Source organism: Microbacterium ureisolvens, from assembly GCF_019511645.1.
GTDB lineage: Bacteria > Actinomycetota > Actinomycetes > Actinomycetales > Microbacteriaceae > Microbacterium > Microbacterium ureisolvens_A.
This window is the reverse complement of sequence record NZ_JAEUAX010000003.1, coordinates 1-113,614: the sequence shown is the minus strand read 5'-3', so window position 1 is coordinate 113,614 and position 113,614 is coordinate 1. Positions and strand designations below refer to the sequence as shown.

Annotated in this window: 101 protein-coding genes and 1 tRNA gene (1 of these 102 cut by a window edge); 54 read left to right on the top strand and 48 right to left on the bottom strand. The window is 70.7% G+C overall.

Annotated features, from left to right (window positions below; translation table 11 throughout):
• A protein-coding gene (locus tag JNB61_RS07090) for a hypothetical protein (RefSeq protein WP_308291217.1) crosses the window boundary here: on the bottom strand, positions 1–74 show its 5' end (the start). 910 nt of this gene lie to the left of the window's left edge; 74 of the gene's 984 nt are visible here — the first part of the coding sequence; the start codon lies at positions 72–74; its stop codon lies beyond the left edge, outside the window.
• Positions 75–682: 608 nt separating this feature from the next.
• Between JNB61_RS07090 and dnaB the strand changes: the two genes are divergently transcribed.
• Positions 683–2,056 carry a replicative DNA helicase gene (dnaB, locus tag JNB61_RS07085; protein WP_159840782.1) on the top strand — a complete coding sequence of 458 codons (1,374 nt, stop codon included), beginning with the start codon at positions 683–685 and terminating at the stop codon, positions 2,054–2,056.
• 200 nt (positions 2,057–2,256) lie between these two features.
• Here the strand turns inward: dnaB and JNB61_RS07080 are convergent, their stop codons facing one another.
• From JNB61_RS07080 to JNB61_RS07070, 3 genes are all read right to left on the bottom strand, one after another.
• The gene (locus JNB61_RS07080) at positions 2,257–5,331 is read right to left on the bottom strand and encodes a hypothetical protein (RefSeq protein ID WP_220339184.1); all 3,075 of its coding nucleotides are present in this window, start codon (positions 5,329–5,331) and stop codon (positions 2,257–2,259) included.
• Between the two features lie 155 nt (positions 5,332–5,486).
• Positions 5,487–7,997: a transglycosylase domain-containing protein gene (locus tag JNB61_RS07075; protein WP_222855223.1), complete on the bottom strand. Its 2,511-nt coding sequence runs from the start codon at positions 7,995–7,997 to the stop codon at positions 5,487–5,489.
• 111 nt (positions 7,998–8,108) lie between these two features.
• Positions 8,109–9,020, bottom strand: coding sequence for a LysR family transcriptional regulator (locus JNB61_RS07070; protein WP_220339183.1), 912 nt, complete (start codon positions 9,018–9,020; stop codon positions 8,109–8,111).
• A 73-nt stretch (positions 9,021–9,093) separates the two neighbouring features.
• Here JNB61_RS07070 and JNB61_RS07065 point away from each other — a divergent pair, with 73 nt between their 5' ends.
• The 4 genes from JNB61_RS07065 (at position 9,094) to JNB61_RS07050 (ending at position 13,609) form a co-directional block, all read left to right on the top strand.
• On the top strand, positions 9,094–10,011 hold the full coding sequence (locus JNB61_RS07065) for an EamA family transporter (RefSeq protein WP_220339182.1): 918 nt from the start codon (positions 9,094–9,096) through the stop codon (positions 10,009–10,011).
• Between the two features lie 231 nt (positions 10,012–10,242).
• A complete protein-coding gene (locus JNB61_RS07060; RefSeq protein WP_220339181.1) occupies positions 10,243–11,760 on the top strand; it encodes an MATE family efflux transporter in 1,518 nt (505 codons plus the stop codon).
• A 24-nt stretch (positions 11,761–11,784) separates the two neighbouring features.
• Entirely contained in the window at positions 11,785–12,345 is a 561-nt protein-coding gene (locus JNB61_RS07055; RefSeq protein WP_220339180.1) for a hypothetical protein, read from the top strand.
• 10 nt (positions 12,346–12,355) lie between these two features.
• On the top strand, positions 12,356–13,609 hold the full coding sequence (locus JNB61_RS07050; RefSeq protein WP_159840796.1) for an alpha/beta fold hydrolase: 1,254 nt from the start codon (positions 12,356–12,358) through the stop codon (positions 13,607–13,609).
• Between the two features lie 64 nt (positions 13,610–13,673).
• On the opposite strand, the gene JNB61_RS07045 is transcribed toward JNB61_RS07050, so the two are convergent.
• The 4 genes from JNB61_RS07045 to JNB61_RS07030 form a co-directional block, all read right to left on the bottom strand.
• On the bottom strand, positions 13,674–15,116 hold the full coding sequence (locus JNB61_RS07045) for a DUF1254 domain-containing protein (RefSeq protein WP_220339179.1): 1,443 nt from the start codon (positions 15,114–15,116) through the stop codon (positions 13,674–13,676).
• Positions 15,117–15,285: 169 nt separating this feature from the next.
• The gene (locus tag JNB61_RS07040; protein ID WP_220339178.1) at positions 15,286–17,568 is read right to left on the bottom strand and encodes an esterase-like activity of phytase family protein; all 2,283 of its coding nucleotides are present in this window, start codon (positions 17,566–17,568) and stop codon (positions 15,286–15,288) included.
• A 166-nt stretch (positions 17,569–17,734) separates the two neighbouring features.
• Positions 17,735–18,211, bottom strand: coding sequence for an ATP-dependent endonuclease (locus JNB61_RS07035; protein ID WP_220291114.1), 477 nt, complete (start codon positions 18,209–18,211; stop codon positions 17,735–17,737).
• Entirely contained in the window at positions 18,208–19,095 is an 888-nt protein-coding gene (locus JNB61_RS07030) for a LysR family transcriptional regulator (protein WP_220339177.1), read from the bottom strand. The genes JNB61_RS07035 and JNB61_RS07030 overlap by 4 nt, the downstream gene beginning before the upstream one ends.
• A 112-nt stretch (positions 19,096–19,207) precedes the next feature.
• Here JNB61_RS07030 and JNB61_RS07025 point away from each other — a divergent pair, with 112 nt between their 5' ends.
• Together JNB61_RS07025 and JNB61_RS07020 are read left to right on the top strand one after the other, a co-directional pair.
• The gene (locus tag JNB61_RS07025; protein WP_220291118.1) at positions 19,208–20,143 is read left to right on the top strand and encodes an aldo/keto reductase; all 936 of its coding nucleotides are present in this window, start codon (positions 19,208–19,210) and stop codon (positions 20,141–20,143) included.
• Between the two features lie 198 nt (positions 20,144–20,341).
• A complete protein-coding gene (locus JNB61_RS07020; protein WP_223214689.1) occupies positions 20,342–20,797 on the top strand; it encodes a GyrI-like domain-containing protein in 456 nt (151 codons plus the stop codon).
• A 57-nt stretch (positions 20,798–20,854) separates the two neighbouring features.
• Here the strand turns inward: JNB61_RS07020 and JNB61_RS07015 are convergent, their stop codons facing one another.
• Positions 20,855–21,541: a type 1 glutamine amidotransferase domain-containing protein gene (locus tag JNB61_RS07015; RefSeq protein WP_220339175.1), complete on the bottom strand. Its 687-nt coding sequence runs from the start codon at positions 21,539–21,541 to the stop codon at positions 20,855–20,857.
• 118 nt (positions 21,542–21,659) lie between these two features.
• Here JNB61_RS07015 and JNB61_RS07010 point away from each other — a divergent pair, with 118 nt between their 5' ends.
• Positions 21,660–22,559, top strand: coding sequence for a LysR family transcriptional regulator (locus tag JNB61_RS07010; RefSeq protein ID WP_220339174.1), 900 nt, complete (start codon positions 21,660–21,662; stop codon positions 22,557–22,559).
• Between the two features lie 63 nt (positions 22,560–22,622).
• Here the strand turns inward: JNB61_RS07010 and JNB61_RS07005 are convergent, their stop codons facing one another.
• The gene (locus tag JNB61_RS07005; protein WP_159840812.1) at positions 22,623–22,802 is read right to left on the bottom strand and encodes a CsbD family protein; all 180 of its coding nucleotides are present in this window, start codon (positions 22,800–22,802) and stop codon (positions 22,623–22,625) included.
• A 42-nt stretch (positions 22,803–22,844) separates the two neighbouring features.
• Positions 22,845–23,636 carry a YrzE family protein gene (locus tag JNB61_RS07000; RefSeq protein ID WP_220291133.1) on the bottom strand — a complete coding sequence of 264 codons (792 nt, stop codon included), beginning with the start codon at positions 23,634–23,636 and terminating at the stop codon, positions 22,845–22,847.
• Between the two features lie 160 nt (positions 23,637–23,796).
• Here JNB61_RS07000 and JNB61_RS06995 point away from each other — a divergent pair, with 160 nt between their 5' ends.
• Together JNB61_RS06995 and JNB61_RS06990 are read left to right on the top strand one after the other, a co-directional pair.
• Positions 23,797–24,609: an alpha/beta fold hydrolase gene (locus tag JNB61_RS06995; protein WP_220339173.1), complete on the top strand. Its 813-nt coding sequence runs from the start codon at positions 23,797–23,799 to the stop codon at positions 24,607–24,609.
• The gene (locus JNB61_RS06990) at positions 24,606–24,914 is read left to right on the top strand and encodes a SelT/SelW/SelH family protein (protein WP_220291138.1); all 309 of its coding nucleotides are present in this window, start codon (positions 24,606–24,608) and stop codon (positions 24,912–24,914) included. The genes JNB61_RS06995 and JNB61_RS06990 overlap by 4 nt, the downstream gene beginning before the upstream one ends.
• Before the next feature lie 81 nt (positions 24,915–24,995).
• On the opposite strand, the gene JNB61_RS06985 is transcribed toward JNB61_RS06990, so the two are convergent.
• Together JNB61_RS06985 and adhP are read right to left on the bottom strand one after the other, a co-directional pair.
• Positions 24,996–25,433 (bottom strand): hypothetical protein, encoded by a 438-nt coding sequence (locus tag JNB61_RS06985; protein ID WP_220291139.1) that lies wholly within the window; start codon positions 25,431–25,433, stop codon positions 24,996–24,998.
• Between the two features lie 163 nt (positions 25,434–25,596).
• Positions 25,597–26,667, bottom strand: a complete 1,071-nt coding sequence (adhP, locus tag JNB61_RS06980) for an alcohol dehydrogenase AdhP (RefSeq protein ID WP_223214688.1) — start codon at positions 26,665–26,667, stop codon at positions 25,597–25,599.
• Between the two features lie 163 nt (positions 26,668–26,830).
• Here adhP and JNB61_RS06975 point away from each other — a divergent pair, with 163 nt between their 5' ends.
• The 3 genes from JNB61_RS06975 to JNB61_RS06965 all read left to right on the top strand — a co-directional run bounded on the left by JNB61_RS06975 (position 26,831) and on the right by JNB61_RS06965 (position 29,382).
• Positions 26,831–28,216, top strand: a complete 1,386-nt coding sequence (locus JNB61_RS06975) for a pyridoxal phosphate-dependent decarboxylase family protein (RefSeq protein WP_220339172.1) — start codon at positions 26,831–26,833, stop codon at positions 28,214–28,216.
• A 96-nt stretch (positions 28,217–28,312) separates the two neighbouring features.
• Complete coding sequence (locus tag JNB61_RS06970) at positions 28,313–29,041, top strand: acyl-CoA synthetase (RefSeq protein WP_159840824.1); 729 nt, start codon at positions 28,313–28,315, stop codon at positions 29,039–29,041.
• On the top strand, positions 29,038–29,382 hold the full coding sequence (locus tag JNB61_RS06965) for an amino acid transporter (protein ID WP_220339171.1): 345 nt from the start codon (positions 29,038–29,040) through the stop codon (positions 29,380–29,382). The genes JNB61_RS06970 and JNB61_RS06965 overlap by 4 nt, the downstream gene beginning before the upstream one ends.
• A gap of 121 nt (positions 29,383–29,503) precedes the next feature.
• On the opposite strand, the gene purB is transcribed toward JNB61_RS06965, so the two are convergent.
• Both purB and JNB61_RS06955 read right to left on the bottom strand, forming a co-directional pair.
• Complete coding sequence (gene purB, locus JNB61_RS06960; protein ID WP_220291148.1) at positions 29,504–30,886, bottom strand: adenylosuccinate lyase; 1,383 nt, start codon at positions 30,884–30,886, stop codon at positions 29,504–29,506.
• A 47-nt stretch (positions 30,887–30,933) separates the two neighbouring features.
• Positions 30,934–31,437 carry a low molecular weight protein-tyrosine-phosphatase gene (locus JNB61_RS06955; RefSeq protein WP_159840830.1) on the bottom strand — a complete coding sequence of 168 codons (504 nt, stop codon included), beginning with the start codon at positions 31,435–31,437 and terminating at the stop codon, positions 30,934–30,936.
• A gap of 164 nt (positions 31,438–31,601) precedes the next feature.
• Here JNB61_RS06955 and JNB61_RS06950 point away from each other — a divergent pair, with 164 nt between their 5' ends.
• The 3 genes from JNB61_RS06950 (at position 31,602) to JNB61_RS06940 (ending at position 36,163) form a co-directional block, all read left to right on the top strand.
• Positions 31,602–34,217 (top strand): ExeM/NucH family extracellular endonuclease, encoded by a 2,616-nt coding sequence (locus JNB61_RS06950; protein WP_220339170.1) that lies wholly within the window; start codon positions 31,602–31,604, stop codon positions 34,215–34,217.
• A 138-nt stretch (positions 34,218–34,355) separates the two neighbouring features.
• Entirely contained in the window at positions 34,356–34,658 is a 303-nt protein-coding gene (locus tag JNB61_RS06945) for a hypothetical protein (RefSeq protein ID WP_220339169.1), read from the top strand.
• Positions 34,655–36,163 (top strand): hypothetical protein, encoded by a 1,509-nt coding sequence (locus JNB61_RS06940; RefSeq protein WP_220339168.1) that lies wholly within the window; start codon positions 34,655–34,657, stop codon positions 36,161–36,163. The genes JNB61_RS06945 and JNB61_RS06940 overlap by 4 nt, the downstream gene beginning before the upstream one ends.
• A 1-nt stretch (position 36,164) precedes the next feature.
• Here JNB61_RS06940 and JNB61_RS06935 read toward each other — a convergent pair whose 3' ends face one another.
• Positions 36,165–36,554, bottom strand: coding sequence for a phage holin family protein (locus JNB61_RS06935; protein WP_159840838.1), 390 nt, complete (start codon positions 36,552–36,554; stop codon positions 36,165–36,167).
• Between the two features lie 155 nt (positions 36,555–36,709).
• Between JNB61_RS06935 and JNB61_RS06930 the strand changes: the two genes are divergently transcribed.
• The 4 genes from JNB61_RS06930 to JNB61_RS06915 all read left to right on the top strand — a co-directional run bounded on the left by JNB61_RS06930 (position 36,710) and on the right by JNB61_RS06915 (position 41,523).
• The gene (locus JNB61_RS06930; protein WP_220339167.1) at positions 36,710–37,798 is read left to right on the top strand and encodes a histidinol-phosphate transaminase; all 1,089 of its coding nucleotides are present in this window, start codon (positions 36,710–36,712) and stop codon (positions 37,796–37,798) included.
• Positions 37,799–37,893: 95 nt separating this feature from the next.
• On the top strand, positions 37,894–39,024 hold the full coding sequence (locus tag JNB61_RS06925) for a thiamine pyrophosphate-dependent dehydrogenase E1 component subunit alpha (protein ID WP_220339166.1): 1,131 nt from the start codon (positions 37,894–37,896) through the stop codon (positions 39,022–39,024).
• Positions 39,025–39,083: 59 nt separating this feature from the next.
• Positions 39,084–40,049 (top strand): alpha-ketoacid dehydrogenase subunit beta, encoded by a 966-nt coding sequence (locus tag JNB61_RS06920; RefSeq protein ID WP_159848058.1) that lies wholly within the window; start codon positions 39,084–39,086, stop codon positions 40,047–40,049.
• A 109-nt stretch (positions 40,050–40,158) separates the two neighbouring features.
• Complete coding sequence (locus tag JNB61_RS06915) at positions 40,159–41,523, top strand: dihydrolipoamide acetyltransferase family protein (protein ID WP_159840844.1); 1,365 nt, start codon at positions 40,159–40,161, stop codon at positions 41,521–41,523.
• A 26-nt stretch (positions 41,524–41,549) separates the two neighbouring features.
• On the opposite strand, the gene JNB61_RS06910 is transcribed toward JNB61_RS06915, so the two are convergent.
• Positions 41,550–41,741, bottom strand: coding sequence for a hypothetical protein (locus tag JNB61_RS06910; RefSeq protein ID WP_220339165.1), 192 nt, complete (start codon positions 41,739–41,741; stop codon positions 41,550–41,552).
• A gap of 207 nt (positions 41,742–41,948) precedes the next feature.
• Between JNB61_RS06910 and JNB61_RS06905 the strand changes: the two genes are divergently transcribed.
• The 9 genes from JNB61_RS06905 to JNB61_RS06865 all read left to right on the top strand — a co-directional run bounded on the left by JNB61_RS06905 (position 41,949) and on the right by JNB61_RS06865 (position 54,075).
• The gene (locus JNB61_RS06905; protein WP_220291160.1) at positions 41,949–42,974 is read left to right on the top strand and encodes a helix-turn-helix domain-containing protein; all 1,026 of its coding nucleotides are present in this window, start codon (positions 41,949–41,951) and stop codon (positions 42,972–42,974) included.
• A 145-nt stretch (positions 42,975–43,119) separates the two neighbouring features.
• Entirely contained in the window at positions 43,120–47,481 is a 4,362-nt protein-coding gene (locus JNB61_RS06900) for a S8 family peptidase (RefSeq protein WP_220339164.1), read from the top strand.
• A gap of 105 nt (positions 47,482–47,586) precedes the next feature.
• A complete protein-coding gene (locus tag JNB61_RS06895) occupies positions 47,587–48,570 on the top strand; it encodes a metal ABC transporter solute-binding protein, Zn/Mn family (RefSeq protein ID WP_220291172.1) in 984 nt (327 codons plus the stop codon).
• Positions 48,571–48,602: 32 nt separating this feature from the next.
• Entirely contained in the window at positions 48,603–49,403 is an 801-nt protein-coding gene (locus JNB61_RS06890) for a metal ABC transporter ATP-binding protein (RefSeq protein WP_374226630.1), read from the top strand.
• 13 nt (positions 49,404–49,416) lie between these two features.
• Positions 49,417–50,295 (top strand): metal ABC transporter permease, encoded by an 879-nt coding sequence (locus JNB61_RS06885; RefSeq protein WP_220339163.1) that lies wholly within the window; start codon positions 49,417–49,419, stop codon positions 50,293–50,295.
• A 45-nt stretch (positions 50,296–50,340) separates the two neighbouring features.
• The gene (locus JNB61_RS06880) at positions 50,341–50,754 is read left to right on the top strand and encodes a Fur family transcriptional regulator (protein WP_159840872.1); all 414 of its coding nucleotides are present in this window, start codon (positions 50,341–50,343) and stop codon (positions 50,752–50,754) included.
• Entirely contained in the window at positions 50,741–51,808 is a 1,068-nt protein-coding gene (locus JNB61_RS06875; RefSeq protein WP_374226629.1) for a permease, read from the top strand. Before JNB61_RS06880 ends, JNB61_RS06875 begins: the two co-directional genes overlap by 14 nt.
• Positions 51,801–52,664: a TIGR03943 family putative permease subunit gene (locus JNB61_RS06870; protein ID WP_220339162.1), complete on the top strand. Its 864-nt coding sequence runs from the start codon at positions 51,801–51,803 to the stop codon at positions 52,662–52,664. The genes JNB61_RS06875 and JNB61_RS06870 overlap by 8 nt, the downstream gene beginning before the upstream one ends.
• Positions 52,654–54,075, top strand: coding sequence for a hypothetical protein (locus JNB61_RS06865; protein ID WP_220339161.1), 1,422 nt, complete (start codon positions 52,654–52,656; stop codon positions 54,073–54,075). The genes JNB61_RS06870 and JNB61_RS06865 overlap by 11 nt, the downstream gene beginning before the upstream one ends.
• A 118-nt stretch (positions 54,076–54,193) precedes the next feature.
• On the opposite strand, the gene JNB61_RS06860 is transcribed toward JNB61_RS06865, so the two are convergent.
• Positions 54,194–55,834, bottom strand: coding sequence for an MFS transporter (locus JNB61_RS06860; RefSeq protein ID WP_220339160.1), 1,641 nt, complete (start codon positions 55,832–55,834; stop codon positions 54,194–54,196).
• A 72-nt stretch (positions 55,835–55,906) separates the two neighbouring features.
• Between JNB61_RS06860 and JNB61_RS06855 the strand changes: the two genes are divergently transcribed.
• Complete coding sequence (locus tag JNB61_RS06855; protein ID WP_220339159.1) at positions 55,907–56,584, top strand: DNA-3-methyladenine glycosylase; 678 nt, start codon at positions 55,907–55,909, stop codon at positions 56,582–56,584.
• Here JNB61_RS06855 and JNB61_RS06850 read toward each other — a convergent pair.
• Positions 56,568–61,889, bottom strand: coding sequence for an SCO7613 C-terminal domain-containing membrane protein (locus tag JNB61_RS06850; RefSeq protein ID WP_220339158.1), 5,322 nt, complete (start codon positions 61,887–61,889; stop codon positions 56,568–56,570). The genes JNB61_RS06855 and JNB61_RS06850 overlap by 17 nt on opposite strands.
• 389 nt (positions 61,890–62,278) lie before the next feature.
• Between JNB61_RS06850 and rpmB the strand changes: the two genes are divergently transcribed.
• From rpmB to JNB61_RS06825, 5 genes are all read left to right on the top strand, one after another.
• Positions 62,279–62,515 (top strand): 50S ribosomal protein L28, encoded by a 237-nt coding sequence (gene rpmB / locus JNB61_RS06845; protein ID WP_116195225.1) that lies wholly within the window; start codon positions 62,279–62,281, stop codon positions 62,513–62,515.
• Positions 62,515–62,685, top strand: coding sequence for a 50S ribosomal protein L33 (rpmG, locus tag JNB61_RS06840; RefSeq protein WP_018173550.1), 171 nt, complete (start codon positions 62,515–62,517; stop codon positions 62,683–62,685). The genes rpmB and rpmG overlap by 1 nt, the downstream gene beginning before the upstream one ends.
• Before the next feature lie 3 nt (positions 62,686–62,688).
• Positions 62,689–62,994 carry a 30S ribosomal protein S14 gene (rpsN, locus tag JNB61_RS06835; protein ID WP_018173549.1) on the top strand — a complete coding sequence of 102 codons (306 nt, stop codon included), beginning with the start codon at positions 62,689–62,691 and terminating at the stop codon, positions 62,992–62,994.
• 143 nt (positions 62,995–63,137) lie between these two features.
• Complete coding sequence (locus JNB61_RS06830) at positions 63,138–64,664, top strand: alpha-N-arabinofuranosidase (protein WP_308291216.1); 1,527 nt, start codon at positions 63,138–63,140, stop codon at positions 64,662–64,664.
• Between the two features lie 35 nt (positions 64,665–64,699).
• Positions 64,700–65,701: a LacI family DNA-binding transcriptional regulator gene (locus JNB61_RS06825; RefSeq protein WP_220339156.1), complete on the top strand. Its 1,002-nt coding sequence runs from the start codon at positions 64,700–64,702 to the stop codon at positions 65,699–65,701.
• Between the two features lie 14 nt (positions 65,702–65,715).
• Here JNB61_RS06825 and JNB61_RS06820 read toward each other — a convergent pair whose 3' ends face one another.
• Positions 65,716–66,582, bottom strand: a complete 867-nt coding sequence (locus tag JNB61_RS06820; RefSeq protein WP_220339155.1) for a potassium channel family protein — start codon at positions 66,580–66,582, stop codon at positions 65,716–65,718.
• A 113-nt stretch (positions 66,583–66,695) separates the two neighbouring features.
• On the opposite strand from JNB61_RS06820, the gene JNB61_RS06815 reads away from it, so the two are divergent.
• Positions 66,696–67,793: an alpha/beta hydrolase gene (locus JNB61_RS06815; protein WP_220339154.1), complete on the top strand. Its 1,098-nt coding sequence runs from the start codon at positions 66,696–66,698 to the stop codon at positions 67,791–67,793.
• 154 nt (positions 67,794–67,947) lie between these two features.
• On the opposite strand, the gene JNB61_RS06810 is transcribed toward JNB61_RS06815, so the two are convergent.
• On the bottom strand, positions 67,948–68,802 hold the full coding sequence (locus JNB61_RS06810) for an alpha/beta hydrolase (protein ID WP_220291196.1): 855 nt from the start codon (positions 68,800–68,802) through the stop codon (positions 67,948–67,950).
• Between the two features lie 166 nt (positions 68,803–68,968).
• Between JNB61_RS06810 and JNB61_RS06805 the strand changes: the two genes are divergently transcribed.
• The 3 genes from JNB61_RS06805 to JNB61_RS06795 all read left to right on the top strand — a co-directional run bounded on the left by JNB61_RS06805 (position 68,969) and on the right by JNB61_RS06795 (position 72,138).
• Positions 68,969–69,562 carry a TetR/AcrR family transcriptional regulator gene (locus JNB61_RS06805; protein WP_220291197.1) on the top strand — a complete coding sequence of 198 codons (594 nt, stop codon included), beginning with the start codon at positions 68,969–68,971 and terminating at the stop codon, positions 69,560–69,562.
• Between the two features lie 211 nt (positions 69,563–69,773).
• Positions 69,774–70,061 carry an HU family DNA-binding protein gene (locus tag JNB61_RS06800; RefSeq protein WP_109208648.1) on the top strand — a complete coding sequence of 96 codons (288 nt, stop codon included), beginning with the start codon at positions 69,774–69,776 and terminating at the stop codon, positions 70,059–70,061.
• Positions 70,062–70,158: 97 nt separating this feature from the next.
• Positions 70,159–72,138: a cytochrome c oxidase assembly protein gene (locus JNB61_RS06795; protein WP_220291198.1), complete on the top strand. Its 1,980-nt coding sequence runs from the start codon at positions 70,159–70,161 to the stop codon at positions 72,136–72,138.
• Positions 72,139–72,141: 3 nt separating this feature from the next.
• Here the strand turns inward: JNB61_RS06795 and JNB61_RS06790 are convergent, their stop codons facing one another.
• The 3 genes from JNB61_RS06790 to JNB61_RS06780 all read right to left on the bottom strand — a co-directional run bounded on the left by JNB61_RS06790 (position 72,142) and on the right by JNB61_RS06780 (position 76,037).
• Positions 72,142–73,917 (bottom strand): SulP family inorganic anion transporter, encoded by a 1,776-nt coding sequence (locus JNB61_RS06790; RefSeq protein WP_223214686.1) that lies wholly within the window; start codon positions 73,915–73,917, stop codon positions 72,142–72,144.
• A 61-nt stretch (positions 73,918–73,978) separates the two neighbouring features.
• Complete coding sequence (locus tag JNB61_RS06785) at positions 73,979–75,124, bottom strand: hypothetical protein (RefSeq protein WP_222855240.1); 1,146 nt, start codon at positions 75,122–75,124, stop codon at positions 73,979–73,981.
• Between the two features lie 79 nt (positions 75,125–75,203).
• The gene (locus JNB61_RS06780) at positions 75,204–76,037 is read right to left on the bottom strand and encodes an NAD(P)/FAD-dependent oxidoreductase (protein ID WP_220339152.1); all 834 of its coding nucleotides are present in this window, start codon (positions 76,035–76,037) and stop codon (positions 75,204–75,206) included.
• Positions 76,038–76,090: 53 nt separating this feature from the next.
• Between JNB61_RS06780 and JNB61_RS06775 the strand changes: the two genes are divergently transcribed.
• On the top strand, positions 76,091–76,576 hold the full coding sequence (locus JNB61_RS06775) for a MerR family transcriptional regulator (protein WP_220339151.1): 486 nt from the start codon (positions 76,091–76,093) through the stop codon (positions 76,574–76,576).
• Between the two features lie 9 nt (positions 76,577–76,585).
• Entirely contained in the window at positions 76,586–77,950 is a 1,365-nt protein-coding gene (locus tag JNB61_RS06770; protein WP_159840904.1) for an ATP-dependent DNA helicase, read from the top strand.
• 14 nt (positions 77,951–77,964) lie between these two features.
• On the opposite strand, the gene JNB61_RS06765 is transcribed toward JNB61_RS06770, so the two are convergent.
• Positions 77,965–78,633 (bottom strand): biliverdin-producing heme oxygenase, encoded by a 669-nt coding sequence (locus JNB61_RS06765; RefSeq protein WP_159840906.1) that lies wholly within the window; start codon positions 78,631–78,633, stop codon positions 77,965–77,967.
• A gap of 30 nt (positions 78,634–78,663) precedes the next feature.
• Positions 78,664–79,029, bottom strand: coding sequence for a DUF2470 domain-containing protein (locus JNB61_RS06760; RefSeq protein WP_220339150.1), 366 nt, complete (start codon positions 79,027–79,029; stop codon positions 78,664–78,666).
• Between the two features lie 80 nt (positions 79,030–79,109).
• Here JNB61_RS06760 and JNB61_RS06755 point away from each other — a divergent pair, with 80 nt between their 5' ends.
• The 3 genes from JNB61_RS06755 to JNB61_RS06745 are packed head-to-tail and all read left to right on the top strand — an operon-like array spanning position 79,110 to position 82,324.
• A complete protein-coding gene (locus JNB61_RS06755) occupies positions 79,110–80,378 on the top strand; it encodes a serine hydrolase domain-containing protein (protein ID WP_220291260.1) in 1,269 nt (422 codons plus the stop codon).
• A gap of 29 nt (positions 80,379–80,407) precedes the next feature.
• Entirely contained in the window at positions 80,408–81,289 is an 882-nt protein-coding gene (locus tag JNB61_RS06750) for an EamA family transporter (protein WP_220339149.1), read from the top strand.
• Positions 81,290–81,328: 39 nt separating this feature from the next.
• On the top strand, positions 81,329–82,324 hold the full coding sequence (locus tag JNB61_RS06745) for a Gfo/Idh/MocA family protein (RefSeq protein ID WP_220339148.1): 996 nt from the start codon (positions 81,329–81,331) through the stop codon (positions 82,322–82,324).
• Between the two features lie 18 nt (positions 82,325–82,342).
• Here JNB61_RS06745 and JNB61_RS06740 read toward each other — a convergent pair whose 3' ends face one another.
• Positions 82,343–83,806, bottom strand: coding sequence for a glutamate-cysteine ligase family protein (locus tag JNB61_RS06740; RefSeq protein WP_220339147.1), 1,464 nt, complete (start codon positions 83,804–83,806; stop codon positions 82,343–82,345).
• Positions 83,807–83,993: 187 nt separating this feature from the next.
• Here JNB61_RS06740 and JNB61_RS06735 point away from each other — a divergent pair, with 187 nt between their 5' ends.
• Positions 83,994–85,736, top strand: a complete 1,743-nt coding sequence (locus tag JNB61_RS06735; RefSeq protein ID WP_220339324.1) for a glycoside hydrolase family 35 protein — start codon at positions 83,994–83,996, stop codon at positions 85,734–85,736.
• 22 nt (positions 85,737–85,758) lie between these two features.
• Positions 85,759–86,646, top strand: coding sequence for a carbohydrate kinase family protein (locus tag JNB61_RS06730; protein ID WP_220339146.1), 888 nt, complete (start codon positions 85,759–85,761; stop codon positions 86,644–86,646).
• Here JNB61_RS06730 and JNB61_RS06725 read toward each other — a convergent pair.
• From JNB61_RS06725 to JNB61_RS06715, 3 genes are all read right to left on the bottom strand, one after another.
• Positions 86,627–87,052: a pyridoxamine 5'-phosphate oxidase family protein gene (locus JNB61_RS06725; RefSeq protein ID WP_159840919.1), complete on the bottom strand. Its 426-nt coding sequence runs from the start codon at positions 87,050–87,052 to the stop codon at positions 86,627–86,629. The genes JNB61_RS06730 and JNB61_RS06725 overlap by 20 nt on opposite strands.
• A gap of 75 nt (positions 87,053–87,127) precedes the next feature.
• Positions 87,128–87,670 (bottom strand): GrpB family protein, encoded by a 543-nt coding sequence (locus JNB61_RS06720; RefSeq protein ID WP_220339145.1) that lies wholly within the window; start codon positions 87,668–87,670, stop codon positions 87,128–87,130.
• Between the two features lie 125 nt (positions 87,671–87,795).
• The gene (locus JNB61_RS06715; protein ID WP_220339144.1) at positions 87,796–89,283 is read right to left on the bottom strand and encodes an HNH endonuclease signature motif containing protein; all 1,488 of its coding nucleotides are present in this window, start codon (positions 89,281–89,283) and stop codon (positions 87,796–87,798) included.
• Between the two features lie 170 nt (positions 89,284–89,453).
• On the opposite strand from JNB61_RS06715, the gene JNB61_RS06710 reads away from it, so the two are divergent.
• Positions 89,454–90,653, top strand: coding sequence for an NAD(P)/FAD-dependent oxidoreductase (locus JNB61_RS06710; RefSeq protein ID WP_220339143.1), 1,200 nt, complete (start codon positions 89,454–89,456; stop codon positions 90,651–90,653).
• A 21-nt stretch (positions 90,654–90,674) separates the two neighbouring features.
• Here JNB61_RS06710 and JNB61_RS06705 read toward each other — a convergent pair.
• Positions 90,675–90,748 (bottom strand) — tRNA-Gly (locus tag JNB61_RS06705).
• Between the two features lie 77 nt (positions 90,749–90,825).
• On the opposite strand from JNB61_RS06705, the gene dcd reads away from it, so the two are divergent.
• Positions 90,826–91,431, top strand: a complete 606-nt coding sequence (gene dcd / locus JNB61_RS06700) for a dCTP deaminase (protein ID WP_159840951.1) — start codon at positions 90,826–90,828, stop codon at positions 91,429–91,431.
• Positions 91,432–91,436: 5 nt separating this feature from the next.
• On the opposite strand, the gene JNB61_RS06695 is transcribed toward dcd, so the two are convergent.
• The 3 genes from JNB61_RS06695 to JNB61_RS06685 are packed head-to-tail and all read right to left on the bottom strand — an operon-like array spanning position 91,437 to position 93,939.
• The gene (locus JNB61_RS06695; RefSeq protein WP_220339142.1) at positions 91,437–92,372 is read right to left on the bottom strand and encodes a hypothetical protein; all 936 of its coding nucleotides are present in this window, start codon (positions 92,370–92,372) and stop codon (positions 91,437–91,439) included.
• A 32-nt stretch (positions 92,373–92,404) separates the two neighbouring features.
• Complete coding sequence (locus JNB61_RS06690) at positions 92,405–93,157, bottom strand: PDC sensor domain-containing protein (protein WP_220291231.1); 753 nt, start codon at positions 93,155–93,157, stop codon at positions 92,405–92,407.
• Positions 93,154–93,939: a FadR/GntR family transcriptional regulator gene (locus tag JNB61_RS06685; protein WP_159840957.1), complete on the bottom strand. Its 786-nt coding sequence runs from the start codon at positions 93,937–93,939 to the stop codon at positions 93,154–93,156. The genes JNB61_RS06690 and JNB61_RS06685 overlap by 4 nt, the downstream gene beginning before the upstream one ends.
• 126 nt (positions 93,940–94,065) lie before the next feature.
• Between JNB61_RS06685 and JNB61_RS06680 the strand changes: the two genes are divergently transcribed.
• The 5 genes from JNB61_RS06680 to JNB61_RS06660 all read left to right on the top strand — a co-directional run bounded on the left by JNB61_RS06680 (position 94,066) and on the right by JNB61_RS06660 (position 99,050).
• The gene (locus JNB61_RS06680) at positions 94,066–95,100 is read left to right on the top strand and encodes an ABC transporter ATP-binding protein (RefSeq protein WP_220291233.1); all 1,035 of its coding nucleotides are present in this window, start codon (positions 94,066–94,068) and stop codon (positions 95,098–95,100) included.
• Positions 95,101–95,173: 73 nt separating this feature from the next.
• Positions 95,174–96,349: an ABC transporter substrate-binding protein gene (locus tag JNB61_RS06675; RefSeq protein ID WP_201448701.1), complete on the top strand. Its 1,176-nt coding sequence runs from the start codon at positions 95,174–95,176 to the stop codon at positions 96,347–96,349.
• A gap of 76 nt (positions 96,350–96,425) precedes the next feature.
• A complete protein-coding gene (locus JNB61_RS06670) occupies positions 96,426–97,376 on the top strand; it encodes an ABC transporter permease (RefSeq protein WP_223214685.1) in 951 nt (316 codons plus the stop codon).
• A gap of 9 nt (positions 97,377–97,385) precedes the next feature.
• On the top strand, positions 97,386–98,186 hold the full coding sequence (locus tag JNB61_RS06665; RefSeq protein WP_159840961.1) for an ABC transporter permease: 801 nt from the start codon (positions 97,386–97,388) through the stop codon (positions 98,184–98,186).
• A 213-nt stretch (positions 98,187–98,399) separates the two neighbouring features.
• Positions 98,400–99,050: a PadR family transcriptional regulator gene (locus JNB61_RS06660; protein WP_220339141.1), complete on the top strand. Its 651-nt coding sequence runs from the start codon at positions 98,400–98,402 to the stop codon at positions 99,048–99,050.
• 72 nt (positions 99,051–99,122) lie between these two features.
• Here the strand turns inward: JNB61_RS06660 and JNB61_RS06655 are convergent, their stop codons facing one another.
• Both JNB61_RS06655 and JNB61_RS06650 read right to left on the bottom strand, forming a co-directional pair.
• Positions 99,123–100,157, bottom strand: coding sequence for a sensor histidine kinase (locus JNB61_RS06655; protein ID WP_220339140.1), 1,035 nt, complete (start codon positions 100,155–100,157; stop codon positions 99,123–99,125).
• Positions 100,154–100,855: a response regulator transcription factor gene (locus tag JNB61_RS06650; RefSeq protein ID WP_220339139.1), complete on the bottom strand. Its 702-nt coding sequence runs from the start codon at positions 100,853–100,855 to the stop codon at positions 100,154–100,156. The genes JNB61_RS06655 and JNB61_RS06650 overlap by 4 nt, the downstream gene beginning before the upstream one ends.
• A gap of 179 nt (positions 100,856–101,034) precedes the next feature.
• Here JNB61_RS06650 and JNB61_RS06645 point away from each other — a divergent pair, with 179 nt between their 5' ends.
• Positions 101,035–101,499 (top strand): hypothetical protein, encoded by a 465-nt coding sequence (locus JNB61_RS06645; RefSeq protein WP_220291241.1) that lies wholly within the window; start codon positions 101,035–101,037, stop codon positions 101,497–101,499.
• Positions 101,500–101,534: 35 nt separating this feature from the next.
• Here JNB61_RS06645 and JNB61_RS06640 read toward each other — a convergent pair whose 3' ends face one another.
• The 12 genes from JNB61_RS06640 to JNB61_RS06585 all read right to left on the bottom strand — a co-directional run bounded on the left by JNB61_RS06640 (position 101,535) and on the right by JNB61_RS06585 (position 113,537).
• Entirely contained in the window at positions 101,535–102,500 is a 966-nt protein-coding gene (locus JNB61_RS06640) for an NAD(P)/FAD-dependent oxidoreductase (protein ID WP_220339138.1), read from the bottom strand.
• The gene (gene fdxA / locus JNB61_RS06635) at positions 102,493–102,822 is read right to left on the bottom strand and encodes a ferredoxin (RefSeq protein ID WP_045299416.1); all 330 of its coding nucleotides are present in this window, start codon (positions 102,820–102,822) and stop codon (positions 102,493–102,495) included. Before fdxA ends, JNB61_RS06640 begins: the two co-directional genes overlap by 8 nt.
• The gene (locus JNB61_RS06630; protein ID WP_220339137.1) at positions 102,819–104,213 is read right to left on the bottom strand and encodes an FAD-dependent oxidoreductase; all 1,395 of its coding nucleotides are present in this window, start codon (positions 104,211–104,213) and stop codon (positions 102,819–102,821) included. Before JNB61_RS06630 ends, fdxA begins: the two co-directional genes overlap by 4 nt.
• 45 nt (positions 104,214–104,258) lie before the next feature.
• Positions 104,259–105,095, bottom strand: coding sequence for a uroporphyrinogen-III C-methyltransferase (gene cobA, locus JNB61_RS06625; RefSeq protein ID WP_220339136.1), 837 nt, complete (start codon positions 105,093–105,095; stop codon positions 104,259–104,261).
• The gene (locus JNB61_RS06620) at positions 105,092–106,012 is read right to left on the bottom strand and encodes an ABC transporter permease (RefSeq protein WP_159840973.1); all 921 of its coding nucleotides are present in this window, start codon (positions 106,010–106,012) and stop codon (positions 105,092–105,094) included. The genes cobA and JNB61_RS06620 overlap by 4 nt, the downstream gene beginning before the upstream one ends.
• Positions 106,002–106,847, bottom strand: coding sequence for an ABC transporter ATP-binding protein (locus JNB61_RS06615; RefSeq protein ID WP_222855220.1), 846 nt, complete (start codon positions 106,845–106,847; stop codon positions 106,002–106,004). The genes JNB61_RS06620 and JNB61_RS06615 overlap by 11 nt, the downstream gene beginning before the upstream one ends.
• A 2-nt stretch (positions 106,848–106,849) precedes the next feature.
• Positions 106,850–107,926 carry an ABC transporter substrate-binding protein gene (locus tag JNB61_RS06610; RefSeq protein WP_220339135.1) on the bottom strand — a complete coding sequence of 359 codons (1,077 nt, stop codon included), beginning with the start codon at positions 107,924–107,926 and terminating at the stop codon, positions 106,850–106,852.
• Between the two features lie 55 nt (positions 107,927–107,981).
• Positions 107,982–109,292: a sulfate adenylyltransferase subunit 1 gene (locus JNB61_RS06605; protein WP_220339134.1), complete on the bottom strand. Its 1,311-nt coding sequence runs from the start codon at positions 109,290–109,292 to the stop codon at positions 107,982–107,984.
• Positions 109,292–110,206 carry a sulfate adenylyltransferase subunit CysD gene (gene cysD, locus JNB61_RS06600; RefSeq protein WP_201448702.1) on the bottom strand — a complete coding sequence of 305 codons (915 nt, stop codon included), beginning with the start codon at positions 110,204–110,206 and terminating at the stop codon, positions 109,292–109,294. The genes JNB61_RS06605 and cysD overlap by 1 nt, the downstream gene beginning before the upstream one ends.
• Positions 110,203–110,946 carry a phosphoadenylyl-sulfate reductase gene (locus JNB61_RS06595; RefSeq protein ID WP_220292965.1) on the bottom strand — a complete coding sequence of 248 codons (744 nt, stop codon included), beginning with the start codon at positions 110,944–110,946 and terminating at the stop codon, positions 110,203–110,205. The genes cysD and JNB61_RS06595 overlap by 4 nt, the downstream gene beginning before the upstream one ends.
• Positions 110,943–112,730 carry a nitrite/sulfite reductase gene (locus JNB61_RS06590; protein ID WP_222855219.1) on the bottom strand — a complete coding sequence of 596 codons (1,788 nt, stop codon included), beginning with the start codon at positions 112,728–112,730 and terminating at the stop codon, positions 110,943–110,945. Before JNB61_RS06590 ends, JNB61_RS06595 begins: the two co-directional genes overlap by 4 nt.
• A gap of 114 nt (positions 112,731–112,844) precedes the next feature.
• Positions 112,845–113,537, bottom strand: a complete 693-nt coding sequence (locus JNB61_RS06585) for a sirohydrochlorin chelatase (RefSeq protein WP_220339133.1) — start codon at positions 113,535–113,537, stop codon at positions 112,845–112,847.
• Positions 113,538–113,614 lie beyond the last annotated feature (77 nt).

The window sequence follows — 113,614 nt, the reverse complement described above, 5'->3', positions numbered from 1 at the left end:
CAGGCGAACGCGGCCCCGGCCCCGATGAGGGCCAGCCGCACGATCCTCGGCAGCTGCGAGGTTGCGATCTCCACGTTCACCTCCCACGACGAAAGAGCCGCACGTTCCGGACGGATCGTGCGTGAGGGTGCCTGGAGTTGAGAGGCTACTCCCTCGTGATTCGCTCTGTCCAGACCTGTGTGGACGGAGAGTCCCTTCGTCTCGCCCGGTGGACGGCCGACGCGGCGGCCGGTGCGCAATTGTGCACAGGACAGCCTTCGGATCCAAACCTTCAACCCCGACTTCAATCGCATATCTCTCCACAGGTTGTGAAATACGCAGCCCCTGGTCAGGTGCGGTTTCGGACACATAACCCCCAGAAAGGCCCTGAGTTCTCCACAGGGGTTGTTCACAGCTGTGACGGCGTTTCTCCCCCACTCTCCACACAGTTATCCACAGGGTGTGTTGCGACTGTCGGAGGCCATCCTTAGCGTGGGGTGCGGCCCATTCGGGCGTCGCGCCTCCGTGCTGGGTTCGGTGGAGCGACGGCGGCCGGAATCGAACGACGCGAAGCGAGCGGGGGGCGGGAAGCTGCCGCATCCCGCTATTCGCACGTGTCCCGGCGCGCCGACTCGGCGAGCCGTCCCGATGCCGCCGGCAGAGCTCGGATGATGTGAACAACGGTAGGGAGGACGCGCAGCCTATGTCGATCGCCGACATCTCCGAAGAGCGCATGGGGGGCCCTCGCGACTTCGAACGCACTCCCCCGCACGACCTGCTCGCCGAGCAGAGCGCCCTCGGCGGGATGCTGCTGTCGAAGGATGCCGTCGCCGACGTGATCGAGACGCTGCGCGGCAGCGACTTCTACGTGCCCAAGCACGAGCTGATCTTCGAGGCGATCCTCACCCTCTACTCGCACGGCGAGCCGACGGACGTCGTCGCCGTCACCGACGAGCTGATCAAGACGGGTGAGCTGCAGCGCGCCGGCGGCGCCGACTACCTGCACACGCTCACCTCGATCGTGCCGACCGCCGCGAACGCCGGCTACTACGCATCGATCGTGTCGGAGCGTGCGCTGCTGCGCCGCCTCGTCGACGCCGGCACCCGCATCGTGCAGATGGGGTACTCGGGCCAGGGCGAGGCGCTGGATCTCGTCAACAACGCTCAGGCCGAGATCTACTCGGTGACCGGGGCAGAGCAGGCCGAGGACTACGTGCCGCTCACGATCGCCGTCGATGCCGCGGTGGAAGAGATCGAGGCCGCCCGCGGCCGCGACGGCCAGATGACCGGCATCCCGACCGGCTTCTCGGGGCTCGACTCGCTGACCAACGGTCTGCACCCCGGCCAGATGATCATCATCGCCGCGCGACCCGCGATGGGTAAGTCGACGCTCGCCCTGGACTTCGCCCGGGCGGCGGCGATCAAGTCCAACATGCCGACGATCTTCTTCTCGCTCGAGATGGGGCGCAGCGAGATCGCGATGCGCCTCATGAGCGCCGAGGGCGCGATCCCCCTGCAGTCGATGCGCAAGGGAACGCTCGACTCACGGGACTGGACCACGATCGCCGCCACGCGCGGCCGCATCAACGACGCACCTCTGTACATCGACGACAGCCCGAACATGACGCTCGTCGAGATCCGCGCGAAGTGCCGCCGACTCAAGCAGCGTGCCGGCCTCAAGCTCGTGGTCATCGACTACCTGCAGCTGATGACCTCGGGCAAGCGCGTCGAGTCGCGCCAGCAGGAGGTCTCGGAGTTCTCGCGCGCGCTCAAGCTCCTCGCGAAGGAGCTCGGCGTGCCCGTCATCGCGCTTTCGCAGCTGAACCGTGGCGCCGAGCAGCGCGCCGACAAGAAGCCGGCGATGTCAGACCTGCGTGAGTCGGGCTCGATCGAGCAGGACGCCGACATGGTCATCCTGCTGCACCGGGAAGCCGCGTATGAGAAGGACTCACCGCGCGCCGGCGAGGCCGACCTCATCGTCGCCAAGCACCGCAACGGTCCCACCGACACGATCACGGTGGCGTTCCAGGGCCACTTCTCGCGCTTCACGGACATGGCCCCGGGCGACTTCGGGTGACAGTCGGACCCCGACGGATTGGATCGGCCTGCCCGCAGGCGAGCCCGAGCACTTCGTGGCGGAGTATGGGGCGGAGCAGGTGCCCGCAGCGATGAAGAGCGACCGCGATCCGCGCTGAATGCCGCTGAGGCAACGGGGAGTACCCCGACAGCGGCGGCCGGCCGGGAGAACCCGACCGGCCGCCTCGGCGTCGCACCGGATCAGTGGACGGCGATCAGATCGTTGGCCCAGCCGATCATCCGGGTGCCGAACACCGCGTCCACACCCTTGCCGAGCTGCGCCTCCAGCTGCTCGACCACCGCGGCGAGCTGGTTCACCTCGGTCGCATGCCTGGCGGACACGTGGCTCTTCAGCGCCGCGTCCAGCTTGTCGCGCAGCCCCTTCTCGACCTTCGGGTCGGTCACGAGCTTCTCGGCGACAGCCCGCGTGAGGTTGTTGCCGAGGGACTCGGTCGTGGCCAGGAGCGTGAACGCCCGGGTGGCCGTCGCGGTGTTGCCGACGAAGTCCGTCGCCGTCGCCACCGCGGCGTGCGCACCGGTGTCGAGCGTGAACATGTCGAGCACGTAGCCCGTCGGCACCTCGGCACCGTCGAACTGCACGGACTGCGTCTCGACGCCGCTCAGTGAATCCGTGATCGTGTACTGCACGCTCGCGAAGTCGTCGGTGTCGTAGCCGGTGGCTGCGGGCTCGGTGAGGTCGATGACCGGAGCCGTGCGGTCGACGCGGACCGTCTGAGTGCCGCTGACCGCCTCGCACTCGCTCGACGTCTTCCACTCGATGACCCACTCGAGGGTCTCGTCGGCGTCCGCGGGGAGGGCGAACTCGACGACAGCGCCGTTCACCGTCGTCCAGGCCGGCGCAGCGCCGACCGGGTGTACCGCGTACGTGGTCGTCAGCGACTCCGGCGTGAAGGATTCGTCGGCGGCGGTCACGGTGAACGTGTGGTCGACGCCCACCCACTGCACGCCCGACACGACGGCTTCGTCACCGGTGATCTGGAAGTCCGCGCTGAGCGAACCGGTGATCCATGCCGGCACGCTCGGCGCGTCGCCGTGGTCGGGGAAGTTCTTCCCCGGCTGGTCCCAGGCGCCGTTCTCCCAGTCGCGGAAGACGTCGCGGAAGGTCGAGCGCGCGATGCACGACTCCCACAGCGGCATCTGGCCGGTGCCCGCGTAGTGCGGCTCCTCATCCGAACTGTGGCCGGGGTCGGGCGAGTCGAAGATCGGCAGACGATCGGCGCGCCACGAGTGGTCGGAGTCGATGCTGCGCAGCCAGGGCTGACCGTCGAGGCCGTCGATCATGACGTTGGCGGGGCGACCTGCGGGATCGGCGTAGATCGCCGTCGACACGCTCGGCAGCAGGCCGGGGCTGCGGTGATCCGAGATGACCTGGTTGAGGCCGTTCGCGTCGAGCAGCAGCAGCTTCGCCATCTGCACGGCGTCGTAGGCGGGCTCGAAGTCCTCGAGCGTCCACTCGGCGCTGTCCTTGAGGCGCGACGAGGGCACGATCGTGCCGTCGGGCAGCTCCACCTGGTCGCCGACGAGCGGGTCGACCAGACCCATCACGGCGTCGAGATACTCGCGGTCGCCATCGTCGAACAGGTCCACATGCACGTCGTCGTCGGAGAACGGCACGTCGATATCGGCCGAGCCGACCTCCATCCAGTGCGTCGGGTGCTTGAGGAAGTCCGACAGCAGCTCGACGTCGAAGCCCAGCGCCTCCGAGGCGAGCTCGAGCACCAGCTCTTTGGCGTCGGCCATCACCGGGTCGAGGAAGTCGATGTCGGGCATGATGGTCGCCATCAGGTCCTCCAGCCACAGGAAGACGTCGCCCCCCTCCTCGACCACCTCGCCGACGAAGTCGGGAGCACCGAGCATCGACAGCAGGTACTCGTTGATGAAGCCCGGCCGATCGGTGTCGTCCAGTCCGCCCAGCGTGTAGCCCGCGACCTGGAAGATGCCGACGCCGTCCTCGCACGTCGCCCGGTCGGTATCGAGCACCTCGTCGGTCTCGCCCTCCTCATCGTCGTTGCGGCAGATGAAGTTCTGCGCGTCGCGGAATGTGCCGGCGTCGAACAGCGTCTTCGACAGCGCCTCGCCGAGCTCCGGCCAGTGGCGCAGGCCGCGGTCGATGTCGGCGATCCACGCGTCGAGGTATGAGACGATCGCCGGGTTGACGAGAGCGTCGTCGGCCTCGTCGATCGGGCTCGTGACGCAGAAGACGTCCGCGCGGCACTCCTGCACGGTGACCGCCTTGACCGTCACGCCGCGCACGGTGTCGACCGTGACGTTCTCGACCACCTCGTAGCAGTCCCAGTCGACGATGTTGCAGTCCTCGTAGTCGAGGTCCTTCTGGATCGCCGCACGCTCGACCTGCAGCTCGGCCTTCAGGTCGATGAAGTAGTCGATGAGCGGCCCGCGGTTCGGCTCGGGGTCTTCGCCGACGGTGTACGCGAGGCCGGGGCATCCGTCATCCGCGGTTCCGTCGCCGTCGTCGTCGATGCCGTCGCCACACGTGCCGACCGGCAGCGGACTGTTCGGATCGACCAGGGTGTCGTAGATCCACTCGTTCGGCGCAGCGTACTCGAACGCCGGCGTGGCGTCGTTCGAGTACTCGGGTCCCGTCTGGTCGGTCTCGCCCGCGACCTGGGAGCGCCGCGAGTTGCCGTCGAAGCCCGCCGTCGCGTCACCCACGTAGCCCTCGGCGATGACATGGCGCAGGGCGATCTCGAGCGCGGTCGGGTCCTCGATGTCGAGGATTTCGCCGACACCGGGGAAGACCCCCTCCGCGACCTGGTTGATCAGCGTGTGCGCCCACATGTCGCCGGCGGCATGCGTCATGAAGCCGTACGCGAAGGCGAGGATCTGCTCCTTCTCGGCGGCACTGCGGCCTGCGTCATCCTGCGCATCCCAGGCCTCGGTCATGACGTGCTGCAGCCACTTCCCGGTCTCGTCGGGGTGGATCGCCGACTGGCCGTAAGCCAGGTCGGGGAACCCGTCCGGTCCGATCACCCCTGCGTTGTACGCGGCCGGCTGGTTGCGCAGAGCCGTGACGATGTCGCCCCGCACGGTGTACTCGGTGCCCTCGATGGTCACCTTCCCGTCATCGGTGACGTCGTCGTAGGCGTTCTCGGCGGTGGCGTTGTGGGTGTACGGCTTGAAGGCGGCGGCGGGCAGCGCGGTGACGACGAGTGTCGTCACCGTGAGCGCCGCGGTCGCGGTCAGGCCGGCCGCGAGCTTCGTGAAGCTGCGGCGTCGGCCGGTGGGTCGAGACATGGGCATTCCTCCCAAAGAGCGGACGTGCGGAACTGAGGCACCACGAGACTGGTTGTCCCGATGCACCGAGAGTCACCTCGGCGTTCGCCAGATACACGATTCGGGGACGGATGCTGCGCCCCGACGCCCGCTACCCCGAGCGGCGGGGAGGGGAGTCAATCGTTCCCGTTGCCGTTCCCGTTCCCGTTGCCGTTGCCGTTGCTGTCCTCGTTCCCATTCCCGGTGTCGTCCGGGGGCTGAGCGGGGGCGGGTCCGACGCGCGGCGGCGGCGCCGACCGGCGCACCAGCTCGGCGGGCGGCGCGGGGAAGCTGCCGCCCGGGTACAGCTGATTGGCGGCGGCCTGGATGTCGCGGGTCATCGGCAGGCGGATCGTCGACAGGGCGCGGCCGTTGTAGAACGAGCGGAACACGTCGCCGTATCCTGTCGTGTTTCCCACCCAGACGGCGGTCGTCACCCGAGTGCTCGACTCGACGAGCCACGTCTGGATGTTCTCGTGCGTCCCGGTCTTTCCGAGCAGGGGCGTCCCGTCGTTGGGGTTGCCGCCCGACCCGGTGCCACCGGGGCGCATGACGCCCTGCAGTGCGAACGCCGTCGCCGCCGCCACCTCGGGGCTGATCACCTGGGAGCACCGGTTGCCGGGTACCGGGAGCTCTGTGCCGTCGGCGTTGACCACGCGTTCGATCACGCGAGGCACGCAGTAGACGCCGCCGTTCGCGACGGTCGCGAAGGCGCCCGCCATGGCGACGGGCGCGATGTTGTTCGTTCCGATGATCGCCGCCGCGCCGTCGATGTCGACGGGGTCGCCGTCGCCGCGCGTCACGCCCATGCGGGCCGTGACGTTCTCGATGTCGCAGAGGTCGAGCTGCTCCGCCATGCCGAGGAAGCCGCTGTTGAGCGACTGCGCCGTGAACTGCATCGGCGTTCCCACATAGCCGGCCGCGCCGCCGAAGTTGCGCACGACGTGCTTCTCACGGTTGATCCACGTGCCCTCGCAGCGGTCCCGGAGGCGCGGGATGACCCGCAGCGTGCCGTTGACCGAGTCGGACAGGGTGTGCCCCGTCTCGAGCCAGTCGACGAGGGTGAACAGCTTGAAGGTCGATCCGGTCGGGAATCCCGTCGAGACGCCGTGCGTCATGTCGCCCGCGTAGACCAGCGAACTGTACGCCGGGTCGCTGAGGGAGAGGTCGCGGTCCTCCGTGAAGCGGTTGTTCTGGCTGATCGCGAGGATGCGCCCGGTGGTGGCCTCGACGCTGACCGACGCCGAACCGAACGACATGCCCGCGACGGTCTCCGGCGCGTAGCGGTGCATGGCGTCCTGCGAGGCGTTCTGCAGGTTCCAGTCCAGCGTGGTGTAGATGCTCAGGCCCTCGCGCGTCAGCGATTTCTGGCGGTCCTCCGGGGTCGCGCCGAACGCGGTCGCATAGTCCGGGTCCAGGCGCACGGTGTTCACCACGTACTGGCAGAAGAACGGCGCTGCGCTGGAGCCGCACCTCGTGGGCGGCGGCTGCAGCACCGGTGCGATCGGCTCGACCGCTGCGGCGACGTACTGCTCGGCAGTGATGCGGCCGTCTTCGCGCATGCGGTCGAGCACGTAGAGCTGCCGCCCCTTGGTGGCGCTGTAGGCGTCTCCCGCGGCAAGGTACTGCTCCTCGGTGATGGTCCCGTCGGCGAGGAGGGTGTCAAGTCCCGCGAGGGTGCCGGGCGTGACGTCGTCGTCCGAGCCGTCAGCGGCCTTGTTGTACCTCGTCCCGTCGCTCCCGAAGATCGAGCCCGCGGGGCGATCGATGCGGAAGGTGTTGGGGTTCTGCACGATCCCCGCGAGTGTGGCCGCTTGCGTCAGTGTGAGGTTCGCCGCGGTGGTGCTGAAGTAGTAGCGTGCTGCGGCCTCGATGCCGTAGGTCGTTCCGCCGAAGTTCGCGATGTTGAGGTAGCCGAGGAGGATGTCGTTCTTCGAGTACTTCTGCTCGAGCTGGACGGCATAGCGGATCTCCTGAAGCTTGCGTTCATAGCCCTCGATGCCGTCCGCCTGGGTCGCGTCCTTCCAGCACTCCTGCAGCGCCTGGTCGCGAGTCATCTTCACCACGGGGTCGCCGTTCCCGTCGACGACCGTCTCGCCCGCCTCGTTCGTCTCGTACACCGTGTCGGCATCGCGTTCGCAGCGCTGGACGAGCACGTTCTTCACGTACTGCTGGCTGATCGAGGAGCCGCCCTGGGTCTGACCGCCCTGGGCGTTCTTGATGAGAGCGCGGGTCGTGCCGAGGATGTCGATGCCGCCGTGCTGGTAGTACCGGGGGTCTTCGGAGGCCAGGATCGCGTCGTACATGACGAGCGAGACCTGGTCGAACTCGACGGGCTCGCGGTTCTGGTCGTAGAACGATGTCAGCTCGACGTCCTGCCCGCTGGAGGGGTCGCGGGCGTAGATCGTGGTCGGCAGCATCAGCCGGTCGATCTCGAGGTAGCTGGGCATGCTCTCGAAGAGAGACACGGCGGAGCTCGCCGCGTGTCCTGAGATGGCGATGGCCGGGGCGAGAGGGGCGACGACCAGCACGCCGGCGATGACGCTGAGCGCCAGCAGTCCGACGAGACCGCCGAGCACCCCGGCCACCGTGCGCCGGTAAGGCGGCAGGGACGAGTCCTCTGCCGAGACCTCTCGTGACCGCCTCATGACTGCTTCCCATCTGCGGTGGGAGAAATCATGTCAGACCGCTCGCGATTGCGCGACGGGTTCCGCCATCGCTGACCGGCGCCTAGGGTCGGGGACGCAGCATCCGTCCAGTCACATCGTGCGCGCGTGCTCCACGAACGCATCCAGCGCGGTGCGAAGCGCGGGGGAATCCTCCTGCGAACGCCGGTGGACCGCGAGCACGTCGCGGGTCGACGCGGGCGCCACGGTCGGGATGGCGACGAGGTCCGGTCCGAGGTCGCCACGGCCCAGGCGCGGCACGAGCGCGACCGCGCGGCCGGCGCGGGCGAACTCGAGGTGATTCTGGAACTCCATCGACTCGTGCACGATGCGCGGTGCGTTGGGGACGCCGTCGAACAGACGCCGGAGCCACTGGCGGCAGATCGTCGCCTCGAAGGTCGCGACCCAGGCCTCGCCCGCGAGATCCTCGGGGCGCAGCTCGCTGCGGCCGGCGAGCGGGTGGTCGCGGTGCAGGATGACGTCGGCCACGTCGGTGAACAGCGGGGTCGAGACGAGGTGATCGGGCATCGCCAAGGCGACGCCGCCCCACCGGTGGACGATGCCGAGGTCGCGCTGGCCGGACGCGACGAGCGCGATCGTCTCCCATGGCTCGCTCTCCCGAAGCGGCAGGGAGAGATCGGGGTGCCGCTCGGCCAGCTCGCTCAGCACGGGGATGACCAGCCCGCGCACGACCGTCGAGAACGCGGCGATCCTGATCTCGCCGACGACACGGTCATCGGCCCCGGCAGTGAGCTGGAGATCCGCGCGGAGGCGCTCGAGGTCGGCGAGGATCGGCGTGGATGCGACCACGAGACGCGTGCCCGCTTCGGTGAGGATCACTCCGCGCCCGGCGCGCTCGAGGAGGGCGATGCCGGTCTCACGTTCGAGCCTCTTGACCTGCTGCGACACGGCGGACGGTGTGTACCCGAGGCTCGTGGCCGCGGCGACGACGCTCCCCTGTGTGGCGATCGCGCGGAGCGACAGCACCGCCTCGAGATCGATCATGAAGCAACGCTACATCGTTTCATGGCAAAAGCATCGCTGGTGCTTCATCCAACGTTCAGCTGAAGTGGAACCTGTGAACAGACGCGACATGGTGCTGGCGGCGGCGGTGGCATCGTTCTGGGGGTTCAACTTCGTCGTGATCGACTGGGGGATGACGGGCGTCCCACCCCTGCTGTTCGTCGCGATCCGCTTCCTGGTGGTTGCGCTCGCCGTCTTCGTCGTGCCTCGGCCCCGCACATCGTGGCGCACGGTCCTGGGCGTCGGCCTCTTCATGAGCCTCGGGCAGTTCGGTCTGCTGTACACCTCGATGGCCCTCGGGCTGCAGCCGGGCCTCGCCGCCCTCGTCCTGCAGGCGCAAGCCGTGTTCACGATCCTCATCGCCGCCGCAGCTCTGCGGGAGCGCCCGACCGCGCCGCAGATCGCCGGTGTCGCCATCGGCGTGGTCGGCCTCGCCATCGTCGCCGCCGGACGAGGTGGCGACGCTCCCGCCCTCGCCGTGGCGCTGGCGCTCGCCGCGGCGTTCTCGTGGGGCATCGGCAACGTGATCTCGCGTCGCGCCGGGTCCGTCAGCGGACCGGGAAGGCTCGGCTCGCTGTCGCTCACGGTGTGGTCGGCGCTGGTGGTGCCGATCCCCGCGCTGATGCTGTCCTTCGTCGTCGAGGGTCCGACGGCGATCGCCGCCGGGATCGCCGCGTTCGGCTGGCAGTCCGCGCTCTCGACGCTGTACACGTCGGTGCTCTGCACGATCATCGGCTACTCGATCTGGAACGGCCTCCTCGCCCGCAACCCGTCCGCGGCGGTGGTTCCGTGGGTGCTGCTCGCGCCGGTCGTGGCGATGACGTCGGCCGCGCTGCTGCTCGGCCAGGTCCCCACGCCCGCAGAGCTCATCGGGGGAATCCTGCTCGTCGGAGGCGTGCTCGTCACGGGACTGCGCCGGCTGTCGGTACGCGGGCGTGCGATGACGGATGCGGCCACCCGGCGATCCGGCTAGAAGGGCGGTGCGCCCGGGAACCCGGGTGGATCGTCGGCACGTGTCTCGGAGTGGACCGTGAACCGGCACGCAGCTCCGCACCTCGCCGAGGGGTTTTGCGCAAGAACGCGACCTGAGGATGGTGCGTCCGAATCGATTCGATACACTGGCGTCTGCCACTCGCCAAACCCTCCGTCGCCTGCGGGCGCGGCATCCGTCCCCTTCTCGTCTTCTCGTTCGAGAGCCGCCCTCATGACCACCGCCCTGACGACGGGCCGCCCGTGGCGCGTCATCGTCCTGTTCTCTGTTCCGCTGCTCATCGGCAACGTGGTGCAGCAGCTGTACCACTTCGTCGACGCCGTCGTCGTCGGGCGCCACCTCGGCGTCGATGCACTGGCGGCAGTCGGTGCGACGGGCAGCATGCTGTTCCTCCTGCTGGGCTTCGCGTGGGGCCTCACGTCGGGCTTCGCGATCCCGACGGCGCAGGCGTTCGGCGCGCGCGACCACGAGGCGGTGCGACGATCGGTCGCCGCGGGAACCATCCTGACCGGCGCGTGCACGCTGCTTCTGACCGTGGGCGCGCCGCTTGTCACCGCACCCCTGCTCGAGCTGCTGCAGACACCTGCGGAGCTCATGGACGACGCCATCGTGTTCGCCCAGATCAGCTTCCTCGGCGCGGGCGCGATGATGTTCTTCAACTACCTGTCGGCGATCATCCGCGCCATCGGCGACTCGCGCACGCCGCTCATCTTCCTGACGCTCGCGTGTGCACTCAACGTCGTGCTCGTGATCGTCATGGTCGGCACACTCGGCTGGGGCGTGGGCGGCGCGGCGCTGGCGACGGTGGTGTCTCAGGCCATCTCCGTACTGCTCTGCCTGGAGTTCGTACGGCGACGGATACCGGTGCTCCATGTCCGTCGGCGCGATTGGCGTGTGAGCCGCGCCGAGCTCGCGGAGCACCTCCGCCTGGGCCTGCCGATGGGTTTCCAGGCCTCGATCATCGCCATCGGAACACTCTCGGTGCAGGTCGCTCTCAACGAGCTCGGCGCCAACGCCGTCGCGGCGTACACCGCCGCGGCCCGGGTCGACGGTCTCGCGCTCGCACTGCTGCAGTCGCTCGGCCTCGCCGTGTCGATGTTCGTCGCCCAGAACCACGGTGGCGGCCGGCCCGACCGCATCCGCGGCGGTGTGGTGCAGGCGACGTGGATGTCGGTGGGCGCCGCCCTCGTGCTCGGAGCGCTGCTCATCGCGTTCGGCGCGATGACGGTCTCGCTGTTCATCGACGAAGGCTCGGCCGAGGTCGTCGACCTCGCGGCGCAGATGCTCGCCATCAACGGGGCGACCTACTGGATCCTCGGCATCCTGTTCGTCCTGCGCGGAGCGCTGCAGGGACTCGGCCACACCCTCATCCCGACGGTGACCGGCGTGATCGAGCTCGTCATGCGCGTCGGCGCGGCGGTCGTGCTGGGGAGCATCTTCGGCTTCATCGGCGTCGCGGCGAGCAACCCGCTGGCGTGGCTGGGCGCCGTGGTCGTGCTCGCGCCCGCGTACATCCACGCCCACCGCCGGCTGGGCAGGGTCCCGGTCGCGCCGACGGTCGCGACCGCGACGACGCCCATCGCCGTCATCGGCCCGACCGACGGCTCGATGGTCGTCGACGCGATCGTCACGCAGCCCATCGTGCTGCCCACCGTCGCGCAGGCGCCGTCGCGCCACCCGCGCCGGTTCCGGTTCGTGCCGTCGCGCGACAAGCGCCGCGCGCGGGGCTGAGGCGGCGCTCGGTAGAGTGCGGCCATGACCGGCGAATACCCGCGGGACCTCGCCGTCATCGCGGCCGCCTTCGGGGTCGCGGCACTGGTGTGGGCGACGTGGGCGCAAGGGCGTCCGCCGCATGGCTGGTGGTGGCGCGCGGTGCTCGGCCTCGAGAGCGTCGCCGGGCTGGCACTGGCAATGGGCGGTGTCGTGCTCCTCGCCCGTCTGTGGTCCACGCCCAGCGCGATCGAACCCGGAACGACGGCGTTCGTCGTCTACATCGTCGTCTTCTGGGTCGAGCTCGCGTTCGCCGTCGTGCTGGCGATTCTCGCGATCGGGGCGGGATGGTCGGACTACATCTCGCCCGCCCTGCTCGTGCTCATCGGTCTCGACCTCGCCGTGCTCGCGCCGGCGCTCCAGCAGCCGTTCCTCTTCATCCCGGCGGCGCTCCTGATCGGTGTCGCCGCCGCCTCGCTGGTCGCTGCGTCGGACGACGTCGCGCGCGGCTTCTGGTGCGGCCTCTTCGGGGCGCCGGTGTTCGTGACGACCGGGACGTGGGCCGCTCTCGCTGTCGTCCCCGCCGCCGTCGGAGGTGCGACATAGGCTCGTCTGCATGTCCGTGACGACGCGCCGCATGCAGGACCTGACCATCGACGACCACTTCCTCACGGTCCCTCTGGTGTGGGGCGATCCGGCCGATGGGCGCACGATCGACATCCACGCGGCCGTGGTCGCACGTGACGGCGGTGAGAGTCTGCCGTACCTCGTCTTCCTGCAGGGCGGGCCGGGCCATGAGGCGCCGCGCGCGTTCCACTCCCCGTCGGGGCCGTCGTGGCTCGACACCGCGCTCGAGCACTACCGCGTGGTCATGCTCGACCAGCGCGGCACGGGCCTGTCCTCACCCGTCGGCGACGACGACCTTGCGCGCGATGCGGCCGAGCTCGCCGAGTACATCACCCATCTGCGCGCCGACGCGATCGTGCGCGACTGCGAGGCCGTGCGCCAGCATCTCGGCGCCGAGCGGTGGAGCGTCCTGGGGCAGTCCTTCGGCGGTTTCACCACCCTGGCGTATCTCTCGACGGATGCCGCGTCCCTCGAGCACGTCTTCATCACCGGCGGCCTGAGCGCCGTGGGTCGCCACCCCGACGACGTCTATGCCCTCACGTACGACAAGATGCGCGAGGAGTCGGAGAAGTACTACCGCCGGTTCCCCGCCCATCGCGACGCCATGCGGCGCGTGATCGATCTCGCCCTCGACGGCGAGCTGGTGCTCCCCGGTGGCGAGGTCGCGTCGGTCTCGCGCGTGCGCTCGGTGGGTTCGGCGCTGGGCACCGACGACGGCTGGCAGACCCTGTGGGGCCTGCTCGAACGCGACCCGCGCTCCAACGCCTTCCGTCACGACCTCGCCGCGGCGATGCCGTTCGGCGCGCGCAACCCGCTGTACTTCGTGTTCCACGAGTCGAGCTATGCCGACGGCTACGCCACCCGCTGGTCGGCCGAGCGTACCGAGCCCGACGACTTCCGCGAGGACCCGACGCTCTTCACGGGCGAGCACGTGCGCCGCGAGTGGCTCGACACCGTCCCCGGTTTCCAGCCCTGGCGCGACGTGACCCTCGCGCTCGCCGAGTTCGAATGGCCGTCGCTCTACGACGCCGACGCGATCGCGGCATCCCACGCCCGTGGCGCCGCCGCGGTGTACGTCAACGACGTCTACGTGCCGCTCGAGTTCTCGATGGAGACCGCGCGACTCCTGCCCGGGGTGACGCCGTGGGTCACGAGCGAGCACGAGCACAACGGCCTCCGCGCCGCCGGGGGCGATGTGCTCTCGCGTCTCATCGAGCTGGCGCACGGTCGCCGGGTGCGCTGACCCGCGACATAGACCCCGACGGACGCTGGGCACACGCACGTGCCGCAGCCCCGTGTCACGGCGTTCAGGCCTCCTTCACGAGCTCCGGGAGCCGCCACGTCTTGTCGAACCAGGGCTCGAGCGGGCCGTAGAGCCGGAGCATCGGGAACCACGACTTGCCGGGGATGGTCGGGATCCAGTTGGACTCCCTGCCCTCGGGCGGCGTCGGCGAGAACCACAGCACGTACGAACCGTCGTCCTCCGCCTGCACCGTGCCCGTGAGACTGGTGAGCGCGGGGTATGCCGTGGACTGAAGGAGCGACCGGGTCTGCGTGTCGTACAGGTCGATCGACCAGAAGTTTCTCGCAGGCGGATCGGCGGGAACCCTCAGCGAGTACGTGGCGGCACCGTCGAGGACATGGCCGTCGGCATCCTCGGCCGTGTAGGCGTACGCGGATCCCGCGCCCACCTGCGCGTGCGCCATCGCGGGCGTGATCACCGTGGCGAAGTAGTGGAACTGCGTGCGCGCGTCGAGGTTGCGCGCGCCGCCGCGGAGGAACTCGTGGCTGCCGCCGGTGAACGCGTTCTTCCACGACGAGCCCTCCCAGAAGTAGGCGTCGGGGTCGCGCGGCTTGTACACCAACGCGCGCGAGATCGCGGCGCCGATGCGGGCGGCGCCGTCAAGAATGGCGCGCCGGTGGTCGTCCGGCTCGAACGGCGTTCCGTGCTCCAGGCCGATCGTCGCGAGCGTTCCGGCCCGCTCGGGGTCGAGCGCCATGGCGGGCTCCTCAGACACGAGCTGCGCGATCTCCTCGAAGAACGTGAAGTCGTTGGCGTGCACCGTGTTCTGCAGCACCGCGGCGATGTTGAGGAAGGTGTTCTCGCGCGGCGCGCCCGCCTCGCTCAGCGGGTAGATGCGCGTCTGCTTCATCGCCGGCACGCCGCCCAGTGCACGGAGCACCACCCAGTTGGTGAAGGTGGGCGATTCGTAGGTGAAGTAGCCGTCCGGTCGCTCGCCGTCGTAGCCGGGTGGCAGGAAGAGGTACTTGCCGCCGGCGCCCTTGTCGGGGCCGGCGATACCCATGTCGGCGACGTACCGGAACCAGAAATCGTCGACGACGCACAGCGACTGCGGCGGCGCCTCGATGACCGTCGGGCCCCACGCCTTGAGGTCTAGGAACGTCGTGCCGTACGTCGTCTCGGTGTTCGGGGTGAGAAACAGGCTGCCCGAATTGGCGCGCGGATCGGTGAAGCCGATCTTGTCGGGTGCATCGACGCCGGCGCTGCGCAGCCCCCGCCGCATCGCGACGAGCGAGGCGCCCGGAACCGCGGTGAGGAACGCGTCGATGCCGCGCAGCAGGTCCAGGGCATCGAAGATCGACTGCACGGAGTCCGTCTTCGGCACGCCGTCGAAGAACTCGAGATCGCCGAACGGCGTCGAAAGAACGTCGGGCGTGGCGAGGTGGGTCACCTCCTCCGCAAGCTGCTCCTTCGTCAGTCCCGCTCCGGGGGTGCCGTCGATGGCCATACTCGTCCCTTCGTTGCAAGCGCCGCCCCCCGGCGGCGCCCAATCCCGCATTGTGTCAGGTGGCCGTGTCGCGCAGTAACGCACGAAGTGGGTGATCCTCCGCACGTTTGATCCACAAAGGGGGGATGCCGCAGCATCCCCCCTTCGGATCGACGGGTGTCGTACCGGCTCAGCCCGTGAGCGTCACCGTGTCGATGGTCACTGCGGCGATGCCCGGGTGATCGCTGAAGACGCCGTCCATGCCGGCGTCGATGAACGCCTGCAGCTCACCGGCCAGGTCGCCGTACGCGGCAGGGTCTGCGCTCGAGCGGAACTCCGCCGGCAGGAACTGGTTCTCGGCACGGAACGTCCAGCCGTGCACCGTCAGCCCGGCAGCGTGCGCGTCGGGGATGACCGCGGTCGGCGTGCCCAGGCGGCCGTCGGCCGTGCGCGGGATCATGACGGACTTCTCGAGGCCCACGCCGTCGGCGTAGGTCGCGATCTCGGCCAGGCCCGCGGGCGTCACGATGTCCTTGTACGTGCGGGGGTCGCCGGCGAGCGTGAAGTCGTACGGCCGGCCCGAATTGCTCACCAGCTGGGCGAGCGTGACGTCGGTGAGCGCATCGAGCTCGCGGAGGTTCGCGGTTTCGAAGCTCTGCACGATCACCGGTGCGTCGGCGCGGTCGAGCCCGTTCGCCTGCAGGGCCGCCACGAGCGGCTCCTCGAGCGACAGACCGATCGAGTCGAAGTACGACGGATGCTTCGTCTCCGGGTACACGCCGACGGGCCGGCCGTCGCAGCTCACCGAGTGGCGGGCGAGGTCCATGACCTCGTCGAGCGTCGGGATCACGTAGAGCCCGTCGAACGCGGTGTTGGCCGGACGCGTCTGCGGCAGGCGCTCCTTCGCGCGGAGGGTGCGCAGCTCGGCGAACGTGAAGTCCTCCGTGAACCAGCCGCTGATCGAGGTGCCATCGATGATCTTCGTGGTCTTGCGCGCGGCGAACTCCGGCCGCGTCGCGACATCCGTCGTCCCGCCGATCTCGTTCTCGTGTCGCGCGACCAGAACGCCGTCCTTGGTCGAGACGACGTCCGGCTCGATGTAGTCCGCGCACTGCACGATCGCCGTCTCGTATGCCGCGAGCGTGTGCTCGGGGCGGGAGCCGCTCGCGCCGCGGTGCCCGATGAGGCTCACCGTCGACGGCTCGATCTTCGTCTTGTCGAGGTCGATGATCGCGAACTCGGTGTCGTCGGGCGTGCCCGGGATGCGCGCGTCGTTGCCCGGGTAGTTGTTGTCATTGCCGATCAGCAGGCTGCCGTCCTTCAGCTGCACGACGGTCTCGAACGACTGCACGGGCAGCGAGTAGATCTCGCCGGTGCCGTAGCCGTCGCCCGCACCGATGCCGCTCGGGTTGGCGATGCGCAGCGCGTCGAGCACGAGGCTCTTCTCGAGGTCGCCCTCCGCGTCCGTCCGGCGGAGGTCCACCTCGTAGACGCGCTTGGTGACCGACTGCGCACCCTCGAAGTCGTCGCGCTCGATGAGGATCAGCACGTCGCTTCGGACGGTGAACGCGTCGCCGATGACGTTCGGCTCCTGATCGGTCTGATAGCTCCACGTGCGACCGGTGTAGGCGCCGGCACGCGTGTCGAACTCGAGGATCTCACGGCGACGCAGGTCGGAGTCGTCGGCGTACGAGCCTTCGACGACCGGGTACAGGTAGCGCCCGTTCACCGAGGCGGCGAGGGCCTCGAAGCCGCGGCTCGCGCGCACGCGCGGGGTCTCGCCGGCCTGGAGGTACGGGTTCTGCGGCGACTTGGCGCCGTCGAGCGCGAACGGCTTCTCGAGCAGCGTGCCGTCGGCGTCGAAGTGCAGCAGGAACGGCCCGAACTCCTCGCCGACCCAGAAGGTGCCGTCCGTGGCCTTGACGACCGACTCGATGTCGAAGTCCGCGCCCGTGAGGAGCCGCTCGGCGGTGTCGTCGTTCACGATGGGGAAGTCGAGCACGCGGTTGCGGTCGTTGTACGAGATGAACCGCTCGATCTGGATCTCGCCGGAGCCGCCGTCAGCGGTCTGCCAGGCGGGGCGCACGAGGTAGTTGCGCAGCAGGAAGTCGGCGGAGTTGCCCTTGGCGCCGAACCCGTTGTCGGGCTGCGCCCAGAAGGTGCCGTCGCCGTTGTCGATCGCGGCCGAGAAGCCGGGGATGACCTGGCCGTCCCAGGGGCCGGTGCGGCCGTTGGCCGAGCTGGCCAGGGCTCCCGATGCCGGACCGGGCTCGAGGTGGTCGGCCGACAGCGTGGCGCGCGCGACGAGGGTCGGCACGTGCGTCTGCACGTACGGCGACTGCGAGTTCGCGGGCGCCGTGGCGACCGGCTGGGCGGAGGCGGCCGTGGCGGGAAGAAGGGCGACCGCGGTGGCCGCCGCTGCTGCCACGGCCAGAAGGCGCGGCAGGACGCGTCGTGTGGGGATTCGACTCATGCCCTCGAGGCAACCGGTGCCGATCAGCCGCCGTCTGACGGGCCGGCGACCGACACGCGACCGCCCGGTGAACGGGCGGCGAGCGGGCGGTGAGAAGGGTCTCACGACCGCCAGGAACACGGATGCTGCGGCACGACCCCCCGGATCACCGCCGGGGTGGTGTCGGTCAGAGCGACGCGAGCAGCGCGGCGAGGGGCGGCGGCACCCGATCAAGCGGCACCGCCGCCGCGAGCAGCCGGGCGTAGCGCGCCTTGTTGCCGCTGCGCCCCCCGAAGAAGCGCGCCAGCTGCGCCTCGACGGGGCGGTCGCGCTGGAACGGCTGGCGCTGAAGGCTCCGGAACGAGTCGAGCTCGCCCTGCTCGGCGATCACCGCCTCGACCCCCTCGACGCCGAGTGCGCGCACGAACTCGGCCTCGAGGTCGGGGTCGCATACGAACACCGTGTCGAGCACCCGCTCGAAGTCGCGGCGCTCCCCCACGTCCACGAGTCCGATGAGGTGTTCCCCCGCGAGCTCTGCGGCAACGCGGCGGGCACCCTTGGAGCCGCCGACGACGCGGATGCGCGGCATCCGTGTCCCCATCCGGGCAGCGAGCGTCTCGAGAGCGATCCGGTCGCTCTCGCCCTCCACCAGCACGACGCTCATGCGGCTTCGGCTTCGGCTCGCTCCTCGTCGAGGATCTCGAGAAGCCGCGGCGCGAGCGACGCGCTGCCGGCGACGAGGGTCGACACGACCCATTCCGGTGCGCCAGGCGGGACCGGGAGCGCGACCAGGCCCCTCGCCTGGGGCTTGTTCGCGACGTGCTGCGGAACGATCGCGACGCCGAGGCCGCGCACGACCAGGTCGAGGAGAGTGTGCACGTCGTCGACGCTGCAGCGCACCCGCCGCTCGACGCCGTGTCGCTGGAACGCGTCGTCGGTGATGGTGCGCAGCGCCCACGCCGGGCGGAAGTCCACGAAGTCGGCGTCACGGAGGTCCCGCCAGCGCGCCGGCGGGCGCTCCGCCAGGGCATGACCGGGGGGAACGAGGAGCACGAGCGGAATGCGCGCCAGCTCCTCGACCGCGAGGGCCGGCGGGGGGTCGGCGCTCGCGACGAAGGCGACGTCGAGCTCGCCATCGGCGACATGGTCGACCAGCTGGTGCGAGCCCGCCTGCACGAACTGGATGTCGACGGCGGGGTGGCGGCGATGGAAGCGCTCGAGGAGCAGGTTCACGTCGACCGCGCCCAGGCACTGCTCGGCGCCGACGCGCAGCGAGCCGGCGAGCTGGTGCGAGGCGCGGATGACGGCGTCTCGCCCCGCGGCCGCCTGGGCGAGGATCTCGCGGGCGTGCGGAAGCAGGGCGAGGGCGGCGGGTGTCGGCTCGACCGAGCGCGTGGTCCGCTCGAACAGCTTCGCCTCGAGCTCCTGCTCGAGCCGGCGGATCGCGGCCGACAGACCGGATTGCGAGACGCGGCACCGCTCTGCGGCGCGGGTGAAGTGCCGCTCCTCGGCGAGCGTGACCAGGTACTCGAGCTGGCGGTGCTCCATGGCGGATCCATTCGTTCGGGTTCTCAATCGCAGAATATACAGTTGTTGGACTTCTTTGTGAGCGATGCCTAACGTGGACCGGGCAGTACTGCCCCGACCCGAGAGCGAACCCATGAAGACCATCGAAATCAGCGGCATCGAGCATCCGGCACCCAACGTGGTGCTCGGGCTCATGCGCATCCAGGACCTCGACGACGACGCCGTGCGCACCCTCGTGCGCACCGCGCGCGACGCCGGCATCGACTTCTTCGACCACGCCGACATCTACGGCCGCGACCTCCACGGCTGCGAGGCGCGCTTCGCCGAGGCGATGCGCCTGTCGCCCTCCGAGCGCGGGCAGATCACCATCCAGACCAAGGCGGGCATCGTGCGCGAGGGTCCGTACTTCGACTTCTCGTACGAGCACATCGTCGAGTCGGTCGAGGGGTCGCTGCGTGCGCTCGACACCGACTACATCGACATCCTGCTGCTGCACCGGCCGGATGCGCTCGTCGAGCCCGACGAGGTCGCGCGCGCATTCGACGAGCTCGAGGCCGCGGGCAAGGTGCGGGCGTTCGGCGTCTCGAACCACACTCCCCGTCAGATCGATCTGCTCAAGAGATCGGTGCGCCAGCCGATCGTCGCGAACCAGATCCAGCTGTCGATCACCCACTCCCCGACCATCGCGCAGGGCGTCGCCGCGAACATGCAGGGCGAGGAGCAGTCCCTGACGCTCGACGGCGGGGGGATCATCGACTACTGCCGCCTGCACGACATCGCGGTACAGGCGTGGTCGCCGTTCCAGGCGGGCTTCTTCACCGGTGTGTTCCTCGACTCGCCCGACCATCCCGAGCTCAACGCCGTGATCGACCGCCTCGCGCGGAAATACGATGTGCCGCCGATCGCCATCGCGGTGGCGTGGATCACCCGCCACCCCGCGCGCATGCAGGTGGTTCTGGGCACGACGAACCCCGAGCGGGTGAGCGGCGCCGCGGAGGGTTCCGGCATCCCCCTCACCCGCGCCGAGTGGTACGAGCTGTTCCGTGCCGCGGGCTACCGCGTGCCCTGACACGCCCTCGGTCTCGGCTCGCGATCGAGTGCGCGCCCTGCCGTCCGTCTGCGCCGCGTCGACGGGAGATGCGCAGGACCATCTCCTTGCCGAGAATGGGCACGGTGCCATGCGCCGCGGGCGATGTCGTCCGAACCCAGGACGACGATCCGGGAGGCGATGCGCACGTGGCGCCCGACCCTCGAAGGAGAGCACAGGATGACCGACATCGAATACCGCCGGCTCGAACCCGTCACCGTCTATGCCGCATCGGGGGTCGCGCCCGGTGCCGAGGGCGTGCCCGCCGTGATCGACCGCATCTCGCCGCCGCTGCGCGCCGCCCTCGAGGCCGCAGGTGTCGAATACCACGAGCCCGGCACGTTCTGGTACGAGCCGCTCGACGGCGGCGCCCTGCGCGTGTGGGTCTCGTGGATCGCCGGCGACGAGCCGCTCGAGGGCGACGGGTGGCAGGTCGTGGAGCTGCCCGCCTGCGAGCGGGCCGCCGTCACCACCTACCGCGGCGAGATGAGCGGCATCGGCGAGGCCTGGGGCGCGTTCATGCAGGCGGTCGCGGCCGACGGCGGCGAGTTCGACGGCCCGAGCCGTGAGGTGTACCTCCAGGCCGACGGCCCCCAGTCGACGTGGGTGACCGAGCTGCAGCAGCCGGTCGCCTGACCCGTCGCGCCGACAGGAGACGGATGCCGCGGGGCGCGGCATCCGTCCGGGTCGGCGTCAGCGCGCCGCGAGCAGCTCGACGAGGCGCTCAGCCGTCGCGACGCTCGACTGCGGGTTCTGCCCGCTCACGAGCGTCCCGTCGGCAACGACGGTGACCGACCACGGCTCGCCCGACTCGACGATCGCGCCGAGATCCCGCAGCCGGGACTCGACGAAGTACGGTGAGCCGTCCTTGAGACCGCCCTGGTGCTCCTCCTGGTCGGTGAAGACCGCGAGCCGGCGCCCCGCGAACGCGAACGAGCCGTCCTCCCGCACCGCGCTCAAGAGTCCCGCCGGACCATGGCACAGCACGCCGACCACCGCGTCTCGGTCGACCGCGTCGACGAGCAGGCGTCCGAGATCGGCATCGGTCGCGAGGTCCACCATCGGGCCGTGCCCGCCGGGCAGCGCGATCGCGTCGTACTCGCCGGCCTTCACGTCGGCGAGGGCGCGCGGGTGCGCGAGCACGGCCTCGATCGACGCGAGATACGCGCGCAGCTCGTCTGCGTCGTCCCCGCCGAGGCTGCCGGGGTCGACCGTCGGGCGCACGCCGCCCGGCGTCGCGATGTCGACTGTGTGACCGGCGTCGATGAGCCCGCGGTGCAGCTCGACGAGCTCCTCCGCCCAGAATCCGGTCGGGTGCGCCGTGCCGTCGGTCAGCGCGATGGCGTCCGCGCCGGTGACCGCCATGAGTACGTGTGCCATGTGTTCTCCCGTTCAGGTCGCGACTCGTGCGAGCCGCCGACCGAAGGAACGAGGCATCCATCGACATCATTTCCTATGCTGGTTATCGGCCATAGATTTCTTGATGGATAGATGCCGCATGCGAGAACTCGACCTGCTGTACACGTTCCTGGAGGTGCACCGAGCGGGATCGATCACGGCGGCTGCAGCGCGGCTCGGGGTGAGTCAGCCGTCGGTGAGCGAGCGCATCGCCCGGCTCGAGGCCGAGCTCGGCACTGCACTGTTCACCCGCTCGGCGCGCGGCGCCGTCCCGACGCCCGCCGGCGAGGCCCTGGCTGCCCGTGTGTCAGGGCCGGTGGACCGGCTGCGCGAGGTCTGGGCGGCACCTGTGACCGAGCCCGTCGAGACGGTGCGCGTGGGCGGCGCGAGTGACGTCGTGGCGTCACGGGTCATTCCCGCCCTGGCGCCGCTCACGAATCAGGGCGTGAGCCTCGCGTTCACCCTCGGCCTCGCCCACGAGCTGCTCCAGCGACTGGCCGACGGCGGGCTCGACGTCGTGGTGTCGTCGGTGCGGACGCCGATGCGCGGCATCCGCTATCGCGGTCTCGTGGACGAGGAGTTCGTGCTGGTCGGGGCGTCGGCGCTCGCCCGCACGATCGACCGGAAGCGCCTCGCGGCCGATCCAGCCGCCGCGCTGCAGCACCTGCCGCTCGTGGCGTACGACGCCGACCTGTCCATCGTGCGGCGGTACTGGCGCAGCCAGTTCGGGAATCGGCCCGCCAACCCGGTGGCGGTGACGGTGCCCGACCTGCGCGGGGTGCTCGCCGCGGTGGTGGCGGGGTCGGGTGTCTCCGCGCTGCCGCGGTATCTGGCCGAGCCCGCCATCGGCGCCGGCACCGTCGAGGTGCTGCACCGGCCGGAGGAGGCGCCGATCAACACGCTGCACCTGGCGATCCCGGCGGCCGAGCCGCCGACGCCGGCGACGACCCGCGTCATCGACGCCCTCGCCGAGCGCGCACGCGACTGGGACGTGTTCTGAGCCGGGCGCCCGCGCGACGATGCCCCGGGTCCGCCGGGATCCCGAGGCATCGTCGTCAGCAGATCATCGATCGTCGGTGAACGCGTCCTTGATGTCGTCGCCGGCCTTCTTGATCTTGGCGCTGGCTTGATCGGCCACGCCCTCGGCCTGCAGGCGCTCGTTGTCGGTCGCGTCGCCGACGGTCTCCTTCACCTTGCCTTTCACGTCTTCGGCATTGTGCTTGATGTCGTCATCCAGACCCATGGGCGGATCCCTTCTCTTCGTGTTCGTTTCAGGGGGCGAGGTTCAGTAACGGTCGCGATCGGCGCGCGCCACACCGTCGAGGCCGACGCGGTCGACGCGGCGGTGATAGCTCATGCCGGCCATGCCGCCCAGGACCGCGGCGACGAGCGTGATCACCGCGGCGCCGATGGCGGTGAGGATGCCGGTCAGCGTCGCCGTGTCGGCGGTGACCGGGATGCGCGGGAAGATGTCGACGTTCGCGAGGATGTCCCACTGGCTGCCGGCGATCAGCGTGATCACGGCGACGACGATCGCGATGAGGATCGCCCACAGCCACACGGCGAAGCCCTGCTTCGCACCGCTGAACCGCGCCATACGGCCGGCGACGTAACCGCCGGCGAAATACGCGACGAACAGCACGAGGGCGATGGCGATCGCTCCGATGACGGTCGCGGCGCCCATGTTGTCGGTCGCGGCCTCGGCGGCGTCGTCCACCGCCTGAGGCGAGGTGAGGCCTGTGGCAGCGCCGATCGCGGCGACCACGGCGGTCAGCGCGACGAGCGCGCCCAGCGCCGTGAGCCAGCCGAAGAAGGCACTGCCGAACTTGATGCCGCCGAAGCGCTCCCGCTCGCGCGCGGCCACGACGTCGCGCAGCGACGCCTCACGGTTCTCGGCGGCGACGTCGATGTCGCGGGCACGGCGTGTCTCCTGCACGTCCGGCACGCCGTCGCGGTCGGTGTCGACCCGGGGGTCCTGGGCCAGTGGACGGGTGCGGTCGACATCGGGGTCGCGGGCGAGGTCCCCGTCGGTCCGCCGCGGATCCGTCGTGCGGTGATCGCGGTTGTCGGTGCTCATGCCCCGAAGGTAGGCGGCGGGGTGCAGGTTGCTCAGCCCGTTGCGATTCGTCGCGCGGCGGCGTAATCTGTACCGCTTTCCGCCCGGGCGGAAAGGACTGGGGAACGCCTTCCAGGCTCGTGTGCGGGTCGACGTGCGGGTGCGGGAGCAGAATGGCGATATGGATGCCGTCGCCCCGCTCGTGCGCACCGAGATGCCGCCCCCGAGCTACATCATGTCGGCCGAGGGTCATCAGCTCGCGACGTACTCCTGGGGCGAGCCCGACGGCGACACAGTCTTATGCGTTCACGGCTTCGCATCGAGCTGCCGCGACAACTGGGTCGCGACAGGATGGGTGCGCATGCTCACCGACGCCGGGTACCGCGTGATCGGCGTCGATCAGCGCGGCCATGGTGCCAGCGACAAGCCCCATGACCCGTCGGCGTACTCGATGGGCGCCTTCGTCGCCGACCTCATCGCGGTGCTCGACACGTATCTCGTAGACGATGTCCGGTACGTCGGGTACTCCCTCGGGGCTCGTGTGGGCTGGCAGCTCGCCGTCGACGCCCCGGAGCACGTCAGCCGGGCGGTGCTGGGCGGAATCCCCGACGGACGCCCGCTCGGGCGGCTGCGGATCGAGCAGGCCCGCGCGTATGCCGAGAAGGGCATACCCGTCGAGGACGCGGTGACGCAGAACTACGTGAAGCTCGCCGAGCGTGTACCGGACAACGACCTGGGCGCTCTCATCGCGCTCGCCGAGGGCATGCGCTTCGGCGATGCCGATCCCGATCCCGAGCGGCCGCCGCGGCAGCCGGTGCTCTTCGCGACGGGATCGGAGGATGCGATCCTGGAGCGCTCACGCACCCTCGCCGCGACGGCGCCCCACGGCACGTTCCTCGAGATCCCGGGGCGGCACCACTTCAACGCGCCCGGCTCGCGGGCCTTCCGGGACGCGGCGGCGGAGTTCCTCGCGGCTGAGGGGAGCGCCGCATGACGCACATCATCCGCGTCGTCTACTGCACGCAGTGCGCATGGATGCTCCGTGCGGCATGGGTCGCGCAGGAGCTCCTGACGACCTTCCAGGACGAGCTCATGGGCGGCGGAGCGACACTGCAGCCCGGCACCGGCGGGATCTTCGAGGTCTACGCCGACGACGAGCTCGTGTGGTCGCGCGCGACCGACGGCGGCTTCCCCGACATCGTCGCGCTCAAGCGCCGCGTGCGCGACCGCATCGCCCCGGGCCGAGCCCTGGGTCACGCCGACCGCGCGGCGGCGAGGCCGGCCGCCCCCGACCGCTGACCGCGATCCACGACAGCGGCGGGGCGCGGCATCCGTTCCGATCACGGATGCTGCGCCCCGCTGTGCGCCGGCCGTACCGACTTAGGCCACCGCCGTGGCGACGAGCTCGCTGATCTTCTTCTCGACGGCGGGCGTCCAGGCGAGCACGGCGAAGCCGGTCGACCAGATGTCGCCGTCGTCGAGGTGGGCGGGCTCGTCGAAGTTGATGGTCGCGTAGCGTGTCTTGAACTTCGAGGCCGGCTGGGTGAAGACCACGACCTTGCCGTTCGCGTTCGCGTAGGCGGGGAAGCCGTAGAACGTCTTGGGCACGAGGTCGGGGGCGACCTCGCCGACCACCTTGTGCAGGCCTTCGGCGATCTCCTTGTCGGTGCCGTCGAGCTTCGCGATCGCCTCGAGCACCTGCTTCGTGCCCGCCTCGCGGCTCTTGCCCGCCTTGGCCTGGTCGCGCAGCTCCTTCGCGCGCTGCTTGACCGCCTCGCGCTCCTCCTGCGACAGGCCGTCCGATGTCGTCTTCGCCATGATGCTCTCCTCACGCTCGTGGGCGCCGTCGCGTCCCGTGAGCCTCACGCTACCGACGCGGTCTCGGCGCCGCTTCTCCATTCGTGCTCGATCGTCGCGAACGGCAAGACACAGGGGCGAGGCATCCGCCCCGCCCCTGTTCTCCCGCGTCACCCCGTCGGTGTCACTCGAACCGCATCACGATGCGGCCGTCGATCTTGCCGTGCTCCATGCGCTCGAAGATGTCGTTGATGTCGTCGATCGACTCCACCGCGACGGTCGGGTGGATCTGACCGCGCGCGTAGAAATCCAGGGCCTCGATCATGTCCTGGCGCGTGCCGACGATCGATCCCCGGATCGTGATCGCGCGGAGCACGATGTCGAAGATGTCCGCGGGGAAATCCCCGGGCGGGAGACCGTTGAAGACGATGGTCGCGCCGCGGCGGGCGACACCCAGCGCCTGGCCGAAGGCCTGCGGGTGCACCGCGGTGACGAGCACGCCGTGCGCGCCGCCGGTGCGCTCCTGGACGACGGCGGCAGGGTCCTGGGTGAGCGCGTTGACCGTAAGCTCGGCGCCGTGCCGGCGGGCGAGCTCCAGCTTGGCGTCATCGATGTCGACGGCGGCGACGCGCAGGCCCATCGCGCGGGCGTACTGCACCGCGATGTGGCCCAGGCCGCCGATCCCCGAGATCACGATCCACTGGCCGGGCCGGGCCTCGGTCATCTTGAGTCCCTTGTAGACGGTGACGCCCGCGCAGAGGATCGGGGCGACCTCGACGGGGTCGGCACCCTCGGGGATGCGGGCGGCGAAGCGCTCGTCGACGAGCATGTACTCGCCGAAGCTGCCGTCGACCGAGTAGCCGCCGTTCTGCTGGTCGGGGCACAGGGTCTCCCATCCGGTGCGGCAGAACTCGCAGACGCCGCAGGCGCTCCACAGCCACGCGTTGCCGACGAGGTCGCCGATCGCGAGCGAGGTCACGCCGTCGCCGAGGGCGACGACACGGCCGTACCCCTCATGCCCCGGGATGAGGTCGGCCTTCGGCGCGACGGGCCAGTCGCCGCGGGCCGCATGGAGGTCGGTGTGGCACACGCCGGTGGTCAGCACCTTCACCAGCGCCTGGCCGGGTCCGGGTGTGGGCACGGGCACGTCGCGCACTTCGAGGGCCCGGTCGGGCGCGGTCACGACGGCGGCGCGCATCGTTCCCGTGGGGGCCGCGGCGGCGTGGGCAGCGTGCGAGTCGGTCAGGATCGTCATCGATATCACTTCCCTGGGGCGGGCGTTCGCCGCCCTCTGATCCGAGGCTAGGCGCGCGCACGTTGCACCATGTTGCGATGCCCCGGCCGCGGCGTGCGCGCCCTTGAACGGCGGCCCTCCACCCCTCTAGCGTGAGGTGTCACCCGATCGGCAGGAGCACCCCATGACCTCGCCCAGCGCCCCCGAGCAGATGCACGCCATCTCGGCCGACACCCGTCACACCGTCGAGGACGTGCTGGAGTACGCGCGGCGCCGCGCGCTGTACGAGGATGTGCCGCTCGACAAGCCGAAGACCCCCCGCGACCTGGAGCGGCTGGCGTCCGGTTCGATCACGCCCGAGGGCATCGGCTCGCGGCGGGCGATCGCTCTGTTCGAGAACGTCCTCGCCCCCGCGTGCGTGTCGACCGACCACCCCGGGTACCTGTCGTTCATCCCCTCGGCCCCGAGCAAGGCCTCGCTCGCGTTCGACGTGGTGGTCTCCGCATCCGCCATCTACGGAGGCTCGTGGGTGGAGGGGGCCGGCGCCGTGTACGCCGAGAACGAGGTGCTGCACTGGCTCGCGAAGGAGTTCGACCTGCCTGCCGGGGCTGGGGGCGTCTTCGTACAGGGCGGCACGATCGGCAACCTCTCGGCGTTGGTGACGGCTCGGGATGCTGCGCGCCGGCGCGCCGCCGACGAGGGGCGCGCGACTCCGCCGCGGTGGGTCGTGGTGTGCAGCGCCGAAGCGCACTCGTCGATCGCCTCGGCCGCGGCGGTCATGGACGTCGACGTCGCCACGGCCGAGGTCGACGCGAACGGGCGCCTGCACGGCGACGCCGTCGAGCGCGTGCTCGACGAGTACGGTGACGCGGTGTTCGCGGTGGTCGCCACCGGGGGCACGACCAACTTCGGCATCGTCGACGACATCGCGAGCGTCGGGGCCGTCGCGCGCGAACGCGGCATCTGGTTCCATGTCGACGGCGCGTACGGCCTCGCGGCGATGCTCGTCGAGAGGATGCGACCCGTGTTCGCGGGCGTCGAGCTCGCGGACTCGGTCATCGTCGATCCGCACAAGTGGCTGTTCGCCCCCTTCGACGCGTGTGCGCTCATCTACCGGGAGCCCGCCCTGGCGCTGGCGGCCCACACGCAGAAGGCCGAGTACCTCGACACGCTCACCGGCAAGCCCGACTGGAACCCGTCGGACCTCGCCATCCAGCTCACCCGCCGCGCGCGGGGCCTGCCGATGTGGTTCTCGCTCGCCACCCACGGCACCGACCAGTACCGCGCCACCATCGAGTACGGCATCGACCTCGCCCGGCGCATCGCCGACGAGATCGAGTCGCGCGGCGCACTGTCGCTCGTGCGCGACCCGCAGCTGTCGGTCGTGGTGTTCCGTCGTGAGGGATGGACCCTCGCCGACTACGAGGCGTGGTCGGATCGCCTGCTCGAGGAGCAGCACGCATTCGTGGTGCCCAGCTCCCACGCCGGCGAGCCCGTGCTGCGGTTCGCGATCATCTCGCCGCTGACCACCTTCGAGCTGCTCACCGCGATCCTCGACACCCTGGAGTGACAGGGCGGATCGTGCCCGGAAGCTCTCAGCCGCGACGGACGTAGACTGGGGGCATCCGTTCTCACTTCTGAGAACCCGCCGCTCCGCAGGATCACCGTGACCTCAGCCGATTCCCGCACGTTCGCCGTGCGCCACGTGCAGCTCGCGCGCGCCGCCTTCGCTGCGCTCGCTGCGCTCATGATCACGTTCTCGCCCGACCACTCCGCCATGGTCGGCAGCTCGGTGTTCAGCGGCTTCACCATCGCGACGGGGCTCGTGCTGCTGCTCGCGGTATGGCTCGTCTACCCGAAGGGTCTGCGCTGGCCCTCGGCCGCGCTCGGCGGCGTCGCCATCGTGGCGGGCATGGCGAGCGGCCTCTACCCGCTGCGCACCGTCACCGGGTACTTCGTCATCGTGATCGCGTGGGCCCTCATCAGCGGCGTCATCGAGCTCATCGCGGGCTGGCGCGGCCTCCTCGGCCGTCGCGAGCGTCGCGAGATCGTGCCCGGCGTCGCCGATGCGCGTCCCGCCGCGGTCGTCGGCCCCCGCTCCGAGAGCCGCGATGCGGCCGTCGTCGGCGCCCTGACGATCCTCCTCGGCATCGCGCTGCTGTTCGTGCAGCCCGCGTACGCGCTGGATTACACGATCGACGAGGCGCACGCCACGTTCACCCTCACCGGCATCACGATCGGCGTCGGCCTGTTCGGCGGGTACGCCGCCATCGTCGCGGTGTACCTCGGCATCGCCGGCTTCTCGCCGCGCCCCGCGGATGCCGAAGACACCCCCGACATCACGGCGGAGGCGTCCGCGTCCGCCGATCCCACCCCGCAGAAGGACTCCGCGTGAGCCACGAAAGCCCCACCCGCCGCGACCTCATGAAGCCCCTGCAGCTGCTCGGGCTCGCCTTCGCGGCAGCCCTGTTCGCGGGCATCGTGACCCTCGTGTCGATGGGCTTCTTCCAGCAGCGCGCACCCGGCGAGGCCGAGCGCGCGGTCGTCACGGCCCTCGTGATCGCCGGCATCAGCTTCATCGCCGTGCTGCTCGTCGTGTCGCTGCTGCTGCTCGCGGTCGACCCCGCGCAGGTGACGAAGCAGATCGACAAGCCGGTGCTCTTCGACGACGACTCCGACGGCCCCGAGCACGGCGACAAGCCGGATGCCGCGGCATCCGGTGATCCGAAGGCCTGACCCCTACGCCCCGAAGGCACACAGACTTCGCAGAATCGCACGGATCTCGCAGGTCTTGGCTCGATCCCTGCGAGTTCGGTGATGGTCTGCGAAGTCTGTGAGGGCTTCCGGCCCCGACGGGTCAGCCGAGCTCGTCGACCAGCTTCGAGGCGAGGCCGTCGTACGTCGCAGGCGTCAAGGCGAGCAGGCGCTCCTTCGCCTCGTCGCCGATGTCGAGGCCCCGCACGAACTCGGCGAGTTCGGGAGCGCCGACACGGCGGCCGCGGGTGAGGTCCTTGAGCAGCGCGTACGGGTCGCTGATCTGCGAGCGGCCGGCAGCGATCTCGGCCCGCACGACGGTCTGGATCGCCTCGGCGAGCACCTCCCAGTTCGCGTCGAGGTCGGCCAGCAGCGCGTCCTCGGCGAGGGAGATCTCCTTGAGCCCCCGCTGCAGGTTGTCGAGGGCGAGGAGCGAATGCCCGAAGGCCACGCCGATGTTGCGCTGCGTCGTCGAGTCGGTGAGGTCGCGCTGCAGGCGGCTCGTGACGAGCGTCTGCGACAGCGTCGCGAGCAGGCCGCCCGAGATCTCGAGGTTCGCCTCGGCGTTCTCGAAGCGGATCGGGTTGATCTTGTGCGGCATCGTCGAAGAGCCGGTCGCGCCGGCCACCGGGATCTGCGTGAAGTAGCCGATCGAGATGTACGTCCAGATGTCGGTGGCGAGGTTGTGCAGGATTCCACCGGCGTGACGGACGCGGTCGTACAGCTCGACCTGCCAGTCGTGCGACTCGATCTGGGTGGTCAGGATGTTGAAGTCGAGACCGAGGCCCTCGATGAAGGCACGCGAGACCTCGGGCCAGTCCACGTCCGGAGCGGCCGAGAGATGGGCGGACCACGTGCCGGTGGCGCCCGAGAACTTCGCGAGGTACTCGCCGCCCTCGATCTGGTCGGCGACGCGGGCCAGGCGCCACGCGAACACGCCGAGCTCCTTGCCCATGGTCGACGGCGTCGCCGGCTGGCCGTGCGTGCGCGAGAGCATCGCGGCGTCGCGGTGGTTCACCGCGAGCTCGGTGAGCGCTGCGATGACGGCCCGCAGCTTCGGCAGCCACACGCGCTGCACGGCGCGCTGCACCGTGAGCGCGTAGGACGTGGAGTTGATGTCCTCGCTGGTGCATGCGAAGTGGGTCAGCTCGGCGATCGCGTCGAGGTCGAGAGCCGTGAGGCGATCGCGCACCAGGTACTCGACGGCCTTGACGTCGTGGCGGGTGACCGACTCCTTCTCGGCGAGCCAGTCGATCTCGGACTGCCCGAACTCGAGGTACAGCGCGCGCAGGCGCTCCTTGTCGGCCTCGGCGAGGGGCGACGTGCCGAACAGCGAGCGGTCGGTGAGGGCGATGAGCCACTCCACCTCGACCTCGACGCGGGCGCGGTTCAGGCCGGCTTCCGAAAGGTATTCGCCGAGCTCGCCGACGGCGGGACGGTAGCGCCCGTCGAGGGGGCTGAGGGGCTGAGGAGGCAGAGAGGTCATGGGGGCTCCCGTCGGTCTCGGAGAAGACGACCGTCGATCCGGCGTGTTCACACCGGGCGGATGGCGGGTTCGAGTTGCCGGAAGAGCGCCCGGCTCGCGCTCTCGATCATACCGAGCACCTCGTCGAACATTCCGGGCCCGGCATAGTACGGGTCCGGCACGTCCATCGTGCGGGCCGCCGGATCGAACGACAGCAGTAACGCGATCTTGTCGGCGTCGCCCTCGGTGCGGGCCCATCCGCGCAGGATCCTCTCGTGGCTCCGGTCGAGCGCGACGACCAGATCGCTGCGCGCGAAGTCCGCGTGCGTGAACTGCCGCGCGCGGTGGTGCCTGCCGTCGTAGCCTGCGCGCTCGAGCGCCTCGATGGTCCGCAGATCCGCCTGCTCGCCGACGTGCCAGTCGCCGGTGCCGGCGCTCGTCGAGGCGACGCGAGCGCCCAGCCCCGAGGCATCCGCGAAGTCCCGGAACACCACCTCCGCCATCGGCGACCGGCAGATGTTGCCGGTGCACACGAACACGACGCGGAAGGGCGTCGCGTCGGTCGCGGTCATGGGTCCCATTCTGGACCGCGGCGATACCGAACGTTAAGGAGTTCTCCGCCCGGGGGTCTTCCGATGACGGATGCTGCTCCCCTAGCTTGTGACGAATGGGCGGCGACCACGCCGCCCCTTTTCCATGCGCGGTCCACAGACCGCCGTCATCCTGTGGAGGTTTCGTGTCCCCAGCACACCGTCCCATCGCCGCCGCGATAGCGGCGGCGGCGCTCGCCGCCGGAGGAGTCGTCGCATCCGCGGCGCCCGCGGCCGCAGCATCCGGCGATCTGCTCATCAGCGAGTACGTCGAGGGCCTGTCGAACAACAAGGCGATCGAGATCTACAACCCGTCGACCCAGGCGGTCGACCTCGCGGCCGCCGGCTACAAGTTGCAGGTGTTCTTCAACGGCGGTGCGACTGCCGGCTTCACGGCCGACCTCACCGGCACGGTCGCCCCGGGCGACGTCTTCGTGTTCGCTCACGCGTCCGCGGCGCCCGCGATCCTCGCGCAGGCCGACCAGACCACCGCCTCAGGGCTCTTCAACGGCGACGACGCCGTCGCGCTGGTCAAGGGAACCGCTGCCGTCGATGTCATCGGCCAGGTCGGCGCCGACCCCGGCACCGAGTGGGGCACCGGACTCACCTCCACCGCCGACAACAGCCTGCGCCGCAACGCCGGGGTCGGGGTCGGCGACGCCGACGGCACGAACCCGTTCGACCCTGCTGTCGAGTGGAGCGGCTACGCAACCGACACCTTCGACGGCCTCGGCTGGCACCTGACGCCTTCTGACCCGGATCCGGAGCCGGTGGCGGACTGCGCGGCCACGCCGGTCACGATCGGGTCGGTGCAGGGTTCTGGCGCCGCGTCGCCGATCCAGGGACAGGACGTGCTGATCGAAGGCGTCGTCGTGGGCGACTTCCAGACCGGCGGGTACGACGGCTACTACGTGCAGGACGCCGGTGACGGCGACCCGGCGACGTCGGACGGCATCTTCGTCTATGCGCCCGGCGGCGCGGCGGTGAACCCCGGCGACAGCGTCAGCGTCGCGGGCGAGGTCGCGGAGTACTACGGCCTCACCCAGGTCGTAGCGGGCGACGTCGAGGTGTGTGCGACCGGCCAGGCGCTTCCGACGGCGGCGGAGCTCACCCTCCCGGCGACGACCGCGCAGCGCGAGGCGCTCGAGGGCACGTACGTGACGCTCCCGCAGAACCTCGCGATCGGCGAGACGTTCGAGTACGGCCGCTTCGGCACGATCACGCTCACGAACGGGCGCCTCGACCAGCCGACGGCGGTCGTCGAGCCCGGGGCGGCGGCCAACGCCCTCGCCGCGGCGAACCTCGAGAACAGCATCACGCTGGACGACGGTCGCGGCAGTCAGAACCCCGATCCGGCCCTCCACCCGGACGGCGCGGTGTTCACGCTCGAGCACTCGTTCCGCAGCGGCGACCTGGTTCAGAACGCCAACGGCGTGCTCGACTACCGCTTCGACACGTGGGGGGTGCAACCGACCGAGGGGGCCGACTTCACGCTCGCCAACGCGCGGACCGGCGTGCCCGACGTGGGCGGCGACCTGAAGATCTCGAGCTTCAACGTGCTGAACTACTTCACCACCATCGACCCCACCCCGACCAACGACCGCGACGACGACCGCACTCGGGGCGCCGACTCGGAGGAGGAGTTCCAGCGCCAGCAGGACAAGATCGTGGCGGCGCTCGCCGACATCGACGCCGACGTGTTCGGGCTCCTCGAGATCGAGAACAACGGCACAGCGGTGAAGGCGCTCGCCGACGCGCTCAACGCGAAGGTCGGCGCAGGCACCTACGTTCCGGTGACCACCGGTGTCATCGGCACGGACGCCATCGCCACGGCGCTCATCTACAAGCCGTCGACGGTGACACCGGTGGGCGGGTACCAGTTGATGACGAGCGCGGTCGACCCGACCTGGTCGGACGATCGCCATCGTCCGGGGCTCACGCAGCGGTTCGCGGCGAGCGCGTCGGGCGACGAGTTCGTCGTGTCGGTCAACCACCTGAAGTCGAAGGGCTCGGCGTGCGCCGAGAGCCCCGACCTCAAGGATGGCCAGGGCAACTGCAGCGCGTCCCGCACGGCAGCGGCCAAGGCGCTCACGAACTGGCTGAACACGACCGTGGCGCCCGACGGCCGCGCGATCGTGATCGGCGACCTCAACTCGTACGACCACGAGGACTCGATCGACGCGTTCGTCGCGGGTGGCTTCACCGACCTGGAGAAGCAGTTCAACGGCGAGCACGCGTACTCGTACGTGTTCGACGGCCAGTTGGGCTATCTCGACTACGCGCTCGCGCAGCCCGCACTCACCGCGGACGTGTCGGGTGTCGAGGCGTGGCACATCAACTCCGACGAGCCGAGTCTGATCGACTACGACATGTCGTTCAAGCAGCCGGCACAGGACGCGCTGTACGCGCCCGACCCGTACCGCTCGAGCGACCACGACCCGGTGATCGTCGGGCTGAACCTGACGCCCGACACGACGGCCCCGACCATCGAGGTGACCGCCGATCCGGAGCTGGTGTGGCCGCCGAACAACGGGATGCGCACGATCGAGTTCACGATCGACGCGGCCGATGACCGCGGCGAGGTGAGTGTCGAACTCACCGAGGTGAGCGACACCGGAGCGCGGGCATCGTGGACCCAGGTCGATGACGACACCTTCGAGGTGAAGGCCGTGTTCGGCGCCGTCTACCGCTTCACCTGGACGGCGACGGATGCTGCGGGCAACACCGCGACCGACACGGCCGAGGTGGTCGTGGGCCGGTAATCCCCGGCGGTGCGCCCGGAGGGGCGCCGTTCCGCGTCGGAACGGCGCCCCTCCTCCACATGCGGGGCGGGGCGTTCGCTGTGAACAGATCGCGGCCGGCGCAGCCGACGGCAGCGCCCGCCCCGCGACGATCGACGGGTGACACTCGTTGACCCGACCGCCGCAGCGGCATCCCTCCAGCTGGCCCAGGCGGCCCGCGAGCTCGCGCGACTCATCGACCGGATCATGGATGCCGCGGTCGTCGCCCGCGGTCTCGCCGATGCCGTCCACTGGCAGGCCAAGGCCGCGACCGCGTACCACGATCGGGCGACCCTGTGGGCCGGCGACGTCTCGGGGCTCGCGTGCCTGGCCGAGACGGCCCGGTACGACGTGGCGCAGGCGCAGGACCGTGCCGCCTTCGCGGAGTCCTTCCCCGGCCTGTTCCCCGGGGCCCGGCGATGAGCGACACGACGCCCGGCCCCGACCTTCACCACCCCGACCTGGCGCCGGAAGTGGGACGCCTCGGACCGAACGAAGGCGTCATCGGTCTGCTCGCCGAGCACTGGCCGCGGGTCGACGACGGACTGCAGATCCGCGGTGGGGGCGCGGTCGCCGTCGACACCGCGACGCTCTGCGCGGCGGCGGTCCGCTTCGACGCCGCCCGCGAGGAGCTCGGGGCGATCGCTGCGCGACTCGGCTCGCTTCGCGCCGACCTGGCGACGCTCCCCGAGCACACCGCCGACGCCCGGGCCGCGGCATCCGTCCTCGCCACGAAGCTCGATGCGGTGCAGTCCGAAGCCGACGAGATCGCCGCGGCTCTGCGGGAAGCCGCCTACGCGTACGAGATGGTGGAGATCGAGGCCGAACATCGGCTCGCCGTGCTCGCCGGCGACACCGCCCGGGCGCAGCGCCTCGACGCCCGCATGACCGCGCTGGTCGACGCGCACCCGGACGCCTGGCGGATGGCGCTCGGGGCGCAGTTCGAACGCGCCGTGATGTGGCCGTCCGAGCTTGTACGGCAGGCGACCGAGTGGGGCGTGGCGGCAGGCGGCGAGGTCAGCGATCCCGGTTCGATCGTGGTCGGCGGCGCCGCGGGGCTCCTCACGCTGGGCGGCGCGGCCGTCGTCGGGGCCGCGGGCGCGGGGCGGCTGGCGAGGGATGCTCGGCTTTCGGGCACGGCCGGCCCGATCGCAGTGACGCCCGTCACACCCGCGCCGACGGTCGTCGGCGCGGCCGGTGCCGCGGTCGGGGCCGGAACCCCGCCATCCCGCTCGCCGGCGGCCGTGGCGCCACGGAGCCTGGCCGCCGTGACCGAGCGGATGCCGGGTGCCGGCGATGCGCGGGTGCGTGTCGAGCGGTACACGATGCCCGACGGGTCGCGGCAGTACGCGGTGTACCTCGCCGGCATGCAGTCGTTCGACGTCGGAGGCGACGACCCGTGGGACAACGCGTCCAACCTCGAGCTGTACGCGGGCGAGGCGTCGGACTCGTACGCGGCCACCGAGCTCGCCCTCGAGCAGGCGGGCGTGCGGCCGGGCGACGCGGTGCACGTGTTCGGGTTCTCGCAGGGAGCGATGATCGGCGCGCACCTCGCGCTGGAGGGCGGCTACGACACGCGGACGCTGGTCTCGATCGGGTCGCCCGTCGACGCCGACGTCGGCGGCGCAACGCTCAGCGTGACGCTGCGGCACACCGACGATCCGGTGGCCGGACTGGCCGGGGGCGGCCACGCCGCCGCGGTCGGCGCGCCGGGGAGCTTCGTCGCCGAGCGGGTCTTCGACCCCGATGTCGGCGCGGATGAGCCCCGGCTGCCGGCGCACCGGCTCACGGCCTACGCCGAGACGGCCGCGCTCGTCGACGCCTCGGCCGATCCGCGGGTCGGGGCGCTGCGTGACGTGTTCGCCGATCTCGCGGGCGCCGAATCCGTCTGGGTGACCGAGTATGCGGCGACGCGCCGTGCGGGCTGAGTCAGTCCTTGCGCGGGCGGATGAAGATGCCGACCACCCAGTTGATGAGGGTGATGATGACGGCCGCGACGACGCCCCACCAGAAGTCCTCGACCCGCAGGCCCCAGTTCCAGAAGCTCGTGAACCATGCGGTGAGCCACAGCAGGAACGCGTTGATGAGGAGGCCGATGAGACCCAGGGTCAGGATGTAGAGCGGGAACGCCAGCACCTTGATGACCGTGCCGATGATCGTGTTCACGAGCGCGAAGATCGCGGCGACGATCAGCAGCGTCAGGATCAGCTGGAGGGTCTCGCCTGGCGGGAACGGGATGACCGAGACCTGGAGCGCCGGGATCAGGGTGACGACCCAGATCGCGAAGGCGTTGATGACCACGCGGATGAGGAAGCCCATAGTCCGCCCAGTCTTCCACGGCGCTGCGGCGCCGCCAATGCCCGGTCCGGGCCGTCGACCGCCCGGTGCCCGGCCGTCGACGTCCCCGGCCGGACATCGCGCTGGCGGGCAGGACGCTCGAGACACCTGTCGCGTCTCGCTCGTAGACTCGGGGCGTGACCGACCCTCCCCAGATCCCCGTTCGCGTGCGCCCGGAAGTCGCTGCTCTGCCTCCGTACAAGCAGGGCAGGCAGGCCGGCGCAGACGCGTTCAAGCTGTCGAGCAACGAGAACCCGTTCGACCCGCTGCCGGGCGTGCTCGAGCGGGTGCGCAACGCCTCGGCGCTGAACCGGTATCCGGATGCCACGGCCGCACGTCTGCGGGAGCGGCTGGCCGAACGGTTCGGGGTCGGCGCCGACTCCGTCCACATCGGCGCGGGCAGCGTCTCGATCCTCGCGCAGCTCGTGCTCGCGACATCCGGTCCCGGGGACGAGGTCATCTACGCGTGGCGCTCGTTCGAGGCCTACCCCTGGCTCGCCGTCGTCGCGGGCGCCAGGGCCGTGCAGGTGCCGCTCGCCGAGGGCGCCCGTCACGATCTCGACGCGATGGCCGCCGCGATCACCGACCGCACCCGCGCGATCATCGTGTGCAGCCCCAACAACCCGACCGGCCCGATCGTCACGCAGGCCGAGTTCGACGCCTTCGTCGAGAAGGTGCCGTCCGACGTGCTCGTCATCCTCGACGAGGCGTACGCCGAGTTCGTCACCGACCCCGAGTCCGTCGACGGGCTGCGGGTGCTCGGCGGGTCGGATCGCCCGAACGTCGTCGTGCTGCGCACCTTCTCGAAGGCCTACGGTCTCGCCGCGCTGCGCGTCGGCTACGCGATCGGGCACCCGCGCGTGCTCGACGCCGCCCGCAGCACCGCGATCCCGCTGTCGGTCACCGCCCACGGCGAGGAGGCCGCGCTCGCGAGCCTCGACGCCGAGGAGGAGCTGCTCGCGCGGGTACGGGTCATCGCCGACCGCCGTGATCGCCTCGCCGAGGGTCTCCGCGAGGCCGGCTGGAACGTCCCCGCGGCGCAGGGCAACTTCGTGTGGCTGCCTGCCGGGGAGCAGACGACGGCGTTCGCGGCCACGTTCGAGGAGGCGGGCCTGATCGTGCGCCCGTTCGCCGGTGACGGCATCCGCATCTCGGTCGGCGAGGAGGAATCCGTCGAGAAGGTGCTGCGGATCGCAGCGACGGTCGCTGCTCAGCGTGAAGGATGAGCGTCGATGCGATTGTCGATCGCGTGCGGAGGATTGCGGCATCCGTTGTCGAACGCATGCAGAATCGCGCATGCACGGAGAGATAGCGTGAGTTCATGATCCCGGTCGACGACGCCGCCCTGGTGCGGTTTCTGGAAGCGGACGGAACGTTCGCGCCGAGCCCTGCCGCGGAACCCTATCGGGCGGCCGTCGAGAGTCTCAGCGACGCCGATCTCGAGACCTTCTACCGCGACATGGCCGTCATCCGCGCCTTCGACGTGCAGGCGACCAACCTGCAGCGCCAGGGCCAGCTCGCCCTCTGGCCGCCCAGCCACGGCCAGGAGGCCGCGCAGGTCGGCTCGGCCCGCGCCGCACGTGCGCAGGACCACCTCTTCCCGTCGTATCGCGAGCACGTCGTCACGAAGATCCGCGGCGTCGATCCGATAGACATCATCCGCGTGATGCGCGGACTGACGCACGGCGGGTGGGACCCGACCGACCCGAAGAACGGCAACACGCACATCTACACGCTCGTCCTCGGCTCGCAGACGCTGCACGCCACGGGCTTCGGGATGGGGCTCGTCTTCGACGGGCGCTGCGGCACCGGCGATCCCGACCGCGACGAGGCCGTCATCGTCTACTACGGCGACGGCGCGTCCAGCCAGGGCGACGTGCACGAGGCGATGGTGTTCGCGAACAGCTATCGCACACCCGAGGTGTTCTTCCTGCAGAACAACCAGTGGGCGATCTCGGTGCCCGTCGCCACGCAGTCGCGTTCGCCGCTGTACAAGCGCGGCGAGGGGTACGGCATGCCGAGCACCCTGATCGACGGCAACGACGTGCTCGCGAGCTGGGCCGTGACCCGCACCGCACTCGACCAGGCGCGTGCCGGCGGCGGACCGCAGGCGATCGAGGCGATGACGTACCGCCTGGGCGCCCACACCACGAGCGACGATCCCACCAAGTACCGCACCTCGGACGAGGAGGAATGGTGGCGTCGCCGCGATCCGATCGCGCGGATGAAGGCGTTCCTGGTCGGGAAGGGGGCATCCGACGCGTTCTTCGCGGATGTGGATGCCGAGTCGCAGGCGCTCGCCGACGACGTCCGCACCCGCACGAACGCACTGGGCGGCCTCGACCGCGACGACATGTTCGCGCATGTGTACTCCGAGCAGCACCCGCTCATCGACGAGCAGCGGCAGTGGCTCGCCGACTACGAGGCATCCTTCGAAGGAGGCGCATCGTGACCACGTCGACGACCACCGCCGCGGCGGCCACCGACAGCGCCGCCCCCGCTGTCCAGACCATGCCCTTCAGCCGTGCGATCAACGCCGGCCTGCGTGCGGCGCTCGCCGGCAGCGACCGCGTCCTCCTCATGGGCGAGGACATCGGAAAGCTCGGCGGCGTGTTCCGTGTGACCGAGGGGCTGCAGGCCGAGTTCGGCGAGCAGCGCGTGCTCGACACACCCCTCGCGGAGTCGGGGCTCGTCGGCACCGCGATCGGACTGGCGATGGCGGGCTTCCGGCCGGTCGTCGAGATCCAGTTCGACGGGTTCGTGTTCCCTGCCTTCGACCAGATCACGACGCAGCTCGCGAAGCTCACCAACCGGCACGAGGGCGCGCTGCAGATGCCCGTCGTCATCCGCATCCCGTACGGCGGGCACATCGGCGCCGTCGAGCATCACCAGGAGAGCCCCGAGGCGTACTTCACGCACACGGCCGGCCTGCGGGTCGTGAGCCCGTCGACGCCGAACGACGGCTACTGGATGATCCAGGACGCCATCGCCTCGCCCGACCCGGTGATCTTCCTCGAGCCGAAGAGCAAGTACTGGCAGAAGGGCGAGGTCGACACGTCGGCGCGCGCGCTGCCCCTGCACGCGTCGCGGGTCGTGCGCCGAGGCACCGACGTCACCCTCGTCGGCCACGGCGCGATGGTGACCACGATGCTCCAAGCCGCCGCGCTCGCCGAGTCCGAGGGCACGAGCGTCGAGGTGGTCGACCTGCGCTCGCTGTCGCCGGTGGACTACGGCCCGATCCTCGACTCCGTCCGCCGCACCGGCCGGATGGTCTACGCGCAGGAGGCACCCGGGTTCACCTCGCTCGGCTCCGAGGTCGCAGCGACCGTCATGGAGCGCGCCTTCTACGCGCTCGAGGCCCCCGTCCTGCGCGTGTCGGGCTTCGACGTGCCCTTCCCGCCCGCCAAGCTCGAGGGCGCCTATCTCCCCGACGCCGACCGCATCCTCGAGGCCGTGGACCGGTCCCTCGCCTACTGACCCTTGGTTTCCGTGAGACTGCAGTGGACCGCCGAGACTGCGGGTGAAATCCGCAGTCTCGGCCGCCCGACCCAGTCTCGCGGTCAGCCGAAGGCCGAAAGGACATGACATGAGCACCCAGACGTTCGTCCTCCCCGATGTCGGCGAAGGCCTCACCGAGGCCGAGATCGTGCAGTGGCGCGTCGGCCCCGGCGACAGCGTCGCCGTCAACGACGTGCTCGTCGAGATCGAGACCGCCAAGTCCCTCGTCGAGCTGCCGTCGCCGTTCGCCGGCACCGTGGGCGACCTGCTCGCCGCCGAAGGCGAGACGGTGAACGTCGGTGCGGCGATCATCACGATCGCATCGGAGACGGATGCTGCGCCCCCGGCGACCGTCGGACAGTCGGAGCACGGCGAGCCCGCCGAGGCGGCGGGCGACGGCGCGGTGCTCGTCGGCTACGGCACGGGCGGGCACGTCCAGTCGCGGCGGCGCAAGCCGGCGGTCCCGGCCGAGCAGCGGGTCGCGGCATCTGTCGGGGTCATCGCGAAGCCGCCGATCCGCAAGCTCGCGCGCGATCTCGGCGTGGATCTGTCAGCGGTCGCTCCCAGCGGCCCCGCCGGCGAGGTGACCCGCGAGGACGTCGTGCGGCACGCGTCGCAGGCGAGCGTCTTCCGAAACATCGAGACCCCGGAGTGGGGCCGCGTGCGCGAGGAGACGATCCCCGTTTCCGCGCCCGCCCCCGCGACCGGGCCGGCCACGGTCGCTCCGTCGACGCCCGCGCCCGACGCCGCCGGCCGCGAGGAGACCATCGCCGTGCGGGGCGTGCGCAAGGCCACGTCGTCGGCAATGGTGCAGTCGGCCTACTCCGCGCCGCACGTGTCGGTGTGGACCGACGTCGATGCCAGCCGCACCATGGAGCTCGTCAAGCGGCTCAAGACGTCGCCGGACTTCGCCGACATCAAGGTGTCACCGCTGCTCATCATGGCGCGCGCCGTGATCTGGGCCGCCCGCCGCACCCCGATGGTGAACGCCGCGTGGGTCGATGTCGAGGGCGGCGCCGAGATCCGCGTGCGCAACTACGTGAACCTCGGCATCGCCGCGGCCACGCCGCGCGGCCTGCTGGTTCCCAACATCAAGGACGCACAGGACCTGTCGATGCGGGAGCTCGCCCGTGCGCTCGAGAAGCTCACGCTCACCGCGCGCGAGGGCAAGACGACGCCCGCCGACCAGCACGGCGGCACCATCACGATCACCAACATCGGCGTGTTCGGCATGGACGCGGGCACCCCGATCATCAACCCCGGCGAGGCCGGCATCGTGGCGCTCGGCACCATCCGCCAGAAGCCGTGGGTCGTCGACGGCGAGGTGCGCCCCCGCTGGGTCACGACCGTCGCGGGCTCGTTCGACCACCGCGTGGTCGACGGCGACGGCATGTCGCGCTTCATCGCGGACGTGGCATCGATCCTCGAGGAGCCCGCGCTGCTGCTGGACTGACGCCGGCCCTCTCGGATCGGATCCCGTCAGTAGTCCACGCGCGATTCGATCACGATGTCGAGCTGGGTCTCATCTGCCGCCCAGTCCGCGAGTGCCGAGGCGAGCTGTCGACGGAGCCACTCTGCGGTCAGCGTCCGGCCCGCGGTCTCCAGCTGGACCAATCTGGCGGCACGCTCGTCAGCGGTCCCCGTCAGATCCGCCGGTTCGTCCTGTGTCATCGTTCCCACCTCTCGCGATTCGCGGTCCGCGCGCAAGGCGGGCCGCTTCCGAAGCTAGACCCTCGCGCGCCGAGGCCGTACGACGGATGTCGAGAACTCGTCAGCGGTCGCTCGGACGATGCGTCGCACGGTCATGCCTTTCGCTCCGCCAGCAGAGCCCTCGGAGCGCGGCGCGATGCCAGACGCCGGCCGGGTTAGGCTCGGGCAATGAGCGACGGGTGGGCGGCATCGAACGCAAGCCCGCTCGACCTGCCCGGTGTGGACGCCCTCGGCGAAGGCGTCTATCTCGCGGTGCTGATGGAAGGTCGCGTGCGGGTCGCAGACATCGCGACCCGGGTCCAGACGGACGAGGCGACTGCCCTCACGTGTCTCGAACGGCTGCGGTCGGCGGGCCTCGTCACCCGCTTGGAGTCGGAGGATCCCGAGTATTCCGCCGTGGACCCCCGCTTCGCGGTCCGCTCTCTCGCCCAGCAGCTCACCGAACGAGGACAACGGCTGCGCGACAGCATCCCGGTGCTCGCTGAGCACTTCGACGCGGCCACCGCGTCGTCCGCGGATGAGCCGCAGAGCCTGTTCGTGACGGACCCGGACGCGGTGGCGGGCTGGTACGCGCGCCTGCAGCACCAGGCGAAGGCGGAGTTTCTCGCATTCGACCGGCCGCCGTACGTGGCGGCGTCGTTCGATCCGTTCGAATCCGCGGTCCTCGCGCGGGGCGTTCTGTGGCGCGCCATCTACACCGTGTCGAGCTTCGATGAGGGAGCCACCTGGGAAGAGGTCTCCGCCCTCGCAGACCAAGGCGAGCAGTCCCGGATCACCGACGATCTGCCTCTCAAGCTCGTGGTCGTGGACAGCAGCGTCGCGCTGGTGTCGCTCAGCCTGTCGCCCGGACAGGTGACGGCTCTCGTCACCTCGGCGCCTCCTCTGGTCGCGGCGCTGCGGAGCCTGTTCGAATACGAGTGGGAGCGCGCCGTGCCCCTCGCAGTCGCTGCCCCGCTCCGAGGCCTGCCCGAGAGGACACGCCGCTATCCGCCTTCACTTGCGGGCCAGCCGTCGGCCGAGGACCTCTCCATCCTGACGTTCATGGCAGTCGGGATGAAGGATGACGCGATCGCGCGCCAGCTGGGTATCTCCTCGCGCACACTTCGGCGTCGCAGCCAGGAGCTGATGGCAGTGCTCGGTGCGGGGAACCGTTTCCAAGCCGGCGTCGAAGCATCTCGCCGCGGCTGGATCTGAACGCCGGTGTAACACCGGTGTTTCGCCACGTGGCCGTTGGCGGCCATTGACCGAACTCGGCCAGCCCCGCGAGCACGGGGCCTCTGAGAATGAGGTCCAAGCCCGGCCCACACGGGGGCCGGCCTCGCGATCCCGAGGACGATCTGTGACCTTCTCCCCCCGTCGCGCCGCCGCTGTCACCGCGGTCGTCGCGCTTGCTTCCTGCCTCGCTCTCGCTACGGCGCCGGCGTTCGCCGCACCCGCGGACGAGTTCGAGAGCGGCCGCTACATCGTCACCCTCAAGGGCGCGCCCGTCGCCACGTACAGCGGGTCGCTGCCGTCGTACCGGGCCACGCAGCCGGAGGACGGCAACAGCCTGAACCCACGTGCCAAGGCGGCCGCCGCGTACGCCGACCATCTCAGCGCAGAACAGGAAGCCGTCGCGGCGGACGCCGACGCCGAGATCGTGACGTCGTACACGCTGGCGACGAACGGCTTCGCGAGCGCGCTCAGCGCCGAGCAGGCAGCCGATCTCGCCGCGGATCCGCGCGTGGCATCGATCGTGAAGGACGAGCTGCTGCACCTGCAGACCGCGACGCCCTCCACTGACTACATCGGGCTCAGCGGAGACGACGGCGTGTGGGCATCGCTCGGCGGCATCGAGGACGCGGGCGAGGGCGTGGTGGTCGGGGTGATCGACTCCGGCATCGCCCCCGAGAACCCCTCATTCGCCGGCGAACCGCTCACTTCCACACCCGGCGACGCGCCTTATCGCGATGGCGACACGATCGTGTTCGACAAGGCGGACGGCACGCAGTTCCGCGGCATCTGCCAGGCCGGCGAGACGTTCGACGCGGACGACTGCTCGACCAAGCTCATCGGCGCGCGCTACTTCGCGGACAGCTACGGAGCGGACTACATCGGCGGGGACCGGGGTGAGGTGGTCTCGCCCCGCGACGGCAACGGACACGGCTCGCACACCGCGAGCACCGCCGCCGGCAATCATGGCGTGCCTGCCTCGGTCGCGGGACGAGACCTCGGCGAGATCTCCGGCGTTGCTCCCGCCGCCAAGGTCGTCATGTACAAGGCCTGCTGGACCGGGCCGACGCCTTCGGACGACGGCTGCATGACCGGCGATCTGCTCGCTGCGATCGACGCGGCCGTGGCCGACGGCGTGGATGTCATCAACTACTCCATCGGCGGTGGTGGGGCGCTCAGCACGGTCGCCTTGACCGACCAGGCGTTCCTGGGCGCTGCTGCCGCCGGCATCTTCGTCGCGGCGTCGGCCGGCAACGACGGCCCGAGCGGATCCACCGTCGACAACGCGGCGCCGTGGATCACGACGGTCGCCGCCAGTACCATCCCGAGCTACGAGGCGACCGTGCGCACGGGCGACGGGCAGGCGTTCACGGGTGGCAGCATCGGCGAGCTGGAAGGGGTGACCGGCCGCCTGGTGGCTGCAGCGGCCGTCGCGGCGGAAGGCGCCACCGACCCTCGACTGTGCGGCCCGAACTCCCTCGACCCCGGCAAGACGGCCGGCACCATCGTCCTGTGCGAGCGAGGGATCGTCGACCGCGTCGCGAAGTCCGCGGAAGTCGCACGAGCCGGGGGCATCGCCATGGTGCTCGCCAACCCGACGGCGAACTCCGTCGATCTCGACGTCCATGCGGTGCCCACGATCCATGTGGACGCCGATGCGTACACGGCGCTGTCCACATACGCGAACACGGAGGCCGCAACCGCGGAATTCGAGGACGGGAACACCACGGGGCGGCCGTCACCGGTCACCCCGCAGCTGGCCGGGTTCTCCTCACGAGGACCTGTGCTGGCGGATGGCGGAGACATCCTGAAGCCGGACATCACCGCGCCCGGAGTCGCGATCCTCGCCGACGGACGAAACGGGCTCGGCGAGGACCCCTCGTTCGAACTGCTGTCAGGAACATCGATGGCCTCGCCGCACATCGCCGGACTTGCCGCGCTGTATCTCGGGGCACACCCGCATGCGGCACCCGCCGAGATCAAGTCGGCCCTCATGACGACCGCCTCCGACACGCTCAACGCCGACGGCTCGGCGTACACGGACCCGTTCGGACAGGGCGCTGGTGTGGTCGAGCCCGCGCGCTTCCTTGATCCCGGACTGCTGTTCCTCAACGACGTGAACGACTGGAACGCCTATGTGCAGGCCATCGGCGCGGCCGACCTCGGCATCGATCCCGTCGACCCTTCCGACGTGAACCTTCCGTCCGTGGCGGTGGGAAGCCTGGCAGGGGTGCAGACGGTCACCCGCACCGTGACCGCCACCCGTCCGGGCTCGTACAGTGTGCAAGCGGCATCCATCCCGGGCGTCGAAGTGGCGGTCAGCCCCACCCGCATCGATTTCGCCGTCGCCGGTGAAGAGAAGTCGTTCACCATCACGTTCCGCCGCACCAGCGCCCCCCTCGACACGTTCGCGACCGGTACCCTGCGCTGGTCGGGTCGGGACGGTGACGCCGTGGTGATGCCGCTGGCTGTGCGCCCGAGCGTCATCGCGGTGCCGACCGCGGCACACGGCGACGGCGAATCCGGCTCCGTGGAGATCCCCGTGGCCGCGGGCGAGACGATGGACGTCGACGTCACCGTCGCGGGGCTCGTCGCCGGACGCGTGATCCGGGGCGCCGGCATGGCGGGCTCCGCACCCGACCGTCATGTCATCGACGTCCCGGAGGGCACCACTACTGCGCGCTTCGAACTGGTCGGAATGACGCCTTCCAGCGACCTCGACCTCGCCCTGTACAAGGTGGACGAGTTCGGGGGCCTGCTCTATCTTCAGGAGGCGACATCCCCCAGCTCGCGGGAGACCATCACCCGCGCGGACCTCGAGCCCGGTCAGTACGTCCTCGACGTCTCCTTCTTCAGCGGTGAGGGCGACCTCGATTACGACCTCACGAGCTACCTCCTGGGTGGCGACCCGGATCTCGGCGAACCGCGGGTGGATCCCGCTTCGCTCGCCCTCACGATGGGTGAGACCTCGCCGGCGAAGGTCACCTGGAGCGAGCTGCCCACTGGCACCCGCCTCTACGGTCGAGTGATCTTCGGGGCGACCGGGGCGGCCACCGACCTGTATGTGCGGACGTCCGGCGATGTGGAAGCAGACCCGGTGGAACCGGCGGTGAGCATCGCGCCCGGGTACGTCCGCCCCGGCCGCACATTCACGGTCTCGGCCGTCGGCATGCCCGCCGACGCCCCCTACGAGGTGGCGCTCGACGGCTCCGTCGTCGCTCGCGGCACCAGTTCGGCCGTCGGGTCGGCGGCGCGACGACTCTCGCTGCCCGAGGATGCGGCAGACGGCGTCCACAACGTGACGGTGTCGGCGGGCCCGGTCACTCTCACGGGGTCCCTCGTCGCGAGCCGCGTGCTGCTGCACGATGTGTTCGAGAACATCGAGTACCTGCAGGACGGCGGGGCGTCGGTGTCCGCCGAGGTCATGTTCGGTGGCGCGGGCACCGTGCATGCGACGATCACGGGTGCCGGTGGGACGGAGGTCCTGCGCGAAGACCTCGAGGTCTACAGCGACCCGATGTTCGACGCCGACTCCGCACGCACCTCCGCGGTCGCGCTCACGCCGGGCGAGTACACGGTTCGCGCGTGGATAGACGGGATCGATGGGCCGGCGCTGCTCCGGGAGCGCACGTTCACTGTCGAGGAGACCGCACCCAGCGTGCTCACCTTGACGCAGAATGCGAGCGACGAGAACTCCGTCGATCTCGTCTACAACAACTCCGTCGGCGCGGTCACGCAAGCGACCATACGCTCGAAGACGTGCGCCGGGCCGGTGATCTTCGGCTCCGTGTGGATTGACAAGCCGGTCGTGACGGCGACGTTCGACCTGACAGGCATCACGGGGATCGACGTCCTCGTGGATGGGAAGTTCGCGGGCTCGTACGCCAACAGCGGTTCGGCGAGGTGCGCAGCGGAGACCCACGTGTCCCATGACTTCTGGGTCGTCGCCGCCGACCCCTCCGCGGACGATGCCGAGCGAGCGAGCGAAGTCCTCGAACTCACCGTGAGCAACCGATACCCGGCGTACAGCAGCGGGTTCGACCTCTCTGCCGGGTACGGCTCCGACATCTACGGTGATCGCATCCACGACGAACAGGTCGCCCATGACAGGGTGACCGAGCCAGGACCTGTCGTCAGCCGCAGCTTCGCCGCGGACGAGGGCTCACCGTTCTGGGTGCGCGCGAAGTACGAGGTGCTCACCCCTGACATCCACATCTCCGCGCACCGAGTGGTCTACGCTCCGGCCGTCACCACGGCAGAACTGCAGCCCGTGGTGGACCCCGCGCCACCGGGGTCGGGCGAGCCGGCTCCCGGCACGGGGCAGCCGAACCCCACCACGCCCCACGACGGCGCACCGGCAGAGGGGCCGTGGCCGGGGAACCTCGCGGTGACCGGTGGAACGGTGGCCACAACCGCGATCATCGCCGCGGCGGCCGCGCTGACCGTCGGCACTGCGCTGGTGATGTGGCGTCGCCGGCGTCGAACCTGACCGCCACGGGGGAGGGTGGTGCACCGCACGGTGCATCACCCTCCCCTCGCAGATCCCCAGACCGCCGATTTGAGAACGATTCTCATTAGTCTTAGGCTCGAGGGTATGACCTCCCTGCGACGTTCCCTGCCCGTGCTCGGCCTGGCGGCAGCATCCGCCCTCGTCCTCGCCGGATGCGCGGGAACGGCGGCCGGCGACGACGCGACCGACGGGAAGATCGCGGTCGTCGCGTCGACGAACGTGTACGGGCAGATCGCGGAGGAGATCGGCGGCGACCTCGTCGACGTCACGTCGATCGTGGCGAACGAGTCGCAGGACCCGCACTCGTTCGAGCCGAGTGCCCGCGACCAGCTCGCGGTGTCGAAGGCCGACCTCGTCATCGAGAACGGCGGAGGCTACGACGCGTTCATCGACGCGCTCATCGAGTCCAGCGCCACCGAGGCGCCGGTCGTCACCGCGGTGGAGTACTCGCACGACTGGCCCGAGAACGCCGGGCACGACGAGGAGAGCGCCGGCGACGCCGAGGATCACGCCCACGACCACGGCGACCACGAGCACGTGGAGGGCTTCAACGAGCACGTCTGGTACGACCCGCACACGATCGCGCATGTGGCCGAGGCGATCGCCCACGAACTGGGCGAGCTGAGCCCTGACGACGCCGAGACCTTCACCGCCAACGCCGAGGCGTTCGCCGGTGGGATCGAGGGCCTCGAGGCGTCGCTCGACGAGATCGGCGCGGCCCACGGCGGCGAGAAGGTCTTCGTGACCGAGCCGGTGCCTGTCTACCTGGTCCAGGCGGCGGGCCTCGAGAACGCGACGCCCGAGAAGTTCAGCGAGGCGGTGGAGGAAGGACAGGATGTCGCGCCCGCGACGCTGCTCGAATCCCTGGCGCTCGTGCAGGGCGGCGAAGTCGGCGTGGTCATCACGAACACCCAGACCGGCGGCGCCGAGACGCAGCAGATCGTGGACGAGGCCGACGGGCTCGGCATCCCGGTGATCGCGTTCTCCGAAACGCTGCCGGAGGGGCAGACTTACATCTCGTGGATGCAGGCGAACATCGAGGCGCTGAACGGGGCGCTCCAGGCGTGACACCGGCATCCCGCGGTCCGTCGCGTCCGGTGGTGCTCAGCATCCGCGACGCGGCGCTGCGGCGCGGCGACCGGGAGCTGTGGGCGGGACTCGACCTCGACGTCCACGCGGGCGAGCTGGTCGCGGTGCTGGGCCCGAGCGGGTCGGGCAAGACGACCCTGCTGCGCGCGATCCTCGGCCTCGAGCCTCTCTCACGCGGCGCGATCACCGTCGGGGGGCAGACCGTCGAGCACCGCGGCAGCCGCAGCATCGGCTACATCCCGCAGGCGCGTCCGCTGCCGCGCGACACCTCGCTGCGGGGACGCGACCTCGTGACGCTCGGCGTCGACGGCCACCGCTTCGGCTTGCCCATCCCCCGCCGCGGGGATCGGGCCCGCGTGGACGCCCTCATCGACGCGGTGGGCGCCCGCGACTTCGCCGACCGCCCCGTCGGCCTCCTCTCCGGCGGCGAGCAGCAGCGCCTGCGCGCCGGCCAGGCGCTCGCCGACGACCCGCGGCTGCTCCTGTGCGACGAGCCTCTCACGAGCCTCGACCTCGCCAATCAGCAGGCGGTCATCGGGCTCATCGACCGGCATCGCCGGGAGAAGGATGCCGCGGTCCTCCTCGTCACGCATGACATCAACCCGCTGCTGGGCAAGGTCGACCGCATCCTGTACATCGCCAACGGGCGGTTCACACTCGGCACGCCGCAGGAGGTGCTGCGGTCGGACGTGCTGACCGCCCTCTACGGCGCGCACGTCTTCGTGCTCCGCGCGGGCGACCGGCTCGTGGTGGTCGGCGCGCCCGATGCCGAGGCATCCCATCACCACCACGACCACGGGGTGCACGAATGAACAGGGCGCACGAGTGAACTGGAACGACATCGCCGACGCGATGTTCGGCGGGCTGCCGTATTACGGCGAGATCCTCGCCCTCGTGTCGAACTCCGTCTGGGCGGGCGCGGTTCTCGGGCTCGTCGGCGGGCTCGTGGGCGTCTTCGTCATGCAGCGCGACATGGCGTTCGCCGTGCACGGCATCAGCGAGCTGTCGTTCGCGGGCGCCGCGGCGGCGCTCCTCATCGGCTGGGATGTCGTCACCGGATCCATCGTGGGCTCACTCATCGCGGCCGCCATCATCGGCGTGCTGGGGGCTAAGGCGCGCGACCGCAACTCGATCATCGGCGTGCTGATGCCGTTCGGGCTGGGTCTCGGCATTCTGTTCCTCTCCCTCTACGACGGCCGCAGCGCCAACCGGTTCAGCCTGCTGACCGGGCAGATCGTCTCGGTGCAGACCGGCCAGCTCGGCTGGCTGATCGGCATCGGCGCCGTCGTGCTGCTGGGCCTGCTCCTCATCTGGCGCCCGCTGCGCTTCGACTCGCTCGACCCTCAGTCCGCTGCCGCCCGCGGCGTGCCCACCACCGCGGTCTCGCTCGGGTTCATGCTGCTGCTCGGTCTCATCGTCGCCGTCGCCGTGCATATCATCGGCGCGCTGCTGGTGATGGCTCTGCTCGTCACGCCCGCCGCCGCGGCGATGCGCATCGCATCGGGGCCCCTGTCGGTGCCGCTGCTGTCGGCGCTGTTCGGCTTCGTGTCGGCGGTGGGCGGCATCCTCCTCGCGATCATGGGCACCCTCCCGGTGAGCCCGTACATCACGACCATCTCGTTCGCGATCTACGTCGTCTGCCGCGTCGCAGGCGCCCGCCGCGACCGCGTGACGCGGGTCCCCGTCTCCGAGGCCGCCCGGTGACCGGCGCCCGGGAGACGCACAGGACCCGTCGGTAGACTCGCCCCCATGGCACAGCGCAACACGTGGCAGCGCGAACGCGTGCGCGAGGCGCTGTCCGACGCCCGCGGATTCGTCAGTGCGCAGTCGCTGCACGCCACCCTCCGCGACGAGAACACCGGCATCGGACTGGCCACCGTGTACCGGGCGCTCGCCGGACTCGCCGCCCAGGGCGAGGCCGATTCGCTGCAGAGCCCCGAGGGCGAGGCACTGTACCGTGCGTGCGCGAGCACCGGCCACCACCACCATCTGATCTGCCGCTCCTGCGGACTGACCGTCGAGATCGAGGCGACCGACGTCGAGCAGTGGGCGAAGCGCACCGCCGAGCGCCACGGATTCCGCGACGCCGAGCACGTCGTCGACATCTTCGGGCTCTGTGCGAACTGCGCGGCCGCCCGGGATGCCCAGCGTGACGCGGACTGACCCGGGCACACGGGCGCGCTCCGCCGAGCACCGCCACGGATCGACGACGGATGCTGCGCCGCAGCCATCCGCGCAGGCCCGCACCCTGCTCTGGCTCGGCGTGGGCCTTGCCGTCGTCGCCGGCCTCTTCCTCATCGACTGGCTCGCCCCGACCCTGTTCCCGGCGTCCCTCCCCACCCGCGCACAGGACGGACTGACCCTCGCGATCAGCGTGCTCATCGAGTCGCTGCCGTTCGTGGCACTCGGCGTGGTGCTGTCGATCGTCGTGCAGGTATGGGTCCCGCCGGGGGCCATCGAGAGATGGATGCCGCGGCGAGGCTGGGCCAGACGCGCCGTGCTGTCGCTGCTCGGCATGATCGTGCCGGTCTGCGAGTGCGGAAACGTGCCGTTCGCGCGTGGCCTTCTCATGCGCGGATTCTCGGTGCCCGAGACCCTCACGTTCCTCATCGCGGCGCCGATCGTGAACCCCATCGTCATCATCACGACGCACCAGGCGTTCGGCTTCAGCGACGGCATCCTCATCGCCCGCCTGCTCGGCGGGTACGCGATCGCGAACCTCATCGGGTGGCTGTATTCGCGGCATCCGTCTCCCGACGCCCTGCTCACCGACCGCTTCCGCGACACGTGCGAGCTCGTGGTGCACGAACCCGGCGGCAAATGGCGGCGCACGCTCGCGCAGTTCGTGATCGAGCTGCGCGCGGTGATGCCGGCGCTCGTCATCGGCTCGGCGCTGGCCGGAGCGGTGCAGGTGCTGATCCCCCGCGAAGCGCTGCTCGCGATCGGCGCGAACCCGGCGCTGTCGATCGTCGCGATGATGGCGCTGGCGATGGTGGTGTCGATCTGCTCGAACGTCGACGCCTTCTTCGCGCTGTCGTTCGCCTCCACGTTCACGCCGGGCTCGATCGTCGCGTTCCTGCTCGTCGGGCCGCTCGTCGACGTGAAGATGCTCGCCCTCATGCGCACGACGTTCACATGGCGCACGCTCGGCGGAATCGTCGTGGTGGTCGTCCTGTCGGCCTTCGCGATCGGGACGGCGGTGAACCTCCTTGCGTAAGGCGGGGTTCGTCGGCACGCGGTGGCTCGGGGTCGGGCTCGCCGCGGCGCTCGCCGTCTTCACGATCTCCCTCGCGGTGACGGGGCGGCTCGGGCTGTACATCAACCCCGACTCGACGTGGTTCGCGGTGTCGATGGCGGTGTTCGTGCTGATCGGCGCAGTCGCCTCCTTCGCGCTTCCCCTCGGCGCGGAGGCCGACCACGGTCACGACCACGGCGAGAGTGACGGCGCGGGTGTTCACAGACTCCGCAGTGTCGCACCGACCTCGCAGGATTCTCGCCCAGAGCTGCGAAGCCCGTTGCATTCTGCGAACTCTGGGCGCGATCAGCATGACCACGACCGCCACACCTCGCACCCGCTGGCCGTCGCGGCCACTGTCGTCGGCGGGGCCGCGGCATCCGGAGTCGTCGTCCTCACGCTGGTGCTCCCTCCCGCCTCCCTCAGCGCGGAGCTCGCGATGTCGCGCGACGTCGGGGCGACACCGCTGTTCGGCGGCGCGGATACCGTCCAGCTGGCCTCGACCGGCGACACGGCCTCGTTCGGCGTCGGCGAGTGGGCGACGGTGTTCGCAACGGCGACCAATCCCGACGCGTTCGACGGCGAGGCCGTCGAACTCACGGGGTTCGTGACACCCGGCGAGGACGGCGCCTTCGATCTCACGCGCCTGGTCATCACGCACTGCGTCATCGACGCCCAGCCGGCGAGCCTGCCGGTGGTGGCCGGCGACGGTGCGCCCGCCACCGGGCAGTGGGTCACGATCACCGGCACCGTGCGCTCGTCGTCGGACGGGCAGCTCGTCGTCGACGCCGCGGCGGTGGAGGAGATCGCCGAGCCCGAGGACCCGTATGAGTACTGACGGAACCTCACGTCGTTCACGGTCGCGGCGCCGTCGGGGGCGCGCGTTCGCCGGCGCCTTCACGATCGTCGTGGGGCTCCTCGCCGTGTTCGGGCTCGCCGGAGCGGCCGCGAGCGTCGCGCAGGGGCCGCGGGTGACGGAGGCGTACGTGGATCCGCAGGCGGCGGCCGCAGCATCCGGTGCCCGTCTCATCGTGACCACCACCCAATCGCTCGCCGAAGTCGACCCGTCGCAGGTGTCGATCACGCCGGCGACGCCGTTCGCCGTCGACACGTCGGGGCGCAGCGTCGGGGTGCGCTTCACGCTGCCGCTGTGGGACGACACCGAGTACACCGTCACGATCGACGACGTGGCATCGCTCGGCGGCGGCCCGACCGCGACGATCACGGAGACGTTCCGCACGCCGGCGACCGACGTGTTCCTCATGCAGCGCGGGACGAACGCCGGTGATCTCATCTACCGCACCGACCTCACCGGGCAGAACGCGGTGCCGGTGTTCCGGCACGCGCACATCGAGGACTTCCGCGCGACCGCCCAGCACCTCGTCGTCTCGGTGCGCACCGACGACGACCGGGCCGGCCTCATCGTGACCGACCTCGACGGCGACAACGCGCGCGAGCTGGCACTGCCCGGCGACGGGTATGTCTCGAATCTGCAGACCGCCGACCGCGGTGAGCGCATCGGCTACACCTTCTCGGACGCCGAGCTCAGCGCCGACTCGGGCCGCGAGAGCCGGCTCTTCACGGCTTCGCTCAGCGAGCCCGACGCGGACCCGGTCGCGATCGAGGTCGAGGGCGCCGACCCCCGCGTCGCGGAGTGGCGGTTCGTGCCCGACACCGACAGCATCCTGCTCCTCTCGTTCGACGGCTCCTTGCTGCTGACCGGATCCGAGAACGGGAGCGGCGCGCCGACGGCGCTCGGCGACGCGATGACGATCGAGGGCATCGCGCGGGGCTCGAGCGAGGCCGTCGTCGACCGCCTCGACCACGCCGCCGTCATCGACCTCACCGACGCGAGCGAAGAGCCGCTGGTCGAGTCCGACACCGACCTCGGCGGAACGACGTCGGTCACGCCTCTGCCCGACGGCTCCACGATCCGCACCGCGGCGGTGCTCGACGCCGACGGCGTTCCGACAGGGCGCACGTCGGTCGCCCACGTGGACCCGGACGGCGCGACGACCATGCTCAGCGAGATCGCCGACACGGATGCCGTGATCCAGGTGTGCGTGTCGCCCAGCGCTCGCTACTTCGCCGTCCTCGTGGCGCCCGACGCGGTGACGAACTCTTACGACACCTACCAGCACCCGCTGCCCGAGCGCCCCGAGACGCGCATCCTCGAGGTGGACGACGGCGACCCGGTCGTCGCGCTCAACGGCGCCTCGATCTCGTGGTGCCAGGTGCCCCCGCGCTGACCTCGAGGCGAGGCATCCGTTTCGCGCTCCTCAGTCGAGGACGAGAGCCGAGATGCGGACGGCTCGCGCCGTTCTGCTCCGCGTCTCGGCGCAGATCCTCAGTTGAGGACGCGATGGGTCAGGAAGAGCGAGCGGATGCTGCGTCCTCGTCGTCCGTCTGGGCCGCGGCGGGAACGGGGAGCTTCGAGGGCAGCCCGCTCGACAGCATGAGCCCAAGCACCGTGAGCGCGAAGACGAAGAACAGCGACTGCCGCAGCGACTCGACCTGCGTGTCGGCGTAGAGCTGGGCGATCTCGGTGGCGGATCCGGGGTCGGCGCCGGCATCCGTCAAGAGGTCCTCGGCCTGCTGCTGCGAGATGATCGGCGCGCCCTTCGAGGCGGTGGCGACGACCTGGGCGCGGATGTCGTCGGGGATCGTCGTGCTCTGCTCCACCGCGGCCGTGAACCCCGAGGTGAGCAGCAGGATGAAGACCGAGCCGACGATCGCCGTACCGAACGACGAGCCGAGGTTCTGGAAGGTGCCCTGGAGGCCGCCGACCTCGGACGTGTCGGACTGGTCGACGGCCGACATGTTGACGTTGCCGAGCTGCGAGGCGAGCAGGCCGAATCCGGCGCCGACCACGAACATGCCGGCGGCGAACGCGAAGTCGGCGAGCTCGGGCTGCACCGCGAGGAACACCACCAGCACGCCGAGGCCCAGCGTGAGCTGTCCGATGCGGCCGATGTTCTGCGCCGAGCGCACCGTCGACAGGCGAGAGCCGACGATGGAGAACAGGATCAGCCCGAGCGACAGCGGGAGGATCTTCAGGCCCGTCTGCAGCGCGTCGTAGCCGAGGATCGTCTGCAGGTACACCGGCACGACGAAGAACAGCGCGGCGATCGCGAAGTACTGCGCCATGAACATCGTCAGGCCGCTGCGCAGCGCCGTGATGCGCAGGAGGCTCACTTTGAGCAGCGGCACGCGGCCGGTCCGCTCGAGCTGCTGCTGCCGCTTCACGAACAGCCACAGCACGACGATCGACAGGAGGATCAGGTAGGCGACGGGCGAGATGCCCAGCGGCGCGAACGGCTGGCCGTTGACGACGGGCGGGTCGAGCGGCTGGAACCAGCCCCACGTCTTCGACTGCAGGATGCCGTAGACCAGCAGGCCCAGGCCCAGCGCCGAGAGCACGACGCTCAGCAGGTCGATGCGCAGCGTGCGGTCGCCGGGAACATCCTTGATGCGGCCCGAGACGATCAGCACGAGAGTCATGACGACCGCCTCGGCGACGAAGACGTAGCGCCACGAGGAGTAGGTCGTGACGAGTCCGCCGATGAGAGGTCCGGCGGCGGCTGCGCCGCCGGTGACGGCACCCAGCACGGCGAACGCGACCACGCGCTCGCGGCCGGTGTAGTTGATCGCCGCGAGGGCGGCGATCGCGGGGATCACGAGCACCGCGCCCAGGCCCTCGACGAGGGACCAGCCGAGCATCAGCACCGTGAGGTTCGGGCTCAGCGCCGTCGTCAGGGAGCCGATGCCGTACACCACCGACCCGATGCGGAACGCGAGGCTGCGGCCCCAGCGGTCGCCGAGCTTGCCGCCGGTGAGCATGAACGCCGCCATCGTGAGCGCGTAGAACGTGATCGCCGCCTGCATGCCCGAGATGTCGGTGCCGAGGTCATGCGCGACGGTCGAGATCGACACGTTCATGACGGTGCTGTCGAGCACCATGATGAACTGCGAGACGCTCAGCAGGATGAGCACGAACCACTTTCCCATTCGGGAACAGTAACGCTCTCCGCGACCTGCGGACGCACGTGTTGCGTCGGCGCGCGGACGTAGACTCGGCCCATGGCGCGGGATCCCTGGCGCGCGGCGACCCGCGCAGACCTGCAGGGCCTTCCGGCCGACGTGGCGCCGCGCCTGCTCGGGGCGCGCCTGACGACCGTGGTCGAGGGCGAGACGGTGGCGGTGCGCCTCACCGAGGTCGAGGCATACCACGGCCGCGGAACGGGGCCGGTGCCCGATCCGGGCTCGCACGCCCGCATGGGACCCACCGCCCGCAACGCCACCATGTGGGGTGAACCGGGGCACCTGTACGTGTACCTCAGCCACGGCATCCACTCCTGCGTCAACGTCGTGTGCGGCCCCGAGGGGGTCGCCGGCGGTGTGCTGCTGCGGGCGGGCCGGGTGTTGGAGGGGACGGATGCTGCGACCCGCCGCCGACCGGCGGCACGCACGCCGCGCGACCTGGCTCGCGGACCCGGCCGGTTCGGCGACGCGGTGGGGCTGCGGCATCCGGTGCACGACGGCATCGATGCGGTCACCGGTATGCCGCTGCACGGCGCGGTGGCCCGGCTCGAGCTGCTCGCCGAGCCGCTTGCCGAGGTTGCGTCGGGGCCGCGCGTCGGGGTGGCCGGCATCGCCGGCACCGGCGTGTTCCCGTGGCGGTACTGGATCCCCGGCGATGAGACGGTGTCGCCGTTCCGCTGGGGGCGCGGCGCGCGCGAGATCAGCGAAGCGACGTGACCGCGGCGACGGTGGTGCGCAGCGCCTTCATGTTCTTCTCGTAGCGGGCGGCCATGAAGATGAGCAGCGCGCCGCCGAGGCCGAGCCACAGCCACCATGGCACCGCGACGTAGGCGGTGGAGATCCACGGCCACAGCTGGGCGACCCCGTGCACGATCAGCACCACGGCCCCGAGCAGGAGCGGGGCCTGCAGCCGGTAGATCGCCCCGACGACGACCATCGCGAGTGCCACGACGCCGAGCGACACCATGCGCCACAGCTCGGGCTCCCCCGGCCAGGGCTCGCCCGTGGCGCCCGAGATCGCCGACCCGCCGAAGTCGTGCAGCAGCGACGGCACCGTCAGCAGCGCCAGCCACGGGCCGAGTGTCGGCCAGGTGCGCGACCGGGGTGCACGGCGCAGAGTGCGCACGCCGTACGCGATCCCGCCCAGCGCGGGCGGAACGGTGACGAGCTCGAGGGGCCGGACGTCTCCGACCGTGAGTGCCACGACGCCGAAGCCCGCGCCCGCGAGGGCGGCCGCGAGCGGGAGCACCAGACCGAGGCGGGCGCGGGCGGCGGTGCCGACGACCACCGCGGCGGTCAGGGCCGACATCACCGCGGCGGTGCGCAGCTCATCGCCGGTGCGCTGGACGAGCAGCAGCTGCAGCTCGGCGAGGGCGAACAGCACCGAGGCGACGGCGAAGCCGGCGCCGGCAGTCAGGCCGACGGCGCGCGACGGCGTCGCGCGCAGCGCCGCGAGGGCGACCGCGCCCGCGATCCCCGCGCCGGCCACTGCCCAGAGGTCCGGCTCCAGGCCGCCGGCGGGTGCGATCTCGACGAACCGCACGCCGCACGCGACCAGCGCGACGACGAGCCCGCCCACGGCGAGCACGCCCCCCAGCGGCGCCCAGCGGCGCAGGCCCAGCACTGAGGCGCCTGCGACACCGAGGACGCCGCCGATGACGGCGGTCATGGCCGTGAGCACGAGGTCCGCCTCGGGGCGGGTCAGTGACATCGCGACGAGCAGAGCGGTGCCGGCACCGGCCAGGACGGCCGCGCCTCGGGAGCCGCCACGCGTCGCCCCTCGCGCCGTCAGCAGCACCGCCACCGCGACGGCGCCCAGGCCCGCGACGATCGCCGCCGAGGCGTCCCCCTCGACGCCGGGCGGCACGAGCCCGCGCAGCCCCATCGCGACGGCGGCGAGGGCGAGCAGCATCGCCGTCGGCGTGCGCAGGCTCCAGACGTCGATGAACCGCGGCGTCCGCGGCGCGGGAGGTGCGGCCGGGGGTCCGCCGGGGGCGCCGGCCGGCGCGCCGGCGAGGGCGCCGGCCGGCGGTGCGTACGCCGGCGGCGCAGCGACGCTCGCCACGTCGACCGGCTCCGCGTCGTTCGGCCCCTCGCGCGTGGGCTCGCGCAGCGCGGCCGCTCCGGCTGCCGCAGCGAGGGTGAGCGCCACGTAGACCCAGACGCGCGCGGGTTCCGCCGCGACGAGGAGACTCGGCGCCGTGGCGAGCACGAGACCCGCGATCCACGCGGGGCCTTCGGCGCCGGGCCACACGGTGCCGGCCCGCCGGCGGCGCAGCATGCCCAGCGCGGCGCCGACGAGACACATCGCTGCCACGGGGAGCGACACCGCCTCCACCTCGGTAGCCACGCCCAGGAACCAGCCCGCGACGCCGACGACGAAGGCGCCCGCGAGCGAGATCCAGCGGGTGGCGCCGGTCAGCGGCAGGCGGTCGAGCCCCGCCGCCGAGAGATGCAGGGCGGCGAGCATGATGATCGTCCCGGCGACGATGCGCGGTTCGTCGGCGACGGGCACGATCGCCACGACGGCGGCGATGAGCGCCGCCGGAGGGACGATGAGCGCGTACAGTCCCGACGACAGCCTGGCGGGCCGCCCGCGCATCATTCCCCAGCCCGACGCGTACGAGACGGCGACCAGCAGCACGAGCCACAGCACCTGCGACCCCTGCCCCTCGAAGGCACGCTCGACGGCGACGAGTCCGATCCCGATCACCGCGACGGCAGCACCGAGCGGAGCGGCCGGACGGATGCTGCGCACCTGCGTGAACGACAGCGCCAGGCACACCGCCACCGCGGCGAGCGCGACGATCACGCCCCGCAGCGGCTCTCCGGTCCACCCCTCTACGGCGGGCGCCCAGAGGCCGAGGGCGAGCCCGCCGGCCAGCGCGATGCTCGCCTCGACACGGCGGCGCAGCCGCGCCAGGAGCGCCGCGAAGACCACGAGCAGCACCGCCGGCGGCACCGCGTACGTCTCCATGGTGTACGACGTGCCGGGGGTCCCCGCGTCGAGCAATGACCACCACGCCGCGATCGCCGCGACGACCGCCGGCCACGCCAGTAGCCGGCGGGGGGCGTCGAGGAGCAGCATCCCATCGCGCTTCGTCGCGAAGCGATCGTCGGACGGATCGGCCGCGAGCACCCCCACCCAGCCCCGGGACACGGATGCCGCAGCGAAGCCGAGTGCGACGAGCGCGAGCGCGGCCCACGCGAGTACGGGCGACACCGTCCACACGACGACGAGCACGGTGAGGGCCGCGCCGAGGTCGGCGGCGAGCCGGCGGAGCCCGGTGGGCAGCGGTCGGGCCGGCGCCGTGGCGTCGACGGCCGGGGACGCGGGTGCCGGTGGAGCCTCGTTGCCGCCGCGGCGCCGGAGCACGTCGAGCGCCGAGACGAGTGGCACGACGACCGCAGCGGCGGTGAGGGCGAGCGGTGCCCAGTCCGCATCGCGCAGGTCGAGGGCGCCGAGGACGTCATACGCCGTCGCAGCGGCCACCGGCGCCGTCAGCGCGGCGGCGAGGATGGTGGGCACTCCGGCGACCCGGGTGATGCCGAATGCGACGGTCGTGAGGCCCGCGAGCAGCAGTGCGCCGCGCGCGACGCCGAGCCCGGGCTCGCCGATCGCGGCGAGCAACGCGTTCGGCGAGACATCGGTGCCCGTCGTCACCGCCGTGAGCGCGCCGATGAGGCTGAACGCCACGAGCACCTCGGCGGCGACGGCCAGCGCGACGCGGCTCGCAGGTTCCACCGGCAGCGCGATCGCGGCGATGAGGGTCGCGAGGGCCACCCACTGCAGCAGCGCCGCGATGACGGGGCCCGTCTCGCCGGTCAGACCCGTCACCGCCGCGATGGCGCTGGGGGCCAGCGCCGTCGACAGCGCGGCGACGGCGACCGGTGCGATGGCTGCCGCGACGGCGGCGATGTCGGTCGGCCGCAGCACGATCCGCAGGGCGATCGGGTACGCCATGGCGACCGCGATCCCGACGAGCCAGAGCCACGGTGTGGCGACCCCGCCGACGTACGCGGTCACGGCGGCGATCCCGCCGGCGACCAGATACCCGACCGGCACTCCGCGCGATGCGAGCCCGGCGTCTGGCTCGGCGTCGGCCGGGTCGCCGCGCCGCCTGTCACGGTGGCGGAGCACTGCCGCGACGGCGACCGCGGCGGCCACCAGCGCCACGGCCATGCCGACGAGCACGGCGGGCACGGCTGTCCGCGCGCCTGCGACCAGGAGGAGAACCGTCGCCGCGATCGGCACGAGCTCGCGCAGCACCGGACGCGCGAGCGTAGGCGCGCCGAACAGGAGCCCCCCGATGAGGGCAGCGGAGATCACCGCGAGCAGCGGTGCCTCGGGCGCCCCGACGGGGAGAGCGAAGGCATCCGTCCGCCACACCGCCCACGAGACGCCGATCGCCGTGACGGCGAGCATGCCCCATCCGAGCACCACGACGGCGAACGACAGCCCCGCGACGATGGCGGACGCGATCGCCGCGGGCAGCCACGCCCGGGTGGCGCGGCGGCTGCGCACGACGTCGACGGCCACCGCGACGAGCACAGCGAGCACGGGCGCGACGAGCACGCCGTACACCGGGAGGTCGCTGCGGAGGGCGAGCTGCCAGCCCGCGAGACCAGCTGCCGCCGCTGCGACCACCGAGCCGACGCCTGAGACCGCGCCTCCCGCGGGCAGCACCGAGCCGTCGACCGGCCGGTGGGCGAGCCACGCGTGCGCGCTGCCGAGCACGACGAGACCGATGCTCGACCAGATCACCACCGGCAGCGCGTCCCCCGTGAAGAACGCCGCGGTGACGGCCGCCGCCACCAGCGCGCCCACCCCGCTCAGGGCGAGCACGAGGCGCTCGGCCACGGCGTCCCCGCCGCGGCGCGCGGACGAGAAGGGCGCGGGGAGCGCGTGCACGAGGCCGCCGGCCGCCGCCCCGAGCAGCCCGGCCGTCAAGGCCTCCGCGGATGGCATCGACGTCAGCCCGCCCACGAGGAATCCGAGTCCCGCGGGCAGGGCGAGCGAGGCGGCGAGGTCGGGTCCGCGCAGGTGCGAGATCCGCGCCCACAGGCGGCCGATCACCGCGACGACGAGAGCCGCCACTCCGGCGTACAGTGCGGCATCGGTGGACCCGGTGCCGAACAGATCGTTCGCCCGCACAGCCCACGCGTCGAGCGCGAGCAGGCCCACGCCGAGCACGCCGATCCCTTCCGCCGTCGCCCCCAGATCCCGGCGGCGCAGCCACGACGCCAACGCGATCGTGGCGAGCGTGATGCCGCCGATGATGAGCGCCCGCACCGCGATGCCGGCGACGAACCACGCCAGCAGCAGGAAGAACACGGCGGCGACGCCGACCAGCGAGACGCCGACGATCAGCAGCAGCACCGGCACGGTCAGCCGGCGACGGGGAGCGGATGCCGTCACCGCCGCGGGTGCGGACGAAGCGGGCCCTTGGGGCGCCGAGGCAGCGGGGTACGCCGGTACCGGTGGTACCGGCGGAACGACCGGCGGCGAGGGCAGCGGCGGCGCGGGAGGTATCGGCGGCGCGCCGGCTGCGGTGGATCCGAAGTTCGTCGTGGATTCCGCCGCCGTCACCAGCTCGATCGAATCCGGCGCGGTGGTGGAGGCGCTTGCCGACCCGGTGATGAGGGGTACGGCGCCGGTCGGCGGTGCAAAGTCGCTGAAGGGATTCTCGGCCGCGGGCGCCAGGTGCACGGAGACGTGTTCTGCCGCGACGGCCGCCGGCGACGCTCCCAGCGTTGCGGGCGCAGCATCCGTCGTCGTCACGAGAGCCCTCGCGTGTGCGAGGCGGATGTCGTCGATCAGCTGCTGGCGCGAAAGCTCCAGGGTGAGCATCTCGCGGCCGATCTCCAGCACGCGCGGCGCGCGCGCGTCGGTCAGCGCGAAGCCGCACTCCGCGCACACGGGCGCTGTGACGACGGTGAAGCACGACGGGCACCGGTGCGCGTCGGCGAGATCGTAGGGAGACGCGGGCCACAAGGGACCGTCGTCGGGCGATTCGCTCATGTCCTGCCCCTCTCCGGGATTGCGAACATGTTCCACCCGGTACACGTCCCCGCCCGGGATTTTGTGGGCGAACACAGCGTGGCGGGCCGCCGATGGCCGCTGTCTTGGAGCAACTCCGAAGACGCATTCCGATGACGGAATGCAGGCGTGTGACGGCCGCCGTGCTCATCAGCCTGCTCAAGCTCCTGCTCGGGGGCATGCGCGTGCGCCGGCGGCGCCAGGAGCGACACGCCGCCCGTGCTAGACTGACTCTTTGTCTGCGCGCCTCCAGCACGCAGTACGTATCCCACATCAGATCGCGGGCCTTCACCGGCCGGGTCGGGCGCGGGGTGCAGACAAGGGATCTTGGGTGGGGCCGTCCGGCTCCACGGTACTAAGGAGACATCACTATGGCAGCAGTGTGCCAGGTGACTGGAGCAGTTCCCGGCTTCGGTCACAACATCTCGCACTCGCACCGCCGGACGAAGCGCCGCTTCGACCCGAACGTGCAGAAGAAGACCTACTTCGTTCCGTCGCTGGGTCGCAGCATCAAGCTCAACGTCTCGGCCAAGGGCATCAAGGTCATCGACGCCCGCGGCATCGAGGCGGTCGTCCGTGACCTCCAGGCGAAGGGTGTGAAGCTCTGATGGCCAAGAAGGCACAGGACGTCCGTCCGATCATCAAGCTGCGTTCGACCGCCGGCACGGGTTACACCTACGTGACGCGCAAGAACCGCCGCAACAACCCCGACCGCATCGTGCTCAAGAAGTACGACCCGGTCATCCGCAAGCACGTCGATTTCCGAGAGGAGCGTTGATCCATGGCTAAGAAGAGCAAGATCGCGCGCAACAAGCAGCGCCAGGAGGTCGTCGACCGCTATGCGGCGAAGCGTCTCGAGCTGAAGAAGGCGCTCGTTTCGCCGACGTCGACCGACGAGGAGCGCGAAGCCGCTCGCGTGGGCCTGCAGAAGCTGCCCCGCAACGCGTCGCCGGTCCGCCTGCGTTCGCGCGACGTCATCGACGGCCGCCCCCGCGGTGTCCTCACGAAGTTCGGCATCTCGCGTGTCCGCTTCCGTGACATGGCGCACCGTGGCGAGCTGCCCGGCGTGACCAAGTCGAGCTGGTAAGCCTCACAGGCCGTTGAGCCTGTCGAAGTGAAGGCCCGGAGTTCCTCGGAACTCCGGGCCTTCCGCCTTTCATGTCGACATCGGTCTCCAGCGTGTGTATCGTTACAAACCTCCACCACCCCATGTTTCGAAGGAGAAACCCCGTGCCCGACCTCCGCGCTCGCGCCGTCGTCGACCTGGACGTCCCCGGTCCGGTCATCAGCCGCCACCTCTACGGCCACTTCGCCGAGCATCTGGGGCGCTGCATCTACGGCGGCTTCTACGTCGGCGAGGACTCCTCCATCCCCCACGAGCGCGGCATCCGTCTCGACGTGGTCGAGGCGCTGAAGGGCATCGGCATCCCGAACCTCCGCTGGCCGGGCGGCTGCTTCGCCGACGAGTACCACTGGCGTGACGGGATCGGCCCGAAAGAGTCGCGGCCGCGCATGGTCAACACCCACTGGGGCGACGTCGTCGAGAACAACCACTTCGGCACCCACGAGTTCATGGACCTGTGCGAGATGCTCGGCGCCGACGCGTACGTCAGCGGGAACGTCGGCAGCGGCAGCGTGCAGGAGATGAGCGACTGGGTCGAGTACCTCACCCGCGACGGCGACAGCCCCATGGCGAGCCTGCGCCGCGAGAACGGCCGCGACGAGCCCTGGAAGGTGCCGTTCTGGGGCATCGGCAACGAGGCCTGGGGCTGCGGCGGCAACTTCACCGCCCCGCAGTTCGCCTCCGAAGCGCGTCGTTACGCGACCTTCTGCCGAGACCACGGCGACAACAAGCTCTACCGCATCGCCGCCGGCGCGTCCGACGACGACGTGACCTGGACGACGGCGCTCATGGAGGCGCTCAACTGCCTGGGCTGCCAGCACGACCCGAAGAACATCTTCCAGGCGATCTCGTTCCACTACTACACGGTCGCCGGCACGTGGGAGCACAAGGGCAGCGCCACCTCGTTCTCGACCGACGACTACTACTCGACGATGTCGAAGGCACAGGACGTCGAGCGGGTCATCAGCGCGCACGCGCGGATCATGGACGCCTACGACCCCGGCAAGAAGGTCGGCCTCGTGCTCGACGAGTGGGGCACGTGGTGGGACGTCGAGGAGGGCACGAACCCCGGCTTCCTCTACCAGCAGAACACCGTGCGCGACGCCCTCGTGGCCGCCGTGCACTTCGACGCGTTCCATCGCAACGCCGACCGCCTCGTGATGGCCAACATCGCACAGACGGTGAACGTGCTGCAGGCGATGCTGCTGACGGACGCCGAGACCGGAGCGCTCGTCCTCACGCCGACGTACCACGTCTTCGAGATGAGCCGCGGCCACCACGATGCGACGTCGCTCGCCGTGCACGTCCTCGAGGCTCCCGAGCTCCGCGAGGCGGATGGCCGATCGCTTCAGGTGGTGTCGGCGTCGGCCAGCACCACGGGCTCGACGGCGCTGCTGTCGCTGAGCAACCTCGACGCCGAGGCATCCCTCACCATCGAGGTCGACCTCCGCGGCCGTGCCGTGACGTCCGCGACCGCCCGCGTGCTCACGGGCGACTCCGCCGCCGCGCACAACACGGCCGAGGCGCCGGATGCCGTAGCCCCGGTCGCGCTCGACACCGAGCTCGACGGCGGCACACTGAGGGTGACGCTGCCGGCGCACTCGTTCGCGACGGTGTCGATGGAACTGGCGTGATGGGGCCGACCGGCGGCCACGGATAGAGTTCAGCCATGGCCACCCTGCACGACGTCGCCAGGGCAGCGGGCGTCTCGCCGATGACCGTGTCGAACGTGCTCAACAAGCATCCGCACGTTCGCGCGGAGACGCGCGAGCGCGTCCTCAAGGCGATCGACGAGCTGGGCTATCGCGTGAACGTCGCCGCGCGCAATCTCCGCGCGGGGCGAACCGACACGATCGGGTTCGCCGTGCCGGAGGTGGACTCGCCCTACTTCGGGCAGCTGGCCTCCCGCATCATCGCGAAGGCGCACGACGCGGGCTACCGCGTCGCGATAGAGCGGACCGGCGCCGACCGCGAGAACGAGCTGTCGGCGATCACCTCGTCACGCACGCGGATGTACGACGGGCTGATCCTCTCGGCGGTCGGGCTCGGCACGGCCGACCGCGAGCTGCTCAACACCGACGTGCCCATGGTGGTCCTGGGTGAGAGCATGGCCGACGCGCCCGTCGACCACATCGCTCTCCCGAACGAAGCGGGCACCTACGCCGCGACCGCGCATCTGGTCGATCGAGGCTGCCGGCGGATCGCGATCGTGCAGGGCGAAGACCAGAGCCGGCTCAGCGTCACGTCGCTGCGGCACGCAGGCTATCGACGGGCCCTCGCGGATCGCGGCATCGAGGCCGACGACGCGCTGGTGATCGGGCGGCGCCACCTCTCCATCGAGGACGGCCGCAGCGCCGCGCACGAGCTCGTCGACGGCGGGGCCGCGTTCGACGGCGTCGTGTGCATCACCGACACCGTGGCGCTGGGTGTCCTCCGCGGACTCGCTGATCGCGGGCTGTCGGTGCCGGGCGATGTGCGGGTGGTGGGCTTCGACGACATCCTCGAGGCGCGCTACAGCGTACCCAGCCTCACCACGATCGACCCCGACCGGGACGAGGTGGCCCGCCTCGCGGTCGACCTGCTCCTGACGCGGATCGCCGGGAGTCCGGGCTGGCAGCCGCACGACCACGTGACCGGCTTCCGGCTGGTCGAGCGGGAGTCGACCGCGTGAGGCGGTGAGCCGCGTCACGACAGCGCGTGACCGTGGCTGCCCGCGGCCGCCCGCAGCACGTCATCCGTCGACTCGCCGGTGATGTGCGGGTACTGGTCTGCGAGCACGCGCGCGAGCTCGTCGAGCACGTGCGAGAGCACGGCGCCGGCGGCGCGCACGTCGGGGTCGCCCGCCGCCAGTGCCGCGTCCCGCAGCTCGATCGCGTAGCCGCTGGCGCGCGCGGCCGAGAGCCGCTCGTCGTGCTCCGTGAAGTAGAAGATCTCGGTGTTCTGGACGAGGTCGGCGGTCAACTCCGCGAGAGCGCGTGTGACGGACGCGATGACGGATGCTGCGAACCGCGGCGACACCGTGGGCGGCAGGGTCGTGAGGCCCGACGTGTGAAGGCTCGTCAGCTCGACGGCCAGCGCGCGGCGCCGCGCGAGCGCCGGGTACAGCTGCATGAACCACGAGACCGAGGCCGACAGCAGCGCGAAGCCCGTGAGCGCCTCCAGCGGCGACAGGAGGCGGATGAGGGGCTGGGCCGGCACCACGTCGCCGAGGCCGAGCGTCGTGAGGGCGACGAGCGAGTAGGTCACCGACTCGAGGAACGGGTTGTAGTCAGCGGGCTCGACGCCGCTGTACGAGAATCCGGCGGGGATGTGCGGGAGGTAGACAAGTGCCCAGCCGAGGGTCACCAGCACGATCCAGACGGCGATGGTGGCGAGGATGGTGAGCGGCCCGCCGGCGGTGACCCGGCGACGTCGTCGAGACAGCGACCAGGTCGCCCGGAACACGAGCGTCGTCAGCCGTCCCGTCGATGCCGGGCGCAGCAGCGTGTGGAACACGTCGTTGAGCGCGATGGCGATGAGGATGACGCCGGCGATGGTGCTGACCACGGCCATGGCCTCACACTATTCGCCCGCGGCGGGGATCGGACAGGTCATCGCATGGACTCCGGATCCCTCGTTTGTCAACCGATGCGCGTGCGCCCGGCGACGGGCGGGAGGATGGATCCATGCCTCTGGACCCGTTCTTCGAAGAGCGCCTGCGAGTGCACCGCAAGTACATGTTCGACCAGGCGATGAGCACCGTGAGGACACGCCTCACTGCGCTCTGGCCGTTCAGCCGCGTGCCGATCGTCCCGGCAGCGGCGTCGACCGACACGGATGCGAAGTCCGCGAAGAAGGCGAAGACCGCACCGGCGCTCGGCCCGCATGCCCGGGCCCGCGCGCGGCACCGTCGCGCGGCTCTCGCGTGGGACCGCACCGAGCTCAGCACGGTCGGCACCCCCGGGCCCGAGGTCCGCATCACCGAGCACGAGATCGCCGTGCCGGGGTATCCGTCCGTGCGGGTGCGGATCTACCATCCTTCGGTCGTGGGAGATGCGCCGGTGCCCGCCGTGCTGGCGTTCTTCGGCGGCGCCTTCCGCATCGGGGGCATCGATTATCCGACAACGGATGCTGCGTACCGCCGCCGCTGCGTCGACGCCCACGTCGCGATCGCCGCTGTCGACTACGCCCTCGCGCCCGAGCACCGCTACCCGGTGCAGATCGAGCAGGGGTACGCGGCACTGGACTGGCTGTTCGCCTCCGCAGGCGAGGTCGGCGTCGACCCCAGCCGCATCGGCGTGATGGGCGTCTCCGCCGGCGGCAGCCTCGCCGCCGCGCTCACGCTCGTGAACCGCGATCGCGCGAAGCACCGGCTCGCGCTGCAGGTGCTGGAGGTGCCGGTCGTCGACCTCACCGGCGCCCATATGGACCTCGGTGCGATGCGCGCGCTGCGCATCCCGCGCTTCCTCACGACGCGGGAGCTGCGCTCGGTCGCCCGGACCTACCTCGCGCGCGCCGCCGACGCACGGGAGGCGTACGCGTCGCCGTTGCGCGCCGCGTCGCACGAAGGGCTGCCGCCGGCGGTCATCCTCACCGCCGAGTACGATCCGCTGCGCGGCGACGGTGACGCGTACGGGGCCGCGCTGCGCCGGGCCGGCGTCGACGCGAGCGTGGTGCGATACCAGGGCGTGACCCACGACACCCCGATCTTCACGGGTGCGCTTCCGGCGGCCCGCCGTTGGCACGACGACGTGGTGACGGCGCTGCGGCGCCTCCACGCCTGAGGCAGGGCGAAGGCCCGGGGATCCGAAGAACCCCGGGCCTCTGCGTCCCACCGCGGACACCGGCCGGGACACCACCCGACCGCCGAACCACCAGATGCGACTGGGAGCTCGACGACCGGGTGCTGTCGCCGCGGCGCGGGGGCGCAGCATCCGTCTACTGTGCCGCCTCCGCCTCGGAAGCCGCCGCCGTCTCGCGCACCTGGTGGGTGGTGGCCCACTGGAGTGCGTAATCGGCGATCTCCTCCCAGCCGTCCTGGCTCACCAGGCGGTGGGTGCGGCCGGCGTACTCCTTGTACTCGACGATCGCGGGGCTGCCGGTCTTCTGGTACTTCTTCACGACGGCCTTGCCGATCGCCGGCGGCACGACATGGTCGATCTCGCCGGTGATGATGAGCAGCGGCGCGCGGTCGGTGCGGCCGTAGTCGACGTGCGTGACGCCGCCCTTCTCGTTGAACACCGACGAGACGCCCTCGAAGAACACGCGGTTGTAGGAGTTGACCGCGTACTCCTCCCAGAGCTTGTCGGACTCCTCGCGCGGCAGGTCGTTGCCGAACGTGAAGTGGAAGTGGCGCTTCGAGAGCGGCTTGGCGCCGTTGATGCCGAACGGGTTCGAGAGGATCGGCGTGCCGGTCCACAGCGTCGACAGCGGCAGCGTGGTGACGCCGGCGGTCTGTCCGGGAGCGACGCCGACGTAGGCGACGCCGAGACCGCGGTCCGCGAGCATCTGCGTGAGGACTCCCCCGAAGGAGTGACCGATGATGATCGGCTTCTCCGGGAGCTCGCGGATGATGCGCTCGTAGTTGTCGGCGATCTGCTTCAGGCCGATCCCCTTGAGCGCCTCGGGGTTCTTCCGGATGTCTTCGACGGTGCGGTCGTCGATCCCGGGCCAGCCCGGGACGATGACCTGGTGCCCGGCGGCGCGGAAGCGCTCGGCCCATGTGTCCCAGCTCTTCGGGGTCATCCACAGGCCGTGGATGAGGACGATCGGGGTCTTGGTCGTGGTGTTCATTTCGTGCTCCTTGGGTGGTGTTGCGGTGGTTCGGTCGGGGTGTCGGATTCCGGATCCTGGTGTGTCTCCGGCTGATGCATCCGATGGTAGACCGAACGTTCTATCTACGCAAGACTATTCCCGAGATTTCTGAAATGGCACGATGGAGGGACCTGAGGGGGGAACCATGAGCACCACGAGCGCCGCGACCGCCGCGGCAGCCCACTCGTCGCCCGCGCGTCAGCGACTGCTCGACGCCGCGACGCAGCTCTTCTACAACGAGGGCATCCACTCGGTGGGGGTCGACCGCATCATCGAGGAGGCCGGCGTCACGCGGGCCACCATGTACAAGCAGTTCGCGGGCAAGGAAGGCCTCGTGCTCGCCTACCTCGAGGGCGAAGACGAGGGCCTGCGAGGGCTGTTCGCCCAGGCCGCCCAGGCATCGGACGACCCCGATGCGCTGCTCGACCTCGTCGTCGCGGGCATCGAACAGGACATCCGCGATCGCCACACCCGCGGCTGCCCGTTCATCAACGCCGCCGCCGAGTATCCGGACGAGGGACCGGTGCGCGCCCTCATCGCCGACCACCGCGAGTGGTTCCGCGAGACCCTGCGGCGGCTGGCCGAGGGTGCCGGGCTGCGGGACCCCGAAGGGGTGGCCGCGTCCCTCGTCCTGCTGCGCGACGCCGCGCTCGTCGGCGGCTACCTCGACGGGCAGGATCGGGTCGGCCCTGCGTTCGCGCGCACTGCGCGCGACCTCATCGCCGCGCACAAGGCCTGAACGCTCTCGGCGTAATCGAGGCTCACGAGTCACTTCCGTCACTCTTTTCACACGACACGCGGTCCTAATCCGCGGAAATCCGCAGAAATACGCGGATGCGGCGGCCAGGTCAGGTACATTCGGGACCGGTCGATAGGACCAGCCGGGGGGCGAAGCCAACCGGTCCGAGCAATGACAAGACGGCACTCGTCGTCTTTGGAGGACATACCAAATGGCCGACAAGACCATCACCAAGACCGAGCTCGTCGCGAGCATCGCGAGCGCGACCGGCCAGAGCCAGTCCGCCGTCTCTGGCGTGCTCGACTCCCTCTTCTCCACCGTCTCCGACGCGGTCGCCGCCGGCAGTAAGGTCTCGATCCCGGGCTGGCTCGCGTTCGAGCAGGTCGCCACCTCGGCTCGCACGGGGCGCAACCCGCAGACCGGCGAGGAGATCAAGATCCCCGCGGGCAAGCGCGTCAAGGTCACCGCGGGCTCGAAGCTGAAGGCCGCCGTCAAGTAATCCCGACGCTCCCAGAGGGGATGCCGCACCGCGCGGCATCCCCTCTTCGTCGTCCCGGGCGGGAATCCGCACAGGAACCGCGACGTAGTCTTGAGGGGTGAACCCCCGCGCCCTGCGGGCCGCCGGGCCCGTGATCCTCGTCGTGGCCGCGCTCGTGGTCATGGTGTGGGCGCTGGCGTTCGGCGGCGGGGCAGCGCCGCTCGCGATCGCCGATCCCGGGCCCTTCGCCCGCTGGGGCCTGCCGACCGCCAAGCTCTTCGTCAACCTCTCGGCCGCGGGCATGGTCGGCGTGCTCGTGACCGCGCTCTTCACGCTGCGGGCCGGGGATCGCGAATTCGACACCGCCCTCGACACCGCCTCGATCTCGGCCGCCGTGTTCACGATGGCCGCGGCCGCGACCGGCTTTCTCACCTTCGTCGACGCGTTCAACCCCGTCCTCAGCATCGGCCCGGAGTTCGGGGCACAGCTGGGCCGCTTCATCGTCGAGACCGAGGTCGGCCGCACGTGGCTCATCACCACGATCGCCGGCGCCGCGCTCACCGTGCTGACCTTCGCCGTGCGCTCGTGGACCGCGACGTTCTTCGTCGCGCTTCTGGCCGCAGCATCCCTCGTCCCGATGGGCACCCAGGGCCACTCCGGTGAGGAGGCGTTCCACCACGAGGCGATGACCGCGCTGATCCTGCACATCATCGCCGCCGCGGTGTGGCTGGGCGGTCTGCTGCTTCTCGTGGTCGTGCGCCCGCTGCAGTCCCGTGACGACAACATCGCGACGGTCGCCCGCTACTCGAGCATCGCGCTCGCCGCCTTCGTCGTGGTGGCGGTGTCGGGCACCGTGCGCGCGGCGATCGGACTGCAGGACTGGTCGGCACTCGTCTCGCCGTACGGCGTCATCCTCGGCGTGAAGGTGCTGGCGCTCATCGGGCTCGGGCTCCTGGGCGCCTGGTACCGCACGCGCCTCATCGGGAAGATGAAGATCGCGGATGCCGCCACCCGCGCCTTCTGGACGCTCATCGCCTTCGAGCTGGTGCTCATGGGCGTCGCGAGCGGCGCAGCCGCGGCTCTCGCGCGGACTCCCCCGCCGGTCGCGCCGCTGATCCCCGAGACGCCGACGCCGGCCGAGCGCCTGACCGGTGCCCCGCTGCCGCCGGAGCTCACGATCGACCGCTGGTTCACCGCGTGGAACGTCGACCTGCTGTGGGCGGTGATCGCCGGGTTCGCGATCTTCTTCTATCTCGTGGGCGTCTGGCGCCTGCGTCGCCGCGGCGACGCATGGCCGGTGTACCGCACGATCATGTGGGTCGTCGGCTGGCTCCTGCTCGTGTGGGTCACGGGCGGGGTCATCAACGTCTACCAGGACTACCTGTTCAGCATGCACATGGTGGGGCACATGCTGCTGACCATGGCGATCCCGCTGCTGCTCGTGCCCGGCGCTCCCATCACCCTGGCGGCACGCGCGATCCACAAGCGCGACGACGGCACCCGCGGCGGCCGCGAGTGGCTGCTCTGGGCGGTGCACTCGCCGGTGGCCCGGGTGCTCACGAACCCGTTCGTCGCGGCGGGCCTGTTCATCGGCTCCCTGTGGGTCTTCTACTACACCGACCTGTTCCGCTGGTCGCTGTACGACCACCTCGGGCACGAGTGGATGATCGCGCACTTCCTCATCACGGGGTACCTGTTCGTGATGAGCCTCATCGGGATCGACCCTGTGCCCTACCGCCTTCCCTACCCGGGGCGCCTGCTCCTGCTCATCGGCGTGATGGCGATGCACGCGTTCTTCGGCATCGCGATCATGATGCAGGAGGGCCTCATGATCGCCGAGTGGTTCGGCTCCATGGGCCGCACGTGGGGCGCCACGCCGCTCGAAGACCAGTACGCCGGGGGCGGCATCGCCTGGTCGATCGGCGAGATCCCCACCCTCATCCTCGCCATCACGGTGGCCATCCAGTGGAGCCGCAGCGACGACCGCGAGACCCGGCGCCGCGACCGCCACGCCGACCGCACCGGGGACGCCGAGCTCGAGGCGTACAACGCGCGCCTGGCCGCCCTCGCCGAGCGCGACGCGCGCACCGGCGGCTGAGAGCTACTCTTTCCGCCGCCGGCGGGTGTCGTCGCCGCGGAGGGGCGGAGGACCTTCGGGCGCAGCATCCCATTTCGTGCCGCTGATGTCGCTGCGGAGGGTGCCCGTGACATCGTCGACCGCCGCCCCGACCGTCGGGGCGAACCGATCGGGCGTGAACCGGTCGGTGAGGCCGTAGCGGGCGAGGGCGTCGACGACCGGTGACTTCATCTCGGCGATGATGAGACGGATGCCGCGTGCCCGGAGGTACTCGTCGAGCTCCACCAGTTCGTCGGCCGCGGTGGTGTCGATATCGGTGATGGGCTCAGCGGCGAGGATCACGGTGTTCACGTCGGGGCCGGCGGCACGCACCCGCGAGCGCACCCAGTCGTCGAAGATCGCTCCGTTGGCGAAGAACAGCGGCGCGTCGAACCGCACGATCACGATGCCGGGCACCCGCCTTCCCTCGGGGTTGCGCGACAGGTCGTGGTAACCGCGCAGGCCCTCGACACGCCCGAGCTCGGCCCGGTACGGGCGCCAGGAGCGGTTGACGAACGCGATGAAGGAGAGGCCGATCGTGATGACGATGCCCTCGAGCACGCCGAAGACGAGCACCCCCAGGAACGCGGCGGTCGAGAGCACCGCGTCGACGAGATTGATGCGCACCAGCCGCACGACGCCGCGGACGTCTATGAGGCTGACCGCGGCGCTGATCACGACGGCGGCGAGGGTCGCCGAGGGGAGGAATCGGGTGAGATCCGGGAGGGCCAGGATGAACACGATGAGCAGGACCGCGCCCACGACGCCGGTCAGCTGCGTGCGCGCGCCGGCCTGCTCGGCGACCGGGGTGCGCGATGACGACCCCGAGACGGGGAAGCCCCCCAGTGCCCCGCCGGCCATGTTCGCGAGGCCCAGGGCAGCCATCTCCTGGCTGCCGCTGACGCTGTCGCCCCGGCGGGCGGCGAAGGTGCGCGACAGCACCGCGGTGTCGGTGAACGCGATGAGGGCGATGCCGGCGGCCGGGAGCGCCAGGGCCGCGACATCCGCCCACTCCAGCCCCGCGAGGGCGGGTGCGGGAAGGCCCTGCGGGAGGGCGCCGACCACGGGGATCGCGTTCGCCAGGCCCAGCATCGCGACGAGGACCATCGACAGCACCACCACGACGAGGGTCCCGGGTACGCGCACGCGCGAGCGCAGCGCGCGCAGCGCGAAGATCACGACGAGGGAGCCGACGCCGAACGCCGTCGCCACGGGGTCGATCTCTCCCGCCGCGATCGCCTCGACTGTGCCGACGGCCCCCTGCCACAGGGTCGGCGCGTCGACCGAGAAGCCCAGCAGCTTGGGCAGCTGCGAGAGGATGACGATGACCGCGATGGCGTTCAGATAGCCGACGCGGATCGGCTTCGACAGCAGGTCGGTCACGAAGCCCAGACGCACCAGTCCGCCGATCAGCAGGAGCGCGCCGACCATGATCGCGAGCAGCCCCGCGAGCGCGACCGCCTGGCTCTCGTCGCCGAGGGCGAGGGGCAGGATCGCCGCGGCGATGATGGGCGCGAGGGACGAGTCCGGTCCGAGGACGAGAACGCGCGAGGGGCCGAATACCGCGTAGGCGAGCAGTGGAACGATCGTGGCGTACAGGCCGGTGACCGGCGGCAGGCCCGCGACCTCGGCGTAGCCCATGCCCGCCGGGATCAGCAGCGCGGTCACGACGATTCCCGCCCGCACGTCAGGCCACAGCCACGCGCGCTTGTACTCGCGTGCGACGGCGACGGCCGGAATCCAGCGCGCGATGCCTTCCATCGACCTCATCATCGACCCCGGCACCCATCATGGCGGAAAGGGGCTGCGTGAGGGGCGGGCGCTACCTCGTGTCGGGGCCCGTCACGACGATGGTCGCGGTGCCGTCGGGGCGCACGGCGATCGTGCCCTTGACGATGAAGGGGACGTCCTCGCTGACGGCACGCACGCGGCCGTCGAAGAGGGAGCGGATGCCGACGTCGATGTGCGCGACTGCTTCCGCGGCGAGGATCGACCAGCCTGCGCCGTCGGGCTCGACCGCGACGGTCGGCTGCTGTGTGATGGACCACTTCGGCGGCGAGGTGATGCGGTCCTCGACGAAGAAGCCGAACGGGCACGCCGTCGGCTGCAGCACCTCCTGCGTCGCGCACGAGGTGAGGAACTCCTCGACCTTCTCCTGCACCACGCTGAGGAACTTCTCCGTGGGCTGGGCGACCACGTTCACCGGGATGGCGCGGAACGGGCTGTCGGAGAGGACGGCCACGCCGGGCGTGCTCGAGATCGCGGTGTCGACCGACACCGAGTACAGGCCGGGCGAGAACACGAGGAGCGAGACCGGGGCCGAGGGGTCGGCATCCGCCCCGTCCGGCGAGACCTGCCGCTTGTCGATCTCGAAGCCGTTGACGTCGAAGACCATCGAGCCGGTGACGCCGAGGTTCATGACCGCGAGCGGGCTCTTGGCGAACCGCCACGTCGGTGCGAGGCCGATGGAGCCGTCCTGCTCGACCGAGAACGTGGTGCGGCCGTCGTGGCCGCGCGCCGTGTACTCGATCGTGACGCGCGTCACGTCGCCGTCCTGCTCCTCGGAGACCACATGCGCATCGCGGATCGGGGCGAGGGCGGAGCTGCGCAGCAGTGCTTCGGACGCCGTCGGCGGCAGCCCCGCGGCCTCGAGCTCGGCGGAGCTCACCGCGACGCCGGGCACCGCGAGGGCATCGGCGGCCCGCCCTTCCGCAAGCAGCTGCACGTAGCTCTCGACGAAAGCCCTGGGGCTGTAGAACTCCCGCTGGATCACTCCCCACGCGGCGAAGGCAGCGGCGATGAGGAGCACGCCGATGACGCCCAGCAGTGTCAGATCGAGCGCGAGACGGCGGCGCGTGCGTCCCTTGGCAGGTGGCTGGATCACATCCCGCTCGGGGGTTGCGGCGGCGGTGCCGGGGGTCGCCGAGGCGGCCGGAGGCGCACCCGCGCGACCGGACGACGTGTCCATCACCCCCTGGTCCACGCGCCCAGTCTAGGAAAGTGTGGCCGGGAGGCCGCTGTGGACGGCGCGCTTTGGACGGGAAGTCTCAGGGCGTGATCGCGTCGCGCACCGCGCTCGCGCCCGCGAGCTGACCGGAGGCGATGGCGGCGGCCAGCGACACCATGGGGCCGGGCACCGCCGCCACGTGCGCCATGTCACCGCCCGCGTACACGCCGGGCACCGTGGTGCGCCCCATCGCGTCGATCTCCACCCCGCCGCTCGGGAGGACCCTGCAGCCGAGCTGCTCCGCGAACGGCGCGCGCTGCACGGCGGTGGCCGCGGTGAAGACGCCGGCGACGTGCTCGACCGAGCCGTCGGCGAGTGCGAGTTCGAGCCCGCCGTCGACCTCGGAGACCAGCGTCACGTCGGCCGGGCGGGCCAGGAAGGCCGAAGCGACGACGGGGCGCAGCATCCGCTCGATCATCCCGGCGTGCTCGCCGTCGATGAGGATGCCGACCCGTCGGCCGGCGAACTCGTGCCCGTGACAGAACGGGCACTGCGCGACGAGGCGGCCCCACTGCTCCGCGAGCCCGGGGACCGGCGGCAGCTCGTCGCGCATGCCCGTCGCGAGAACGAGGCGCGCGGCGCGCGCGACGCCGTCGGCGGTGACCACGTCGAAGTCGCCGAGTTCGCCCGACACCGAGGTCACCGGCTTCGTGCGCACCGCGACGGTGTCGTACGCGGCGAGCTCGTCCCGGGCGATGCGCCGGAGTTCGGCGGGACTGCGACCGTCGTTGGTGAGGAGGTTGTGGGCGTGCTCGACGGTGCTGTTGCGGTACTCGCCGGAGTCGAGCAGGAGCACGTCGCGGTGCATGCGGCCGATGGTGAGCGCGGCCTGCAGGCCGGCCGGACCGCCGCCGATCACGATGACGTCGTACATGGGGATCCTCTCGTCGGGTTGCGTCTGGAACGATCCTGTGACTTCATGTCGACATGAAGTCAAGTCTGTCGATCGGCGACGCCGCGGCCAGGTTCTCGCTGCCCGCCAGCGTGCTGCGGCACTGGGAGGACGTCGGGCTTCTGGATCCCCAGCGTGACAGCGGCGGGCGGCGCCGTTACGGCGACGACGACCTCGTGCGCATCGGAGTGATCGTGCGCAGCAAGAACGCCGGCATGAGCCTCGAGCAGATCGGCGTGCTCGTGGACGAGCAGGCGCCCGAACGGCATCGCGTGCTCGAGGAGCACCTCGCCGACCTCGACCGCCGCATGGCCGACATGGAGCGCTCCCGACGCATGACGGAGCACGCCCTGCGCTGCCGTTCGCACGACATCACGACGTGCCCGCGGTTCCGGGCGATCATGGAGGAGGTGGTGGCGGGCACGGGGCGGTGGCGTGAGGCCGAGGAGCCGCCTGTGGAGACCGCGGCGGTGTCCACCGATCGCGGCCGGAAGGGCCGGGAGGCGGCATCCGCTCGTTAACATGATTCGGTGAACACTCCGCCTCTGTCTGCCGAGCAGGAGGCGCTGTTCCGGCTCATCGAAGACACCCGCGAGCACGTGTTCGTGACCGGCCGCGCGGGCACCGGCAAGTCGACGCTGCTGCAGCACCTGGCGTGGAACACCGACAAGCAGATCGCGGTGTGCGCGCCGACCGGCGTCGCGGCGCTCAACGTCGAGGGCCAGACGATCCACTCGCTCTTCAAGCTGCCGCTCGGCATCATCGGCTCGCACGACGAGGACCAGTCCGACGCGACCCGCAAGCTCCTCAACGCGATCGACACGCTCGTCATCGACGAGATCTCGATGGTGAACGCCGACCTCATGGACGCGATCGACCGGTCCCTCCGCAAGGCCCGCGGCCGGCGCGGCGAGCCGTTCGGCGGCACGCAGATCGTCATGTTCGGCGATCCGTACCAGCTGGCGCCGGTGCCGCCGCGCGGCGACGAGCTGCGGTACGTGCAGGACCACTACCGGTCGTTCTGGTTCTTCGACGCCAAAGTGTGGGTGGGCGAGGCCGCCACCGACGGCATCCTCGATGTCGGGTCGTACGGGGCCGACCTCAACATCCGCGAGCTCGTCGACATCCACCGCCAGTCCGACCCCGCGTTCAAGGCGATGCTCAATGCCGTCCGGTATGGGCGGGTGACGGCCGACATCGCCGAGGTACTGAACACGACTGGCGCCCGCACTCCCCCGGATCCCCTCGACGGCGAGCACCCCATCATCACGCTCGCCACGCGCAACGACATCGTCAACAACATCAACCGCCGACACCTGAACGAGCTGGTCGGGCGGGAGCAGACGGCGATGGCGGAGGTCAACGGCGACTTCGGACGAGGGGATGCCGCGTACCCGGCCGATCTCGAGCTCAAGCTGAAGGTCGGGGCCCAGGTGATGTTCCTGCGCAACGACACCGCCGCGTTCGGCGAGCCGCCGCGGTGGGTGAACGGCACCATCGGCACCGTCACGCGCATCGCGGGTGAGACCGTGCGCGTCGACGTCGAGGGCGAGGAGTTCGACGTGGAGCCGTCGGTATGGGAGAAGTACCGCTACTCCTACAACCCGGGCTCGAAGGAGCTGACCCGCGACATCGTCGCCGAGTTCACGCAGTTCCCGCTGCGGCTCGCGTGGGCCGTGACGATCCACAAGTCCCAGGGCAAGACCTACGACCGCGCTGTCATCGACCTCGGGTCGGGGGCCTTCGCGCCGGGCCAGACCTACGTCGCGCTGTCGCGGCTGACCTCCCTCGACGGCCTGTACCTGTCCCGCCCGCTGCGACCGCGCGACATCCAGGTCGACCCCGACGTGCGGCGGTTCATGGCGTCCGCGGTCCGGGGGACGCCGGTGGCCTGACTATCGCGCAGCCGTCAGGCGACGTCCGAGGTCGCGGCCTCGGCGGCCTTGGCGGCGGCGAGGTCGTCGAAGAGCTCGGTGTTGAAGCGGTAGGCGAGCAGGACCTCGTCGATCACGCGCTCCTGCTCCGCAGCATCCCACGGGGCCGCGTCGAGCTGCTCGCGGTAGACGTCCTTGAAGGCCTTCGGGTCGGCGATGTCCTCGAAGAGGTAGAAGCCGATGCCGTTCGTGTCGAACCCGAAGCGGCGGGCCATCAGGCGCCCGATGAACTGCCCGCCCGACAGGTCGCCGAGGTAGCGCGTGTAGTGGTGGGCGACGAAACCGCCGGCCCACGTCGCGCCGACCTCGTTGATGCGGTCGACGTAGCGCTTCGTGGTCGGCAGCGGCTCGATGCGGTCGCGCCAGTCGGCACCCACCAGGAACTCGAGGTCGGCCTCGAGAGCGGGCAGGCGAGTGAGCTTGTCGGAGATGAACACGGCCGCGACCGGGTCGTTGCGCATCTGGCCGGCGGTGCGCTCGAGCGCTTCGTAGATGAACCAGTGCTGCACGACGAGCGCGACATAGTCCTCGCGCGTGCCCTCCCCCTTCATGAGGTCGGCCATGAAGCCGGAGTGCTCGCTCGACGAGTGCGAGCTGCTGGAGCGCTCGCGCAGCGCGGCGGAGAACGGGATCGGGTCGCTCATACCTTCATGCTAACTGAAGATAAGGCGAACCTAACCCCTGATTTCCTCACCGTGCGGCCGGGGTTCGATTCCCAGGCGGCGGCACGCCTCGTCGTACAGCGCGACGATCTCACGCCGCACCTCGCGCCTCTCGGTGATCGGTCCGGTCGGCCACGGCACCGCGATCTCGGCCGTCGTGCCATCGGCCAGGGTCGCCTCCCAGACGCCCTGGTCGCCGTCGAAGCCGGTCATCGTCGCGGCGCTGATTTCGGCGCCCTCGATCCCCGCGTCGGCGGCGAACGCGCGCGAGATCAGCAGGTTGTCGTCGGAGTGATCACCGTTCATGTGGCCGAGCACGCCGGTCAGCGCCGCATCGTCGAAGGGGCGCCCGCGGCCGGGCTCAGAAGAACTGGTCATGCCCTCACCCTACGGACCGCCGTTCAACGCAGGCCACGATGGTGTGTTTGAATTCATTGCACGATCATCGGGGGGTGAGAATGCGGACCCGCTCCACACATCGACGCGCCATCGCGGTGATCGCCGGTGCCGTGACATCCGCTCTGCTCCTGGCCGGCTGCTCGTTCGGGGGCGACATCGAGCCCGACGTGCCCCCGCAGACGACCGCGGCCTTCTCCGACGAGACGGTGCAGCAGCTGACGGACGCCGTCACCCACGCGATGGGCGTGACCGGGTCGTCCGGCGCGATCGTGGGCGTGTGGGCGCCCTGGAGCGGCAGCTGGGTCTCGGGGCTCGGCACGCAGCGGCCGGACGGCGGCGGCGAGGTCACCGATGACCTGGTGTTCCGAGCGGGCAAGGTCACGCGCGCCATGACGTGCGACGTGCTCTTCGAGGCCGCTGCCGAAGGCAAGGTGGAGCTCGACGACAGCATCACCGAGTACGTCTCCGGCGTGCCGGACCTCAAGGACGTGACGCTCATCGAGCTCTGCGACGGGACGTCCGGCATCGGCTCGTACGCCGGCCAGCTTTACTCGTCGTGGCTCTCCAACCCCGATCGCGTATGGGACCCGCGCTACCTGGCGAGCTTCGGCCTCGGCCAGCCGCGCACGAGCGACCCCGGCGCGGCCTATCGCGACTCCGACGCCGGGTACGTGCTGCTCGGCCTCGCCCTCCAGCGTGCGACCGAGGCGACGGCCGCCGACCTCATCCACGGCTACGTGGCCGATCCGCTCGGGCTCGAGGCCACCGCGCTCGGCGACCTCCCGTCGTCGGGCGTGCTGCAGGGCGGGCAGTCGGTCAACAACGCCGAGGGCGCCCTCGACTGCGCGCAGCCTCTCGATCTCACGGGCGCCTCATCGAGCAGCGGCTTCACCGACGCCGGCGTGGTCACCGACATCCACGATCTCGGCCGCTACGTGCAGGCGCTGGCGTCGGGTTCGCTGGTCGAGGACGACGACCGGTTCGACGCACCGGTGGCGGTCGCCGCCGATGCCCCGTCCTGGTACACGGCCGACGGCGGGGCGCTGATCGCGGGCTCGCTCATCGGCCAGTACGGCAAGGTGCCCGGCTACATCACCGCGGCGTTCGCCGATCCGACGACGGGCCTGACGGTGGCCGTCGTGCTCAACAACTCCGCCGCCGACGCCGCCGTGGGCGAGTACCTCGCATGGGAGCTCGCGGCGATCGCATCGAAGACGCCCGCGTCAGCGGGTGAGACGGCGCCGGAGGCGGGCCTTCCGTGGACCGCCGAGCAGTACCACGCCGCGATCGACACCCTCGCGGTCTGCACTCCTCCGGCAGCGGAGTGAACGCCGGGGCTGGTTCCCCCGGCAGAGCGGTGACGGGTTCCGCACGCTCCGGAACGACGCCCGCCGTCCTGCTGGTGATCGCGGGTCTGGCCTGCCAGGAGGTCGGCGCGTCGATCGCCGTCCTGCTGTTCCCGCAGGTCGGGCCGCTCGGCATGGTGATGCTGCGCCTGGTCTTCTCGGCGATCGTCTTGCTGCTGATCGCGCGGCCCCGCGTGCGCGGCCACTCGCGCGAGGACTGGACAGCGGTGGCGCTGTTCGGGCTCGTGCTCGCGACGATGAACGGGCTGTTCTACCTCGCGCTCGAGCGACTGCCGCTCGGCGTCACCGTGACCATCGAGGTGCTCGGACCCCTTGTGCTGTCGATCGTCGCGGCAGGTCGCGCCTCGGCGTGGCTGTGGGCTCTCCTCGCCCTCGCGGGCGTCGTCGCGCTGGGCGGCGGCGGATGGGATCGGCTCGACCCGCTCGGCGTGCTGTTCGCGCTGGGCGCCGCCGGCAGCTGGGCGTTCTACATCCTCGCCTCGGCCCGCGTCGGGCGGGCATTCCCCAAGCTCGACGGGCTCGCGCTGGCGATGACCGTCGGCGCGATCATCGCGCTGCCCTTCGGGATCGCGGATGCCGGCGCCGCTCTCCTGCGGGTCGAGATCGTCGCGCTCGGCGCGGCCGTGGCGGTACTGTCGTCGACGATCCCGTACGCGTTCGAGCTCATCGCGCTCCGGCGCCTTCCGGCCGCCGTCTTCGCGATCCTGATGAGCCTGGCGCCGGCGACCGCGGCGTTGGCCGGCTTCATATTCCTCGGGCAACATATGACCTGGCTCGAGATCCTCGGCATCGCGCTGGTGATCGCCGCGAGCGTCGGGGCGATCCGCTCGTCCGCCCGCGCCGCGCGGGAGGCCGCCGAGCCGCTCGCCTGATCCGGAGCGGGCGGTGCCGCGGCTCGATAGCATCGGGGCGTGACTCAGGCGAAGACGAGATGGGCGGTCCTCGGGCCGGGGCAGATCAGCCGTGACTTCGTGGTCGGGCTTCGCGCTTCGGAACACGGGATGCTGCACGCCGTGGGCAGCTCGTCGGCCGAGCGTGCGTCGGCGTTCGCGGCGGAGCACGGAGCCGCAGCATCCGGCACCTACGACGAGATCCTGGCGCGCGACGACGTGGACGCGGTGTACGTCGGGACGGTTCATACGACCCACGCCGACCTTGCGATCCGCGCGCTCGAGGCGGGCAAGGCCGTGCTGTGCGAGAAGCCCGCGAGCCCGACACTCGATGAGGTGGAGCGGATCCTCGAGACGGCCGAGCGCACGCAGCGGCCCTTCCTCGAGGCGTTCAAGACGCGCTTCGGGCCGTTCGCCGATGCCCTGCGCGATCTCGCCTCCGGCGGCGAGCTCGGTCAGCTGCACCGCTTCGAGGGCGCTTTCGGCTTCGATGCCGGTACGCGCGAGGGGCGGCTGTTCGACCCGGCGGTCGGCGGCGGGGCCATCCTCGACGTCGGCTGCTACCCGCTGGCGCTCGCGATCGACCTCGCGGCCGCGGCGGGCCAGCCGATCGACGCGCCGGAGTACCGCAGCTTCCAGGCGGAACTCGTGAACGGTGTCGACGGCTGGGCCACCGCCGAGATCGGATTCGGCTCGGTGACGGCGCAGATGGCGACGGCGGTCGTCGAAGACCTGTCGGACCTGGCGACGCTGCGGTTCGACGACGCCGATGCCGACGTGCTCCTGCCCAACGCGTGGGGCAGTCGCACCGCGAGCCCGTCAGCGTTGATCGTGCGTCGCGGCACCGAGGAGCAGGTCATCGAGCTGGCGGTCGTCCAGCCGATGGCCGCCGAGGCGGACGCCCTCTCGCTCGCCCTCGCCGAGGGCCGCCTCGAGGTGCCGGAGATGCCGTGGGCGCACACGCGTGCTGCGGCGCGGGTGCTCACCGACTGGCGCGCGGCCGCCCTGGCCGGCTGAGGCCGGCGCTTCCCGGAGTCATTCCCACGTGTGCACCGGCTCGTTCGTGTGCATCGCATCGCGGTACTCGAGCAGGGTGGCGCGCAGGGCGTCGTAGCGGTCCATTCCGGTTCGCCGGCGCATCCGATCGGTGAGCCACGCGGCACCCGTGACGCCGGTGAGGCAGCGCCCCTCGATGATGCCGAGCAGGCGATCCCGATCGGACGCCTCGACGCCCCACGCGTCGAGGCCCCGATATGCGAGCGGCAGCAGGCGCCGCAGCACGAGCTCGGTGGCGGGCACCTGACCGACGCCCGGCCAGTACAGCTGCCCGTCGATGCCGTCACGGGCCGCGGTGTGGAAGTTCTCCTCGGCAGCGGTGAACGACAGCTGCGACCACAGCGGCCGGTCGTTCTCGGCGATCGCGCGCACGAGCCCGAAGTAGAACGCGGCATTGGCGACGGTGTCGACCACGGTCGGCCCGGCCGCGAGCACCCGGTTCTCGACCCGCAGGTGAGGCACCCCGCCGGCGACGTCGTAGATGGGGCGGTTCCAGCGGTAGATGGTGCCGTTGTGCAGGCGCAACTCGGCCAGGGCGGGGATGCCGCCCGACTCGAGCTCGGCCATGGGGTCGTCGTCGTGGACGATCGGCAGGAGGGCTGGGAAGTAACGTACGTTCTCCTCGAAGAGGTCGAACACGGAGGTGATCCAGCGCTCGCCGAACCACACCCGCGGCCTCACGCCCTGCACCTTGAGCTCCTCGCTGCGGGTGTCGGTGGCCTGTTCGAACAGCGGGATCCGGGTCTCGCGCCAGAGCTCCTTGCCCAGGAGGTAGGGCGAATTGGCCGACATCGCCAGCTGTACGCCCGCGATCGCCTGCGAGGCGTTCCAATACGCGGCGAACGAGTCGGGCGAGGTCTGCACGTGCAGCTGTGCGCTGGTGCACGCCGCCTCGGGCAGGATCGAGTCCGCAGTGGTGAAGAGCCGCTCGGGGCCGTCGATCTTGATCACGATGTCTTCGCCGCGCGCGTTCAGGATCTGCTCGCTCAGCAGCCGGTACCGGGGGTTGGCGCTGATGCTGTCCGGCCGCAGATGTCCTTCGGCGAGCGTGGGCAGGATGCCGATCATCACCAGGTGCGCGCCCACGGTGGACGAGCGGGCCTCGGCGTGATTGAGGCTCTGACGCAGACCCTCTTCGAAGGTGGTGAGTCCCCGCTCGCGGAGGCGGGCCGGCGGCACGTTGATCTCCAGGTTGAACTGCCCGAGCTCGGTCTGGAATGCCGGATCCGCGATCGCCTCGAGAGCCTCCGCGTTGCGCAGGGCCGGGTCCCCCGCCTCGTCGACCAGGTTCAGTTCGACCTCGAGGCCTGTCAGCGGGTCATCGGTGTCGAAGTGCGCCTCGGCCAGCATGCGTGCGAACACGTCGAGGTTGCGCCGCACCTTCTCGCGATGGCGAGTGCGGTCGGCGCGGGTGAACTCCTGTGCCGGGACGTCCTCCCCCATGGCGGCACTCTAGCGAGCCGCGGGCGTTTCCGCGCCTGCACGCCCCGCGGCGGCGCGGTCGAGCCGCGCACGGCGGTCGCTGCGGCCTGACTACGCTGGCGAGGTGCCCCGGACTCCCACCCCCCAGCCCGATTCATCGACGGATGCTGCGCCCCACGCGAACGGCCGGGCTGCCCTGCCGGACGCGATGGGTGAGCGGCGGTTCGCGATCGGCGAGACGAACTTCCTCCTCGACGGCGAGCCCTTCCGCGTGCTCGCAGGAGCCCTGCACTACTTCCGGGTGCACCCGGGTCAGTGGGCGGATCGCATCCGCAAGGCGAAGCTCATGGGGCTCAACACCATCGAGACCTACGTCGCATGGAACGCGCACGAACCGGTGCGCGGCGAGTGGGACGCGACCGGCTGGAACGACCTCGGCGCCTTCCTCGATCTCATCGCGGCCGAAGGCATGCACGCCATCGTCCGGCCGGGACCCTATATATGCGCCGAATGGCATAATGGGGGGCTCCCCGTCTGGCTGACCGGTCTCGAGGGTGTCGGTCTGCGCCGTTCGGAGCCTCTCTACCTCGCCGCGGTCACCGCGTACCTCGAGCGGGTCTACGAGATCGTGGCGCCCCGGCAGATCGACCGGGGCGGACCCGTCATCCTCGTGCAGATCGAGAACGAGTACGGCGCCTACGCCAGCGACACCGCGTACCTCGAGCACCTCGTGAAGGTGACGAAGGACAAAGGCATCACCGTCCCGCTCACCACCATCGACCAGCCGACCGACCAGATGCTCCGCGACGGCTCGGTCGCGGGCGTCCACCTCACCGGCTCCTTCGGATCCCGCGCGGCGGAGCGCCTCGAGACCCTTCGCCGGCATCAGCCGACCGGGCCGCTCATGTGCGCCGAGTTCTGGGACGGGTGGTTCGACTGGTGGGGCAACACCCACCACACGACACCGGCCTCCGCGTCTGCGGCCGAGCTCGATGCGCTCCTGGCAGCCGGGGCGTCGGTGAACTTCTACATGTTCCACGGCGGCACGAACTTCGGACTCACGAACGGTGCGAACGACAAGGGCCGCTACCTGCCGATCGTGACCTCGTACGACTACGACGCCCCGCTCGATGAGCGGGGCGACCCCACCGAGAAGTACTTCGCGTTCCGCGACGTCATCGCGAAGTACGCGCCGGTGCCCGACGAGGTGCCCGCGAAAAGCGGTCCGGCGCCGTCTTTCGTGGTCGCGCTGGAGCCGGTCGAACCGGGGGTCGCGGCATCCGTGTCCCGTCACGAGACTCCGCCGACATTCGAGGACCTCGGACATTTGAGCGCCCTCCTCGCTTACGAGGCCGATCTCGACGGTCGTGGGGGAGTGCTGCGCTTCGGCGAGGTGCGCGACCACGCGTGGGTGTCGGTCGACGGCGTGTCGGTCGGCACGCTGTCGCGCACGCGGCACGAGGACGCCCTCGTCGTGCCCGCCGGCGACCGGCTGCGCGTGCTCGTCGAAGAGCAGGGCCGCGTCAATTACGACGCGCGTCTGGGGGAGCCCAAGGGTCTCATCGGCCCGGTGACGCTCGCGGGTGCGCCCCTCACCGGGTGGACGGCGACACCCATCGACGTCGCCGCTCTCGGTGCTTCGGCGACGGATGCTGCGACCTCGGTCTCCTCCCTCACCGGCGTCGCCCCGTTCGTGCTGCGGGGGTCGTTCGACCTCGACGAGCCCACCGACCTCTTCCTCGCTACGACGGGCTGGGGCAAGGGCTTCGCTCTCGTCAACGGGTTCCTGCTCGGCCGCTACTGGTCGAACGGTCCGCAGCGGACTCTCTACGTGCCGGCCGCCGCGCTGCACGAGGGGGAGAACGCCCTCGTGATGGTCGAATTGGATCGCGTGACCGAGGCCGAGGCGTGTTTCGTGGCTGAACCCGGTCTCGGACCCCTCGAGGAGTGAACGAACCTGCTTGACTGGGCCGATGCCCCTCGCTGACGCCCGGGTCGCTGTGTGCGGACCCGCCTCGTGGAACCACCTCGTCCTCCTCGACCGCCTTCCCGAGCCGGTGCCGCACATGCAGTTCGCGCTCGGCGACCTGCACACGCTCGGCGGAACGTCGGCCGGCAAGGTCCTGCACCTGGCGGATCGCGGCGTCGACGTCACGCTTCACGTGCTGCTCGGCTCCGACGACGACGGCCGCCGGGTGTCGGCCTCGCTCGATGCGGCGGGCGTGCGTGTCGAGGCGCATCCGTCGGAGCGCACCGAGCGCCACACGAACCTGATGACGGCGGCGGGGGAGCGCGTCAGTCTCTACCTCGCGACGCCGTCGACGGCATCTGCCGACGCGGTCGGCCGCATCGAGACCGCTCTCGCCGACGTCGACATCGCCGTGGTCGATCTCAGCGAGGTCGGGGCGACGATCGTCCGTCGCCGGCTGGCCGGCGCCGAGGGAGCCCCCATCTGGACGGACCTGCACGACTACGACGGCGCGGCGGAGTTCCACGAGCCGTTCGTGCGCGCCGCCGACGTCGTCTTCATGAACGACGACGCCACCGACGATCCGTGGTCGCTCATGCAGAGCTGCCTGGACCGCGGACCACGCCTCGCGGTCTGCACCCTCGGCGCGCGGGGCGCCATCGCGCTCGCCGCGTCGGGGGAGCGCGCGTCGGTCGATGTCGTCCCCGTCGACGTCGTCGACACCAACGGTGCCGGCGACGCGTTCTTCGCGGGCTTCCTCGCTGCCTCGCTCTCCGGTGAGGACGTGAGCGGATGCCTCGCCGCCGGCGCCCGTCAGGCCGTCGTGGCTCTGTCGTCCGAGCACCTGCACCCGGCGGTCGCCGCCGGCGCCGTCACCAGCGCGCTTCGGTGACGTTCGCGGGGCTTGCCGACGCGTCGTAGACCCGCACCCACGCGGGCCGGACGACGACGACGGCGAAGTCGGGGTCGAGTGCGCGCGACCCGGGGAACTGCGCGTTGTAGGCGCTGCCGTACTCCTCGCGCAGGGTGCCGTGCACGATGGTGCCGAAGCCGTCGACCTGTGCCGACACCGAGCCGTCCGTCCCGATGACGACGGCGATGCGGTGGTCGTGGCGCAGGTTCTCGGCTTTTCGCGAGCCGATCAGCGTGTCGAACACGAGCGTGCCGTCGTCGAGTGCGGCGATTCCGACGAGCGCCGCCTCCGGCGCCCCCGACGGCGACACGGTGGCGACGACGCCCTGTGCCTCGGTGCGTACGAAGGCCACGAATGCCCCGATATCAGCAGGATCGAACGCCATCCGCTCACAGTACGGCAGGGAACCATTCCGGGGCACCGAATCGCAGAGCAGCGGATGCTGCGTCCCGCCGTTCGTTCAGAAGCCCGTGTTGAGGGCCAAGATCGACCGCTTCTCCGCCTCGGTGAGGTCGGACAGCGCGAGCACCTCCTGAAGCACCGGCGACTTGAGAGCGAGGTAGGTCTCGATACTCATGCCAGGGTCGCGCGCGATCTCGGTCTTGACCGCTCCGTAGCGATCGCGCAGATCGGCCCGTTCGCGCAGGATCGCCCGCACAGCGAGGTGGTTCCGCAGGTGCAGCGTCCCCTCGACGCACACGTAGACGTTCCGGCGCGGCGCGTCGTCGGGTGCTGCCATCGACTCCCGGTCCGTGACGCCGAGGTCACCGCGGTGCGTGTATCCGCCGGCGATAAGGGCCGCGATCGCGCCCTCGACGTGCGCCCGCTCGACCACGACGTCGATGTCGATGACCGGCTTCGCCGCCAGCCCGGGCACGGACGTCGACCCCACGTGTTCGATCGCGAGCACCGGAACCCCCTCCAGTGCCCGCCGAAGGTCGGTCGCCACGCGCTCGAACTGCCCCGGCCACGCGTCCGAGTAGGGAACGACCACGACTGCCATGCCCCCACCCTCCCACTTCGTCGCACCGTGCGCGTCGGGCCCCGCTGTCCCGCTGATCCCGAATGCCCTGGCCCGCGACCACTCGTCGAGCCACGATCGGGGTGTTCGAGCTCGCTCAGGCCTCGTCATGCCGCCTCGAATCGTCGAGGCGATTTCGATCTCAAGGCGACGGGGTCGCCGACCTCACCAGTCGCGGGGTCGGGCGGAAGATGCAGCCAGTACGTGTCGGCGTCGGTGATCGAATCCCGGGTTCGGGTGATGCGCCACCGTTGATTGTGGAGGCGTAGGTGGCAGTTCCGGCAGAGCGCGATCCCATCGTCGACGTCGGTGCGACCGTGATGCTCCCACCAGTGGTCGATGTGGTGATATTCGCATTGCGAGATCGGGGCGCCACAAGACGGCCACATGCAGCCGCCGTCGCGGGCCGCGATCGCGAGGCGCTGTTTTCTCGTGAACAGGCGAAGCTCGCGCCCGACGTCGAGGGGGCGGCCATCCGGTCCCCACATCACCGGGATCACGCCGGAGTCGCACATGCGGGCCTCGATGACGCCCGAGGGGAGGGCCTGTCCGCCGTCCTCCAGATGGCCGACTCCGGTGACGTGCATCTCGCCTCGCCGAGTGCCGTCCGCGACGGCGGACGCCTCGACGACGATGCGTACACCCGGCTGTCGATCGCCGAACGCCTGCTGAGGGTCGGCGTTCGCGCCCGTACGCAACACGGCCATGATCGTGTCGTACTGCAGCTGCTCGTTCGTCCGCTCGTCCGCATCGGCCGCGCGCGTCTTCTCCGCGGCGTCGGTGCCGACGAAGCGGGGTCCGCGACGTGGGCGCAGGGCGGCCTGCAGCAGTGCGTCCACCCACGCCCCGGCCTCATCGTCGAAGAGGATATGCGCGTGGCGTTGGCCATCCTGGTCCGTCCATGCACGGAACGACCGCGCCGCGAACCGCTCTTCGAAGCGGAGCGTCACCCCGACCGGATCGAGTCGATCTCGCGCGATACGTGCTTGGCTGCGAAGGTCTTCGACCGGCAGCGCCGCGGCTTCCTCGAGCAGCACCTGAACGGCGCGCGCCCAGGCTCGGGGGAGGAAGTCCGGTGCCAGCTCCGGGTAGCGCGCCACCGGCGGCTCGCCGAGGCCCGCGCGGATCGCCTGGAACTGTGCTTGCGTCAGGCGACCCGACGCAAGTGCACTGCGAAGCGCGCCGAGCCACTCATCGACGACAGATACGGCAGGAGCGGTCGCGCTCTGGACATCGCCGACCGACTCCGGCACCACCGGAGCCAGCTCGTTGCCCGCTTCGACGGCCCGCGTCACATCGGTCCGCCCGAGCCCTGTGATGTGCTGCACGAGCGCCGTGCCGGATCGCAGACCCTTCCGCTGCGCCAGGCCGTCGTAGCCGAGGTCCCGTGACGAGCGGCGCGACACCTCGGCCGAGGCGCCTGCCACGATCAGCTCGAGCGCCTTCCGTGCCTCCGTCGCGTCGGCGAGCAGCTCCAAGAGCTCGTCATCGCCGAGCCCGCCGACTTCGGAGCCGCCCCCGCCGAGCCGAAGCGCGACCCGCGCCGCAGCATCCGTCAACCGCGAAGCGGGAGAGGAAGCGGCGGGAACGTTCATAGAACAAATATACGAATGGCCTCCGACATTGCCGCCCACGAGCCCCGCTGAGACCGACGAGCTCACCAGGACACGGCATCATGCGCTGACGCGGCGCTGGGCACAAGCCCCTGCGATCGGGCGGCCCGAAAGCCTAGCCTCGGCGCCATGGACATCTCGGGAGAGGGATCATGAACGGCGCGAGCGCGCACCACCGGGTCGTCGTCATCGGGGGAGGCAACGGCGGCATCTCCGTCGCCGCGCGCCTGCGCAACGCCGGCGTCGACGACATCGCGATCGTCGAGCCGCGCGAGGAGCACCTGTACAAACCGCTGTTCTCGCATGTGGCCGGGGGCACCGCGCCCGGGAGCATCACGGTGCGTCCGCAGCGCGACGTGATGCCCAAAGGGGTGGAGTGGATCCAGGATGCTGTCGCCTCGGTGCAGCCCGACAGCGATGCCGTCGTGCTCGAAGGCGGCGACCGGCTGACCTACGACCAGTTGATCGTGTGCCCGGGGATCCAGCTCGATTGGGACCGCGTGCCGGGACTCGTCGAGGCGATGCAGACGCCGGCGGCAGCATCCCATTACGAATTGGAGCTGGCGAAGAAGGCGTCGTCGCTGCTGCGGGACCTCAAGGAGGGGACCGTCGTCTTCACCCAGCCCGACGGACCCGCGTCGTGCGCCGGCGCCGCACAGAAGCCGATGTATCAGGCGTGCGACTATTGGCGGGCCACGGGCGTGCTCGACGCCCTCCGGGTGATCATGGTGGTCCCGACGCCGACCGTCTTCCTCGAGCCCTTCGACCGCGAGCTGGAGCGCAAGATCGCCGAGTACGGCATCGAGCTGCGCACGCGAAGCGTGCTGCTGCGCGTGGACGCAGCGGGGCAGGAGGTGGTGCTGGGCGGTCCGAACGGTCCGGAGCACGTGCACTACGACGTGCTCAACGTCGAGCCGCCGCAGTCCGCACCCGACTGGCTGAAGGCGTCGTCACTGGCGGTGCCCGGCGTCTCGGGCGGCTTCGTCGAGGTGGACCCGCGGACGCTCCGGCATCCGCGATTCGCCAACGTGTGGGCGCTGGGGGATGCCGCCGCCACGACGAACTCGAAATGCGGTGGCGCTCTGCGCAAGCAGACCTGGGTGGTGTCCAAGAACGTGAAGAGGGCGCTGCGCGGCAAGGAGCCCTCGGCCCGCTACGACGGCTACGCCGTGTGCCCGTTCACGGTGTCGCGGTCGACGGTCGTATGGGCGGAGTTCGACGACCAGGGCAGGCAGAAGCCCACCATCCCGTTCTACAAGCGGATGTACCGCGAGAGCAGGCTGTCGTGGGTCTTCGACCGGCACGTGCTGCCCTGGGTCTACTGGCACCTCATCCTGACAGGTCGCGTCTGACGATCAGGTAGCCGATCGATATGGAGGGGCTGACGGGAATCGAACCCGCGCTGTCTGCTTGGGAAGCAGAAGTTCTGCCATTGAACTACAGCCCCGGACGCCGAATGCGGCGTTCGCGCGCCTGTTACAGCGCCCGGCCAGCATAACAGCATGGTCCGGATAGGCTGGCTCCGTGCTGCTGAGTGACCGCGACATCCGGCTCGAGATCGACGCGGGGCGCCTGGCGCTCGACCCCTGGGATCCCGGGATGGTGCAACCGTCGAGCGTCGATGTGCGGCTGGACCGGTACTTCCGGCTGTTCGACAACCACAAGTATCCGTTCATCGATCCCGCCGAGGACCAGCCCGAGCTGACGCGCCTCATCGAGGTCGACCCTGCGGAGCCGTTCATCCTCCACCCGGGGGAGTTCGCGCTCGGTTCCACGTTCGAGCAGATCACCCTTCCCGACGACATCGCCGCCCGTCTCGAGGGCAAGTCATCGCTCGGCCGTCTGGGACTGCTGACGCACTCGACCGCCGGCTTCATCGACCCCGGATTCACCGGCCACGTCACGCTCGAGCTGTCGAACGTCGCGACGCTCCCGATCAAGCTCTGGCCCGGCATGAAGATCGGCCAGGTCTGCTACTTCCGCCTCACCTCGCCCGCCGAGAGCCCGTACGGCTCGGGCGCGTACGGCAACAGGTATCAGGGGCAGCGCGGGCCCACGGCATCCCGTTCGTTCCAGCACTTCCACCGCAGCGACGTGGGGGCGACGGATGCCGGGAGCCGCGGCGCCTGAGGCGCTCAGGGCTCGACGACGCTGGGCTCGCGCGCGTAGACGTGCACCTGCTCACCGTCGAGCACGAACTGCATCGCCGTTCCCACGGGGAAGCGGTCCCGCAGCTCCGACGGAGCCTGCCGGCCGACGATGAAGACCGCCTCCGCGGGGAAGGATCCCGCGCCGCAGGAGCCGCCGAGATACGAGGGGTTGTCGCCCACTCCACTGAAGACGATGAGGCACGGCACCGGACCCTGGGTTCCGTCGCCTGTCACCTGCGGCTGCGACAGCACCGTGAGGCCGTAGAAGGTCTCGAACGCGAAGGAGTCCTCGGTCTCGCCCGCCCACACGTCCTCGGGCCACTCGGCATCCGGATCGATATGCAGGACCCCGACCCTGCCGGCCTCCATGCTCTGCACCAGCAGCGTGAGAGCCACGCCGGCCAGCACGGCGGCGACGACCGAGGCGGCCCACAGCACCGGTAGGCGTCGCCACCACGGACGCGCGGTCGCCACCGCAGCGCCCTCGGCGTCGGAATCGACGACCTCGTCACCTGCGCCGCTGCCGGAGTGCGCAGCATCCGTCCCGCCGGCGTCGGCATCCGTGCTCCCCGCGCCGGGAGGCGTCGGTGCGGGGGACTCGCGCCCGTCACGATCGGGGGCGGTCGGGTCCGCCGCGGCCGCGGCATCCGCTCGCTCCGGCGGAGGCAGCGTGAGCGGGACGGGTTCCGTGCCCTCCTCGTCGTCCACGGCCGACCTCCGCGGGAGAGCGCCGTCGGTCGAGAGGTGCGTCCATGCGGAGTGCGCTGCGATGTTCGCGGCGCTCGCGGCCGCCGCCTGCTCCTCGAGTTCGCTGAGCCGCGCCAGTGCGGCCGGATCGTCGTGGATGTCGGCGTTGAGCCCGTAGGCGCGCTCCCGCAGGGTGGCGAGCTCGTCGCGCGAGGAGTCCGTCGGCGTTGACATCGAGGCCATCCTTCCCCACCGCGCGCCGCTGGCTAGATTCCGACGACCAGCGCGAGCGACGTGTCGCCGCACGCGAGCACCGATGTGCCGTCCGCGAGGCGCACCGGCACCGGCGACAGCGCTCGCACGGCGGCGATGAGCCCGTCACCGCGGAGCATGGATCCGGGCTCGCGGCGAGCGTCGGTCGAGGTGACCACCCTGCCTGACGCGTTGACCAGGGTCGCGGGGGACCGGCCCGTGCGCAACACGGGCAGGAGCACGCGCTCGAGCCTGTCGACCAGCGCGTCCGCTCCGACGACGCCGATCATCGCGCCGTCGCGCATCACGGGGGTGGTGACCGTAACGGTGTAGTCGTCGGTGCACACGTAGTCGACGTACGGGCCGGTGAGATGGCGCGCGCCCGTCGCCTGGGGAACCCGCCACCACTCGAGCGCCGTGTAGTCGCGGAACTGCTCGTGCGACGGATCGTCGATCGTCGCCAGCCGCCGTACCCCGTCGGCGGAACTGGTCGTTCCGAGCCACCACGCGAGGTGCCACTGCGCATCGGCGAGCGCGCCCGGCGCCGCGACGAAGCCCGCGCCGGTGAGCAGCGTCGTGCCCGAGACGGCCGGCACGGCGAACGTCTCGACGAGTGGATCGACGGTCTCGGCAGTCAGCGCGTCGGCGGCGGCGAGCCGGTCCTCCAGCAGGTCGCGCCATCCGTCGATGGTGGCGAAGATGCCGTCGATGGTCGCGGCGACGCTGATCGCCACATCGGCTGCAGACCTCGTCGCGATGGTGGTCATGGGACGTCCTTCGGGTCGGATGCTGCGTCCTCGGCGCGCACGTCGATGCGAGCTCGCTCGTCGATGAGCCATTCGAAGGCGCTGTTGATATGTGTGATCGTCTCCGCGCGGGCCTTGTCGGGTGCGACGTCGCGGATCGCGTCGATCACCCGCGTGCGGGCGTTGGCGCTGCGGTCACGGTACTCCTGCTCCCGCAGGCACATCCAGAGCAGAGAGCCGGCCTCGCCCTGTAGGCGCATCTCCTCGTGCACGAGGCGCGGCGACTGACTGACTGCGGCGACCTCGAGCTGGAACCGGCTCACGGCGCGCCGCGCGCCGCCGGCGGTCGTGAGGTCCGCGGCTTGCGCGATGCGCATCAGCGTCTCGATGTCGTCGTCGCTCGCGCGGCTGGCGGCGGTCTCGGCAGCCGTGCCGGCGATCGCGGATGCGTGCAGGGCGAAATCGCGCAGCTCGATGCGGCTGAGTTCGCGCAGGCGCCGCTCCAAGAGACGCGTGGCCGCGTCGCGATCGAACGTGACGAAGCTTCCGCCGTCGCGGCCCCGGCGCGTCTTGACCAGTCCCTTGTCGCGCAGCACCTCCAGCGCTTCGCGGGCGGTGACGAGGGCGACTCCGAGGCTGCGCGACAGGTCGGCCTCACTGGGAAGGCGCTCGCCGTCGTGCAGGACGCCCGTCACGATCGCGTCGGTGAGCCGCTTCTCGACGAGTTCGGCCCTGCCCGTGCCGTCCAGCGGGGCGAACACGACGGCTCGGGCGGCGTCGACTCTTCCCGTCGCGTGTGGCATGGGACTCCCAGCTGGATCCGCGGAGGAGCCCTTCCTTCGCGGCTGTGACCCGACCGTAACACGCTCGTCCCCCTTTTGACATATGGATCCATATGATTAACTTCGACCGACATCGAGGGAGACGTCATGACCGAGCAGCAGCCCGCCATCCGGCTGACCGGACTCACGAAGGAGTTCGGGGCCGTCACCGCCGTGGACCATGTCGACCTCGAGATCGCCGCCGGCGAGTTCTTCTCGATGCTGGGCCCCTCGGGATCGGGCAAGACCACCGTGCTGCGGCTCATCGCCGGCTTCGAGCAGCCCACCGGCGGCACGATCCAGCTGTTCGGACAGGACGTCACGAAGAAAGCGCCGTTCGACCGCGATGTGAACACCGTCTTCCAGGACTACGCGCTCTTCCCGCACATGTCGGTGCTCGACAACGTCGCATACGGACTCCGGGTGCGGGGGATGGGCCGTGCGAAGCGCCGCGAGCTGGCGCTGGCGGCACTGGCCGCGGTGCGACTGGACCAGATGGCCGCGCGCAAGCCCTCGCAGCTATCGGGTGGCCAGCGCCAGCGGGTGGCTCTCGCGCGGGCCACCGTCGTGCAGCCGAAGGTGCTCCTGCTCGACGAGCCGCTCGGCGCCCTCGACCTCAAGCTCCGCGAGCAGATGCAGGTCGAGCTCAAGCAGATCCAGCGCGAACTCGGCATCACGTTCATCTTCGTGACGCACGACCAGGAGGAGGCGCTCACGCTCTCCGACCGGATCGCGGTGTTCCACGACGGCCGGATCGTGCAGCTCGGCACTCCGCAGGACCTCTACGAGCGTCCGGCGTCGCGCTTCGTCGCGGACTTCGTCGGCACGTCCAACCTGTTCGACCACGAGCGGTCCGCGGCCCTCATCGGCCGCGAAGGCGAGCACTCCATCCGCCCCGAGAAGCTCACGCTGGCCTCAGCGGCCGCCTCGGCTCCCGGCGAGCACTCGGCGGAGGGGACGGTGGTCGAGTCGATCTACGTGGGAAGCGGCATCCGTCGCGTGATCGATCTGGATGCCGGGATGCGGGTGACCGTGCTCGAACGCAATGACCGCACGCGCACGTCGGACGATGACCGCGGGAACCGCGTGCACGTCACGTGGCGCGACGAGGACGTCGTCTCGCTGATCCCGCCGGGCACCTGAGCCCACTCAGACCTGGGCGCCCGCGCCCCGGAACGCACAGCTCCACATCAAGAACAGCACCGAGAGGAACACCATGATGCGCACATCACGCGGAGCGCGCTTGGCCGCGACCGCCCTGACGGTCGGGTCGATCGTCGTCCTGGCCGGCTGCGGCACGTCCAGCGGCGGTGCCGCGCCGTCGGAAGAGGCCGAGGAGCTCGGCGACTACGAGGGTCAGGTGTCGATCCTCGCGTGGCCCGGCTACGTCGAGGACGGCAGCAACGATCCCGAGGTCGACTGGGTGACCGATTTCGAGGAGAAGACCGGCTGCGAGGTCACCTCCAAGACGTACGGCACGTCGGACGAGGCGGTCAACCTCATGAAGACCGGCGACTATGACGTCATCGCGGCATCCGGGGACGCGACGCTGCGTCTCATCGCGGCCGGCGACGTCGCACCCGTCAACACCGACCTCATCCCGAGCTACGCGGGGATCTACGACTTCCTCAAGGAGAAGGAGTGGAACTCGGTCGACGGCCAGTCGTACGGGGTCCCGCACGGGTACGGCGCCAACCTGCTCCTGTACAACACGGAGGTCGTCACCCCGGCGCCCACGTCGTGGGATGTCGTCTTCGACGGCGCGGACGCGTACTCGGGCAAGATCACCGCCTACGACTCCCCGATCTACATCGCCGACGCCGCCGTCTACCTGATGACCCATCAGCCCGACCTCGGCATCGAGAACCCGTACGCGCTCGACGAGGAGCAGTTCCAGGCCGCCGTCGACCTGCTGAAGGCGCAGCGGGCGCACGTCGGCGAGTACTGGTCGGACTACCTCAAGGAGATCCAGGCGTTCGAGACCGGTGACTCGGTGGCGGGCACCACGTGGCAGGTCATCCAGAACGTGCTCGCCGGCGGCGACGCGACCACCGAGGTGGTCCTGCCGGAGGAGGGCGCGACCGGATGGTCCGACACGTGGATGATCGCGTCCGAGGCGGAGAACCCGAACTGCGCGTACGCGTGGCTGGACTGGATCGCCAGCCCCGAGACCAACGCCGAGGCGACCGCCTACTTCGGTGAGGCTCCGTCGAGCCAGGAGGCGTGCGACTACCGCGACGACTGCGAGGCGTATCACGCCGGCGACGAGGAGTACGCGTCGCAGATCTGGTACTGGACCACGCCCATCGCGGACTGCGTCGACGGGCGCACCGACGTCGAGTGCGTCGACTACGCCCGCTGGACCGAGGCCTGGTCCGAGATCAAGGGCTGACGCCCGCCTGAACGGCCGGAGGCGGCGCCGCTCGACGACAGCGGCGTCGCCCCGGCCGGAACGACCGGAGAGACGGATGACCGACACCCTCACGCACGAGCCCGCAGGCTCCGCGCGACCCGCCGTGCCCGCGACGCGCGCCGTGCCCGCGCCACGTCCGACGCCCGCCCGGCGCGCCTCGGCGTGGTTGAGCGCGCACCCGCGCTTCCGCCTCGCGTTCCTGCTGACCGCGCCGCTGTTCTGGCTCGGCCTGGTCTACATCGTGGCGCTGGTGCTGCTGCTGGTGACGGCGTTCTGGACCGTCGACAGCTTCACGGGCGAGATCGTCACGGAGTGGACGCTCGACAACATCGTGACGGTGCTCACCGGGTCGCTGTACCAGACCGTGACGCTGCGCACCGTGGGGGTCGCTCTGCTCGTCACGGTCATCGATGTGGCGATCGCGCTGCCGATCGCGTTCTACATGGCGAAGGTCGCGTCGCCGCGGGCGCAGCGATTCCTCGTCATCGCCGTCCTGATGCCGCTGTGGGCGAGCTACCTGGTCAAGGCGTACGCGTGGCGCTCCGTCCTGTCGCAGGAGGGGATCCTCGAGTGGATCCTCGCGCCGTTCGGCCTCCATACACCGGGGTACGGACTCACCGCCACGGTCATCACACTGTCGTACCTGTGGCTGCCGTATGTGATCCTGCCCATCTACGCAGGACTCGAGCGTGTGCCGGACTCGCTGCTCGAGGCATCCGCCGATCTCGGCGGCCGGACGTGGCGCACCCTCGGGTCGGTGGTGCTGCCGCTGGCATTCCCGGCGATCATCGCGGGCACGATCTTCGCGTTCTCGCTGTCGCTCGGCGACTACATCACCGTGAACATCGTCGGCGGTGCGAACCAGATGCTCGGCAATCTCGTGTACACCAACGTCGGAGCCGCGAACAACCTGCCCCTCGCGGCGGCGATCGCACTCATCCCGATCGTGATCATCTTCGGCTACCTCGCTCTCGTGCGCCGCACCGGCGCCCTGAACAACCTCTAGGACCCGGCGATGCGACTCTCGCGACTGTCCCGCACCGTTCTCGGCATCGTCGCCGGGCTCATCCTCCTCGCCGTGTACCTCCCGCTGTTCGTGGTGCTCGTCAACTCGTTCTCGACGTCCACGTCGCTCACGTGGCCGCCGCCGGGGTTCACGCTGGAGTGGTGGGGCAAGGCGTTCCAGAGCACCGGCGCCATCGAGGCGGTGGGAACGAGCGTCGTGATCGCGCTGGTCGCGACGGCGGTCTCGCTCGTGCTCGGCACGCTCATCTCGCTGGCGCTGCAGCGGTTCGAGTTCTTCGGCCGTGACGCCATCTCGCTGCTGATCATCCTGCCGATCGCCCTGCCCGGCATCATCACGGGTATCGCGCTGAACAACTTCTTCCGCACCATCATGGGAGTGCCGCTGTCGATCTGGACGGTGGTGATCGCCCACGCGACGTTCTGCATCGTCACCGTGTTCAACAACGTCATCGCGCGCCTGCGGCGCACCGGCACGAACCTCGAGGAGGCCTCCGCGGATCTGGGCGCCGGCATCTGGACGACGTTCCGCCTCGTGACCTTCCCGCAGCTGCGCTCGGCGCTGCTCGCCGGGGCGCTGCTCGCGTTCGCGCTGAGCTTCGACGAGATCATCGTCACGACGTTCACCGCCGGGTCGGGTGTGACGACGCTGCCGATCTACATCCTCAACAACATGTTCCGCCCCAACCAGGCGCCGGTCGTCTCGGTCATCGCCGTGGTGCTGGTGATCGTGTCGATCGTTCCGATCTACCTCGCGCAGCGGCTGTCGGGCTCGGAGCAGACGCGGCGCTGACGGGGGCACATGCGGCGGGCGATCCCCGGATCGCCCGCCGCAGGGGTGGGTCATCGTCCCCACGCATGACCCACCCGCGGCGCGGCCTTTGTCCCCACGCGATGCCCCGCCGATGGTTACTGCAATCTGCAGTATAAGGTCGTTCCAGCGTCGCGGGATAGCCTTTACGTTCTGCGACGGCGACCCGAACGTCGGCGGGGAAGGAGCGTTGTCGTGCCCGAACGCGAACCCACGATCACGGGGTACCTCACGCTGGGCCTCCTGGCGGCACGCGATTGGTCGGCGTACCAGCTCGCCGAGCAGCTCGGCCGGGGCGTCGCGGAGCTCTGGCCGTCGGCGGACCGCGGGCGCTACGCGGTGCTCAACCGCCTCCACAAGGCGGGATTCGTCCAGACGCGGCAGGAGCACACCGGCAAGCGCGCCCGCACGATCTACTCGATCACGCCGGAGGGACGGGAGGCCCTCGCGGCATGGCTCCGCACGCCGGTGCGCCCGCCGAGCCTCGAGTTCGAAGGAATGGTGCGGGTGCTCCTGTCCGACCAGGGCTCGCTCGACGAGATGCGCGCGACGCTGGCGCGCACCCGGGAGCAGGCCCTCGCCAACCGCGAGATGTTCGCGCGGTACGCCGCGTTCATCAGCGCGACCGGCGGCACCTTCCCCGAACGCAGGCACCTGTTCGCACTCGCCAACACGTTCATGATCGGCCACTACGACCACATCATCTCGTGGGCGGACTGGGCCGAGCAGCAGATCGCGGAGTGGCCCGACACGGTGACGCCGGCGACCACTCACGGCGACCAGGTGCGAGAGATGCTCGCGCCCGGCCGGGAGCGGTTCCAAGCGGAACAGGAGGGCGCGCGCTGACGAGCGCCCTCCTCGTTCAGCTGCCGTGACGAGAAGAGGAGATCCTGGCCGGCCGCGTAGTCGGCGAGGGTCTCAGACCTCGACGGCGGCGGGCGTCTGACGCGGCGGGGCGACCGGCAGACTCAGTTCGAAGACGCATCCGCCGCCCGCGTTGCGCACGGTGGCCGTTCCCCGGTGCGCGTCCGCGACACTGCGGACGATCGCCAATCCCAGTCCGGCCCCCGCATCCGGCTGCCTCGCCGTCGTGCCGCGCCAGCCGGTCTCGAACACGTGCGGCAGGTCGGGCGGCGCGATGCCGCCGCAGGCGTCGGCGACGGCGACCACGACCGTGTGGTCGCGCAGCTCGACAGTGGTGCGGACAGTGGAACCGGCGGGGGAATGACGGATGCCGTTGCTCACGAGGTTCGCGACCGCACGCCGCAGCTCGCGCGCGGCGACGCGGGCTCGGACACCGGTCTGGGCGCCGCCCGCCAGCTCGACGCCGCCGGCCGCGGCGAGGGGACGGAGCGTGGCGACCGTGTCGGACACGAGGTCGCCGATGTCGATCTCCGTGCGTTCCAAGGCGACGGACGGCGCCTGAAGGCGGGAAAGCGTGAGCAGGTCGTCGACCATGTCGCTCATGCGCAGCGCGTTGCGCTGGATCGCCGTGGCCGCTGTTCCGGTGTCGGTGAGCACGCCGTCGCGGATCCCTTCGGCGGTGGCCTGGATGCCGGCCAGCGGGGTGCGCAGGTCGTGCGAGATCCACGCCACGAGGTCGCGCCGCTGGCCTTCCACCCGCCGCTCGGTCTCGGCGGCGGCGGCGGCGCGTTCGGCGGTGCGCGCTGCCGACTGGATCCGGGCGGCGATGACCACGCCCGCCGCGAGCGCTGCGGGGACGCTCGCGAGCAGCACGAGCAGCAGACCGGTCATGTCGGCGGGCGTCAGCAGCATCGATGCGGCGCCCACGAGCACACCGACCCCGACCGAGAGCACGACGACCAGCGGGGCGGCGACAGCTGCCAGCGCGATGCGCACCCGCGCCAGGGCGAGCACGATGACCGCCCCGAGGACGCCCGTCAGCGCTGCCGCCGCGGCCGACAGGAGCAGAGCGTCTGCGGATACGTTCACGGCGCAGCATCCCAGCGATATCCGAGGCCGAAGACGGTGACCAGTCGGCGGGGAGTGGAGGGCTGGGCCTCGATCTTGTCGCGGAGCCGGCTGACGTGCACGGTCACTGTCGATGCGTCGCCGAAGTCCCACCCCCACACCTCGCGCATGAGGTCGTCGCGTCGCACGGCGTCGCCGGGGTGGCCGACGAACCAGGAGAGCAGATCGAACTCGCGAAGCGTGAGCGTCAGTTCCCGCCCGCCGAGATGCACACGACGGGCGCGCCGGTCGACGGTCAGGTCGCCGTCGACGACGACGACCGGCTGCTGCGGCGGTCGGTCCGTGTCGAGTTCCGGGCTGCTGCGCCGCAGCACGGACTGCACGCGGAGCACCAGCTCGCGCGGGCTGAAGGGCTTGGTCACGTAGTCGTCGGCCCCGACCTCGAGCCCGCGGATTCGGTCGTCCTCCTCGCCGCGGGCGGTGAGCATCACGATCGGGATGCCGGGCGACCTCCGACGCAGCCGTCGACAGACCTCGAAGCCGTCGACGCCCGGAAGCATGAGGTCGAGGACGACGAGGTCCGGGGGCTCCGTCGCGGCCAGCTCGAGGGCGTCGATCCCGTCTGCCGCCCGCCGGACGACCATGCCGGCGCGTTCCAGGTACGCGGCGACGACCTCGCCGACGCTCTCGTCGTCGTCCACGACCAGGACCTTGCCCACGACGTCAGAATAGGCGCGGCGCAGGCGGCACGCACCGTTCGCTGCCCGGTGCGGGGGAGGCGAAAGAAGTCCGTAAGAACACGGTGAGGAGCCGGTCATGGAGTCCTCCGGCGGTGACGCGTTGACTGGGGTCGTTCCGGTCGAGCGGCCGGTGGAAGGGTAGAAAGCCAATGCCTGGTATGCAGTCCTCACGGAGCCGGCTGATCGCCGGAGTTCTCGGCGCCGCCATCGGCGCACTCTCTCTCGCCGCAGCGACCCCGGCCTTCGCCGCGGGGTCCGGGGGCGTCACCGACGACGGCGTGATCTACGTGGACCACGAGCTGTGGCGCACGGTGGCTACGCCGACAGATCTGTCGCACACGCGCGCGCCGGCGCAGTCGTGGGACATCATCTACAGCTTCGGCGGCCTTCAGATGAGCGTCGCAGAGGTGGCGCCCGGTGATCCGGGCTTCAACGGCGGCCGCTGGCAGGTGCACGCCCTGTCGGCCCCCAACGGCTACGCCGCCGCACTGGCCTCCGGCGACCTCGACCATGACGGCGTCCTCGACGCGGCCGACGAGGTGCGGGCCGCCCTGACGGCGGGCGACCTCATCGACAACGGCGTCGTCAAGCAGTTCGTCTGCACCCTCAACCGGGTGCCGTAGACCGCGCCACCGGCCGGCGCGCGGGCGCGCCGGCCTCAGTGGGCGGTGCTCACCCCGACGAGATCGTGGACCATCACCGCGGCCGCGCGTGCGCCCTGCCCCGCGGCGACGATGAGCTGCTGCGGACCCGGGGACGCAGCATCCCCGGCGGCATACAGGCCCGGGACCGATGTACGCCCCGAGCGATCGGTGACCAGGTTGCCGGACGCATCGCGCTCGAGGTCGATGCCGCCCACGAAATCGAGCGCGGGGTGCCACTGCGGCCGCACGAAGCCGCCGTCGATCTCGACGCGAGCGCCGTCGGCGAGGCGCACCGCCGTGACGGTGCCGCGGTCGCCTTCGAGGTCGTCGATGATCCGTCGTTCGACGACGATCCCGGATGCTGCGAGCTCGGCCTCTTCGACCGTGTCCACCGCGTCCGATCCGTTCGTGAAGACGGTGAGCCTGTCGGTCCAGCGGGCGATGAGCCGGGCACGGGCGGCGAGATCGCGGGTCTCGCCGATGAGGGCGAGCGGCCGGTCCTGCAGCTCCCACGCATCGCACGCGGCGCAGCTGAAGACCGTCATGCCGTAGAACGCCCGCAGGCTCGGGATGGCGGGGAGCGTCTCGCGCAGGCCGGTGGCGACGAGCACCGAGCGCGCGGCCACCGCGGGCGGAGTGCCGGTCCCGCGCCCCCGCAGCGCCGCGAGGAAGCGGAGTCCCTCGCCGCAGTCGCGCATCTGCAGCGCGGTCACGACGGTCCGGTCGAACACCTGCACGTTCGGGTAGGCGGTGAGCTCGGCGCGCGCCAGCTTGCGCAGCTCGAGTGGCGGGACGCCGTCGCGCGTGAGGAAACCGTGCGAGCGCAGCGTCGCGGCGTTGCGCGGGCGGCCGGCGTCGATGAGGGCGACCGACGCGCGGGCGCGCCCGAGATTGAGCGCCGCCGACAGCCCGGCCGGACCGCCGCCGATGATGACGACATCGACCTCGGTCGAGGGGGTGGCGGAAGGGGAATCAGTCATGGCCGTCTCCTTGGGGAGGAAGCGCCGCGATGACCGGGTGGTCCTTCGCGATGACGCCGGTCTTGGCCGCACCGCCAGGCGAGCCGATGTCGTCGAAGAACTCGACGTTCGCGGTGTAGTAGTCCTGCCACTCTTCCGGCAGGTCGTCCTCGTAGTAGATCGCCTCGACCGGGCAGACCGGCTCGCAGGCGCCGCAGTCGACGCACTCGTCGGGGTGGATGTACAGCGACCGCTCGCCCTCGTAGATGCAGTCCACCGGGCACTCGTCGATGCAGGCTCGGTCCTTCACATCGACGCACGGCAGGGCGATCACGTACGTCATTTGACGAGCGCTCCCCGCGAGATCGCGACCTGCTCGTCGCGCGGGACGACCTTGACGCGCTCGCGCGTGTGGAGGTGGTTCGCCCCGAGCTCGCGCTCGTGCGCGTCGAGGGCCAGCCAGCCGTCCCACGTCGTGAAGGCGACCTCGCGCTCGTCCAGCAGGTCGAGCACGTCACCGTCCACGGTCGGAGCCGACAGGCGCCCGGCCTCGACATCCGAGACGAGGTGCCCGATGGTCTCCATCGCGTCGGACTTGGTGTGGCCGATGAGGCCCACCGGTCCGCGCTTGATCCAGCCCGTGGCGTACAGGCCGGCGATCACCGGGGCGTCGACGTCGCCGGTGGTGGTGGCATCCTTCACCCGTCCCTCGACGTTCGAGACCACGCCGGCCTTCTCGTCGAACGGCGCGTCGATCACGGGGGTGCCGTAGTAGCCGACGGCGCGGTAGACCTGCTGCACGGGGTAGTCGCGGAACTCGCCGGTGCCGCGAACGCGGCCGTCCTCGGTGGGCTCGGTGCGCTCGAAGCGGAGGCCCTCCACGCGGTCGGAGCCGAGCACCTCGACGGGCGAGTGGTAGAAGTGCAGGTGCAGGCGGCGGCTCGCGCCGGTCGACTCGCGCGTGCGCCAGCTCTGCAGGATGCGCAGCATGACCTTCAGCTGGTTGTTCGCGGGCACGAGGCCCTCGAGATAGGCGAAGTCCTCGTCGCTCACGACGATGTCGACGTTCGGCACCTCGCCGAGCTCGCGCAGCTCGATCGGCGTGAACTTGATGTCGGCGGGCCCGCGGCGGCCGAAGACGTGCACGTCGGTGACGGCCGACGCCTCGAGCCCGGCGAGCACGTTGTCGGCGATCTCGGTCGAGCGGAGGTCGACGGCGTGCTTGGCGAGGATGCGGGCGACGTCGAGCGCGACGTTGCCGTTGCCGATGACGGCGACCTCGGGCTGGTCGAGGGTCCACTCGGTGGGCACGTCGGGGTGTCCGTCGAACCACGCCACGAAGTCGGCGGCGCCGTACGAGCCGGGCAGGTCGATGCCGGGGATGTCGAGCGCGGCGTCGCGGATCGCGCCCGTGGCGAGGATCACCGCGTCGTAGCGCTCCTGAAGCTCGTCGATCGAGATGTCGCGGCCGACCTCGACGTTGCCGATGAACCGGGTGGTGCCGGCATCCAGCATCTCGTGCAGCGAGTTGACGATGCCCTTGATGCGGGGGTGGTCGGGCGCGACGCCGTAGCGGATCAGGCCGTAGGGCGCCGGCAGCGACTCGAACAGGTCGATGGCGACGGTACCGCCCGCCTCGACCACGGAGTTCGTGAGGATGTTGCCGGCGTAGATGCCGGCGGGCCCCGCGCCGACGATCGCGACGCGGAGGTTCTGAAGGCTCGAAGAAGTCACTGTGGTCTCTTTCGGGTCAGGAGGAGGTTCGCGGGGGCGGTCTGGTCAGGCGCGCCGCGGCGGGGTGAGGGGGTCGTACTGGGAGAGATCGAGGGTCGCGAGTTCCGCGGGCGCATACGGGCTGAGCCGCACGACGTCGCCGACGACCACGACGGCGGGGGAGCGGATGCCTCGCTCGGCGGCCTGGTGCGCGATGGTCGCGAGCGTGCCGACCGTGACCCGCTGGCGGGGTCCGTACCCGTCCTCGACGACGGCGACGGGGCAGGCCGCGCCGCGCTCGCCGCGGGCCAGCGTGATCGCGGAGTTCGCGAGCGTGCCGATGCCCATGAGGAGCACGACGGTGTGGTCGCGGCCGCCGCCGAGGCTTTCGATCTGGTCGTGGGCCGTGGCGACGGTGAAGGCCGTCGCGACCCCACGATGGGTCAGCGGGATGCCGGCGATCGCGGGCACCGAGATGGCGCTGGTGATACCCGGAACAACCTCGACGGCCACGCCCGCCTCCTGGCACGCGTGCAGCTCCTCGCCACCGCGGCCGAAGACGTAGGGGTCGCCGCCCTTGAGCCGGACGACGGTCTTGCCCTCCTGGCCCAGGTGGACGAGGAGCGCATTGATGGCGTCCTGCGGAACGGCGTGGTGGCCGGGGCGCTTGCCCACGTCGACGACCTCGGCCCGCAGCTCGACGCCGTCGGCGGCGAGGCCGTCGAGCACCGCGCGCGCACCGAGGCGGTCGGCGACGATCACGTCGGCCGCCTCGAGGGCGCGCAGGCCCTTGACGGTGAGGAGGCCCGCGTCGCCGGGTCCGGCCCCGACCAGCCACACCTTGCCGGCGCCGCGTTTCGTCTCGTCGCTTCGCTCGTCGCTCGACGACCGGGGGCCGGTCATCGGACGCCTCCCGTGATGAGCAGGCCGCGGCGCTTCAGCATCCGTCGCTCCAGCGGCCCGAAGAAGACGAGCTCGATGAGGATGCCGATGGCGAGGATGAGGATGATCGTGGCGAGGACACCGGCCATGTCGGCGAGCTCGCGCGACTGGTCGAGCATCGAGCCGAGACCGAAGCCGATCGAGCCGCCGGTCGCGATGATCTCGGCGGCCATGAGCGAGCGCCACGAGAACGCCCAGCCCTGCTTGAGGCCGGCGAGGTAGCCGGGGAGTGCCGCAGGCAGCACGACGGCCGTGGCCAGTTGCCAGCGCGAGGCGCCGAGCACCGTGCCGACGCGGCGCAGCTGCGGGGGTACCTGGTCGATGCCGGCGATGAGGCCGTTGACGATCGACGGGATGGCGCCCATCAGGATCACGAAGTAGACGGTCGCGTCCGACAGTCCGAACCAGATGATGGCGGCGGGAACCCAGGCCACCGACGGCAGCACCTGCAGTCCCGAGATGATGGGACCGACCGCGCGACGGATGGGGCGTACCTCGGCCAGCAGCAGCCCGATGGGCGTGCCGACGATGATCGCGATCAGGAAGCCGACGATTCCGCGCTCGAGGCTCGTCGCGACGGCCTCCTGCAGACGCCCGGTGTCCCACGCGAGGCCCAGCGCGTTCCATACGTCGACGGGGCTCGGAACCTTGTCGGGGCGGGGGTCGGCGATCACGACGTAGAGCTGCCACGCGACGATCAGCAGGATGACGAAGACGACGGGGGGCACGACGCTGGCGGTGATGCGGCGCCAGCGGCTCGGACCGCGCCCGGCGTCGGTCTGCAGGCGATCGAGGCCGGCTTCGAGGGAGCGCAGGTCATCCGAATGCGCGGATGCCGCAGCATCCGTCTTCGCTGCGGTCAGGGTGTCATGCGGCATTGCGGCGGATCTCCTCCCGCAGCTGCTCGGTGATCTCCACCGAGAGGGCGGCGACCTCGGGCGACTCGATGCGCCGGCCGGTCGTCTTCGCGATCTTCCACTCCTGGACGATGCGGCCGGGACGGCTCCCCATGAGGACGACGCGCTGGCCGAGGCGGGCGGCCTCGCGCACGTTGTGGGTGACGAACACGATGGTGCGGCCGGTCGCGCGCCACACCCGTTCGAGCTCCTCGTGGAGGAGGTCTCGCGTGATCGCGTCGAGCGCCGCGAACGGCTCGTCCATCAGCAGCACGGGTCGGTCCTGCGCGAGGGCGCGGGCGAGTGCGACGCGCTGGCGCATGCCGCCCGAGAGTTCGTGCGGGCGCTTCTCGGCAGCATCCGCGAGATTCACGGTGTCGAGGAGGGCGAGCGCCTTCTCGCGCCGCTCGCCGCGCGGGACGCCGCGCAGGCGCAGCGCGAGCTCCACGTTCTTGCGGGCGGTGAGCCACGGCATGAGCGCCGACTCCTGGAACATCACGGCAGAGCCCTCGGCCGGGGTCTCGATGCGGCCGGCGCTCGGCTTGTCGAGGCCCGCGATGAGGTTCAGCAGCGTCGACTTGCCGCATCCCGACGCGCCCAGCAGGCACACGAACTCGCCGGGAGCGATGGCGAGTGACACATCGTCGAGCACGATCGGACCGGAGCCGAAGCGCTTGGAGACCCCGTCGATCTGCACGGCGGGAGCGGGAGCGGGCGCCGCGACGGGCACCGGCGTGACGCTGTCGAAGCTCGGGGCGAGCGGCTTGGTCGTGCCGGCCGCGGCCGGCGCCGAGGCGTTGACGGGTGAGGTGCTCATGGTCAGTCCTTGCCGAGTCCGGCGGCGGAGACGGGTTCTTCTCCGGCGGCTTCGAGCTGCTCGTTGAGCAGGGTCAGGTCGAACAGGCCGTCGATGGAGCCGTCTTTCTGGGTGCCGGCCTGGATGCCGTTCTCGACGAGGGTCTGGAAGGTGTCGGCGTGCGGGTCGACGGAGAACGACACGTGCTGCAGCGCCCGGGTGATGACCTCGTCGGCCAGCGGCTTGCCGGTCTCCTTCTCGATCGCCCCGTTGATCACCGCCGGCGCCTGGTCGGGGTTGTCCGCGATCCACTGCACGGCGGCCTCGTGGCCGGTGAGCAGGTCGGCGACCACGTCGGGGTGCTCGTCGAGGAACTCGGTGCGCACCAGCAGCACGGTGGTGGGGAACTGGCCGTCCTCCCACAGCTCGGCCTCGTCCTGCAGCACGTGCGCGCCGGCGTCGACGATCAGCCGGGACACCCACGGTTCGGGCAGCCAGGCGCCGTCGAGCTGCCCGTCCTGGAACAGCGTCAGCGTCTGCGCGTTCTCGGTCGGGGTGATCTGCACGTCCCCGCCGCCGGAGGTGTCGGTCTCGAACCCCTGGTCGGCCAGCCACACCCGGGCGGCGACGTCCTGCGTGTTGCCCAGCTGCGGCGTCGCGATCGTGGTGCCCTCCAGGTCGGCCGGGTCGTCGATGCCGTCGCGGACCACCAGCGCCGCCCCACCGGTCGCGGCCCCCGCGATGATCCGGGCGGACTCGCCACCGGACTGGATGAACGTGTTGATCGACGGGTTCGGGCCGATATAGGTCGCATCGATCGCGCCCGCCGAGAGCGCCTCGATCGCCGCCGGGCCGGCGTTGAACACCTGGGTGGTCACCTCGACATCGCCCAGCGCGTCGGCGAACAGCCCCTCCTCCAACCCGACCAGCGCGGGTGCGTGGGTCACGTTCGCGAAATACCCCAACCGCAGCTCATCCACCGACGGGCCACCATCACCCGCGGTCTCGCCCGGCTCCGCTGCGGCGGAGGCGCAGCCGGCCATCATCGCGGCCACGAGTCCCAGGGTTGTGAGTGCTGTCGCGGTGCGGATCTTGTTCACGGTGTCGCCTCCTTCAGGTTCGGTGTCGCGGGTGTGCGTTGCGATGCGGACGGGTTCAGTCGCGCACGATGCCGGCGGCGAGTGTCGCACCGTCGGCGGGATGGATCACGAGGAAAGAGCCCCCGTGGCGGCTGGTGGCGTAGGGCTCGAGCGGAAGGTCGCCCGCCAGTCGCAGCCGCACCCGGCCGATGTCGTTGGTCTCGAGGGTCTGCGTCGGCTCGTGCGTGAGCGCATCGAGGTCGTAGCGCGACTCGATCTGCGCGACGATCGCCTGCACGGTCGCGGTCCCGTGCTTCACGAGGACGCGGATGCCGGGCGTCAGCGCCCGCGCGTCCAGCTGGAAGAGCTCGGCATCGAACTCGCGACGCCCCGCCGGGAGCGTCCCGGCGGAGCCGACGAGGGCTCCGCGGGCGGTGTCGATGTCGCGGTCGAACTCGAGCGAGATGGACTGCGGTGCCGTCGCCTCGTCGACCTCGGCGCCCGCTGCGCGGATGCCGGTCACCGTGGTGGCCGAGCCGCCCGGGAAGATCTCGACCCGGTCCCCGACGCGCACGACGCCGCTGGAGATGCGGCCCGCGACGGCGCGGTAGTCGCGCAGGCGCTCCGCCTCGGCGGGGTCGATTCCGGGGGCGAGGCCCCCTTGCGGGCGCAGCACGAGCTGTACGGGGAGGCGGAAGGGCTCGCCCTCCCGCTCGGCGTCGTCGGCGGCGGGCAGGGTTTCGAGAAGCTCGAGCAGCGCCGGCCCGTCGTACCACGGCGTGCGCTCCGAGCGGTCGACGATGTTGTCGCCCCCGAGCGCCGACACCGGGATGACGTGCAGATCCTCGATGCCGAGCTCGGCCGCGACCGCCTCCGCCTGCGACGCCACCTCGGCGAACGTCTCCTGAGAGAACCCGACGAGGTCGATCTTGTTGACCGCGACGATCACGTGGGGAACGCGCAGCAGCGCGACGACGGCGAGGTGCCGCTTCGTCTGCTCGAGCACGCCCTTTCGCCCGTCGACGAGCACGATCACGGCGTCGGCGGTGGTCGCGCCGGTGACCATGTTGCGCGTGTACTGCACGTGGCCGGGGCAGTCGGCGAGGATGAACGAGCGCGCGCCGGTCGAGAAGTAGCGGTAGGCGACGTCGATCGTGATGCCCTGCTCGCGCTCGGCGCGCAGGCCATCGGTGAGGAGGGCGAAGTCGAAGTCGCCGTGCGCGAAGCCGCGATCCGCCGACGTGCGGGCGACCTGCTCGAGCTGGTCGGCGAGGATCGCCTTCGAGTCGTGCAGCAGGCGGCCGACGAGCGTCGACTTGCCGTCGTCCACGGAGCCGGCGGTGGCGAACCGGAACAGCGTCGGGGTGGCGGTGAGAGTCGCAGTCATCAGAAGTACCCGTCCTTCTTGCGGTCCTCCATGGCCGCCTCGCTGAGGCGGTCGTCGGCGCGCGTGGCACCGCGCTCGGTGAGGGTGGAGACGGCGACCTCGGCGACGATCGCGGCGAGGTCCGCGGCATCCGATTCCACCGCTCCGGTGCAGCTCATGTCGCCGACCGTGCGGTAGCGCACGGTACGGCGCTCGACCGTCTCGTTCTCGCGCGGCGGCGAGAAGGGGCCGACGGGACGCCACATGCCGTCGCGGGCGTACACGTCGCGCTCGTGTGCGAAGTACAGCGGCGGCAACGCGATGCCCTCCCGCTCGATGTAGCGCCAGACGTCGAGCTCGGTCCAGTTCGAGATCGGGAACGCGCGGACGTGCTGGCCCGGGGTGTGGCGGCCGTTGTAGAGGCTCCAGAGCTCGGGGCGCTGGTTGCGCGGGTCCCACTGGCCGAACTCGTCGCGCAGGGAGATGATGCGCTCCTTGGCGCGGGCCTTGTCCTCGTCGCGACGCGCACCGCCGAAGACGGCGTCGTGGCGGCCGGCCGCGATCGCGTCGAGGAGCGGCAGCGTCTGCAGCGGGTTGCGCGTGCCGTCCGCGCGCTCCTGCAGGCGGCCGTCGTCGATGTAGTCCTGGACCTTCGCGACCTCGAGCCGGATGCCGAGGCGCTCGACGGTCTCGTCGCGGAAGGCGAGGACCTCGGGGAAGTTGTGGCCGGTGTCGACGTGCAGCACCGGGAACGGCACCTTGCCGGGCGCGAACGCCTTGGTGGCGAGGTGCAGCACGACGACGGAGTCCTTCCCGCCGGAGAAGAGCAGCACGGGCCGCTCGAACTCGGCGACGACCTCGCGGATGACGTGGATCGCCTCGGCCTCGAGGAGGTCGAGCGTGGACAACGCGGTGGGGGCGGCGGTGACGGTCATTCGTGGAGCCCGCATTCGGTCTTCGAGGACCCGGCCCAGCGGCCGGATCGGGGGTCTTCGCCGGGAGCGACCGGCTTCGTGCACGGCTCGCAGCCGATCGAGGGGTAGCCGAACCCGACGAGGAGGTTCACCGGCGCCTTGTGCGCCGCTGCGTACGAGAGCACGTCGTCGAAGCTCCACGCGGCGACCGGGTTCACCTTGACCAGGCCGTTGCGCTCGTCCCACGTCACGAGCGGAGTGTTCGTCCGGGTCGGTGCCTCGTCGCGGCGGACGCCCGTGAACCACACCTCGTAGCCGCCGAGCGCCTGCTGAAGCGGCGCGACCTTGCGGCGCGCGCAGCACAGGCTCGCGTCGCGCTCGAAGAGCTTCGCGCCGAACTCGGCGTCCTGCTCGGCGACGGTCTGCTCCGGCGTGATGTCGACGATCCGCACGTCGAGTGCGCGCTGCACCTCGTCGCGCGTCGCGTAGGTCTCGGTGAAGTGGTAGCCGGTGTCGAGGAACAGCACGTCGACGCCGGGCAGCTGCTCGGCCACCAGGTGGGGAAGAGCTGCGTCGGCCATCGAGCAGGCGACGGCGGCGGCATCCGTCCCGAAGTTGCGTGCGACCCAGGCGACGACCTCGGCGGCGGATGCCTCGTGGTCGGTCAGGCTGCCGAGCTCGAGGTTGCCCTGCTCGGCGAGGGCCTTGAGCTCTTCGTGCGTGCGCTTCGCGGTGACGCGGGGTGCGAGGGAGACGGTCACTGGAGGGCCTCCTCGTCGGCGCGGTGCGCCCACTGGGCGAACGTCTCGTCGGCAGCGGCGTCGCGCTCGGCGAGGAACCGCTTGACGACGCGCTCGGTGTAGTCGGCGATGCCGTCGGCGGCGACCTTCAGTCCCCGCACCGTGCGGCCGAGGCCGGCGTCGTCGCGGTCGGCGTTCACGAGCCCGCCGCCGAGGTGCACCTGGTACCCCGGCACCTGCTCGCCGTCGATGGTCACGAGCTGACCCTTCAGGCCGATGTCGGCGGTCTGGATACGGGCGCACGAGTTGGGGCAGCCGTTGACGTGCAGGGAGATCGGATGCGGCAGCTCGAACTGCTCGAGACGCTTCTCGAGATCGAGCACCGCTGCCGTCGCGTACGCCTTGGTCTCGACGATCGCGAGCTTGCAGAACTCGATGCCGGTGCACGCGATCGTGCCGCGGCGGATGAGGCTCGGGCGCGCCGACAGCCCGAGCTCGTCGAGGCCCGCGATGAACGGCTCGACGTTCTCTTCGGCGATGTCGAGGAACACGAGCTTCTGGTGAGGCGTGGTGCGCAGGCGCGTCGAGCCATGGGCCTCGAGCAGGTCGGCGAGCTTCGCGAGCGTCGGGCCCGAGACGCGGCCGACGATCGGCGTCGCACCGATGTAGAAGCGGCCGTCCTTCTGCTTGTGAACGCCGACGTGGTCGCCCTGCGTGAGGGGCTTCGGGGCGGCGGGGCCGTCCGGCAGGGCGTAGCCGAGGTACTCGTCCTGCAGCACCTGACGGAACTTCTCGGTGCCCCACTCGGCGAGCAGGAACTTCAGGCGGGCCTTGTTGCGCAGGCGCCGGTAGCCGTAATCGCGGAAGATCTGCGCGACGCCGTGCCAGGCATCGGCGACCCGCTCGGGCGAGACGAAGACGCCGAGGCGCTCGGCGAGGCGCGGGGTGGTCGAGAGGCCGCCGCCGACCCACAGGTCGTAGCCGATGCCCAGCTCGGGGTGCTCGACCGCGACGAATGCGACGTCGTTGATCTCATGGACGACGTCCTGGCTCGGATGGCCGGTGATCGCGGACTTGAACTTGCGGGGCAGGTTCGCCAGGGACTCGTCGCCGATGAAGCGCGAGGTGATCTCGTCGATCTGCGCGGTCGGGTCGATGAGCTCATCGGCCGAGATGCCGGCGACGGGCGAGCCCAGGATGACGCGGGGCACGTCGCCGCACGCCTCGGTCGTGCCGAGGCCGACGGCCTCCAGGCGGCGCCAGATCTCGGGCACGTCCTCCACGCGCACCCAGTGCAGCTGCACGTTCTGGCGGTCGGTGAGGTCGGCGGTGTCGCGTGCGAAGTCGGTCGAGATGCCGGCGATGACGCGCAGCTGCTCGGTGGTGAGCTGGCCGCCGTCGATGCGCACGCGCATCATGAAGTACTCGTCCTCGAGCTCTTCGGGGGTCAGGGTGGCGGTGCGGCCGCCGTCGATGCCGGGCTTGCGCTGCGTGTACAGACCCCACACGCGGAACCGGCCGTGCAGGTCGGTCGGGTCGATCGATGCGAAGCCGCCCTGCGAGTAGACGTTCTCGATGCGCTCGCGCACGCTCAGGCCGTTGTCGACCTGCTTCCACTCCTCGTTGCCGTTGAGCGGGGTGGTGCCGTCGACCTTCCACTGGCCGTTCGGCTTCGACGACGCGCGCGGCGGGCGCACGGCCGCGCGCGGGCGCTCGGCTTCGCGCGCTTCGGTGTCGCTGATGGTCACGGTGGCCTCCGGGGTGAATCCCGGGGCGTCCCCCGGGCGGGACCCTATCGAGTCCATTGCCCGAGGCTAGAAGCGAGCGTGCGTGAGACCTATCCGAGCGTCAAGAGGCGTTAACCGACGTAACCGTGCGTCACACAGTTGCGGACGCGCGCTTTTGTCGACTCGATTCGGCTACCTGGCGGCTTCGTTGTAGCGATCGACCACGATGTCGACCACGGACGCGGGCGGCTCGTCGTCGCCGAGCAGCGGCGGTGCGACGGGCGCGCCGGCGGCGAGCCGCACGGCGAGGTCGTGGAAGTACCCCGGCGCGAGGAGGTAGTCGGCGACGACGACGCGCTCGGCGTGCGTCTTGGCGTCCGCGACGGCCGCATCGACGCGCGGGTCGGCGGCCGCGAGGAAGCCGACCGTGGTGTCCCGGTCGAGTCTGGCGCTCAGCATCCGTCCGATCTCGCGGCAGTCCTCGTTCGCGCGGTCGTCGGTGGAGCCGGCCACTGCGAGCACGACGGCGTCGTCCGGCCCCGGGGCGAGGGGCGCGAGACGAGCCATCAGGGCGTCGACCAGTCGCGCATCGGGACCGAGCGCCGGCGCGATGACGATCCCCGCGCGCCCCGCGGACTGCTCGATGAGGTCGACGCGCACGTGATACCCCGCGGACAGCAGCAGCGGCACGATCACGACGGGCGTCCCTTCGGGGATCGCATCGAGGGATGCCGCGACATCCGGCTGTTGCACGTCGACGTGCCCGAGCCGCACCGTGACGTCGGGGAGCCGCTGGGCGACGGCATCCACCAGCGCGGCCACCGCCGCCTGCCCCGCGGGCGACGACGTACCGTGCGAGATGGCGAGGAGCGCGGGCTGGGGCATGTGGCCCATTGTGCCCCGCGCGTGTGACGCGCGTGTGACCGCGTCGTCCGTCGTCCCCTCCGTCCCCCCGTTCCCTC

Excerpts from the sequence above, each read along its gene's own strand:
- dnaB (WP_159840782.1), top strand. The coding sequence starts at position 683 with ATGTCGATCGCCGACATCTCCGAAGAGCGCATGGGGGGCCCTCGCGAC.
- JNB61_RS07080 (WP_220339184.1), bottom strand. The coding sequence starts at position 5,331 with ATGTCTCGACCCACCGGCCGACGCCGCAGCTTCACGAAGCTCGCGGCC.
- JNB61_RS07075 (WP_222855223.1), bottom strand. The coding sequence starts at position 7,997 with ATGAGGCGGTCACGAGAGGTCTCGGCAGAGGACTCGTCCCTGCCGCCT.
- JNB61_RS07070 (WP_220339183.1), bottom strand. The coding sequence starts at position 9,020 with ATGATCGATCTCGAGGCGGTGCTGTCGCTCCGCGCGATCGCCACACAG.
- JNB61_RS07060 (WP_220339181.1), top strand. The coding sequence starts at position 10,243 with ATGACCACCGCCCTGACGACGGGCCGCCCGTGGCGCGTCATCGTCCTG.
- JNB61_RS07055 (WP_220339180.1), top strand. The coding sequence starts at position 11,785 with ATGACCGGCGAATACCCGCGGGACCTCGCCGTCATCGCGGCCGCCTTC.
- JNB61_RS07050 (WP_159840796.1), top strand. The coding sequence starts at position 12,356 with ATGTCCGTGACGACGCGCCGCATGCAGGACCTGACCATCGACGACCAC.
- JNB61_RS07045 (WP_220339179.1), bottom strand. The coding sequence starts at position 15,116 with ATGGCCATCGACGGCACCCCCGGAGCGGGACTGACGAAGGAGCAGCTT.
- JNB61_RS07040 (WP_220339178.1), bottom strand. The coding sequence starts at position 17,568 with ATGAGTCGAATCCCCACACGACGCGTCCTGCCGCGCCTTCTGGCCGTG.
- JNB61_RS07035 (WP_220291114.1), bottom strand. The coding sequence starts at position 18,211 with ATGAGCGTCGTGCTGGTGGAGGGCGAGAGCGACCGGATCGCTCTCGAG.
- JNB61_RS07030 (WP_220339177.1), bottom strand. The coding sequence starts at position 19,095 with ATGGAGCACCGCCAGCTCGAGTACCTGGTCACGCTCGCCGAGGAGCGG.
- JNB61_RS07025 (WP_220291118.1), top strand. The coding sequence starts at position 19,208 with ATGAAGACCATCGAAATCAGCGGCATCGAGCATCCGGCACCCAACGTG.
- JNB61_RS07020 (WP_223214689.1), top strand. The coding sequence starts at position 20,342 with ATGACCGACATCGAATACCGCCGGCTCGAACCCGTCACCGTCTATGCC.
- JNB61_RS07015 (WP_220339175.1), bottom strand. The coding sequence starts at position 21,541 with ATGGCACACGTACTCATGGCGGTCACCGGCGCGGACGCCATCGCGCTG.
- JNB61_RS07010 (WP_220339174.1), top strand. The coding sequence starts at position 21,660 with ATGCGAGAACTCGACCTGCTGTACACGTTCCTGGAGGTGCACCGAGCG.
- JNB61_RS07005 (WP_159840812.1), bottom strand. The coding sequence starts at position 22,802 with ATGGGTCTGGATGACGACATCAAGCACAATGCCGAAGACGTGAAAGGC.
- JNB61_RS07000 (WP_220291133.1), bottom strand. The coding sequence starts at position 23,636 with ATGAGCACCGACAACCGCGATCACCGCACGACGGATCCGCGGCGGACC.
- JNB61_RS06995 (WP_220339173.1), top strand. The coding sequence starts at position 23,797 with ATGGATGCCGTCGCCCCGCTCGTGCGCACCGAGATGCCGCCCCCGAGC.
- JNB61_RS06990 (WP_220291138.1), top strand. The coding sequence starts at position 24,606 with ATGACGCACATCATCCGCGTCGTCTACTGCACGCAGTGCGCATGGATG.
- JNB61_RS06985 (WP_220291139.1), bottom strand. The coding sequence starts at position 25,433 with ATGGCGAAGACGACATCGGACGGCCTGTCGCAGGAGGAGCGCGAGGCG.
- adhP (WP_223214688.1), bottom strand. The coding sequence starts at position 26,667 with ATGACGATCCTGACCGACTCGCACGCTGCCCACGCCGCCGCGGCCCCC.
- JNB61_RS06975 (WP_220339172.1), top strand. The coding sequence starts at position 26,831 with ATGACCTCGCCCAGCGCCCCCGAGCAGATGCACGCCATCTCGGCCGAC.
- purB (WP_220291148.1), bottom strand. The coding sequence starts at position 30,886 with ATGACCTCTCTGCCTCCTCAGCCCCTCAGCCCCCTCGACGGGCGCTAC.
- JNB61_RS06955 (WP_159840830.1), bottom strand. The coding sequence starts at position 31,437 with ATGACCGCGACCGACGCGACGCCCTTCCGCGTCGTGTTCGTGTGCACC.
- JNB61_RS06940 (WP_220339168.1), top strand. The coding sequence starts at position 34,655 with ATGAGCGACACGACGCCCGGCCCCGACCTTCACCACCCCGACCTGGCG.
- JNB61_RS06935 (WP_159840838.1), bottom strand. The coding sequence starts at position 36,554 with ATGGGCTTCCTCATCCGCGTGGTCATCAACGCCTTCGCGATCTGGGTC.
- JNB61_RS06925 (WP_220339166.1), top strand. The coding sequence starts at position 37,894 with ATGATCCCGGTCGACGACGCCGCCCTGGTGCGGTTTCTGGAAGCGGAC.
- JNB61_RS06920 (WP_159848058.1), top strand. The coding sequence starts at position 39,084 with ATGCCCTTCAGCCGTGCGATCAACGCCGGCCTGCGTGCGGCGCTCGCC.
- JNB61_RS06915 (WP_159840844.1), top strand. The coding sequence starts at position 40,159 with ATGAGCACCCAGACGTTCGTCCTCCCCGATGTCGGCGAAGGCCTCACC.
- JNB61_RS06910 (WP_220339165.1), bottom strand. The coding sequence starts at position 41,741 with ATGACACAGGACGAACCGGCGGATCTGACGGGGACCGCTGACGAGCGT.
- JNB61_RS06905 (WP_220291160.1), top strand. The coding sequence starts at position 41,949 with ATGAGCGACGGGTGGGCGGCATCGAACGCAAGCCCGCTCGACCTGCCC.
- JNB61_RS06895 (WP_220291172.1), top strand. The coding sequence starts at position 47,587 with ATGACCTCCCTGCGACGTTCCCTGCCCGTGCTCGGCCTGGCGGCAGCA.
- JNB61_RS06880 (WP_159840872.1), top strand. The coding sequence starts at position 50,341 with ATGGCACAGCGCAACACGTGGCAGCGCGAACGCGTGCGCGAGGCGCTG.
- JNB61_RS06865 (WP_220339161.1), top strand. The coding sequence starts at position 52,654 with ATGAGTACTGACGGAACCTCACGTCGTTCACGGTCGCGGCGCCGTCGG.
- JNB61_RS06860 (WP_220339160.1), bottom strand. The coding sequence starts at position 55,834 with ATGGGAAAGTGGTTCGTGCTCATCCTGCTGAGCGTCTCGCAGTTCATC.
- JNB61_RS06855 (WP_220339159.1), top strand. The coding sequence starts at position 55,907 with ATGGCGCGGGATCCCTGGCGCGCGGCGACCCGCGCAGACCTGCAGGGC.
- JNB61_RS06850 (WP_220339158.1), bottom strand. The coding sequence starts at position 61,889 with ATGAGCGAATCGCCCGACGACGGTCCCTTGTGGCCCGCGTCTCCCTAC.
- rpmB (WP_116195225.1), top strand. The coding sequence starts at position 62,279 with ATGGCAGCAGTGTGCCAGGTGACTGGAGCAGTTCCCGGCTTCGGTCAC.
- rpmG (WP_018173550.1), top strand. The coding sequence starts at position 62,515 with ATGGCCAAGAAGGCACAGGACGTCCGTCCGATCATCAAGCTGCGTTCG.
- rpsN (WP_018173549.1), top strand. The coding sequence starts at position 62,689 with ATGGCTAAGAAGAGCAAGATCGCGCGCAACAAGCAGCGCCAGGAGGTC.
- JNB61_RS06825 (WP_220339156.1), top strand. The coding sequence starts at position 64,700 with ATGGCCACCCTGCACGACGTCGCCAGGGCAGCGGGCGTCTCGCCGATG.
- JNB61_RS06820 (WP_220339155.1), bottom strand. The coding sequence starts at position 66,582 with ATGGCCGTGGTCAGCACCATCGCCGGCGTCATCCTCATCGCCATCGCG.
- JNB61_RS06815 (WP_220339154.1), top strand. The coding sequence starts at position 66,696 with ATGCCTCTGGACCCGTTCTTCGAAGAGCGCCTGCGAGTGCACCGCAAG.
- JNB61_RS06810 (WP_220291196.1), bottom strand. The coding sequence starts at position 68,802 with ATGAACACCACGACCAAGACCCCGATCGTCCTCATCCACGGCCTGTGG.
- JNB61_RS06805 (WP_220291197.1), top strand. The coding sequence starts at position 68,969 with ATGAGCACCACGAGCGCCGCGACCGCCGCGGCAGCCCACTCGTCGCCC.
- JNB61_RS06800 (WP_109208648.1), top strand. The coding sequence starts at position 69,774 with ATGGCCGACAAGACCATCACCAAGACCGAGCTCGTCGCGAGCATCGCG.
- JNB61_RS06790 (WP_223214686.1), bottom strand. The coding sequence starts at position 73,917 with ATGGAAGGCATCGCGCGCTGGATTCCGGCCGTCGCCGTCGCACGCGAG.
- JNB61_RS06785 (WP_222855240.1), bottom strand. The coding sequence starts at position 75,124 with ATGGACACGTCGTCCGGTCGCGCGGGTGCGCCTCCGGCCGCCTCGGCG.
- JNB61_RS06780 (WP_220339152.1), bottom strand. The coding sequence starts at position 76,037 with ATGTACGACGTCATCGTGATCGGCGGCGGTCCGGCCGGCCTGCAGGCC.
- JNB61_RS06775 (WP_220339151.1), top strand. The coding sequence starts at position 76,091 with ATGAAGTCAAGTCTGTCGATCGGCGACGCCGCGGCCAGGTTCTCGCTG.
- JNB61_RS06765 (WP_159840906.1), bottom strand. The coding sequence starts at position 78,633 with ATGAGCGACCCGATCCCGTTCTCCGCCGCGCTGCGCGAGCGCTCCAGC.
- JNB61_RS06760 (WP_220339150.1), bottom strand. The coding sequence starts at position 79,029 with ATGACCAGTTCTTCTGAGCCCGGCCGCGGGCGCCCCTTCGACGATGCG.
- JNB61_RS06755 (WP_220291260.1), top strand. The coding sequence starts at position 79,110 with ATGCGGACCCGCTCCACACATCGACGCGCCATCGCGGTGATCGCCGGT.
- JNB61_RS06740 (WP_220339147.1), bottom strand. The coding sequence starts at position 83,806 with ATGGGGGAGGACGTCCCGGCACAGGAGTTCACCCGCGCCGACCGCACT.
- JNB61_RS06735 (WP_220339324.1), top strand. The coding sequence starts at position 83,994 with ATGGGTGAGCGGCGGTTCGCGATCGGCGAGACGAACTTCCTCCTCGAC.
- JNB61_RS06730 (WP_220339146.1), top strand. The coding sequence starts at position 85,759 with ATGCCCCTCGCTGACGCCCGGGTCGCTGTGTGCGGACCCGCCTCGTGG.
- JNB61_RS06725 (WP_159840919.1), bottom strand. The coding sequence starts at position 87,052 with ATGGCGTTCGATCCTGCTGATATCGGGGCATTCGTGGCCTTCGTACGC.
- JNB61_RS06720 (WP_220339145.1), bottom strand. The coding sequence starts at position 87,670 with ATGGCAGTCGTGGTCGTTCCCTACTCGGACGCGTGGCCGGGGCAGTTC.
- JNB61_RS06715 (WP_220339144.1), bottom strand. The coding sequence starts at position 89,283 with ATGAACGTTCCCGCCGCTTCCTCTCCCGCTTCGCGGTTGACGGATGCT.
- JNB61_RS06710 (WP_220339143.1), top strand. The coding sequence starts at position 89,454 with ATGAACGGCGCGAGCGCGCACCACCGGGTCGTCGTCATCGGGGGAGGC.
- JNB61_RS06695 (WP_220339142.1), bottom strand. The coding sequence starts at position 92,372 with ATGTCAACGCCGACGGACTCCTCGCGCGACGAGCTCGCCACCCTGCGG.
- JNB61_RS06690 (WP_220291231.1), bottom strand. The coding sequence starts at position 93,157 with ATGACCACCATCGCGACGAGGTCTGCAGCCGATGTGGCGATCAGCGTC.
- JNB61_RS06685 (WP_159840957.1), bottom strand. The coding sequence starts at position 93,939 with ATGCCACACGCGACGGGAAGAGTCGACGCCGCCCGAGCCGTCGTGTTC.
- JNB61_RS06680 (WP_220291233.1), top strand. The coding sequence starts at position 94,066 with ATGACCGAGCAGCAGCCCGCCATCCGGCTGACCGGACTCACGAAGGAG.
- JNB61_RS06675 (WP_201448701.1), top strand. The coding sequence starts at position 95,174 with ATGATGCGCACATCACGCGGAGCGCGCTTGGCCGCGACCGCCCTGACG.
- JNB61_RS06670 (WP_223214685.1), top strand. The coding sequence starts at position 96,426 with ATGACCGACACCCTCACGCACGAGCCCGCAGGCTCCGCGCGACCCGCC.
- JNB61_RS06665 (WP_159840961.1), top strand. The coding sequence starts at position 97,386 with ATGCGACTCTCGCGACTGTCCCGCACCGTTCTCGGCATCGTCGCCGGG.
- JNB61_RS06645 (WP_220291241.1), top strand. The coding sequence starts at position 101,035 with ATGCAGTCCTCACGGAGCCGGCTGATCGCCGGAGTTCTCGGCGCCGCC.
- JNB61_RS06640 (WP_220339138.1), bottom strand. The coding sequence starts at position 102,500 with ATGACTGATTCCCCTTCCGCCACCCCCTCGACCGAGGTCGATGTCGTC.
- fdxA (WP_045299416.1), bottom strand. The coding sequence starts at position 102,822 with ATGACGTACGTGATCGCCCTGCCGTGCGTCGATGTGAAGGACCGAGCC.
- cobA (WP_220339136.1), bottom strand. The coding sequence starts at position 105,095 with ATGACCGGCCCCCGGTCGTCGAGCGACGAGCGAAGCGACGAGACGAAA.
- JNB61_RS06620 (WP_159840973.1), bottom strand. The coding sequence starts at position 106,012 with ATGCCGCATGACACCCTGACCGCAGCGAAGACGGATGCTGCGGCATCC.
- JNB61_RS06615 (WP_222855220.1), bottom strand. The coding sequence starts at position 106,847 with ATGAGCACCTCACCCGTCAACGCCTCGGCGCCGGCCGCGGCCGGCACG.
- JNB61_RS06605 (WP_220339134.1), bottom strand. The coding sequence starts at position 109,292 with ATGACTGCGACTCTCACCGCCACCCCGACGCTGTTCCGGTTCGCCACC.
- cysD (WP_201448702.1), bottom strand. The coding sequence starts at position 110,206 with ATGACCGTCACCGCCGCCCCCACCGCGTTGTCCACGCTCGACCTCCTC.
- JNB61_RS06590 (WP_222855219.1), bottom strand. The coding sequence starts at position 112,730 with ATGGACTCGATAGGGTCCCGCCCGGGGGACGCCCCGGGATTCACCCCG.
- JNB61_RS06585 (WP_220339133.1), bottom strand. The coding sequence starts at position 113,537 with ATGCCCCAGCCCGCGCTCCTCGCCATCTCGCACGGTACGTCGTCGCCC.